This window comes from Rossellomorea vietnamensis (genome assembly GCF_025398035.1).
GTDB lineage: Bacteria > Bacillota > Bacilli > Bacillales > Bacillaceae_B > Rossellomorea > Rossellomorea vietnamensis_B.
This window is the reverse complement of the sequence record NZ_CP104558.1, coordinates 861593-976935: the sequence shown is the minus strand read 5'-3', so window position 1 is coordinate 976935 and position 115343 is coordinate 861593. Positions and strand designations below refer to the sequence as shown.

The 115343-nt window shown below is 43.0% G+C and carries 113 protein-coding genes (1 of these 113 cut by a window edge); 110 read left to right on the top strand and 3 right to left on the bottom strand.

The genetic code is table 11. The annotated features are described in order from the left end of the window. The 105 genes from N5C46_RS05065 to N5C46_RS04545 form a co-directional block, all read left to right on the top strand. A protein-coding gene (locus N5C46_RS05065) for a YlqD family protein (protein ID WP_034755683.1) crosses the window boundary here: on the top strand, positions 1-155 show its end. 232 nt of this gene lie to the left of the window's left edge; the window shows 155 of its 387 coding nt (coding positions 233-387); its start codon lies off the left edge, out of view; it ends in the stop codon at positions 153-155. 17 nt (positions 156-172) lie between these two features. After that, positions 173-688: a ribosome maturation factor RimM gene (gene rimM / locus N5C46_RS05060; protein ID WP_261751177.1), complete on the top strand. Its 516-nt coding sequence runs from the start codon at positions 173-175 to the stop codon at positions 686-688. Beyond that, on the top strand, positions 688-1422 hold the full coding sequence (gene trmD, locus N5C46_RS05055) for a tRNA (guanosine(37)-N1)-methyltransferase TrmD (RefSeq protein WP_261752283.1): 735 nt from the start codon (positions 688-690) through the stop codon (positions 1420-1422). Before rimM ends, trmD begins: the two co-directional genes overlap by 1 nt. A gap of 136 nt (positions 1423-1558) precedes the next feature. After that, positions 1559-1903 carry a 50S ribosomal protein L19 gene (gene rplS / locus N5C46_RS05050; protein ID WP_032088854.1) on the top strand — a complete coding sequence of 115 codons (345 nt, stop codon included), beginning with the start codon at positions 1559-1561 and terminating at the stop codon, positions 1901-1903. A gap of 175 nt (positions 1904-2078) precedes the next feature. After that, entirely contained in the window at positions 2079-2618 is a 540-nt protein-coding gene (lepB, locus tag N5C46_RS05045; protein ID WP_272501226.1) for a signal peptidase I, read from the top strand. Between the two features lie 27 nt (positions 2619-2645). Beyond that, positions 2646-3512: a ribosome biogenesis GTPase YlqF gene (gene ylqF, locus N5C46_RS05040; RefSeq protein ID WP_261751175.1), complete on the top strand. Its 867-nt coding sequence runs from the start codon at positions 2646-2648 to the stop codon at positions 3510-3512. A gap of 90 nt (positions 3513-3602) precedes the next feature. Then, a complete protein-coding gene (locus tag N5C46_RS05035; protein WP_261751174.1) occupies positions 3603-4385 on the top strand; it encodes a ribonuclease HII in 783 nt (260 codons plus the stop codon). A gap of 52 nt (positions 4386-4437) precedes the next feature. Next, positions 4438-6183: a hypothetical protein gene (locus tag N5C46_RS05030; RefSeq protein WP_261751173.1), complete on the top strand. Its 1746-nt coding sequence runs from the start codon at positions 4438-4440 to the stop codon at positions 6181-6183. Continuing rightward, positions 6180-6461 (top strand): EscU/YscU/HrcU family type III secretion system export apparatus switch protein, encoded by a 282-nt coding sequence (locus N5C46_RS05025; RefSeq protein WP_261751172.1) that lies wholly within the window; start codon positions 6180-6182, stop codon positions 6459-6461. The genes N5C46_RS05030 and N5C46_RS05025 overlap by 4 nt, the downstream gene beginning before the upstream one ends. Before the next feature lie 246 nt (positions 6462-6707). After that, positions 6708-7868: an ADP-forming succinate--CoA ligase subunit beta gene (gene sucC / locus N5C46_RS05020; protein WP_034755652.1), complete on the top strand. Its 1161-nt coding sequence runs from the start codon at positions 6708-6710 to the stop codon at positions 7866-7868. A gap of 16 nt (positions 7869-7884) precedes the next feature. Continuing rightward, entirely contained in the window at positions 7885-8787 is a 903-nt protein-coding gene (gene sucD, locus N5C46_RS05015) for a succinate--CoA ligase subunit alpha (protein WP_034755649.1), read from the top strand. A gap of 73 nt (positions 8788-8860) precedes the next feature. Beyond that, positions 8861-9736 carry a DNA-processing protein DprA gene (dprA, locus tag N5C46_RS05010; protein WP_261751171.1) on the top strand — a complete coding sequence of 292 codons (876 nt, stop codon included), beginning with the start codon at positions 8861-8863 and terminating at the stop codon, positions 9734-9736. Between the two features lie 301 nt (positions 9737-10037). After that, a complete protein-coding gene (gene topA, locus N5C46_RS05005) occupies positions 10038-12113 on the top strand; it encodes a type I DNA topoisomerase (protein ID WP_261751170.1) in 2076 nt (691 codons plus the stop codon). Positions 12114-12341: 228 nt separating this feature from the next. Then, a complete protein-coding gene (gene trmFO, locus N5C46_RS05000) occupies positions 12342-13640 on the top strand; it encodes an FADH(2)-oxidizing methylenetetrahydrofolate--tRNA-(uracil(54)-C(5))-methyltransferase TrmFO (protein ID WP_261751169.1) in 1299 nt (432 codons plus the stop codon). 61 nt (positions 13641-13701) lie between these two features. Further along, the gene (gene xerC / locus N5C46_RS04995; protein ID WP_261751168.1) at positions 13702-14601 is read left to right on the top strand and encodes a tyrosine recombinase XerC; all 900 of its coding nucleotides are present in this window, start codon (positions 13702-13704) and stop codon (positions 14599-14601) included. Between the two features lie 20 nt (positions 14602-14621). Continuing rightward, positions 14622-15164, top strand: a complete 543-nt coding sequence (hslV, locus tag N5C46_RS04990; protein ID WP_034755638.1) for an ATP-dependent protease subunit HslV — start codon at positions 14622-14624, stop codon at positions 15162-15164. A gap of 66 nt (positions 15165-15230) precedes the next feature. Continuing rightward, the gene (hslU, locus tag N5C46_RS04985) at positions 15231-16643 is read left to right on the top strand and encodes an ATP-dependent protease ATPase subunit HslU (RefSeq protein ID WP_261752282.1); all 1413 of its coding nucleotides are present in this window, start codon (positions 15231-15233) and stop codon (positions 16641-16643) included. A 96-nt stretch (positions 16644-16739) separates the two neighbouring features. Beyond that, the gene (codY, locus tag N5C46_RS04980) at positions 16740-17519 is read left to right on the top strand and encodes a GTP-sensing pleiotropic transcriptional regulator CodY (protein ID WP_034755633.1); all 780 of its coding nucleotides are present in this window, start codon (positions 16740-16742) and stop codon (positions 17517-17519) included. Positions 17520-18139: 620 nt separating this feature from the next. Then, positions 18140-18529, top strand: a complete 390-nt coding sequence (gene flgB, locus N5C46_RS04975; RefSeq protein WP_261751167.1) for a flagellar basal body rod protein FlgB — start codon at positions 18140-18142, stop codon at positions 18527-18529. Positions 18530-18531: 2 nt separating this feature from the next. Then, positions 18532-18993, top strand: coding sequence for a flagellar basal body rod protein FlgC (gene flgC / locus N5C46_RS04970; protein ID WP_261751166.1), 462 nt, complete (start codon positions 18532-18534; stop codon positions 18991-18993). 17 nt (positions 18994-19010) lie between these two features. Beyond that, positions 19011-19316 (top strand): flagellar hook-basal body complex protein FliE, encoded by a 306-nt coding sequence (gene fliE / locus N5C46_RS04965; protein ID WP_261751165.1) that lies wholly within the window; start codon positions 19011-19013, stop codon positions 19314-19316. A gap of 33 nt (positions 19317-19349) precedes the next feature. Next, positions 19350-20948, top strand: coding sequence for a flagellar basal-body MS-ring/collar protein FliF (fliF, locus tag N5C46_RS04960; protein WP_098440778.1), 1599 nt, complete (start codon positions 19350-19352; stop codon positions 20946-20948). 11 nt (positions 20949-20959) lie between these two features. Further along, a complete protein-coding gene (fliG, locus tag N5C46_RS04955) occupies positions 20960-21973 on the top strand; it encodes a flagellar motor switch protein FliG (protein ID WP_034760239.1) in 1014 nt (337 codons plus the stop codon). Further along, positions 21966-22739 (top strand): flagellar assembly protein FliH, encoded by a 774-nt coding sequence (gene fliH, locus N5C46_RS04950; RefSeq protein ID WP_261751164.1) that lies wholly within the window; start codon positions 21966-21968, stop codon positions 22737-22739. The genes fliG and fliH overlap by 8 nt, the downstream gene beginning before the upstream one ends. Continuing rightward, a complete protein-coding gene (fliI, locus tag N5C46_RS04945; protein WP_261751163.1) occupies positions 22736-24055 on the top strand; it encodes a flagellar protein export ATPase FliI in 1320 nt (439 codons plus the stop codon). The genes fliH and fliI overlap by 4 nt, the downstream gene beginning before the upstream one ends. Positions 24056-24060: 5 nt before the next feature. Further along, positions 24061-24507: a flagellar export protein FliJ gene (gene fliJ, locus N5C46_RS04940; protein WP_261751162.1), complete on the top strand. Its 447-nt coding sequence runs from the start codon at positions 24061-24063 to the stop codon at positions 24505-24507. 4 nt (positions 24508-24511) lie between these two features. Beyond that, positions 24512-25102 carry a MotE family protein gene (locus N5C46_RS04935; RefSeq protein WP_261751161.1) on the top strand — a complete coding sequence of 197 codons (591 nt, stop codon included), beginning with the start codon at positions 24512-24514 and terminating at the stop codon, positions 25100-25102. A gap of 31 nt (positions 25103-25133) precedes the next feature. Beyond that, entirely contained in the window at positions 25134-26399 is a 1266-nt protein-coding gene (locus N5C46_RS04930) for a flagellar hook-length control protein FliK (RefSeq protein WP_261751160.1), read from the top strand. A gap of 8 nt (positions 26400-26407) precedes the next feature. After that, positions 26408-27037, top strand: a complete 630-nt coding sequence (flgD, locus tag N5C46_RS04925; RefSeq protein ID WP_261751159.1) for a flagellar hook assembly protein FlgD — start codon at positions 26408-26410, stop codon at positions 27035-27037. An 11-nt stretch (positions 27038-27048) separates the two neighbouring features. Beyond that, a complete protein-coding gene (locus N5C46_RS04920) occupies positions 27049-27438 on the top strand; it encodes a TIGR02530 family flagellar biosynthesis protein (RefSeq protein ID WP_261751158.1) in 390 nt (129 codons plus the stop codon). A gap of 72 nt (positions 27439-27510) precedes the next feature. Next, positions 27511-28740 carry a flagellar basal-body rod protein FlgF gene (flgF, locus tag N5C46_RS04915; RefSeq protein ID WP_261751157.1) on the top strand — a complete coding sequence of 410 codons (1230 nt, stop codon included), beginning with the start codon at positions 27511-27513 and terminating at the stop codon, positions 28738-28740. Between the two features lie 56 nt (positions 28741-28796). Then, entirely contained in the window at positions 28797-29012 is a 216-nt protein-coding gene (locus N5C46_RS04910; RefSeq protein ID WP_034760220.1) for a flagellar FlbD family protein, read from the top strand. Positions 29013-29023: 11 nt separating this feature from the next. Further along, entirely contained in the window at positions 29024-29434 is a 411-nt protein-coding gene (fliL, locus tag N5C46_RS04905; RefSeq protein ID WP_034760815.1) for a flagellar basal body-associated protein FliL, read from the top strand. Between the two features lie 28 nt (positions 29435-29462). Continuing rightward, the gene (fliM, locus tag N5C46_RS04900; RefSeq protein ID WP_261751156.1) at positions 29463-30461 is read left to right on the top strand and encodes a flagellar motor switch protein FliM; all 999 of its coding nucleotides are present in this window, start codon (positions 29463-29465) and stop codon (positions 30459-30461) included. Then, positions 30454-31614 (top strand): flagellar motor switch phosphatase FliY, encoded by a 1161-nt coding sequence (gene fliY, locus N5C46_RS04895; protein WP_261751155.1) that lies wholly within the window; start codon positions 30454-30456, stop codon positions 31612-31614. Before fliM ends, fliY begins: the two co-directional genes overlap by 8 nt. A 42-nt stretch (positions 31615-31656) precedes the next feature. Next, positions 31657-32019: a response regulator gene (locus tag N5C46_RS04890; protein ID WP_034760212.1), complete on the top strand. Its 363-nt coding sequence runs from the start codon at positions 31657-31659 to the stop codon at positions 32017-32019. A 23-nt stretch (positions 32020-32042) separates the two neighbouring features. After that, a complete protein-coding gene (locus N5C46_RS04885) occupies positions 32043-32681 on the top strand; it encodes a flagellar biosynthetic protein FliO (protein ID WP_261751154.1) in 639 nt (212 codons plus the stop codon). Further along, positions 32674-33339 (top strand): flagellar type III secretion system pore protein FliP, encoded by a 666-nt coding sequence (gene fliP, locus N5C46_RS04880; protein ID WP_034760209.1) that lies wholly within the window; start codon positions 32674-32676, stop codon positions 33337-33339. The genes N5C46_RS04885 and fliP overlap by 8 nt, the downstream gene beginning before the upstream one ends. Positions 33340-33353: 14 nt before the next feature. Further along, positions 33354-33623 (top strand): flagellar biosynthesis protein FliQ, encoded by a 270-nt coding sequence (fliQ, locus tag N5C46_RS04875; RefSeq protein ID WP_034760208.1) that lies wholly within the window; start codon positions 33354-33356, stop codon positions 33621-33623. 4 nt (positions 33624-33627) lie between these two features. Next, entirely contained in the window at positions 33628-34404 is a 777-nt protein-coding gene (gene fliR, locus N5C46_RS04870) for a flagellar biosynthetic protein FliR (protein WP_098440765.1), read from the top strand. A 1-nt stretch (position 34405) separates the two neighbouring features. Beyond that, the gene (gene flhB / locus N5C46_RS04865) at positions 34406-35488 is read left to right on the top strand and encodes a flagellar biosynthesis protein FlhB (protein ID WP_079531444.1); all 1083 of its coding nucleotides are present in this window, start codon (positions 34406-34408) and stop codon (positions 35486-35488) included. Positions 35489-35506: 18 nt separating this feature from the next. Further along, positions 35507-37543: a flagellar biosynthesis protein FlhA gene (flhA, locus tag N5C46_RS04860; RefSeq protein WP_261751153.1), complete on the top strand. Its 2037-nt coding sequence runs from the start codon at positions 35507-35509 to the stop codon at positions 37541-37543. After that, positions 37540-38700: a flagellar biosynthesis GTPase FlhF gene (gene flhF, locus N5C46_RS04855; protein ID WP_261751152.1), complete on the top strand. Its 1161-nt coding sequence runs from the start codon at positions 37540-37542 to the stop codon at positions 38698-38700. The genes flhA and flhF overlap by 4 nt, the downstream gene beginning before the upstream one ends. Further along, entirely contained in the window at positions 38681-39538 is an 858-nt protein-coding gene (locus N5C46_RS04850) for a MinD/ParA family protein (protein ID WP_261751151.1), read from the top strand. Before flhF ends, N5C46_RS04850 begins: the two co-directional genes overlap by 20 nt. A gap of 9 nt (positions 39539-39547) precedes the next feature. Next, positions 39548-40624, top strand: coding sequence for a protein-glutamate methylesterase/protein-glutamine glutaminase (locus N5C46_RS04845; protein WP_261751150.1), 1077 nt, complete (start codon positions 39548-39550; stop codon positions 40622-40624). Positions 40625-40639: 15 nt separating this feature from the next. Continuing rightward, the gene (locus N5C46_RS04840; RefSeq protein WP_261751149.1) at positions 40640-42676 is read left to right on the top strand and encodes a chemotaxis protein CheA; all 2037 of its coding nucleotides are present in this window, start codon (positions 40640-40642) and stop codon (positions 42674-42676) included. A 12-nt stretch (positions 42677-42688) separates the two neighbouring features. Then, positions 42689-43135, top strand: a complete 447-nt coding sequence (locus N5C46_RS04835) for a chemotaxis protein CheW (protein ID WP_261751148.1) — start codon at positions 42689-42691, stop codon at positions 43133-43135. Positions 43136-43150: 15 nt separating this feature from the next. Continuing rightward, on the top strand, positions 43151-43786 hold the full coding sequence (locus N5C46_RS04830) for a chemotaxis protein CheC (protein WP_261751147.1): 636 nt from the start codon (positions 43151-43153) through the stop codon (positions 43784-43786). Next, positions 43783-44280, top strand: a complete 498-nt coding sequence (locus tag N5C46_RS04825; RefSeq protein ID WP_261751146.1) for a chemotaxis protein CheD — start codon at positions 43783-43785, stop codon at positions 44278-44280. The genes N5C46_RS04830 and N5C46_RS04825 overlap by 4 nt, the downstream gene beginning before the upstream one ends. 75 nt (positions 44281-44355) lie before the next feature. Then, positions 44356-45114, top strand: a complete 759-nt coding sequence (locus N5C46_RS04820; RefSeq protein ID WP_261751145.1) for a FliA/WhiG family RNA polymerase sigma factor — start codon at positions 44356-44358, stop codon at positions 45112-45114. Between the two features lie 147 nt (positions 45115-45261). After that, a complete protein-coding gene (locus tag N5C46_RS04815) occupies positions 45262-45771 on the top strand; it encodes a DUF6115 domain-containing protein (protein ID WP_261751144.1) in 510 nt (169 codons plus the stop codon). Between the two features lie 160 nt (positions 45772-45931). Then, positions 45932-46639, top strand: coding sequence for a 30S ribosomal protein S2 (rpsB, locus tag N5C46_RS04810; protein ID WP_034760179.1), 708 nt, complete (start codon positions 45932-45934; stop codon positions 46637-46639). 151 nt (positions 46640-46790) lie between these two features. Next, positions 46791-47672, top strand: a complete 882-nt coding sequence (gene tsf / locus N5C46_RS04805; protein ID WP_034760176.1) for a translation elongation factor Ts — start codon at positions 46791-46793, stop codon at positions 47670-47672. Between the two features lie 88 nt (positions 47673-47760). Then, positions 47761-48486: a UMP kinase gene (pyrH, locus tag N5C46_RS04800; protein ID WP_034760174.1), complete on the top strand. Its 726-nt coding sequence runs from the start codon at positions 47761-47763 to the stop codon at positions 48484-48486. Then, positions 48486-49043: a ribosome recycling factor gene (gene frr / locus N5C46_RS04795; RefSeq protein ID WP_261751143.1), complete on the top strand. Its 558-nt coding sequence runs from the start codon at positions 48486-48488 to the stop codon at positions 49041-49043. Before pyrH ends, frr begins: the two co-directional genes overlap by 1 nt. A 268-nt stretch (positions 49044-49311) precedes the next feature. After that, positions 49312-50103 (top strand): undecaprenyl pyrophosphate synthase, encoded by a 792-nt coding sequence (locus N5C46_RS04790; RefSeq protein WP_261751142.1) that lies wholly within the window; start codon positions 49312-49314, stop codon positions 50101-50103. Then, a complete protein-coding gene (locus N5C46_RS04785) occupies positions 50103-50885 on the top strand; it encodes a phosphatidate cytidylyltransferase (RefSeq protein WP_079531434.1) in 783 nt (260 codons plus the stop codon). The genes N5C46_RS04790 and N5C46_RS04785 overlap by 1 nt, the downstream gene beginning before the upstream one ends. 46 nt (positions 50886-50931) lie before the next feature. Further along, positions 50932-52074: a 1-deoxy-D-xylulose-5-phosphate reductoisomerase gene (gene dxr / locus N5C46_RS04780; protein ID WP_261751141.1), complete on the top strand. Its 1143-nt coding sequence runs from the start codon at positions 50932-50934 to the stop codon at positions 52072-52074. A 121-nt stretch (positions 52075-52195) separates the two neighbouring features. After that, the gene (gene rseP, locus N5C46_RS04775; protein WP_261751140.1) at positions 52196-53452 is read left to right on the top strand and encodes an RIP metalloprotease RseP; all 1257 of its coding nucleotides are present in this window, start codon (positions 52196-52198) and stop codon (positions 53450-53452) included. Positions 53453-53595: 143 nt separating this feature from the next. Beyond that, positions 53596-55299, top strand: coding sequence for a proline--tRNA ligase (locus tag N5C46_RS04770; RefSeq protein WP_261751139.1), 1704 nt, complete (start codon positions 53596-53598; stop codon positions 55297-55299). A 100-nt stretch (positions 55300-55399) separates the two neighbouring features. Next, positions 55400-59719, top strand: a complete 4320-nt coding sequence (locus N5C46_RS04765; RefSeq protein ID WP_261751138.1) for a PolC-type DNA polymerase III — start codon at positions 55400-55402, stop codon at positions 59717-59719. A gap of 187 nt (positions 59720-59906) precedes the next feature. Continuing rightward, positions 59907-60377 (top strand): ribosome maturation factor RimP, encoded by a 471-nt coding sequence (gene rimP, locus N5C46_RS04760; RefSeq protein ID WP_034760152.1) that lies wholly within the window; start codon positions 59907-59909, stop codon positions 60375-60377. Positions 60378-60412: 35 nt separating this feature from the next. Beyond that, positions 60413-61546 (top strand): transcription termination factor NusA, encoded by a 1134-nt coding sequence (nusA, locus tag N5C46_RS04755; RefSeq protein WP_079531429.1) that lies wholly within the window; start codon positions 60413-60415, stop codon positions 61544-61546. A 12-nt stretch (positions 61547-61558) separates the two neighbouring features. Then, positions 61559-61828 (top strand): RNase P modulator RnpM, encoded by a 270-nt coding sequence (rnpM, locus tag N5C46_RS04750; RefSeq protein WP_034760146.1) that lies wholly within the window; start codon positions 61559-61561, stop codon positions 61826-61828. Between the two features lie 10 nt (positions 61829-61838). Then, positions 61839-62141, top strand: a complete 303-nt coding sequence (locus tag N5C46_RS04745; protein WP_061809956.1) for a YlxQ family RNA-binding protein — start codon at positions 61839-61841, stop codon at positions 62139-62141. Positions 62142-62161: 20 nt separating this feature from the next. Continuing rightward, positions 62162-64336 carry a translation initiation factor IF-2 gene (gene infB / locus N5C46_RS04740; RefSeq protein WP_261751137.1) on the top strand — a complete coding sequence of 725 codons (2175 nt, stop codon included), beginning with the start codon at positions 62162-62164 and terminating at the stop codon, positions 64334-64336. Further along, a complete protein-coding gene (locus tag N5C46_RS04735; protein ID WP_060669665.1) occupies positions 64333-64611 on the top strand; it encodes a DUF503 domain-containing protein in 279 nt (92 codons plus the stop codon). Before infB ends, N5C46_RS04735 begins: the two co-directional genes overlap by 4 nt. Before the next feature lie 53 nt (positions 64612-64664). Then, positions 64665-65033, top strand: a complete 369-nt coding sequence (rbfA, locus tag N5C46_RS04730) for a 30S ribosome-binding factor RbfA (RefSeq protein ID WP_060669663.1) — start codon at positions 64665-64667, stop codon at positions 65031-65033. A 100-nt stretch (positions 65034-65133) separates the two neighbouring features. After that, a complete protein-coding gene (truB, locus tag N5C46_RS04725; protein WP_261751136.1) occupies positions 65134-66039 on the top strand; it encodes a tRNA pseudouridine(55) synthase TruB in 906 nt (301 codons plus the stop codon). A gap of 18 nt (positions 66040-66057) precedes the next feature. Beyond that, on the top strand, positions 66058-67008 hold the full coding sequence (ribF, locus tag N5C46_RS04720) for a bifunctional riboflavin kinase/FAD synthetase (protein WP_261751135.1): 951 nt from the start codon (positions 66058-66060) through the stop codon (positions 67006-67008). Positions 67009-67143: 135 nt separating this feature from the next. Further along, positions 67144-67413 carry a 30S ribosomal protein S15 gene (gene rpsO, locus N5C46_RS04715; RefSeq protein WP_034760125.1) on the top strand — a complete coding sequence of 90 codons (270 nt, stop codon included), beginning with the start codon at positions 67144-67146 and terminating at the stop codon, positions 67411-67413. 347 nt (positions 67414-67760) lie between these two features. Beyond that, positions 67761-69884 carry a polyribonucleotide nucleotidyltransferase gene (pnp, locus tag N5C46_RS04710; protein WP_261751134.1) on the top strand — a complete coding sequence of 708 codons (2124 nt, stop codon included), beginning with the start codon at positions 67761-67763 and terminating at the stop codon, positions 69882-69884. A gap of 143 nt (positions 69885-70027) precedes the next feature. After that, positions 70028-71032 (top strand): polysaccharide deacetylase family protein, encoded by a 1005-nt coding sequence (locus N5C46_RS04705; protein ID WP_261751133.1) that lies wholly within the window; start codon positions 70028-70030, stop codon positions 71030-71032. Between the two features lie 28 nt (positions 71033-71060). Beyond that, complete coding sequence (locus tag N5C46_RS04700) at positions 71061-72302, top strand: M16 family metallopeptidase (protein ID WP_261751132.1); 1242 nt, start codon at positions 71061-71063, stop codon at positions 72300-72302. A gap of 119 nt (positions 72303-72421) precedes the next feature. Next, positions 72422-72655 carry a YlmC/YmxH family sporulation protein gene (locus N5C46_RS04695; RefSeq protein WP_261751131.1) on the top strand — a complete coding sequence of 78 codons (234 nt, stop codon included), beginning with the start codon at positions 72422-72424 and terminating at the stop codon, positions 72653-72655. Between the two features lie 169 nt (positions 72656-72824). Further along, entirely contained in the window at positions 72825-73727 is a 903-nt protein-coding gene (gene dpaA, locus N5C46_RS04690) for a dipicolinic acid synthetase subunit A (RefSeq protein WP_261751130.1), read from the top strand. After that, positions 73724-74317 carry a dipicolinate synthase subunit B gene (dpaB, locus tag N5C46_RS04685; protein WP_261751129.1) on the top strand — a complete coding sequence of 198 codons (594 nt, stop codon included), beginning with the start codon at positions 73724-73726 and terminating at the stop codon, positions 74315-74317. The genes dpaA and dpaB overlap by 4 nt, the downstream gene beginning before the upstream one ends. Positions 74318-74516: 199 nt before the next feature. After that, entirely contained in the window at positions 74517-75566 is a 1050-nt protein-coding gene (gene asd, locus N5C46_RS04680) for an aspartate-semialdehyde dehydrogenase (protein ID WP_261752281.1), read from the top strand. Between the two features lie 87 nt (positions 75567-75653). After that, positions 75654-76892: an aspartate kinase gene (dapG, locus tag N5C46_RS04675; protein ID WP_261751128.1), complete on the top strand. Its 1239-nt coding sequence runs from the start codon at positions 75654-75656 to the stop codon at positions 76890-76892. Between the two features lie 49 nt (positions 76893-76941). Next, complete coding sequence (dapA, locus tag N5C46_RS04670) at positions 76942-77787, top strand: 4-hydroxy-tetrahydrodipicolinate synthase (protein WP_420720452.1); 846 nt, start codon at positions 76942-76944, stop codon at positions 77785-77787. A gap of 275 nt (positions 77788-78062) precedes the next feature. Further along, entirely contained in the window at positions 78063-79730 is a 1668-nt protein-coding gene (locus tag N5C46_RS04665; protein WP_261751126.1) for a ribonuclease J, read from the top strand. A gap of 144 nt (positions 79731-79874) precedes the next feature. Next, positions 79875-80609 (top strand): ClpP family protease, encoded by a 735-nt coding sequence (locus tag N5C46_RS04660; RefSeq protein WP_261752280.1) that lies wholly within the window; start codon positions 79875-79877, stop codon positions 80607-80609. Next, entirely contained in the window at positions 80606-80812 is a 207-nt protein-coding gene (locus tag N5C46_RS04655) for a YlzJ-like family protein (protein ID WP_034760106.1), read from the top strand. The genes N5C46_RS04660 and N5C46_RS04655 overlap by 4 nt, the downstream gene beginning before the upstream one ends. Positions 80813-80996: 184 nt before the next feature. After that, positions 80997-83357, top strand: coding sequence for a DNA translocase FtsK (locus N5C46_RS04650; protein WP_261751125.1), 2361 nt, complete (start codon positions 80997-80999; stop codon positions 83355-83357). A gap of 424 nt (positions 83358-83781) precedes the next feature. Beyond that, positions 83782-84507, top strand: coding sequence for a GntR family transcriptional regulator (locus tag N5C46_RS04645; protein ID WP_060669639.1), 726 nt, complete (start codon positions 83782-83784; stop codon positions 84505-84507). Between the two features lie 50 nt (positions 84508-84557). Beyond that, positions 84558-85652 carry a BMP family lipoprotein gene (locus N5C46_RS04640; protein ID WP_261751124.1) on the top strand — a complete coding sequence of 365 codons (1095 nt, stop codon included), beginning with the start codon at positions 84558-84560 and terminating at the stop codon, positions 85650-85652. Positions 85653-85861: 209 nt separating this feature from the next. After that, positions 85862-87397: an ABC transporter ATP-binding protein gene (locus N5C46_RS04635; protein WP_261751123.1), complete on the top strand. Its 1536-nt coding sequence runs from the start codon at positions 85862-85864 to the stop codon at positions 87395-87397. Then, complete coding sequence (locus tag N5C46_RS04630; protein WP_261751122.1) at positions 87390-88439, top strand: ABC transporter permease; 1050 nt, start codon at positions 87390-87392, stop codon at positions 88437-88439. The genes N5C46_RS04635 and N5C46_RS04630 overlap by 8 nt, the downstream gene beginning before the upstream one ends. Further along, positions 88440-89399 carry an ABC transporter permease gene (locus N5C46_RS04625; protein WP_206850887.1) on the top strand — a complete coding sequence of 320 codons (960 nt, stop codon included), beginning with the start codon at positions 88440-88442 and terminating at the stop codon, positions 89397-89399. It begins immediately after the preceding gene. Positions 89400-89670: 271 nt separating this feature from the next. Beyond that, positions 89671-90945, top strand: a complete 1275-nt coding sequence (yfmF, locus tag N5C46_RS04620; protein WP_261751121.1) for an EF-P 5-aminopentanol modification-associated protein YfmF — start codon at positions 89671-89673, stop codon at positions 90943-90945. A gap of 2 nt (positions 90946-90947) precedes the next feature. Beyond that, positions 90948-92237: an EF-P 5-aminopentanol modification-associated protein YfmH gene (gene yfmH, locus N5C46_RS04615; protein WP_261751120.1), complete on the top strand. Its 1290-nt coding sequence runs from the start codon at positions 90948-90950 to the stop codon at positions 92235-92237. A 68-nt stretch (positions 92238-92305) separates the two neighbouring features. Next, positions 92306-93022, top strand: a complete 717-nt coding sequence (gene ymfI / locus N5C46_RS04610) for an elongation factor P 5-aminopentanone reductase (RefSeq protein WP_261751119.1) — start codon at positions 92306-92308, stop codon at positions 93020-93022. A gap of 88 nt (positions 93023-93110) precedes the next feature. Further along, a complete protein-coding gene (locus N5C46_RS04605) occupies positions 93111-93368 on the top strand; it encodes a DUF3243 domain-containing protein (RefSeq protein ID WP_034760081.1) in 258 nt (85 codons plus the stop codon). A gap of 221 nt (positions 93369-93589) precedes the next feature. Then, complete coding sequence (locus tag N5C46_RS04600) at positions 93590-94381, top strand: DUF3388 domain-containing protein (protein ID WP_034760078.1); 792 nt, start codon at positions 93590-93592, stop codon at positions 94379-94381. A 19-nt stretch (positions 94382-94400) separates the two neighbouring features. Beyond that, entirely contained in the window at positions 94401-95297 is an 897-nt protein-coding gene (locus N5C46_RS04595; RefSeq protein ID WP_261751118.1) for a helix-turn-helix domain-containing protein, read from the top strand. An 81-nt stretch (positions 95298-95378) separates the two neighbouring features. Then, entirely contained in the window at positions 95379-95957 is a 579-nt protein-coding gene (gene pgsA / locus N5C46_RS04590) for a CDP-diacylglycerol--glycerol-3-phosphate 3-phosphatidyltransferase (protein WP_034760074.1), read from the top strand. 71 nt (positions 95958-96028) lie between these two features. Next, positions 96029-97264 (top strand): competence/damage-inducible protein A, encoded by a 1236-nt coding sequence (locus N5C46_RS04585; RefSeq protein WP_261751117.1) that lies wholly within the window; start codon positions 96029-96031, stop codon positions 97262-97264. Positions 97265-97461: 197 nt separating this feature from the next. Further along, positions 97462-98499 carry a recombinase RecA gene (recA, locus tag N5C46_RS04580; RefSeq protein ID WP_034760069.1) on the top strand — a complete coding sequence of 346 codons (1038 nt, stop codon included), beginning with the start codon at positions 97462-97464 and terminating at the stop codon, positions 98497-98499. 444 nt (positions 98500-98943) lie between these two features. Next, entirely contained in the window at positions 98944-100503 is a 1560-nt protein-coding gene (gene rny / locus N5C46_RS04575) for a ribonuclease Y (RefSeq protein WP_034760066.1), read from the top strand. A gap of 165 nt (positions 100504-100668) precedes the next feature. After that, complete coding sequence (locus N5C46_RS04570; RefSeq protein WP_061809970.1) at positions 100669-101472, top strand: TIGR00282 family metallophosphoesterase; 804 nt, start codon at positions 100669-100671, stop codon at positions 101470-101472. 136 nt (positions 101473-101608) lie between these two features. Then, positions 101609-101869, top strand: coding sequence for a stage V sporulation protein SpoVS (gene spoVS / locus N5C46_RS04565; RefSeq protein ID WP_034760060.1), 261 nt, complete (start codon positions 101609-101611; stop codon positions 101867-101869). Positions 101870-101970: 101 nt separating this feature from the next. Then, positions 101971-102894 (top strand): dipeptidase, encoded by a 924-nt coding sequence (locus tag N5C46_RS04560; protein WP_261751116.1) that lies wholly within the window; start codon positions 101971-101973, stop codon positions 102892-102894. A 169-nt stretch (positions 102895-103063) separates the two neighbouring features. Then, a protein-coding gene (locus tag N5C46_RS04555; RefSeq protein WP_261749909.1) for an IS3 family transposase occupies positions 103064-104421 on the top strand; the annotation gives its coding sequence in 2 pieces (ribosomal slippage) (positions 103064-103535 and positions 103535-104421; 1359 coding nt in all). A gap of 693 nt (positions 104422-105114) precedes the next feature. Next, positions 105115-106857 (top strand): 2-oxoacid:acceptor oxidoreductase subunit alpha, encoded by a 1743-nt coding sequence (locus N5C46_RS04550; protein WP_261751115.1) that lies wholly within the window; start codon positions 105115-105117, stop codon positions 106855-106857. A 3-nt stretch (positions 106858-106860) separates the two neighbouring features. Next, positions 106861-107727, top strand: a complete 867-nt coding sequence (locus tag N5C46_RS04545) for a 2-oxoacid:ferredoxin oxidoreductase subunit beta (protein WP_229597063.1) — start codon at positions 106861-106863, stop codon at positions 107725-107727. Between the two features lie 22 nt (positions 107728-107749). Here N5C46_RS04545 and N5C46_RS04540 read toward each other — a convergent pair whose 3' ends face one another. Then, entirely contained in the window at positions 107750-108757 is a 1008-nt protein-coding gene (locus tag N5C46_RS04540) for a hypothetical protein (RefSeq protein ID WP_261751114.1), read from the bottom strand. Between the two features lie 493 nt (positions 108758-109250). Here N5C46_RS04540 and N5C46_RS04535 point away from each other — a divergent pair, with 493 nt between their 5' ends. The 5 genes from N5C46_RS04535 to N5C46_RS04515 all read left to right on the top strand — a co-directional run bounded on the left by N5C46_RS04535 (position 109251) and on the right by N5C46_RS04515 (position 113079). Continuing rightward, positions 109251-110423 (top strand): BMQ_0737 family morphogenetic spore coat protein, encoded by a 1173-nt coding sequence (locus tag N5C46_RS04535; RefSeq protein WP_261751113.1) that lies wholly within the window; start codon positions 109251-109253, stop codon positions 110421-110423. A 94-nt stretch (positions 110424-110517) separates the two neighbouring features. Further along, positions 110518-111714: a coiled-coil domain-containing protein gene (locus N5C46_RS04530; protein WP_261751112.1), complete on the top strand. Its 1197-nt coding sequence runs from the start codon at positions 110518-110520 to the stop codon at positions 111712-111714. 20 nt (positions 111715-111734) lie between these two features. After that, the gene (locus tag N5C46_RS04525) at positions 111735-111869 is read left to right on the top strand and encodes a hypothetical protein (protein ID WP_261751111.1); all 135 of its coding nucleotides are present in this window, start codon (positions 111735-111737) and stop codon (positions 111867-111869) included. A 13-nt stretch (positions 111870-111882) separates the two neighbouring features. Continuing rightward, entirely contained in the window at positions 111883-112269 is a 387-nt protein-coding gene (locus N5C46_RS04520; RefSeq protein ID WP_261751110.1) for a M67 family metallopeptidase, read from the top strand. Positions 112270-112374: 105 nt separating this feature from the next. Next, entirely contained in the window at positions 112375-113079 is a 705-nt protein-coding gene (locus N5C46_RS04515) for a glycosyltransferase family 2 protein (RefSeq protein ID WP_261751109.1), read from the top strand. A 66-nt stretch (positions 113080-113145) separates the two neighbouring features. Here the strand turns inward: N5C46_RS04515 and N5C46_RS04510 are convergent, their stop codons facing one another. After that, positions 113146-114057 (bottom strand): NAD-dependent epimerase/dehydratase family protein, encoded by a 912-nt coding sequence (locus tag N5C46_RS04510; protein ID WP_261751108.1) that lies wholly within the window; start codon positions 114055-114057, stop codon positions 113146-113148. A gap of 68 nt (positions 114058-114125) precedes the next feature. Continuing rightward, positions 114126-115193, bottom strand: a complete 1068-nt coding sequence (locus N5C46_RS04505; protein ID WP_261751107.1) for a glycosyltransferase family 4 protein — start codon at positions 115191-115193, stop codon at positions 114126-114128. Positions 115194-115343 lie beyond the last annotated feature (150 nt).

Sequence of the window (115343 nt, the reverse complement as noted above, 5' to 3'; positions counted from 1 at the left end):
AAATGGAACAGCTGAATATCCTCCCGATCGGCAGCGAGCTGAAGGAAAAGGAAGTCCAGGGTATGATGGACATTCAAGTTGGTGACAATTGGGAGGAAGAAACCCTTTCAAAGACGATTGTCATAGAAGACGGTATCGTGAAAGAAATACGTTAATGCAAGAGGTGAATGCGATGGAAAAGTGGTTTAATGTAGGTAAGATTGTCAACACTCATGGAGTGAAAGGGGAAGTGAAGGTCGTATCGACGACAGATTTCCCCGAAGAGCGTTATCAGAAAGGGAACACTCTCTATTTGTTCCGGAATGGCCAGGAACCCCTTGGTCTGGTGATCAAATCTCACAGAAATCATAAAAGTTTTGATTTGCTTACGTTTGAAGGGTATGAAAATATCAACGAGGTCGAGAAGTTTAAAGAAGGCATCCTGAAGGTGCAGGAAGACCAGTTACAGGAACTGGACGAAGGAGAATACTATCTCCATGAAATCGTCGGCTGTAGGGTAGTGACGACTGAAGGAGAAGAGCTGGGTACCGTCAAGGAGATTTTAAGCCCGGGTGCGAATGACGTATGGGTAGTGAAGGGTGAGCGAGGGAAAGAGTACCTGATCCCCTACATAGAGGATATCGTGAAAATGGTTGATATTGAAGATCAGCTTATTACCATTGAGCCGATGGAGGGCCTCTTGTCATGATGAGAATTGACGTCCTTTCTTTATTCCCTGGTATGTTCGAAGGGATCTTCGGTGATTCCATCTTAAAAAAGGCCACTGAGAAAGCAGCCGTTACGTATAATGTGATTAACTTCCGTGAGTACGCTGATAACAAACATAATCAGGTGGATGATTACCCTTACGGCGGGGGGGCTGGAATGGTGTTGAAGCCTCAGCCCATATTCGATGCAGTCGATGCCTTGAAAAAAGAAGAGGGATCTACGCCGCGGGTCATCCTTATGTGCCCCCAGGGAGAACGATATACCCAGCAAAAGGCTGAGGAGCTGTCGAAAGAAGATCACCTCGTGTTTATTTGCGGTCATTATGAAGGCTATGATGAACGAATCAGAGAGCACGTGGTAACCGACGAAATCTCCATTGGTGACTATGTGTTGACCGGCGGGGAACTCGGTGCGATGGTGGTCATAGATAGTGTTGTCCGCCTGCTTCCCGGAGTTCTTGGGAATGAGGATTCCCCCATACTGGATTCGTTCTCTTCGGGTCTCTTAGAGCATCCTCATTACACGCGACCTTCCGATTTCAGAGGGATGAAGGTACCAGGAGAGCTGATTTCAGGAAACCATCGTCTGATTGATGAATGGAGAGAGAAAGAGAGCCTGAGAAGGACCTATGAGAGAAGACCGGATCTGTTAGAGAGTTATCCCCTCACAGATCGACAGAAGGCGTGGATAGAGGAATGGAGAAACTCTAAATAGGCTATTGCATCCTGAATGCCTGTATGATATTATATTCTTTGTGGCTTGAGGAGTTAGCTCCTGAAGTCATGGATCCCGATGTTCCGCTGCAATCAATCGCTTTTGTAAGAGCATCTGTTGGAAGGAGTTGAATAAGATGCACAAATTAATCGAAGATATTACGAAAGAACAACTTCGCTCTGATCTACCATCTTTCCGTCCTGGTGATACAGTACGTGTACACGTTAACATCGTTGAGGGTACTCGTGAACGTATTCAGGTGTACGAAGGAGTAGTAATCAAACGCCGTGGTGGCGGTATCAGCGAAACATTTACTGTTCGTAAAATTTCTTACGGTGTAGGTGTTGAGCGTACTTTCCCAGTACACACACCTAAAATCGCTAAATTAGAAGTTATTCGTCGCGGTAAAGTCCGTCGTGCGAAACTTTATTACCTACGTAATCTACGTGGTAAAGCGGCTCGTATTAAAGAAATTCGATAAGAACGTAAGAAAAGGAGCTTGGAGACAAGCTCCTTTTCCCTTTTCTAAAACCTTTCGTTGAATGGAATGGAAAGAGGATATCGACTATTTTCGGGAAACCACCAATTTTTAATGAGAATTAGAAGAATTTCTAGTAGAATAGAAAAAGATAGAAAAAATCATGGGTGGTGGAGATGTGGTTAAAGAAAAAAACGAGTGGTGGGAATGGATGAAGGCCCTGTTAATCGCAGTTGGATTAGCGGCTATCATCAGATTCTTTTTATTTGCCCCCATCGTAGTTGACGGATTATCAATGATGCCTACTTTACATAATGGTGACCGAATGATTGTAAGTAAACTGGGGGAGCCTGAGCGGTTCGATATCGTCGTTTTTCATGCCCCTGAGCAAAAGGATTATATCAAACGGGTCATCGGCCTGCCCGGGGATAAGGTAGAGTATAAAAATGATACATTATATATAAATGGAAAAGCCTATACTGAACCATATCTCAAGGAATACAAAGATCAATTGGATGGCGGTGTCTTAACCGAGGATTTCTCATTAAAGGATATAACCGGTGAAGAAACTGTACCGGATGGAGAAATTTTTGTTATGGGGGATAACCGTCGATTCAGTAAAGATAGCCGTCATATCGGGACGGTCTCGACCGATGAGGTAATCGGGGACACGAAAGTGATCTATTGGCCTGTTAAAGATTTCGGTTTGGTGAAATAATAGAAAAAAGTGTTTGGAGGTGGTCATATGACGATACAATGGTTTCCAGGGCATATGGCTAAAGCTCGTAGACAGGTTACTGAGAAATTAAAACTTGTAGACATAGTGATTGAATTAGTAGATGCAAGAATACCGTTATCATCGAGAAATCCGATGATTGAAGAAATCATCGGTCAGAAGCCGAGACTCGTCTTATTAAATAAGGCAGACATGGCAGACACAAACAGGACCAATCAGTGGATTGCCTACTTTAAAGAGCAGGGAATCACCGCACTTGCGGTCAATGCACAGGCCGGTAAAGGTCTTCAAGTCATCGTGCAGGCTGCTAAAGAGATCCTGAAAGATAAATTCGATCGCATGAAGTCGAGGGGAATGAGACCCCGGGCCATCAGGGCGATGATCGTGGGGATTCCAAACGTAGGGAAATCCACCTTGATCAACAGGCTGGCGAAGAAGAATATCGCCAAAACAGGAAATACACCTGGTGTGACGAAAGCCCAGCAATGGATCAAAGTCGGTAAAGAGCTTGAACTGCTTGATACCCCGGGTATTCTGTGGCCGAAGTTCGAAGATCCCAAGGTAGGTTATAAACTGGCCCTGACGGGAGCAATCAAAGATACCATCCTGAATTTACAGGACATTGCCGTATATGGCCTTCGTTTTCTTGCAGAGCATTATCCAGAGCGATTAGAGGAGCGTTACGGCCTCGAAGAGATATCTGAAGAGGTAGTGGATAGCTTTGATAAGATCGGGGCTAAAAGAGGCTGTCTGATGGCTGGTGGAGAAGTCAATTATGACAAGACTTCTGAAATCATCGTCAGGGATATACGGAATGTTCAGTTAGGACCCATGACATTTGATTTTATTGGTGAAGCAGAAAAAGATAGTGAATAGCGGCAGAGGCTGTATAAAGGGAATGGATCTCTTTGACACAGCCTCTTTATTTTTGTGCGGGATATCCGATATATATGAGGAGGAACATACGTGACGAAAGTACATAGAACGATCAGTGAAATCAAACAATTGATCGGGACACTGACAGAGTCTGATCCGATTTTGGAAGAATTGAAACAGGACGAGAGAAAAGGTGTTCAGAAACTTCTGCTTCAGCTCGAAAGGGAACGAAAGAAACAGGCTAAGGAGAAAAAGGAGTTTCAAGACCTCACAGTATATGAGCAGGAGCTGCGTGTTCAAGGGTTTACCCGTATCGCAGGGATAGACGAAGTGGGAAGGGGGCCGCTTGCAGGGCCTGTCGTAACCGCAGCCGTCATCCTCCCCCCAGACTTCTACCTGGCAGGATTGAATGACAGCAAGAAACTTTCAGAAGGAAAAAGAGAAGAGTATTATGATTATATCCGACATCATGCCATTTCAATAGGAGTTGGGATGGTCCACGCTGAGGAAATCGATGCCATCAATATTTATCAAGCGACGAAAAAAGCGATGAATGAAGCAATCGTCCGACTGCCGGTTCAGCCTGATTACTTATTGATCGACGCAATGAAAATTGTATCGCCATACCCCAGTCAATCGATTATTAAAGGGGATTCGAAAAGCATATCCATTGCTGCAGCTTCCATTATCGCAAAGGTTACGAGAGACAGGATGATGAAGGAATATGCTGAAGCATATCCCGGTTATGGTTTCGAGAAAAATGCAGGATATGGAACAAAAGACCACCTAAATGGTCTTGAGCAATTAGGAGTGACCCCACTTCACCGGAAAAGCTTCGCACCGGTAAAAGATCTTCTGCAGACAAAGGGATAAGCATTTTCAGCTAATAGTAGGATGATTAACATGTGTGAGAGGGGGGAGAGGGATGACCAACATTCACGGTACGGCAAGGAATCAGACACTGTCTTCCCTTGGTGGAAAACCATTTTCGATCCAGGGAGGAAAGGTTATCTATATAAAGGTACATAAGTTGATGGGTGATGATCTGGCAGAAGTATCTGCAAACGGGCAGCGGTTCTTGGCAAAGCTTGAAACTCCTTTGAAAGCAGGAGAGCGCCAATGGGTGAAAGTGAAGCAGACAGAGAAAGGAATCAGCCTCAAATTGATCCCGTCTACCCTAGGAGATGGTAATGGTATGGCTTCTAAGCTTTTACATCATCTATCCATTTCCGGCGATGAGAAAGAGATGACTTCTTTGGTTAAGGATCTTGTGAAAGATAAGATACCAATAGATAGAGAGATGCTGGTGTTTGCAGGGAAGCATGTGACAGGGAAAGATGCACCTCTTTATTCGAAGATCATCGTGGAAATGGCTAAGAGGAACATGCCATTTACAGACAGGGTATTCCTTTCGATGAAAGCCGGGAAAAAGGGTGATTTTATTTCCATGCTGGATACTCTTTCTTCAAGGTTACGTGATGCGGGGGGAGATGGAGGCACTCTTCAAATGATTCGAAGGCTTCAGGAACCCTTGAGGAGGAATATATCCGAAAATCTTGTCGTCAAAGCCTTGACGGGTTTAGCGGATTCTTCCCAGGCCTACGCAACCCGTTTGGGACATTTCGATGTATTGAAATCCCTTGGATTCTTCCCGGGCGAAACGGTCATGAATCAATGGAAAGAAGGGTTAACGGGTATGATCCTGGATAGGGTAACATCAGATGGGAAGGGCGGCCTGGGGTCATCTGAAGGGCTTGGAAGCAACCCGAGCCAGGCTTCAGGAACCGGTCAAGAATCCAAAAAATCAGCTTTTTCCCTTGTGGATAAATGGATGAACATCCTTGCAGGCTCACAAACCCGCTTGGAGGGAACCGAAGAAGAGACACCTGAAGCAGTGGCAAGACAGCTTTTCGGATTAGCAGGAAAGGAAAGGCTTGTGGAAATGAACGTTAGTAGACTTGAACAGATTTGGGGGAAAGGTGTCCCTTCTTCCAATCAGGAAAAAATCTTTCAGATGCTTTTCAACCAGACGGTATCGGACTTGACGGAACAATTCAGGGGGGATGAATTAGCCAAAGTATTAAAAAAGGTGATCGGTGACTTTGGAATCAACTATGAAGCTCAGGTTCATAAAGGATATGAGATCCAGGGACAGACACTGAAGGAGCATCTTATCGGGTTAAGTCAGCACCATCCGGCATCGGACATTCGCCAATTAGCCGATGACATTGTTCTGAGGATGAACCATCAAGTGCTTCACTCCCAGGATCCATCCCCTCTCCTTACAATCGTGCAGCAGTTTCCAATGTATCTGTTCGGACGAAATACGGATATCACCTTACAATGGACAGGAAAAGAGAAGGAAAAGGGAGTCATCGACGGTGACTATTGCCGGGTATTATTTTATTTAAACATGAAGGAAATGGATGAAACCTTGATCGATATGCAGGTTCAACACCGTGTCATCTCCCTGACCGTTTGGAATGACCATCCGGCAGCAGAAGCGTTGTCCCAACCCCTCATTCCTGATTTGAAAAATGCCCTCCAACAATTGGACTATCAGTTATCCGCCGTAAAGGTGAAGAAACCCGATAAACACGAAAGCCTCTCAGAGAAGATTTTAGGGGACGAGTTCAATCAGACATTTTCCGGAGTTGATGTAAAGATATGAAAAGCCGGCACGAGAGGAAAGAAGCAATCGCTCTGGGGTATGATCAGCAGGACGGATCAGCGCCGAAAGTCGTGGCAAAAGGAAAAGGGATGATCGCTGAAAACATCCTGTTAAAAGCGGGTGAGCATGGAGTACCTGTTCAAGAGGATAAGAGCCTGTTATCCCTGCTCGGCAACCTGGATATCGGTGAATCCATCCCGGAGGAGCTGTACGGGGCCGTGGCGGAAGTGTTTGCTTTTATCTACCGTTTGGATAGAGACATATCCAAGAAAGAATAACCGAATTGAACTCACCGTGATGAAGAAGGCTGCTAGATTGATTAGGTGAAATATATTTTTTGAGTATAATAATTTATATACTTTTCTTCCAGTAGAAACGGCGTGATATAGATGAATTCTATCTAATTATGTTCAGAATTTTTAAATTAATATAATATTTTTAGCATAATGGTAGACATATATACTGTCATTTTATACAATGAAAGCGCAGTCTATTTTTTGAAGAGTTTGATAGGAGGATGGAAAATGAATATCCATGAATATCAAGGTAAAGAAATCCTCAGAAATTACGGGGTGTCCGTACCAAATGGTAAAGTGGCTTTTACAGCTGAAGAGGCAGTAGAAGCGGCGAAAACGTTAGATTCTAGCGTATATGTTGTAAAGGCGCAAATCCACGCGGGTGGACGAGGCAAGGCAGGCGGAGTCAAAATTGCCAAGAGCCTTGACGAAGTGCGTACATATGCAGAGGAATTAATCGGAAAAACTTTAGTTACTCACCAAACGGGTCCTGAAGGTAAGGAAGTAAAGCGCTTACTTATCGAAGAAGGCTGTGATATCAAGAAAGAGTATTATGTAGGTCTTGTACTCGACCGTGCAACTTCGCAGGTTGTCCTGATGGCATCTGAAGAAGGCGGAACGGAAATCGAGGAAGTAGCAGAACAAACACCTGAAAAAATCTTTAAAGAGTACATCGATCCAGTTGTTGGATTAACAGGTTTCCAAGCGAGACGTATTGCATTCAATATCAATATCCCACAAAAACTTGTTGGTAAAGCAGCGAAGTTCATGATGGGTCTTTACAATGTGTACATCCAAAAAGATGCTTCCATTGTTGAAATCAACCCATTAGTTGTGACAGGTGACGGAGACGTTATGGCACTTGATGCAAAGTTCAACTTCGATTCAAATGCATTATACCGGCAAAAAGATGTCATTGAATTACGCGATCTTGAAGAAGAAGATGCAAAAGAAATCGAAGCTTCCAAATACGACCTGAGCTATATTTCCCTTGATGGTAATATCGGCTGTATGGTAAATGGTGCTGGTCTTGCCATGGCCACGATGGACATCGTGAAACATTATGGCGGAGATCCCGCTAACTTCCTTGATGTTGGGGGCGGTGCCACGGCAGAAAAGGTAACAGAAGCATTCAAAATCATCCTTTCTGATGAGAATGTAAAAGGTATTTTCGTCAATATCTTCGGTGGAATCATGAAGTGTGACGTCATTGCAACAGGTGTAGTTGAAGCAGCTAAGCAGATCGGTCTTCAAGTACCACTTGTGGTTCGTCTTGAAGGGACGAATGTTGACTTAGGAAAAGAAATCCTTAATGAATCAGGATTGAATATTATTGCAGCTGAATCCATGGCAGACGGCGCACAAAAAATCGTTGAGCAAGTAGGCTGAGAAAGGCGGGGGACTAATGAGCGTATTTATTAATAAAGATACCAAGGTTGTTGTACAAGGAATTACAGGATCAACAGCTCTTTTCCATACAAAGCAAATGCTTGAATACGGTACACAGATCGTGGCAGGTGTAACACCTGGAAAAGGCGGAACAGAGGTTGAAGGCGTACCTGTTTTCAATACTGTTGAAGAAGCGAAGAAAGCAACTGGCGTAAATGCTTCCGTTATCTATGTTCCTGCTCCATTTGCAGCAGATGCAATCATGGAAGCGGTAGATGCCGAGCTTGATTTGGCCATTTGTATCACAGAGCATATCCCTGTATTGGATATGGTGAAGGTTAAGCGTTATATGGAAGGTAAGAAAACACGCCTGGTCGGGCCTAACTGTCCTGGAGTCATCACTCCTGACGAGTGTAAGATCGGGATCATGCCTGGCTACATCCATACAAAAGGTCACGTTGGGGTTGTTTCCCGTTCCGGTACACTGACGTATGAAGCCGTTCACCAACTTTCACAAGCTGGAATCGGACAGTCTACGGCAGTAGGTATCGGTGGAGATCCTGTAAACGGTACAGATTTCATCGACGTATTGAAAGCATTCAATGAAGATGAGGATACGTATGCCGTGATCATGATCGGTGAAATCGGAGGTACTGCAGAGGAAGAAGCAGCTGAGTGGATCAAGGCTAATATGACAAAGCCGGTAGTAGGCTTCATCGGTGGACGTACAGCTCCTCCAGGGAAACGTATGGGTCATGCCGGTGCGATTATTTCTGGTGGTAAAGGGACGGCAGATGAGAAAATCCGCGTCATGAACGAATGTGGAATTCAAGTTGCACCGACTCCATCAGATATGGGTGAAACATTGATCACGGTTCTTAAAGAAGAAGGAATCCTCGATAAATGTAAAACGCATTAATCTTTTACTGAGACTGACGGCTTGGCTGTCAGTCTCAGTTTTATCTATACAAATGATCGTTAGGAGGCTTTTAATGAAAGGAAACCGTCACCTTATCTTTCATATTCATCACTGCCGGGGAATCGGCTTGAAAGGAATCAGACGATTGGTTCAAACTCACCAGGATCTTCACTCTGTCCTTCGACTCCCTATGTCAAAGCTCCAACAAATAACCCATGCAACTACTACGAATCTAGAAACCTTCTATAAAGACCTCCATTCCTTTCCTTCAAAACGCTATATCGAGCTCTATGCCGAGAACCAGATAGAGTGGATCACCGTGTTTGATGAAGATTATCCCGCCTTGTTGAAAAATGTGTATGATCCGCCATTTCTACTCTTTTTAAAAGGGGACAGGAAACTTCTCCACGCTTCTCCAAAGTTGGCTGTCATAGGCTCCAGAAACGCCACTTCCTACACAGAAAAAGTACTTCACACCATGATTCCACAACTGGTTAAACGTGAAGTTGTGATCGTAAGCGGGCTGGCTAAAGGGGCTGACACAATCGCTCATAAAGAAGCGATTGTGTCAGGTGGCAGAACGATCGGTGTGCTCGGAGGAGGGTTCCAGCAAATTTATCCTAAGCAAAATGTTGATTTGGCCAATCATATGATGGACCATCACCTCCTCATTTCTGAGTATCCCCCATATATCAAACCTGAAAGATGGCATTTTCCATTTAGAAATCGGATCATCAGTGGTCTCAGTGATGCGGTACTTGTCACCGAAGCCACAAAAAAGAGCGGTACGTTTATCACGGCGGATTATGCATTGAATGAAGGGCGGGAAGTCCTGTGTTTACCAGGGTCCATACACGATCCGTTGGCAGAAGGGACAAACACCCTGATACAAGAAGGTGCCAAAATGGTTTTGTCAATAGAAGACATATTCTCAGAACTCAGGGTATAAACTTCAAAAATATGATGTAAAATCTATTATTAAAGGGTTTTTGTGAACACGAAACGGCGAATATCACGTGGAATTCATACAAAATGGTTGCAATTATGGTAAAACTGTTATACATTTTGCAACAGGTATCAAAAACTATATATAAGAGCAATAAATAGATAATAGCAGTACTTCTCTACACTGAAATCAATTTCACACCTATGAGAATGTTAGTGTAAACGTTTCCGTTTGTGCTTTTAAATGGAACATTCCAAGGTGCTATAAAACAGTGATTATTTTCCTCTTTAAGGAGGCTTATTGGATGGCAGATTATTTAGTAATAGTGGAATCGCCGGCTAAGGCGAAAACGATTGAACGTTATTTAGGTAAAAAATATAAGGTCAGGGCATCAATGGGACACGTCAGGGACTTGCCAAAAAGTCAGATGGGCGTCGACGTCGAAAATGAATTCGAACCAAAGTATATCACCATACGCGGTAAAGGACCCGTATTAAAAGAATTAAAAACCGCTGCGAAAAAAGTGAAAAGAATCTTTCTGGCTGCTGACCCCGACAGAGAAGGGGAGGCAATTGCCTGGCACTTGGCGCATAGCCTTGATATGGATACCACATCAGAATGCCGGGTCGTATTCAACGAAATCACGAAGGATGCAATCAAAGAATCATTCAAGCACCCCCGTGCAATCAATATGGACCTGGTGGATGCCCAGCAGGCACGAAGGATCCTGGACCGGCTGGTTGGTTACAACATCAGCCCATTATTATGGAAAAAGGTTAAAAAGGGGCTAAGTGCAGGTCGGGTCCAATCCGTTGCGGTCCGGTTGATCATTGACAGGGAAAATGAAATCAAAGCCTTCACCCCGGAAGAGTATTGGTCCATCGAAGCAGAATTCACAAAAGGCAACGATACATTCCAGGCATCATTTTATGGCATTGACGGTAAAAAGGTGGAATTGAAAAACGAAGAAGAAGTAAAAGCTGTCCTCGGTAAGGTGAAAGGGAAGTCTTTCGAAGTGAATAAAGTCACAAAGAAGGAAAGAAAGAGAAATCCTGCACCACCGTTTACCACTTCATCCCTTCAACAGGAGGCAGCCCGTAAATTGAATTTCCGGGCAAAGAAGACGATGATGCTTGCACAGCAATTATACGAAGGAATCGAAATGGGGAAACAAGGAACCGTCGGATTTATCACATACATGAGAACGGACTCCACCCGGATTTCTGAAGTAGCTCAGAAAGAAGCCAATGACTATATCGTGAATAAATATGGCGAGGATTTTATCAAGCAGTCTGAGCGTAAAGAGAAAAAACAACAAAAAGCCCAGGATGCCCATGAAGCCGTTCGGCCGACCAGTACCTTGAGGGATCCGTCATCGGTTAAACAGTTCCTTTCAAGAGACCAATATCGCCTGTATAAATTGATCTGGGAACGTTTCGTAGCGAGTGAGATGGCACCTGCGATCATGGACACGATGAGTGTAGATCTCGTAAACGGCTCCGTGATGTTCAGGGCGTCTGGTTCGAAAGTGAAATTCCCCGGCTTTATGAAAGTATACGTTGAGGGATCGGATGATCAAAAAGAAGAAAAGGACAATTTCCTTCCTGCACTTGAAGAAAAAGATAAAGTGAAAAGTGAAAACATTGACCCCAATCAGCATTTCACACAGCCGCCGCCAAGATACACAGAGGCAAGACTCGTGAAAACATTGGAAGAACTCGGTATCGGCAGACCGTCCACATATGCTCCGACCCTTGATACGATTCAAAGACGAGGATACGTTACTCTGGATAACAAGCGGTTTATCCCGACGGAGCTTGGAGAAATCGTGTTAGAGTTAGTAAGGGAATTCTTCCCTGATATCATCGATGTCGAGTTCACGGCTAACATGGAACGGAGCCTGGATGACATCGAGGATGGCAATGTGAAGTGGGAAAGAATCATTGACCGCTTTTATCAAGATTTTGAAAAACATCTGGAAAAAGCGGAAAATGAAATGGAGAAAATTGAAATTCGTGACGAACCTGCCGGGGAAGACTGTGAAGAATGCGGTCACGCAATGGTATTTAAAATGGGACGATACGGTAAATTCATGGCCTGCAGCAATTTTCCCGATTGTCGTAATACCAAGCCGATCGTGAAAGAAATCGGTGTGAAATGTCCTAAATGTGAAAAAGGGAATATCATCGAGCGTAAAAGCAAGAAGAAGCGTATTTTCTACGGGTGTGACCAGTATCCTGAATGTGATTTCTTATCATGGGATAAACCGATTGAACGGAAATGTCCAAAATGTTCAGAGCTGCTCGTGGAGAAGAAGCTTAAAAAGGGAAATCAAATTCAATGTACGAATTGTGATTATAAAGAAGAACCTCAGAAATAGTGATCAAAAACGATTGATTGTTGAACAATGAACGAATACAATGGAACGAGGGACTGTCCCAACAGGTGATTTCTCTATTACCTGGTGGGTCAGCCCTTTTATGTTTTCTCTGAATCTTTGTAATAAATGATACATATTTTCAATATACAATTATCTTTCTTATCATTGTCCCTTGGTGTACAATGCAAATTGGATAAAGCGTTCGGAATGTAGGAGGTCAACAGATAAATGTCAGTAAATGTTATTGGAGCAGGGTTAGCAGGAAGTGAAGCGGCTTGGCAAATTGCGAAAAGGGGAATAAAGGTGAACCTTTTCGAAATGAGACCCATCATCCAAACTCCTGCCCACCATACAGATAAATTTGCAGAACTGGTGTGCAGTAATTCCCTTAGAGCGAATACACTTACGAATGCCGTCGGTGTATTAAAAGAAGAAATGAGACGATTGGATTCGGTCATCATGTCAGCAGCAGATGCCTGCTCTGTACCGGCTGGAGGCGCACTCGCCGTCGATCGTCATGAATTTGCAGCACTTGTCACAGAAAAAGTGAAGAATCACCCGAATGTTACCGTGTTTAATGAGGAAGTAACGGATCTACCCGAGGGGATCACCATTGTTGCTACCGGGCCCCTGACGAGTGAAGGTCTTTCAAATCAAATCAAACGACTGACAGGGGAAGAACATTTATACTTCTATGACGCGGCTGCCCCGATCATAGAGAAGGATTCCATCGATATGGACAAAGTATATTTAAAGTCACGGTATGACAAAGGGGAAGCTGCGTACTTGAATTGCCCCATGACCGAGAGTGAGTTCAATCGATTCTATGAAGCCCTTATCTCCGCAGAGACGGTTCCGTTGAAAGAATTTGAGAAGGAAGTGTTCTTTGAAGGATGCATGCCCATCGAGGTAATGGCTGCCCGCGGGAAGAAGACGATGTTATTCGGCCCCCTTAAGCCGGTCGGACTTGAAGATCCTAAAACAGGTAAACGTCCATATGCCGTAGTACAATTAAGACAGGATGATGCCGCGGGGACCCTATATAATATTGTCGGGTTCCAAACCCATTTAAAGTGGGGACCCCAGAAAGAGGTTCTTCAATTGATCCCTGGGCTGGAGAATGCCGATATTGTACGGTACGGCGTCATGCACAGGAATACCTTCATCAATTCTCCCAATGTACTGAAGGATACGTATCAGTTGAAGAATCATGAGAACCTGTTTTTCGCCGGGCAAATGACAGGTGTGGAAGGATATGTGGAATCTGCTGCCAGCGGATTGATTGCAGGTATCAATGCTGCCAGACTCGCAGCTCGAGAAGAACCCGTCGTGTTTCCGTACGAAACGGCCATGGGAAGTATGGCAAGATATATCACTACAGCGAATAAACATAACTTTCAGCCGATGAATGCCAATTTCGGTCTTTTCCCGGAATTACCAAAAAAGGTAAAAGGGAAGAAAGAACGGAATGAGCAGCATGCAAGCAGGGCCTTGGAAACAATTCAGAACTTTGTGAAAAAAGTGTAAAATTCATTGCAAGGCCCCCCCGGTTGTGTTACTATTTAGTAGCCCTTGTGAGGTGTTAAACATGAATAAGCAATTAGATGAACAATTACATTCCTTTACTGAATATTTACAAATAGAAAAACATTATTCTGTTCATACATTTGAACAATATCGTCATGATATCGAAGAGTTTTACGTATTTATGAAAGAACAAGGTTTACGTTCATTGAAAGATGTCGAGTATTCTGATGCACGACTTTTTTTAACTAAGCTGCATGATCACGGTTTAAAGAGGTCTTCCGTCTCAAGGAAGGTTTCGAGCATAAGAAGCTTTTACCGTTATTTAAATCGGGAAAAGCAACTACTCGATAACCCCTTTTCGTTTGTTAATCTTCCGAAGAAGGAACAACGATTGCCTGCCTTTTTTTATGAAGAGGAAATACAGGCTCTGCTGGATGCTTGTAATGGGGACACCCCATTAGAGTTGCGTAACCTGGCCATATTCGAACTTCTTTATGCGACGGGGATCCGTGTAAGTGAGTGTACGAATATACAGTTGGGTGACGTGGACCTTGGGATGTCTACGCTCCTGGTAAAAGGAAAAGGAAAAAAAGAAAGGTATGTCCCATTTGGAAGCTTTGCAAATGATGCCTTAGAACAATACATATTACACTCCCGGCCGAAGCTTGCGAAGGATGGGTCCCATACACAATTGCTTTTGAACCATCGTGGTGGAGCATTAACCCAAAGAGGCATCCGTCTCATCTTAAATAAGATTATCGAGAAAGCTTCTTTGACGGGGAAGATACATCCCCATATGCTGCGTCATACATTTGCAACCCATTTACTGAATAATGGTGCCGATTTAAGGACGGTTCAGGAACTTCTTGGACACGCTCAGCTTTCATCCACCCAGCTGTATACCCATGTATCGAAGGATCAGTTACGAAAAACGTATTTAGCACATCACCCACGTGCTTAGAAGAGTTGGAGGTTTAGGAAATGGATCAATTCCACGCAACCACTATATTTGCCGTGCAGCATAATGGCAAGTGTGCGATGTCCGGTGACGGGCAGGTAACATTCGGTAATTCAGTTGTCATGAAGCATACAGCCAAAAAGGTACGAAAGCTTTTCAATGGAAAAGTATTGGCTGGATTCGCGGGATCTGTTGCCGATGCGTTTACTTTGTCTGAAATGTTTGAAGGGAAGCTTCAGGAGTTCAACGGAAATCTTCCAAGAGCTGCAGTCGAGCTCGCGAAACAGTGGAGGAGCGATAAAGTACTGAGAAAGCTTGAAGCGATGTTGATTGTCATGGATGAAAGCCACCTGCTGTTGATTTCAGGGACAGGTGAAGTGATTGAACCGGATGATGGGATACTGGCCATCGGTTCCGGTGGGAATTATGCATTATCTGCCGGCAGGGCATTAAAGCAGTATGCCGGAGACCACTTGACTGCTAAGGAAATCGCCCGTTCTTCCCTTCAAATCGCTGCCGATATATGTGTATATACGAATAACCAAATTATCGTTGAAGAGCTTTAGTCCAGAAAGTTCAGGTAAGAATTGATATTCTCTCACACTATAGGAAAGTAAGGAGTGTGCCATTTGATGAAGAGTACTGATCACTTAACCCCAAGGCAAATAGTTGAACGATTGGATCAATATATCGTTGGCCAAAAGGATGCCAAAAGAGCGGTTGCCGTTGCCCTGAGAAACCGGTATAGACGGAGCCTTCTGTCCGATGTATTGAAAGATGAAGTGATTCCAAAGAATATCTTAATGATGGGTCCGACTGGTGTCGGTAAAACGGAAATAGCCAGAAGGATCGCGAAATTGGTCCGTGCCCCATTTATAAAAGTGGAGGCAACCAAATTTACGGAAGTGGGTTATGTTGGACGTGATGTTGAATCGATGGTCAGAGATCTGGTGGAGACATCCGTCCGTCTGGTGAAAGAGGAGAAAATGGTCGGTGTCCGGGAAAGGGCAGCTGAAAATGCAAGTCGCCGTCTGGTAGAGCTTGTGGTGCCATCCAAAAAGAAAGCATCTTCTTATAAGAACCCATTCGAAATGATCTTCGGCGGCAACGGGACACAAGGGACATCTGAAGAAGAGGAAGAAAAGCAGGAAGAGATTTCACTTCAGGAGCAAAGAAGAAGAATGGAAAAAAGACTTGAAAATGGTGAATTGGAAGAGGAATTCATCACAATTGAAGTCGAGGAGCAGCAAGCATCCATGTTTGATATGCTTCAAGGTTCAGGTATGGAACAAATGGGGATGAATATGCAGGATGCCCTGAGTAATTTCATGCCGAAGAAAAAGAAAAAGCGTAAATTGAAGGTGAAGGAAGCAAGAGTGGTGCTGACAAATGAGGAAGCCCAAAAGCTTATTGACATGGATGAAGTAACCCAGGAAGCAATCATTCGTGCAGAGCAATCTGGGATCATCTTCATTGATGAAATCGATAAAATTGCCAGCAAGAGCTCAGGGCAATCTTCTGCTGATGTATCCAGGGAAGGCGTTCAAAGGGATATCCTTCCGGTTGTGGAAGGATCGACCATTGTCACGAAATATGGATCAGTGAAGACGGATCATGTCCTATTCATTGCAGCCGGTGCCTTCCACATGAGTAAACCTTCTGATCTTATCCCTGAATTGCAGGGACGTTTCCCGATCAGGGTCGAACTTCAGAAGTTGTCTACAGACGACTTCGTGCGGATCCTTGTTGAACCGGATAATGCCATCATTAAACAATATATCGCTTTAATGGAAACAGAAGGTATACAAATTGAATTTTCTGACGATGCTATTCGTAGACTTGCTGAAATCGCTTATGATGTGAATCAGAATACCGATAATATCGGAGCCAGAAGACTTCATACAATCATGGAAAAACTACTTGAAGACCTATCCTTTGAAGCGCCTGATATTACCCTTGATACGGTAAAGATCACACCGCAATATGTGGATGATAAGCTTGGCGCCATTTCAAAAGATAAAGATTTGAGTCAGTTCATTCTTTAAGTTTTTCCTTACCCTATATGGGGTATAGGTAGATGGATTAAGGTTCATATAAAATTAAATAATAGATACACTTTAGTTGTAGTAGGAGGAAACGTAATGAATTTATTAGGTAAAACAAGAACGATCAATGCCATGCTGCAAAAAGCAGCTGGGAAACCGGTGAACTTCAAAGAAATGTCAGAAACATTAAGTCAGGTGATAGAGGCGAATGTCTTCGTGGTTAGCCGTCGTGGAAAACTACTTGGCTATGCCATCAATCAACAAATCGAAAATGAGCGAATGAAGCAAATGCTTGCTGACCGTCAATTTCCTGAGGAGTATACTCAAAATTTATTCAATGTACAAGAAACATCTCCAAACCTGGATGTGAATAGCGAATATACCGCTTTCCCTGTTGAAAATAGAGAGTTCTTCAAGAATGGCTTAACGACCATCGTCCCGATCATCGGTGGGGGGGAAAGATTAGGAACATTAATCCTTGCTCGTCTTGAAGCAAGCTTTGAAGATGATGATCTGATTCTCGCTGAGTATGGTGCAACGGTAGTAGGGATGGAGATCCTTCGTGAAAAAGCTGAAGAAATCGAAGTGGAAGCGAGAAGCAAGGCTGTCGTCCAAATGGCAATCAGCTCCCTATCATACAGTGAGTTAGAAGCCATTGAACACATCTTTGAAGAGCTGAATGGAAATGAAGGACTTCTGGTTGCTTCTAAAATCGCAGATAGAGTCGGAATTACCCGCTCAGTGATCGTCAACGCCCTTCGCAAGCTGGAAAGTGCAGGCGTGATCGAATCCCGTTCCCTTGGAATGAAAGGTACTTACATCAAGGTATTAAATAATAAATTCTTGGTGGAATTAGATAAATTACGTACAAACTAATAGTAAAAAGCTGTTTCCCTCACGGGGGAAACAGCTTTTTTTATATGTAATTGAAATCATTAAGAGACAGTCCTATAGCTTCTCAGCTTATATAGGTTATTTGTAGTGAAATGTCAGATTGTTTAGGGAAAATAAGTCGAATGGACTACCGGCAATTGTTCTTTTAGTATTGTCATCTATGATGGTGATAGTACAATAAAGTTACAACAATGTTACGACCAGATTCGACATCATTCCAGGATGAATGAGAAATATAGTGGTGTAAGGATTCACCTGATTTCAGGTGAAGTTTTCTTATGTATTTTGCGATAAAATTTTTGCAATTTAGCGCTGAATGACGGATATGCATGGTACCTTGCTTCTTACTCTACTCTTTCTCTGTAATATTAATGTAACAAATAGAGAAGAAAACCACTTTTATTTGTAAAAATATCCATGGGAATATTAGGTTTAAACGTGGATTAAAAGTCACGAATTCGATGAATATCGCCATCTTTCTTTAAAATTTACGGAATATTCATAGACACTAATCATGCTAAACATTACAATAAATACTGTTGTATGATAAATATGTCAAAAATAGTTGAAACATGTCAAAAAAACGGATAGAGGTGCCTAAAGTGAAACTTTTTTCCAACACCTTCTCAACACTCGAAAACGGGCTGAACTACGCCTCGTTAAATCAGAAAGTGATTTCTCAAAATATTGCGAATGTCGATACACCAAATTATAAAGCGAAAAAAGTAGAGTTTAAGTCGTTATTGGATCAATCCACTCAACATTTGGAAGCGAAAAGAACGAATCAACGTCACTTGACCTTTGGACCTTATAGCCAACACCCTGAGGTAATGACGAAATCCTCTTTTCAATACAATCATAATGGAAATGGTGTGGATCTGGATCAGGAAATGTCTGAAATGGCAACGAATCAAATTTATTTTAATGCACTGTCAGACCGAATAAATGGAAAGTTTAACAGTCTGCAATCAGTCATAAGGGGTGGCAAGTAAGAATGGGATTATTTACAGGTATGAATACTACGGCTTCTGCGCTAACCGCCCAGCGTTTGAGGATGGACGTCATTTCGTCCAACATGGCCAATGTCGATACAACGAGAGGCAAAATGGTGAATGGTGAATGGCAGCCTTATCAGCGCAAGTCTGTTGTGATGGCGCCAAAGGAAGATCAGTTTTATTCTTTTTTAAACCAGGCGATGAGCACAAGGGCCAACCACTCAATAGGAAGTGGAGTGAAAGTTTCACGGATTGAAGAGGATGATAAAACACCATTTAAAATGGTGTATGACCCTATGCACCCTGATGCAAATGATGATGGATATGTACGCCTGCCGAATGTCGATCCCCTGCGGGAGATGGTAGACCTCATTTCAGCTACACGCTCCTATGAAGCAAATGTGACAGTATTTAATGCAAATAAAGCCATGTTAATGAAGTCATTAGAAATCGGTAAATAAAGAGAGGTTGTAGATCTATGGCCATACACAATATAAGTTCGGTTACTCCGGCTGTTATAAGTCCGTCATTTGATAAAAAAAATAGTTCTCCTTCAGAAGCAACGGAAAACTTCAGTCAATTACTTAAAAAGTCCATCGACGAAGTCAATAAGATGCAGGTGCAGTCAGATCAATTGACGGAAAAACTTGTCCGGGGTGAAAACGTTGATCTCCATCAAGTGATGATCGCTTCACAAAAGGCAAGCATCACCCTGCAAACGACAATGGAAGTCCGTAACAAAGTAGTGGAAGCATATCAAGAGATAATGAGAATGCCAATGTAGTAGGCTCATGCAGTCGAGTACCGGAGGATTGTAATGAATGAATCGTTTAAGAAATATACAGAGCAAATAAAGACTTATTGGACAAGTAGAACAAAAAAACAAAAAATCAGCATGGGAGCCATCTTTCTGATTGCCGTCATCCTGATCAGTGCGGTTAGTTATTTTTCAACGAGGACGACTCTCGAACCCTTATATAGTAATTTGTCACCTTCTGAAACGGGAACCATCAAAGAAAATCTGGATGGCAGGGGGATCCCCTCGGAAATTACCGATAGTGGATCGACCATCATGGTCCCTAAAGAGCAGGTGGATACACTGAAAGTTGAACTGGCTGCAGAGGGGATACCTAACTCTGGGAGCATCGACTATTCTTTCTTCAGTCAGAATGCCGGATTCGGTATGACCGATAATGAGTTCAACGTCATGAAATTGGACGCCATGCAAACGGAATTAGCCAATTTGATGAAGGGTATTGACGGGATCCAGGATGCAAAGGTCATGATCAATCTTCCTGAAAAACAGATTTTCCTAAATGATGATGTGCAAAATGCATCTGCCTCCATTGTCCTGGATACGAAGCCGGGTTTCACATTTGATCAAAAGCAAATCAAATCACTTTATCATCTTGTTTCGAAAAGTGTTCCAGACCTTCCTACTGAGAATATCGCCATCATGAATCAATATTTTGAGTACTTTGATTTAGAATCTCAAAATAATTCAACGGGAAGCGGAAATTTTGCCCAGCAAATGAATGTAAAGAAAGAAGTCGAGCGTGATATTCAACGTCAGGTTCAAAATATGCTCGGTACGCTGATCGGCTTTAATAAGGTAGTGGTTTCCGTCACAACTGATATTGACTTTACCCAGGAAAACCGCGAAGAAAACATTGTGACTCCTGTCGATGAAGAAAATATGGAGGGGATCGCAGTCAGTGCTCAGCGGATAACAGAAACGTTCTCCGGTGAAGGTGCTGCTCCTGGAGGGACACCAGGGGCCGGGGATGCCAACGAACCGACAAACAGCGGTGTTACATACGGCTCCAGTTCAGAATCGAATGGTGACTATGAACGGATGGAAGAAACCATTAATAATGAAGTCAACCGGATCAAAAAAGAGATTGTAGAAAGTCCTTACAAGATTAGGGACCTTGGGATACAGGTCATGGTAGAACCGCCTGATCCCGAAAAAGAATCGTCCTTACCACAGAATAGGGTCGATGATATACGTCAAGTATTATCCACGATCGTACGCACGTCCATTGATAAGGAAGCGAACCCTGAACTCACGGATGACGCGATTGCAGAAAAAGTAGTCGTCTCGGTTCAGCCGTTCAATGGGAAAGTGGATGTTGCATCTGAAGAGAAGCCTGTCCTGCCATGGTGGACATATGTTGTGGGTGGCATTCTCCTTGTAGTGATTCTTCTTTTAGTATTTTTCTTATTACGTTCCAGAAAGAAAGAATCGATTGAAGAAATGGAATATGAAGAAACAAGAGAGCCGGTCCAGATCCCGGATATTGAACCTAAAGAAGAGACAGAAGGTTCGATTCGCCGTAAGCAGCTGGAAAAAATGGCTAAAGATAAACCGGAAGAATTTGCAAAACTGTTACGCACCTGGTTAGCAGAGGATTAGGAGGAATGAACATGGTTAGAAGAGAGAAAGGTTTAACAGGTAAACAAAAGGCGGCCATCCTCCTGATCTCTCTTGGTCCAGATGTATCAGCATCCGTATACAAGCATTTGTCAGAAGAAGATATCGAGAAATTAACATTAGAGATTTCTGGAGTGAAGAAGGTAGAAACGGAAGCTAAGGAAGATATTTTAGAGGAATTTCATCAAATCGCCATTGCACAGGACTATATCTCACAGGGTGGGATCGGCTATGCGAAGACGGTCCTGGAGAAGGCTCTTGGATCTGAGCAGGCTACAGCGATCATTAATCGCCTGACCTCTTCCTTACAGGTCAAACCCTTTGACTTTGCAAGAAGAGCCGATGCAGCTCAAATTCTTAACTTCATCCAGAATGAACATCCTCAAACGATTGCATTGATTCTATCTTATCTTGACCCTCAACAAGCAGGTCAGATACTTTCAGAGCTTCCTCAGGAAGTCCAGGCAGATATCGCAAGGAGGATTGCGGTGATGGATGGAACCTCTCCTGAAGTGATCAGTGAGGTGGAAGCGATCCTTGAAAGAAAGCTTTCGGCGACCGTCACACAGGATTATACACAAACCGGCGGGGTGGAAGCGGTAGTGGAAGTATTGAACGGGGTAGATCGTTCAACAGAGAAGACGATACTTGATGCCTTGGAGATCCAAGATCCGGAATTAGCCGAAGAAATCAAGAAGAGAATGTTTGTATTTGAAGATATTGTCACACTCGATGGCCGTTCCATCCAGCGTGTGATCAGGGATTGTGATAATGAAGATCTGCTTCTCTCACTTAAAGTGTCAAGTGATGAAGTGAAAGAAGTGGTATTCAGAAACATGTCGAACCGGATGGTTGAGACCCTTAAAGAAGAAATGGAATTCATGGGTCCGGTCCGATTACGGGATGTTGAAGAAGCTCAGTCACGGATTGTAGCAGTTATTAGAAGGTTAGAGGATTCAGGTGAAATCATCATTGCCCGTGGTGGAGGAGACGATATCATTGTCTAGGATCATAAAGTCTACCGTAGCTCAATCTATTGAAGACAACGGGAAAGTAATCTCTCTTAAGAGAATGAAGAGGGTTGAAGAAGCATCCCCGGAGGAAGATAGGTTAATAGGGAGTGCCTCTTTTCGAAGAGATCAAATCATAGAGCAAGCGACCATTGAAGCAGAACGAATCATCCGGGAAGCAAATAAGGAGATTCGTCGCGAAGAAGAAAGGTTGTTACTTGATAAAGAAAGATGGATAACAGAACGGGAGCAGCTTATGCAAGAGGCATATAATGCCGGATTCCTGCAAGGTGAGGAAGAAGGCAGAAAGAAAGGCTACCAGGAATATGAGAACAAACTGCAGGAAGCAAACGAGATTACGGAGAGCAACAGGAAACAGTATGAGGGTTACATCCAAAGGGCAGAGAAAGTCATTATAGATCTTGGGATAGCATGTGCCGGGAAAATCATGAATCAAAAATTGAAGGATGAACCTGATCTATTCCTTTCCATCGTGGAACGGGGGCTTAAGGAAGTGAGGGATCTGCCTCATATCCAGATACATGTGCATCCAACGAGACATAAGCTTCTTGCTGAGAACAAGTCTGAACTCGAAGTCATGTTCCCAACTGATATTCAATGTTTCATCTATGCAAACGATGACCTTCTCCCTGAGGAATGCTACATTGAGACGAATCAAGGGCGGGTCATTGTCAGTGTGGATTCTCAATTGAAAGAATTGAAGCTGAAGCTCCACCACCTTCTTGAAGGTGATGTTGAATGAAAGCAGCAGATCTTATCTCTCAGATCCCCCATATCCCGACATTCAAGAAGTTCGGGAAAGTGAAACGGGTAGTCGGGTTGATGATCGAGTCCCAAGGTCCTGAAAGCTCTGTAGGTGAAGTATGTCATATCCATATTCTCTCCCGTGGCAAACAGAAAGTGATACAAGCAGAAGTCGTCGGGTTTAATGATGATTTGGTCATCCTTATGCCATATACCAATATGCAGGATATATCACCAGGCAGTTTAGTCGAAGCAACGGCAAAACCATTGGAAATCAAAATCGGGCCATCTCTAATTGGTAAGGTGATAGATTCCCTGGGTCATCCCCTTGATGGAAGTCAATTACCTTCTGGATTAAGCACTGCCTATACAGAACAGGAACCACCCAATCCGCTATCAAGACCTCCCATTGATGAAAAAATGGAAGTTGGCGTAAAAGCCATCGACAGCATGCTGACCGTCGGTAAAGGGCAAAGGGTGGGTATCTTTGCCGGAAGTGGTGTGGGGAAAAGCACATTACTTGGAATGATCGCCAGAAACACGAAAGCCGATTTAAACGTCATCGCATTGGTAGGGGAACGCGGACGGGAAGTAAGAGAATTCATTGAAAGAGATTTAGGTGAAGAAGGATTGCAGAGAACGATTGTAGTGGCTGCCACATCCGACCAGCCTGCCCTCATGAGAATTAAAGGCGCCTTTACGGCAACAGCGATTGCGGAATATTTCCGTGATAAAGGCATGAACGTCATGCTGATGATGGATTCTGCCACCCGGGTAGCCATGGCACAGAGGGAAATCGGGTTGGCAGTAGGGGAACCGCCAACAACCAAAGGGTATACTCCTTCCGTTTTCGCTATTTTACCTAAGCTGCTCGAGAGAACAGGAACAAACCTCCATGGAAGCATTACGGCATTTTATACCGTTCTCGTAGATGGTGATGATTTGAACGAACCTATTTCAGACACAGTGAGGGGGATACTCGACGGTCATATCGTTCTCGACCGTCAGATTTCGAATCGCGGCCAATATCCTGCCATCAATATCCTGAAGAGTGTCAGCCGGTTAATGAACCACCTCGCATCTAAAGAACATCTACAAGCTGCCACAAGAATAAGAGAGTTATTGAGTACCTATATGAACTCAGAAGATTTGATTCAAATAGGGGCATACAAAAAAGGGACCTCCCGTGAAGTGGATGAAGCCATCAACTATTATCCGGGAATCATCTCCTTCCTGAAGCAGGGTGTCTACGAACAGATTTCTCTACCCTCGAGTGTTGAAGAGCTTATCAAGCTATCGGAAAAAGGTGGATGATCCGAATGAGTTATCAATATAAATTCCAACGAATTTTAACATTGAAAGAAAAAGAGAAAGATGAAGTCCAGGAAATGTACAGGGGTTCCATAGAAAAGTTTGAAACAGTTGCGGGTAAGCTATATGAATGTTTGAAAAAGAAAGAAACCCTGGAGCTCCATCAGGAGAGTAAATTACAGGGGGGCTTATCTGTCCAGGATATCCGTCATCATCAACAGTTCATCACTAATCTTGAAAAGACCATCTCTTATTTTCAGGATCTAGTGATCCAAGCGAGGAATCGGATGAATTGGTATGAAGAAAAACTGATTGATATGAATGTAGAAGTAAAAAAGTATGAAAAGATGAAGGAAAAAGATTTAGAGCGGTTTCTTCAAAACATCCAATCGATGGAAAATAAGCAGTTAGACGAAGTGTCGGTTGTTCAATATTTGAAACGGGGAGTTAGGTGATTTCATGGCAAAGGTAATCGAAGAGGAAAAGAAAGATTCGCATAATCGTTTTCAAAGATTCATTTTTATCATCGTCATTCCTCTCTTGTTTGCTATCACCTTCGCTCTGGTCATCATGACGTTTGCGGGGATCAATATCTTTGAAAAAGCGCAATCACTAGGGTCGGAAATTCCTCTTTTGGCAAAGGTCATCCCTTCAGATGATGGAGAGGACAGGAAACAATTACAAGAGAGAATTATTTCATTAAACGCATCGATAGAAGATCAAGAAGCCAAAATAGCCCAGCTTCAAAGTGAGATGGATAAAAAAGACAGTGACAACGAGCAACTTCAGGCAACCATCCAGCAACAGAAGGAAGAAATGAATGAATTAAGGCAGATTGGTGAAGACAACAAACGGGCTTTTAAGGAGGTAGTCAATACCTTTGAAGCGATGTCTGCGAAAAGCGCCGCCCCGGTTCTCATGAACATGGAAGATGAAGAGGCGATGAAGATCCTTTCAACTATAAAGCCAGATACGCTGGCAGACATTTTAGAAAAGATGCCGCCAAAGGATGCTGCAAGATACACAAGTCTCCTATCAGCGGAGGAATGATCCGTTTTATTTCTTTAAAGGAGGTGAATAAATGGAAATCGGAATCGCTACACAAAGGGTAAACGCTGCATCACCCCTGTATAAGGAAGGGAATCTTCCCAAAAAAGAAACGGGCTTTTCACAGCATCTTTTGGGGTTTGTCGCCAACCAAAGCAGTGAATTGAAGGAAGTCAAATCAGTGGATGCCCCGTCCTTTCTCGTAAATCTTGAAGCGATCCTGGAAGCTGGCAAACTGGAGGATCTCGGCCTCACTCAAGAGCAGTTGGATCAACTCTCAAAAGTGAAAGAACTTGATGTTAATCAGATTGCAGACATTCTTGGCATAAGTACTGATGGAATCAAAACACTTTTTTCCGAATTGAAGTCAGTCATGGTGGGAACGGGATCACCTGTCGATCCGGAGCAGGTTGAGGATGTTTATGAAGACCTTATTGGTACACTTCAACTATTACAGTCCGCTCTTACAAAGGATACCAAGGCCGGAAAGTCTTCTGTAGAAAATTATTTGAAAGAATTAAATGGCCAGGGTCAAATAGAAGGCGTCGTCAAATTGGCAAAGGTATTGGACCTTTTTGCTCGTAATCGTGATATGCATGTCACAGATTCATCGAAAGCAGCAGAGGTAAAAGAATTGGTGAAGAATATTCAATCCGGGTTAGAGGGTACCATACCAAAACTTCAACAAACGTCAGGTGACTGGTCAAGGATTCTGCGAGAAGCCTATACGCGCCGGGTACCTGAAGAAACGATGAATCAGAATCCTGATATGCATGGCTCCACGGCCGAAAAGAAAGGAATTCAACCGGTTCAAGGAACGAATCTTCATTTTGTTCTGCCCAAGGCTGAAACCTTTTCAATGAATCTGCCATCGACCGGCCGCTCCCTTCAATACGAGCAATTTGTTAAAGAATTTCATAATATCCTGGGTAAATCGAATATGATATCCCAACCAAATATGAGTAAGCTGCTGATTAAACTGTATCCAGAACAATTGGGTTCAATAAGGATTGAATTATTGCAGCAGAATGGGGTCATGACAGCGAAGATCCTTGCTTCAACCACAGGTGCGAAAGAAATGCTGGATTCACAAATTCATGGATTGAAACATGCTTTCAGTGCCCAGAACCTGAACGTTGAGAAGATTGAAATATCACAGGCATTCTCGGAAACTGAGCGTCAGCATAAAGGACAATCCGGTCAGGGGTCCCATCAGCATAAACAATCCGATCAATCCCAATCGACCCATGAAGAGGAGACTCAGTCCTTCAAAGATTATCTCGTAAATACTGAAATATAGGTGATGACATGACGAAAATAGATCCCAGTTTACTATATTCCAACGTTCAGGCTAAGCGTGAAACAGGGGGGGATATTTTAGGGAAAGATGATTTCCTTAAAATCCTCATGACCCAATTGCAAAATCAAGACCCGATGAACCCCATGCAGGACAAGGATTTCATCGCACAAATGGCGACATTTTCTTCTCTGGAGCAAATGACCAATCTGACCAAGACGATGGAGAAGTTCGTTGATACACAAAGTCAGACCCAACTGATTTCTTATAATCAATTTGTAGGGAAAGAAGTGACCTGGCATAAGGTTGTTGAATCAGAATCAGATGAAGTACCTGAAATTCAAGAAGGACAAGGACTCGTTAAGGGTGTCCGTTTTAAAGGTGATTCGGTTGAATTCATCATGGAAGATGGCACGATTTTGAATCCGGGGAATATTTCTCAAGTCAATACTTCAGGAAGCGGAGAGTCATCTCTCGTAAGCGCATCCCTCTTAATAGGCAAGAAGGTGACATGGAGTGGGGAAGATGGGGAATTGAGCGGAGTCGTTCAATCCGTTTCGAAGAAGGATTCCCAAATATGGATTCATACCGATTCAGGTGAAAAAATCTCAAGTATTGCATTGTTAAAAATTGAATCCTAGGGAGTGGTTTTATGGAAAAAACGTTCTTTCACCGCTCACCGCAACCCATAACGTCTAATTATCATAGTAAAGCAGTTAATCGATCTGCCCGCTCTTCTGCATCATTTGCGACTCAATTGGATAAGGCGATCAAAGATGTCTCTCCATTGCAAATCAGCAAACATGCGAAAATAAGGATGGAACAAAGAGGAATCTCTATTCCTTCTGAAACGTGGGAAAAGATTGGGGAGAAAGTGAAAGAAGCGAAGAATAAGGGTGTACAGGACTCACTGGTTATTCTGAAAGATGCCGCATTGATTGTAAGTGCCAAGAACCAAACGGTGATCACCGCTTTGGACCGTGAAGAGGCAAATTCTCAAATATTCACCAACATTAATGGAACCATATTAATCGATTCATAGGCCGGACCTCGAGAAGGAAGCCTATATGCTGTGGAATGACTGAAGCAGCACATACGAAAGGGGAAAACATTCATGCTACGTTCAATGTATTCAGGTATAAGTGGAATGAAAAACTTTCAGACCAAATTAGATGTAATCGGTAATAATATCGCCAATGTCAATACGTACGGATATAAAAAAGGACGGGTCACATTCCAGGATCTCATGAATCAAACCGTGTCCGGTGCCAGCAGGGCAACAGACAACCGGGGAGGGCAAAATGCAAAGCAAGTAGGGCTTGGATCGTCCTTATCATCCATCGATACAATCCAGACGCAGGGAAGTCTTCAAACTACCGGACGCTCATTGGATGTCGCCATATCAGGAGATGGATACTTCGTTGTGAGACAGGGAAATAACGAAATGTACACACGTGCCGGGAACTTTTACCTGGATTCTAACGGAAATCTTGTGACGGGTCAGGGGAATCTAGTTCAAGGGTATCCCGTTGATGCTGCAGGAGTGGTCAATAAGAGTGGTACGGCAGATATTAAGATTGATACTAATACTACTATGGCGCCTCAAGCGACTAGTGTGGCTACTTATAATGGGAATTTGAAGTCCAGTGCACCGAATAATACCCAAGTAGAATTAGAGACAAAAGTGAAAGATTCATTGGGGCAGGACATCAGTTTGAAAATCGTGATGGAGAAGACAGGTTTAAATCAATGGGAGGCCACTGTATCAAGTTTGACACCGGGTGTCACTGTTAATGAAACTACAACAATTTCTTTTGACAATGCCGGAAAAGTGCAATCACCAGCTTCAGGATATGTTCCTTTTGCCATCACAATAAATAACTCAACTGGAGCAAATCCAACTCAAGATATAGATCTGGACTTCTCCAAGATCACTCAGTTCGACAGCTCCTCCTCTGCCAATGTAGATACGGTTGATGGAAACTCAGAAGGATATCTTGAAAGCTTCAATATCGGTTCTTCCGGTGAAGTAAATGGAGTATTTTCAAACGGGGAAGTGAGAGTGTTGAGTCAGCTGTCTCTGGCCACATTCTCTAATCCCGGCGGATTGACAAAGGCAGGTAATAATCTGTTCCAGGCTTCCAATAACTCCGGCCTTCCAAACCAGGGTGTTGCTGGGGAAGGACGTGGAGCCCTTCAGTCCGGGTCCCTTGAAATGTCCAATGTAGACCTTTCCGAAGAATTCACCGAGATGATTACAGCTCAACGTGGATTCCAGGCTAATACCCGGATCATCACAACATCGGATGAAATCCTGCAGGAACTTGTAAACTTGAAACGTTAATTCCTTGAAAGGGAGGAAGGGAGTGGCTGAGGAGATCAGTCACTCCCAATAAATGAATGATTACATTGACCAGGCTGAATGGTAAATCGTTTACGTTGAATGCCCTATACATAGAAACAGTCGAAGCATTTCCCGATACTACCATTCTATTAACAAATGGTAGACGGTATGTTGTGAAAGAATCAGTGGATGAGGTCAATTCCCGCTCACTTACCTTTTTTCAAAAAGTGAATCTGCTTCATCTGCCCCAGGAGGGAGGTAATACAAATTGAAGAGTAAAACGATGACCATCATGATGATCTCATTGGTGACCATTACCCTCGTCGGTGTCATAGCACTGGTGGTATTGCTGAAGTTTTCCGGGGATGAGGAAGCAAAAGGTCCCTCCATTGAAGAAGTGATTGAAAACTCAGTGGACATACCTGAAATGACCACCAATTTAATGAGCAACGACTTTATTCGTATCTCTTTTAAGATTCAAACGGATAGTAAGAAAGCGAAGAAAGAATTAGCGAAAAGGGATTTTCAAGTGAATAATATCATCATAGAAGAGCTTTCAGAATTGAAAGCAGAAGAACTGCAAGGGAAAAAAGGGAAAGAATTGGTCGAGACAAAGGTGAAAGACAAAGTGAACTCCCTCATGCAGGAAGGCGCGGTTGAAAGAGTATATATCACCTCTATGATGATTCAATAAATTGGCCTGAAGGTTTGGAGGTGAAGGGATGGCAAGTGAAATATTGTCTCAAAGTGAAATTGATGCTCTGTTATCAGCCCTCAATACAGGGGAGATGAGTGCGGATGATTTCAAGAAAGAAGAAGAAGAGAAGAAAGTCAAAGTATATGATTTTAAGAGAGCCCTGCGTTTTTCAAAAGACCAGATCAGAAGCTTAACGAGGATCCATGAGAATTTCGCAAGGATTTTAACGACCTATTTCTCTGCCCAGCTAAGAACGTACGTTCAAATCAATGTAGCTTCTGCTGATCAGATCCCTTATGAGGAATTTATTCGTTCCGTACCGAAAATGACGATTTTGAACGTATATGAACTGCCGCCTTTGGATGGCAGGATCCTCATGGAAATCAACCCGAATATTGCTTATTCGATGATGGACCGGGTCATGGGAGGCAGAGGGATCAGTGTCAATAAAGTGGAAAGCTTAACGGAAATTGAAACGAGAATCATGAGCCAACTATTTGAAAAGGCGTTTGAAAATCTCAGGGAAGCCTGGAGCACCGTGGTGGACGTCGATCCTTTGTTTGCTGAGTTTGAAGTGAATCCACAGTTTCTGCAAATGGTCTCTCCCAATGAAACCGTAGTGGTCATTTCCTTGAATACAACGATTGGTGAGACCAGTGGAATGATCAACATTTGCATTCCTCACGTTGTATTGGAACCGATCCTTCCGAAATTATCCGGCAGTTATTGGATGGAATCAAAGCGGAAAGAGAGCAACCCTGAAGAAACCGCCCAGCTGGAAAGAAGAATCAAGAGGGCACAAGTTCCAATCGTAGCTGAATTAGGACAATCAGACATCACCATCGAAGAGTTCCTGATGCTTTCGATTGGAGATGTCATTGAAATGAACACACGAATCGATGATCCTTTAACTGTAAAAATAGGTGAGATTCCTAAATTCACTGCACAGCCTGGTAAATCAAATAAAAAAATGGCCGTGCAAATTTTAGATTCGTTGAAAGGGGGAGACGACGAAGATGAGTGATATGTTATCGCAAGATGAAATAGATGCGTTACTTCGTGGTTCTGCGGAGCCAGAAGAAAAAGTAGAAGAACGCAAAGAAATTAAGATGAGTGATTATATCAGCTCCATAGAAGAAGATGCTTTGGGTGAAATCGGGAACATATCGTTTGGAAGTTCTGCAACCGCACTTTCCACCTTATTAAATCAGAAGGTGGAAATTACGACCCCTAAAGTGACCATCATTGACAAGAACTATTTAGAAGAGGAATTTCCTCATCCTTATGTAGCCATTCAGGTTCAGTATACGGAAGGGTTCTCCGGTGTGAATTTGCTCGTGATCCAACAATCGGATGCGTCCATCATTGCCGACTTGATGCTTGGCGGCGATGGAAGAAACCCATCCGGGGATCTCGGTGAAATCCAGCTCAGCGCTGTACAGGAGGCCATGAATCAGATGATGGGTTCAGCCGCTACATCCATGTCGACTGTATTCAGTAAGAAGGTGGATATTTCACCTCCATCCATTGATCTTATGTACATTCCCCGGGGAGAAGGGGAAGAAAACATCCCAGATCAAGACCTGCTTGTTAAAGTATCGTTTTCGTTGAAAATTGGAGATCTGATTGATTCTAATATCATGCAGCTCCTTCCCCTATCCTTTGCCAGAAGCTTAGTGGATGAATTAATGAATGGTGGTGCGACAGAGGAAGTGGCGGCTGCATCGGCACCAAGTATGGTGGAAGCACCGCATTCCGTTCCTGAACCGGTATATAGCGGGATCCATGAAAGCACGAACCCGCATCATCAGTCCCACTCTCAGCATCTGGGGGAACAAAGCGGACAATCTGAGCCCGTACATGTACAACCGGCTACATTCAGCAGTTTCGAGCCTGCTCCACTGGGACAGCAGGAAAGTAACAATCTAAATATGCTGTTGGATATTCCACTTCAAGTGACGGTGGAGCTTGGAAGAACGAATCGATCAGTCAGAGACATCCTTGAGTTGTCGTCTGGTTCGATCATCGAACTCGATAAGTTGGCGGGAGAGCCGGTCAATATCCTTGTGAATAGCCAGTTGATGGCCAAAGGGGAAGTCGTTGTCATCGATGAGAACTTTGGTGTCAGGATAACCGACATTGTTAGTCAGAGTGATCGAATTAAAAAACTGAAATAAATAATAGAAGATTTTAATTAGAGATAATGGAGGATGAGGGTAATGGCGAATAAGATTCTAATTGTAGATGATGCAGCCTTTATGAGAATGATGATCAAAGATATTTTAACGAAAAATGGATTTGACGTAGTAGGGGAAGCAGCGGATGGAAGTCAGGCTGTGGATAAATACAAGGAGTTAAAACCCGATCTTGTGACGATGGATATTACCATGCCTGAAAAAGATGGGATTGCTGCCTTAAAGGAAATCAAGTCGATTGATGCCTCTGCAAAAATCATTATGTGTTCAGCCATGGGCCAACAAGCCATGGTCATCGATGCGATTCAAGCTGGTGCGAAAGATTTTATCGTCAAGCCGTTCCAGGCGGATCGTGTAATCGAAGCGATCCAGAAAGCGTTAAGCTAACAGTTAATAAGAAGGTGCATGTATTGAAAAAGTTTCAAATGCTATTTGCAATATTGCTTTTCATCTTCACGGCAGCCGCCGGGGATATGAAAGCATTTGCTGAAGTGAATAATGTGAAAGACTGCATAGAGCATCCGGATACATGCGAGGGGCAGCAAACGGATGGAGTGGAAGGTTCTGAATCAGGGCTTGCCACTTCCGTTACGTTTTTAGATTACCTTAAGATGATCGTTGCCCTTATCTTTGTAGTGGCACTCATATATTTTTTATTAAAGTTCATTAATCAAAAAGGAAGATCATTTCAGCAAACAAAATTAATCAACCATTTAGGCGGGACCCCACTTGGGGGGAACCGTTCAGTACAGATCGTAAAGGTAGGCAGACAGGTACTGGTCCTGGGTGTGGGTGAAGATATTCAGCTTTTGAAAGAGGTAAGGGATGAAAAGGAGAAAGAAGAGATTCTTTCCTATTATGAAGAATCCCAATTCCCCGATACCAAATATGCCGTTTCCAGCTTGATGAACAGAGTCAAAGGATCTTCGCCGAATAAAACGGACAGGTCATTTCAAGCTCAGTTGAAATCACAGCTTGAGGAAATGAACAAGGGTAGGAAAAAGATGCTCGAGGAGTTAAAGAATAAGGGGAAACAGTCTGATGAATGAATTCATGGAGTTTTTCAATAGCAGCTCAGCAGATGATGTGTCGACCAGTGTAAAGCTGCTGCTACTCTTTACCGTCTTATCCCTTGCACCCAGTATCCTGATATTGATGACATCTTTTACCCGGATCATGATTGTCCTGTCCTTCGTCCGTACGTCCCTTGCCACTCAGCAAATGCCACCGAATCAGGTGTTGATCGGACTTTCTTTATTTCTTACTTTCTTTATCATGGCTCCTACTTTCCAAGAGGTGAATGATGAAGCGTTGACACCTTTATTTAACGAGGAGATCAATCTGGAAGAAGCGTACACGAAAGCTTCGATTCCTTTTAAAGAATTTATGAGTAAGCAGACGAGACAGAAGGATCTGGAATTGTTTCTGGAATATTCAGGGGCCGATCGTCCCGAATCAGTGAAAGATATTCCTCTCACATCCTTAGTGCCGGCTTTCGCATTGAGTGAAATCAAGACTGCTTTTCAGATAGGATTTATGATCTTCATCCCCTTTTTGGTCATCGATATGGTCGTTGCGAGTGTGTTGATGTCGATGGGTATGATGATGCTTCCTCCTGTCATGATTTCATTGCCGTTCAAAATTTTACTATTTGTTTTAGTGGATGGCTGGTATTTAGTAATAAAATCTCTTTTACAAAGCTTTTAAGTAGGTGACTTACCATGAATGCTGAATCCGTAATTGCCATAGCAGAGCGGGGTATCTACGTTACTCTCGTCGTATCAGGCCCATTACTGCTACTGGCCCTGGTTGTCGGCTTGATTGTCAGTATTTTTCAAGCGACAACCCAAATTCAAGAACAGACACTGGCATTCATTCCGAAAATTGTGGCCGTACTGATTGGCATCGTTTTCTTTGGGCCTTGGATGTTAACGAAGCTTGTGACGTATACTTCGCAGATTTTTTCAGATTTAACAAGGTTCGTAGGGTAGTAGAATGGAAGAGCTCGTACCTATACTATCGGTATATCTACTCGTTTTTGTGAGGGTTTCGGCATTTTTTGTCACGATGCCGCTGTTTTCATATCGAAATATACCTGCACAGCATCGAATCGCCTTTTCAGTTGTACTATCATGGGTCATGTACTATACGATCGACTCAAAGGCATTTGAAATCAACGGGCAATACTTCCTTTTGATCATGAAAGAAGCCATGATCGGTCTTTTGATCGGCTTTGTTGCCTACATGATTGTAACGGCTATTCAAATAGCGGGGGGCTTCATTGATTTTCAAATGGGATTCGCCATTGCGAATGTGATTGACCCTCAAACGGGAGCACAAAGCCCTTTGACAGGGCAATATTTGTACACATTTGCCCTTTTGTTATTGCTCGCCCTGAATGGTCATCATTTACTGCTCGATGGGATTTTTTACAGTTATCAATTGATTCCGATCGATTCCCCTTGGATTCCGTTTGGAAATGAGAATTTAATCGATTATGTCATTACGTCCTTTAATTCCATGTTCATCATCGCTTTTCAGATGTCCATTCCTGTGGTCGCGACCCTTTTCCTGGTAGATGTGGCATTAGGCATCGTAGCGAGGACCGTGCCACAGTTAAATATCTTTGTGGTTGGGTTCCCCATAAAAATCGGGGTAGCCTTCATCGTGCTATTCATAGTCATGGGGGTCACATTTACGGTCATGCAGAAATTGTTTGAAATGATGTTTGTAACCATGAGGGATTTAATGAAAATTATTGGAGGCACATAAATTGCAGTGGCTATCATTAGACCTACAGTATTTCAGTGGGGAAAAGACAGAGAAAGCAACTCCTAAAAAAAGGGATGACGCCAGAAAAAAAGGTCAAACAGCGAAAAGTCAGGATGTCAATACGGCCATCATTCTGCTGGCTGTCTTTTTATTTCTGACTTTCAGTGCTTCTTATATAGGGGATATCGTGTTTGATTTGTTTCATCAAACGTTTCAGGAATACATGCTCATGGATCTTACTGAAAATACCGTACAAGTCATCACCATGGACCTGATGAAGGAGATTGCCCTGCTGCTTGGTCCGATCATGCTCGTCGCCCTCGTTGCCGGCTTGATCTCCAATTATATACAAGTGGGTGTCATGTTCACGACAGAGCCCTTACAGCCTAAGTTGGAGAAAATCGATCCCATTAAAGGATTTAAGCGGATTTTTTCCCTGCGTGCCATTGTCGAATTATTAAAATCCATTCTGAAAATTTCATTTGTAGGGGCCATTACCTTTGTCGTTTTATGGATGAACATCGACCGGGTGTTGAGTCTGTCCTTTAAATCGGTGGGAGATTCCTTGACGACCATGGCAAGTCTCACGATCCAAATGGGAATTGCAGCATCCCTTGCGTTATTATTCTTATCACTTTTTGATTTTCTATATCAAAAATACGATTTTGAGAAGAACATACGGATGTCGAAACAGGACCTGAAAGACGAACATAAAAATGTTGAAGGGGACCCTCTCATCAAGTCTAAAATTAAGCAAAGACAGCGGGAGATGGCCATGCGGCGCATGATGCAGGAAGTACCCGAGGCAGATGTAGTGATCACCAATCCCACTCACTTTGCCATTGCCCTAAAATATGATGAGGATAAAATGGATGCCCCGTATGTCGTGGCAAAGGGAGTTGATTACCTGGCACAGAAAATAAAATACATCGCAGGTGAAAATGACGTCGTCATGGTAGAGAACCGGCCGCTCGCGCGTTCGCTCTACGACTCGGCAGAAATCGGCGATAGCGTACCTGAAGAATTTTTCAAGGCAGTAGCAGAAATTTTAGCTTATGTTTACCGAATCAAAAACCAGATGTAAGCAGTTAGGAGAGAAACAATGTCAGCAAGAGATTTATCCGTTTTAGCCAGTGTCATACTAATCGTTGCCATGCTTATTATTCCATTCCCATCCTGGTTATTGAGCTTATTGATCATCATGAATATTTCACTTGCATTACTTGTCCTCCTAATCTCCATGAATATGAACGAACCGTTACAGTTTTCTATATTTCCTTCCCTATTATTATTATTGACGCTTTTCAGATTGGGTCTAAATGTTTCCACAACGAGATCGATCCTTAGTAAAGGTGAAGCGGGGGACGTTGTGGAAACCTTTGGAACATTCGTTGTAGGTGGGAATATCCTTGTTGGACTTGTTGTATTCATCATACTGATCGTCATACAATTTATTGTCATCACGAAAGGTTCTGAGCGGGTGTCTGAAGTTGCCGCGCGCTTTACACTCGATGCCATGCCCGGGAAACAAATGAGTATCGATGCTGATTTAAATGCCGGGATGATCTCAGAGCATGATGCAAGGAACCGTCGTGAAAAAGTAGGGAGAGAAGCGGATTTCTATGGAGCGATGGATGGAGCATCCAAATTTGTAAAGGGTGATGCCATCGCAGGGATCGTCATCGTCTTGATCAACCTGATATTTGGGATCATCATTGGAATGACCCAACAAGGGCTCCCTATCGCAGAGGCAGCAACCCGTTACTCGCTTCTGACAGTCGGCGACGGGATCGTCAGTCAAATCCCGGCCTTGTTAATATCGACAGCAACAGGTATCGTGGTAACGAGGGCTGCGTCTGAAGGAAATCTGGGGCAGGATATCATGAATCAGCTTCTGGCATATCCTGTCATGCTCTATGTATCCGGGTTCACCATTTTCATGCTGGGCATAGCCACGCCAATCAATGATATTTTGACGATACCGGTAGCAGCCTTACTCGGGATCGGTGGTTATATGTTGTCAAGGACACCTAAAGAAAGTGAAGCGGACATGCTGGAAATGGAGGAAGAGGTGGGGCAGGACGAAATGAAGAGTCCTGAAAGCGTCGTAAACCTTCTCAACGTCGATCCGATTGAATTTGAGTTCGGATATGGATTGATTCCACTTGCAGATACAAACCAGGGGGGAGACCTTCTTGATAGGATCGTGATGATCAGACGACAGTTGGCCATCGAGCTTGGCCTTGTCATCCCTGTTGTCAGGATCCGGGATAATATCCAGCTTCAGCCGAACGAATACCGGTTGAAGATCAAAGGAAATGAGATGGCTCGCGGGGAACTCCTCTTAGATCATTATTTGGCCATGAGTCCAGGCGTGGAAGATGACTCCATTGAAGGGATCGATACAATCGAGCCATCTTTCGGTCTTCCTGCTAAATGGATAGCAGAAGATATGAAGGAGCAGGCAGAGATATTCGGATATACCGTAGTAGATCCTCCTTCTGTGGTGTCAACCCACATCACGGAGATGATTAAGAATAATGCCCACGAACTTCTTGGCAGGCAGGAAACGAAGCAGCTCATCGATCATCTGCAGGAATCTTATCCGATACTTGTGGAGGAAGTGACACCGAATCCATTGACCGTAGGAGAAGTGCAAAAGGTACTCTCCAAGCTATTAAAAGAAAATGTTTCCATCCGGAATTTACCGATCATCTTCGAGACACTTGCCGACTACGGTAAGATGAGTTCGGATACAGATTTGTTAGCAGAGTATGTAAGACAGTCACTCGCAAGACAAATTACGAATCAGTATGTTCAAGGGGACACTTCCTTAAAGGTGGTCACCATGAGCGGAAAGGTGGAGAAAATGATTGCCGATGCCATACAGCAGACAGAGCATGGCAACTATTTATCCATGGATCCCAATGATTCTCAGGGCATTCTGGAAGCTGTCGCCTCACAAGTGGAACAGCTTTCCCTTATGGAGGAATCCCCCGTCATTCTCTGTTCTCCTGCTGTGAGAATGTATGTAAGACAGTTAACGGAAAGATATTTCCCACAGGTCCCAATCATTTCGTATAACGAATTAGAAGCAAATGTAGAAGTACAAAGTTTAGGGGTGGTGAATGTAGGATGAAAGTAAAGAAGTACACGGCTCCATCCATGAATGAAGCAATGAAGAAGGTCAGGGCAGAACTGGGTGAAGATGCAGTCATTTTAAATTCCAAAGTCTCATACACAGGAGGCTTTATCGGATTGTTCAAGAAAAAAATGATTCAAGTCATCGCAGCCATTGACCCGGGGGTTGAAAATGAAAAGCTGGAAATCAGCCGGGTGAAAACCAAGCAGGCTTCAACAGGGGTCAATCAACCTCCCTTGGAAAGAGAACAGAACGATTCCAATCGATTGGTAGAAACAGAATTAAAGGAATTAAAGCAAATGATTTCTTCCATGAATTCCAGGAACTATTTTGAGAAATTCAGTGATGATGTAAAGGAAGTTCTGCTTCACCTTAAGAACCAGGACGTTAGTGATGCTACTCTATTTCAATTGGGAGATGCGATGGAAGAGAGTATCAAAAGTGAATCGATTCACACAGTCAATAAGGATGAATGGGCTCAAAAAGAAGTGAAACGCTTTTTTCACCAATATTTAAAAGAACTCACTTTTGGTGGAATAAGTTATAACCGGAAATATATCAATGTCATTGGCCCTACGGGTGTGGGGAAAACGACGACGCTTGCCAAAATGGCCGCTGAAGCCGTGATAGAAAAACGCATGAAAATAGCCTTTATCACTACGGACACCTACCGGATTGCTGCGATCGAACAATTGAAAACCTATGCGGGCCTCCTGAACGTCCCTGTTGAAGTGGTCTATAAAATGGAAGACTTCAAAAAAGCAATCGAGAAGTTCGTGGACTACGATCATGTATTCATTGATACAGCAGGTCGTAACTTCAGGGAAAGGAAATACGTAGAGGATTTGCAAAAGATCATCGATTTCGATCATCATATGGAAACCTACCTGGTTCTGTCATTGACAAGTAAAGAGCGGGATATGAGGGAAATCATTTCTCAATTTTCTTCTATTGATATTGACCGTTTCATCTTTACTAAATCAGACGAGACATCAAGCTACGGTAGCATGATTAATATGATGTCTGAGGCAAAGATCGGTGCAGCCTACGTTACAAATGGTCAGGATGTCCCCGAGGATATTACCGAGGTAAAAGAGGATGAGATCGTAAGTATGCTCATGAAAGGATTCAGCTATGAAAGATCAAGCATATAACCTGAGGAGGAAAATGCTCCTCACAGGTTCTGAACCTGCTAAAACGATTGCGATCGTAAGTGGAAAGGGAGGGGTCGGCAAATCGAATATATCTACAAACCTCTCCATCCTCCTTGGTAAAGAGAATAAGAAGGTACTATTATTTGATATGGATATAGGGATGGGAAACATTCATATTTTACTTGGAAGTCATCATTCATACTCCATTATGGATTACATTGAGGAAAGAGAACTAGATATCGACACGATTATATGTGAAAATATTCATGGTATCTCTTACATAAGTGGGGGCAATGGCCTAAGTAATATAGTGGAGTGGAAAGAAAAACAGATGGAACGCTTTTTTGAAGTAATGGAATATGCGATTCATAAGTATGATTATATTCTATTCGATATGGGGGCAGGTGCCACGAAGGAAACACTTGAATTTCTCCTCGCCATGGATGAAATCATTGTTGTCACCACTCCAGAACCGACCTCCATTACCGATGCCTATTCAATGATGAAATACATCTACATGAAGGACGGGGAAAAACCCTTCTATCTCTTATGTAATCGGGCGGAATTCAAGAACGAAGGGCTTCAAACCATTACTAGATTACAAGAAACAATGAGGAAATTCCTTCACAAGGAAATCGTATCCCTGGGGGTACTTCCAGAGGATTCAGCTGTCAGGAAGGCCGTCGTTAACCAAACGCCGATCGTTGTGGGGTATCCTGCATCAGCCATGACACTGAGCCTGCATACGATGGTTCATCGCCTGACAGGTACGAGAGAAAGGGAACGTGAAGGGACAGGGTTTGTAAGGACAATTCGAAAATTATTTTTTGGGAGGTAAAAGCCCTGAATGAAAAAAGTTCTAGTTGTAGATGATTCAGCATTTATGAGGAAACTTATCAGTGAATTTTTAACGAGCACCAAACAGCTAGAAGTGATAGGGATTGCAAGGAATGGAGAAGACGCGATTGCTAAGATTAAGAGACTTCGACCCGATGTTGTAACCCTTGATGTAGAAATGCCGAAGATGAATGGGATAGATGCGTTAAGGAGAATTATGGAAGAATGCCCTGTCCCTGTCGTCATGCTTTCTTCCACTACCATTGAAGGTGCGGATGAGACGGTTAAGGCCATGGAGCTTGGAGCTGTTGATTTCGTTGCGAAACCATCAGGGACCATTTCATTAGATCTTCATAAGATTCAAGATGAAATGGTGGAAAAAGTAGTGGCTGCAAGCAAGGTGAATGTGGCGAAAATAACCAGGGGGTTTCAGAGGGAGTCAGCAAATGACGCTGGAATCGGCTCAGTTGAAAGGACAGAAAAATTACCGGTTGATCGTACATGGGGTGTGAATTCCCCTAAGATGATTCTGATAGGAACTTCGACGGGCGGCCCCCGGGCATTACAAAACGTATTAACAGGATTACCCCGTCAGCTGGATGCGCCAATCGTTGTCGTTCAGCATATGCCGCCGGGATTTACAAGATCACTCGCCAACCGGTTGGATGGTCAAGCCTCGATCCATGTGAAGGAAGCCGAACACGGTGAAATCCTCGAGAATGGAACGGCTTATATTGCCCCGGGTGGTGTACATACAAAGGTGGTTGAAACCGGAGGGCAATTATCGATCCAACTGTCGAAAGAGGAACCGAAAAATGGTCATAGACCTTCGGTTGACATCTTGTTCGAGTCTGCAAGCCTGATTCGAAACTATGCCAAAATAGCTGTGGTTTTGACTGGGATGGGAGCGGATGGTTCAGATGGACTGGTCAAGCTTAAAGAGCAAGGCGAAGTGAAAGCCATTGCAGAATCAAGGGAGACTTGTATTGTGTTCGGTATGCCGAAATCGGCTATCGCTACAGAGTTAGTGGACAGGGTGGAGCATATCGGGGATATCCCCCGATCAATAATGACGTACATGGTGTAGAGAGGTGTGGAGCACATGGAGCTGAGTCAATACTTAGAAGTGTTTATAGAAGAAAGCAAAGAAAACTTGCAAACCTGCAATGAGCAATTGCTTGAATTGGAGAAAAACCCGGAAGATCTTACGATTGTCAATGAAATCTTTCGATCTGCACATACACTTAAAGGAATGTCTGCCACTATGGGATATGAGGATTTAGCAAATTTAACCCATAAAATGGAAAATGTTCTTGATGCCATCCGTAATGAAAAAATAAAGGTGTCACCTGAAATCCTGGATGTTGTGTTTAAATCCGTGGATGATCTTGAAGCCATGGTGCTCTCCATTGCCGATGGAGGAGATGGTAAGCGGGATGTCACAGAAGTGGTAGCGATGCTTGAGTCCATAGAAAAAGGGGAAAGTCTACACTCAGCACTTGTAGACAGTGAGGTGGCTGCTACTGCGGAAGTGGTTGAAAGACAGACATTCTCCATGCAATATGAAGCCTTTGAGCAAACGGTCATCCAACAATCCCAAGAACAAGGATTCCGCTGTTTTGAAATTTCCGTTTCACTCCGTGAGGATTGCCTGCTTAAAGCTGCACGGGTGTATATGGTCTTTGAGGTGTTGGGGAAATTAGGTGAAGTCATCAAGTCCCTTCCGACAGTAGATCAGCTTGAGGAGGAGCAGTTCGACCATTCCTTCGTTATTGCCGTTGTGTCGAAAGAAGATGCCGTCCATATAGAGAATGCGGTGCGTAAAGTTTCTGAAGTGGACGAAGTCTCTGTTGTGGAACTCACGAGCCAGCATCTCGAGAGTCAGAATCAAGTAGAGGCTGCCGATACAGAACCTGCTCAGAAAGAAATGGAAGTAAAAGGACAGGAGACTTCTAAACCTGCCGGCAACGCGACGAAGCATTCGAATCCTTCCAATAAAACGATTCGTGTCAATATTGAACGACTGGATGTCCTTATGAACCTTTTTGAGGAGCTGGTCATTGATAGAGGGAGATTAGAACAAATCTCCAAGGATTTGAATAATCCCGAGTTAAATGAAACTGTGGAAAGAATGACAAGAATATCAGGAGATTTGCAGAATATCATCCTGAATATGCGTATGGTTCCTGTTGAAACCGTATTTAATCGCTTCCCACGAATGGTCAGGCAGCTTGCACGGGATTTAAATAAAAAAATCGAATTAGAAATCATCGGTGCAGAAACGGAACTTGACCGAACGGTAATAGATGAAATAGGTGATCCCCTTGTTCACTTGATACGAAACGCATTGGACCATGGTATCGAAATGCCGGAACTCCGTATGAAAAATGGAAAGCCGGAACAGGGAACCGTCAAGTTGAAAGCGTATCATAGCGGGAATCATGTCTTTATTGAACTGGAAGACGATGGAGCAGGCATCAACAAAGAGAGGGTCCTCGAGAAGGCAATCCAGAAAGGAATCGTCTCAGATGAAGCCGCTCATACATTAACCGATCGACAAATCTACGAACTGATACTTGCTTCAGGGTTCTCAACAGCCGAACAAATTTCGGATATCTCCGGAAGAGGAGTCGGATTGGATGTAGTGAAAGCGACGATCGAGTCTCTGGGTGGTTCCATTACGATTGATTCAACGGTTGGACAGGGGTCATTGTTTTCTATCCAATTGCCACTCACGTTATCTATCATTTCAGTCATGCTGGTAGAAATCCAAGAAGAAAAGTATGCCATTCCTCTTTCTTCCATTATTGAGACGGCAATTGTGAAAAAGGAAGAAATCATGAAAGCTCACAATCAGAGAGTGATCGATTTCAGAGGAAAAGTCGTACCATTGCTGTTCCTTGAGGATGTATTTGAGGTACCGAAACATTCCAAAGAGGAAGAATTGTATTCGGTTGTCATTGTACGAAAAGGTGAAAAAATGGCCGGGTTAGTCGTCGACTCCTTTATTGGTCAGCAGGAAGTTGTATTGAAATCGTTAGGGAATTATTTGAACGATGTATTTGCGATCTCTGGTGCGACCATTTTAGGAGACGGGCAAGTAGCGCTGATTGTTGATTGCAATGCGTTAATAAAATAGGAGGTAAGGGTAATGAGTGAAATAATAGATGCAGTGGAAGATTTAAAGCTTATCGTATTTCAATTGGTGGATAAGGAATACGCCATTCCAGTGCACCAGGTGCGATCCATCGAGAAGCTCGAACATATTACAAGAGTTCCGAGAACCGCCTCCTATGTGAAAGGTGTGATCAACCTGCGAGGGGTTGTGACACCAATCATCGACTTAAGGAGCCGATTCGATTTACCAGTTTCTGAGCCGACTGACAGTACGCGTGTGATCATTGCAGGATTAGAGGACAAAGAGGTTGGTCTGATCGTGGATGCTGCCAATGATGTGCTGGATGTTTCCAGAGAATCGATTGAACCCTCCCCGGAAGTAGTGGGAGTCGTCGAAGCTGAGTATATAGGTGGAGTCGTAAAGCAAAACAAACGCCTTCTGATCATTCTCCATTTAGATAAAATACTTCAATCCATCTAAGGGGGAGGGAATCGTTTGGGCTACGAAAAAAAGATAACATCGATGCATCTAGATATATTGAAAGAAATCGGTAATATAGGAGCGGGGCATGCTGCGACTGCCCTTTCTACCCTGCTTGATAAAAAGATTGATATGAAAGTCCCGAGTGTTCAAGTCGTTTCATTTGATGAAATGATGGAAATGGCGGGAGGTCCTGACAATGTGGTCGTAAGCGTATTCTTACGGATTGAAGGGGAGGCGCCGGGGAGCATGTTCTTCCTATTGCCACTTGAACAGGCGTCCATGTATATTCGAAGCATGATACAGGATCGCTCCTTCTCATTCAACGCCCCTCCTTATTCAGAATTGGGGCTCTCTGCCATGCAGGAACTGGGGAATATTCTTTCGGGTTCATATTTATCCTCCCTGTCGGACTTTACGAACCTTAAGCTTCTCCCGTCCGTTCCTGCTCTATCCGTTGACATGGCAGGGGCTATCATCGGGTTTGGTTTACTGGAAATATCCCAGGTGAGTGATTATGCCATCGTCATAGACACTGCCCTTAAGGAAGAGGAAGGTGAGGAGTCGGAAAGTGTGAAAGGTCACTTCTTCCTCCTGCCGGATCCCGAATCCTTTGAAATCATTTTTCAATCATTGGGTGTAAGCCTATGATGGGCACCAGCACCGTTGTGAAGGTCGGAATTGCGGATATGAATATCGTCGAGGGTGGAGGCTCGATCCGCACCTCGGGCCTTGGATCGTGCGTCGGGGTCGTTTTATATGATGATTTCCTCAAGCTGGCCGGGATGGTCCATGTGATGCTCCCTCACTCCTCGATCGGAAATGAAACGAAACCGAATCCCGCCAAATACGCCGACACAGGAATTGCCGAACTCATAGGTCAGCTGAGAGACCGTGGGGCCAGTGTTAAACGACTTCAGTGCAAAATGGCTGGCGGTGCACAAATGTTTCAATTTCAATCGAAGAGTGACGTCATGAGGATCGGCCCAAGGAATGCGGAAGCTGTAAAAGTTGCCCTTTCAAAGCATGGAGTGCCGGTGGTTTCCGAGGATTTAGGCGGCAACAAAGGAAGAACGATAGAATTCTTTACGTCCACCGGGATTCTACAGGTACGTACGGTAAATGAAGGTACTAAGGAATTGTGAAGTCATTCATTCTGCTCAGGTAAAATCAATCACTAAGCGATACCATGAAAGAATTAGTCAGCAAGGAGGATTCTTATGTCTCAACAATCCACTCGAACAGATGAACAACAATATTGGGAGAAATGGATCAACCGTCGTGATACAGAAGCCGGAGATATGTTAGTGAAAAAGTACATGCCACTTGTGTCGTATCATGTGCAGCGAATTTCCGTTGGCCTGCCAAGGAACGTCTCGAGAGAAGATATTAAGAGTCTTGGTTTGATGGGGTTGCTGGATGCACTTCAGAAATTTGATCCTACAAGAGATTTAAAGTTTGATACATATGCGTCGTTCCGGGTCAGGGGGGCCATCCTTGATGGGCTGAGAAAAGAAGACTGGCTTCCCCGGTCTACAAGGGACCGGGCAAAAAAGATCGAGGCCAGGACCGTGGAACTAGAACAAACGCTATTACGCCACGTGAGCGCAGAGGAAGTGGCAGCTTCATTGGAAATGACGCCTGAGGAAGTATACCAGACCACAAATGAGCATTTCTTTGCCAATGTCCTTTCCATGGATGAGCAATTGACTGATGACGATCACGAATCTCAAAACTATTCCATTAAAGATCATAAAACGATTTCACCCGAAGAGGAAGTATTGAAAGGTGAAAAACTGAATGAATTAGAGAAAACGATCTTGACCCTTTCAGAGAAAGAACAGCTTGTGTTAAGTTTATTCTATAAGGAAGAACTGACGCTGACGGAAATAGGTGAAGTCATGAGCCTGTCCACATCCAGGATTTCGCAGATTCATTCCAAATCCATTTTTAAATTACGAAATCTCCTGGGCTCATAAATGCTGTGAAATGAGGGTGCCACAACCCCAAAATAATACTCACTGATGGACTGTCCCTGTAACATGCACGTATGGGAGCAGTCTTTTTACTTGCCGGAAAAAATAAGTCAAAAGAAGTAGTAAAATCAAACATAATAGGGTGATGACATGGTTACGTTTCTACTTTTTATCTCTTTTCTTCTAAATATCGTTTCCCTGCTTTCAATCGTCATTTTATACTCCAGACAAAACCGTTTTGTAAACATGGAAAAAGAGCAAAAGAAGATCATTGTTGAAATGGAAGATGTCATTTCAGCTTATCTGATAGAAATGAAAGAAGAAAATGATGAATTCATGCGAAAGTTCAGTACACAAATCCATAACGTTAAAGAAGACAACCTTCACACCGAAGAAAACGAACAAGAGGATCTAGAGACTTCTGTGAAAGTCACAAAGTGGACAGGTGCAGGGTATAAGCGTGCTTCACAAGCTTATAAACAGGTGAAAGACCAAGGACCGGAACCCGGTGACCAATCAAATAAATCCGAACAAGACCCACTCCTGAAAAAAGTATTGACTTTAAAGGAAAAGGGGATGTCAATTGAAGAAATAGCCGAATCTCTTGGGAAAGGTCAAACAGAAATCGAGCTCCTGCTGAAATTTCGTCAAATTATGTAGGAAGTCCTTGCCTGTCCGGGATAGGTATGCTATAGTATTCATGGTGTGATTACACACGTTTCCCGAGTGGGGTAGATGGTGCTATTCTTTAGAATAGTTTCTACTTTCCAGATGACGGAAACGGAGGAGAAAAACAAAAACCATTTAGGAGGAAACACACATGTCAGTAATTTCTATGAAACAATTGCTTGAAGCTGGTGTACATTTCGGACACCAAACTCGCCGTTGGAACCCAAAAATGAAGAGATACATCTTCACTGAGCGTAACGGCATCTACATCATCGACCTTCAAAAAACAGTTAAAAAGGTTGAAGAAGCTTATAACTTCGTGAAAGAACTAGCTGGTAACGGCGGTAAAGTTCTTTTCGTAGGAACAAAAAAACAAGCACAAGAGTCTGTTAAAGAAGAAGCAGAACGTGCAGGTATGTACTACATCAACCAACGTTGGTTAGGTGGAACACTTACAAACTTCGAAACAATCCAAAAACGTATTACACGTCTTAAAAACATCGAAAAGATGGAAGAAGACGGTACGTTTGAAGTACTTCCGAAGAAAGAAGTTGTACAACTTAAAAAAGAACATGAGCGCTTAGTTAAATTCTTAGGCGGAATCAAAGATATGAACACGCTACCTGATGCATTATTCATCATCGACCCTCGTAAAGAGCGTATCGCAGTAGCAGAAGCTCGTAAACTTCATATCCCTATCGTGGGTATCGTTGATACAAACTGTGATCCGGATGAAATCGATGTTGTCATTCCTGCGAATGATGATGCGATCCGCGCGGTTAAGCTTCTAACAGGTAAAATGGCGGACGCTATTTTAGAAGCTAAGCAAGGTGAAGAAGCAGCTGTAGCAGCTGAGTAATCAACGAAAGGTGATAAGAGGGCTTACCCTTATCACCTTTTTTTAAAGAATATTCACTTGTACCGCACTCTATCAGTGTGTCGGTACATTTATTGACTCATACCAATAGGTCCCTGAAGTCTACATAGTCAAACTAAGGAGGAAACCCACTATGGCAATTACTGCACAAATGGTTAAAGAACTTCGTGAAAAGACTGGCGCTGGAATGATGGATTGTAAAAAAGCGTTAACAGAAACTGACGGAGACATGGACAAAGCAATTGACTTCCTACGTGAAAAAGGAATCGCGAAAGCAGCTAAAAAAGCGGACCGTATCGCGGCTGAAGGAACTACTTACATTGCAAGCGAAGGAAACACTGCAATCATCCTTGAAGTGAACGCAGAAACAGATTTCGTTGCGAAAAACGAAAACTTCCAAAACCTTGTTAAAGAACTATCTGATCACCTTCTTGCTAACAAGCCGGCTTCTGTTGAAGAAGCTCTTGAGCAAAAAATGGCAAATGGTTCAACTGTAAGTGAATTCATCAACGCTGCCATCGCAAAAATCGGGGAGAAAATCACTCTTCGCCGTTTTGAGATCCGTACGAAAGATGATAACGCTGCGTTCGGTGAATACCTGCACATGGGTGGCCGCATTGCTGTTCTTACAGTAGTGGAAGGTACGACTGATGCAAGTGTAGCGAAAGATGTTGCTATGCACGCTGCAGCACTGAATCCTAAGTATGTTTCCCGCGACCAGGTTTCTGCTGAAGAAGTAGAACGTGAGCGTGAAGTACTTAAACAACAAGCACTAAACGAAGGTAAACCTGAAAACATCGTTGAAAAAATGGTAGAAGGCCGCCTTGGTAAATACTTTGAAGATATCTGCATCCTGGATCAAACATTCGTTAAGAATCCAGACCAAAAAGTACGTCAATACCTGGAAGCAAACAAAGCTACTTTAACTGATTTCACTCGTTACGAAGTAGGAGAAGGTCTTGAAAAGCGTCAAGAAAACTTCGCTGAAGAAGTAATGAATCAAGTTAACAAATAAGATCAGCTAAAGTTAAACATTATTTAGTAGGGAACACCTAGTGTGTTCCCTATTTTTCAAGAAAAATTCTATTTTTACGGAGGTTCCCATGAGCGTTCCAAAATACAAACGTGTCGTTCTTAAACTTAGTGGAGAAGCATTAGCCGGTGATGATGGCTTCGGAATTAATCCTTCTGTCATTAAAAATGTAGCAGAAGAAGTAAAAGAAATCGCTGAACTTGATGTAGAAGTAGCAGTTGTAGTTGGCGGAGGAAATATCTGGCGTGGTAAAATAGGTAGTGAGATGGGAATGGATCGTGCATCTGCAGATTATATGGGGATGCTTGCGACCGTCATGAACTCTTTGGCTCTTCAAGACAGTCTTGAACAGCTGGGCATCGAGACAAGGGTTCAAACATCCATTGATATGCGCCAAGTGGCAGAACCATACATTAGACGCAGAGCCATCCGTCATCTAGAGAAGAAACGGGTTGTCATCTTTGCGGCTGGTACAGGGAATCCATACTTCTCGACGGATACTACAGCTGCGCTCCGAGCGGCGGAAATCGAAGCAGAAGTTATTCTTATGGCTAAGAACAACGTAGATGGAGTATATTCAGCAGATCCTAAGAAGGACGAAACGGCTGTTAAATATGAAGAACTATCCTATTTGGATGTTCTGAAGGAAGGCTTGGCCGTCATGGATTCAACAGCATCTTCTCTATGTATGGACAATGATATTCCGCTTATTGTATTCTCCATTATGGAGAATGGAAATATCAAGAGAGCCATTACTGGTGAAAATATCGGTACAATCGTAAGGGGGAAATCATAATGCCAAACACGATCATCACAAATGCAAAGGAAAGAATGTCCAAAGCCATTCAAACATTTTCACGTGAGTTAGCGAGCATCCGCGCAGGAAGAGCCAATGCTTCCCTGCTCGATAAGATCTCGGTTGATTACTATGGTGCACCGACACCAGTCAATCAATTAGCCGGAATCTCCATTCCTGAAGCCCGTATGCTTGTCATACAACCTTATGACAAATCAGCTTTAGGGGACATCGAGAAGGCAATCCTGAAGTCGGATCTGGGGATTACGCCTACAAGTGACGGAAACATCATCCGAATCGTCGTTCCTGCTTTAACGGAAGAGCGACGCAAGGAACTTGTGAAGCTTGTCAAAAAAGAAGCGGAAGATGCTAAGGTCGCCATCCGTAATATTCGTCGTGATGCTAACGATGAATTGAAGAAAAAAGAGAAGAACGGTGACATCACTGAAGATGATCTTCGTGGCTACTCTGATGATGTTCAAAAAGCGACGGATGAAAGTATCGTCAAAATTGATAACATTGCAAAAGATAAAGAACAAGAAATGCTGGAAGTGTAATCTTTCATAAACGAATCATTCGGGGCTGTCCTGTAAGTGAACTCATATTCCTTATGGGCCGGTCCCTTTGTTTTAATAGAAGGCCAGACATAGCATTCCTTTTCTCTGAGGATCGTTTTGTTCAGGGCGTGTTTGGGCGAACGACCTGGAAAAACGACCTGAATATTTATATGAATATACATAATCTATTTTCTTAAAGATATCTTCCTTGTTTTTTGATATGATAGTAAAGGTAAATATTTTTTGGATTGTTGGTGGAGGATTTTTTATGCTAAACAAGCTTAAGCAATGGAAACGACAGCAAACTTCCGAGGAAGTGGATGATCGATTTCAGGAATTATTAAAACACCCGATTCCGGGTCATATAGCGATCATAATGGATGGTAATGGACGATGGGCCAAAAAAAGGGCGTTGCCAAGGGTTGCAGGACACCATGAAGGCATGAAGTGTGTCCGCAGGATTACCAAATTGGCAAATGAACTGGGACTCGAAGCCTTGACCCTATATGCTTTTTCTACAGAGAACTGGAAACGCCCTAAAATGGAAGTCGAGTTCCTTATGAAATTACCAGAGGAATTTCTCGGGACGTTTCTTCCCGAATTGGTTGAAGAAAATGTTCAGGTGAAGATGATGGGGTCTCCGGAAGCCTTGCCAGTCCATACGAAAACAGCCGTTAAAAAGGCCATGGATGCAACCAGGCACAATGACGGGCTTATCCTTAACTTTGCATTGAACTACGGCAGCCGGTCAGAAATCATCGATTCTATGAAGCATGTCTTAAATGATGTCCAGAATGGAATACTAGATGAGAGTGATTTAAACGAAGAAGTATTTTCAAGTTATTTAATGACAAAAGATTTAAAAGATCCAGACCTGCTTATTCGAACGAGTGGAGAAATCCGTTTAAGTAACTTTATGCTTTGGCAATTGGCTTATACGGAATTCTTTTTTACAGATGTACTGTGGCCGGATTTCGGTAAGGAACATTTAGTTGAAGCCATCGAGGCTTATCAAGGTCGTTCAAGAAGATTTGGTGGGTTACAAAGCGAGGAATCCTAATGAAACAAAGAATTATTACAGCAGTGGTAGCGGCAGCAATATTTTTACCAATCATCATTTTTGGTGAAACGCCATTCATCATTTTAATGTATCTGATTGCTTCCATAAGTTTATACGAGGCTTTAAAGATGAGGGGCCGATGGATTTTCAGCATCCCGGGCTTGTTGTCCCTTGCTCTTTTATGGGTGTTCCTCATTCCGACGGAAACGATTGGAATCATTGAAGATTTCGGTTACTCCAAGATTGAGCTTGCCTTTCTTGCCGTGTTATTATTTTTAACGTATACAGTGGCGACCAAGAATCGTTTCAATTTTGATGATGTGGCGTTTTCACTTTTAAGCGTTTTATATGTTGGGATCGGTTTCTATTATTTCATGGAAATCCGTCTGGAAGGCGTGCAATTTGTTTTTTATGCGTTATTTATCATTTGGGCAACCGACTCGGGTGCTTATTTCATCGGCAGGGCAATGGGGAAAAAGAAGTTATGGCCGGAAATCAGCCCGAATAAGACCGTTGAAGGCTTCGTTGGAGGCATCATTTGTGCCGTCATCGTGGGCGTCATCATGACGTTCTTCACCGATCTTGAAATGTCCCTCCCTAAACTGGTGATCGTGACAGCGATTCTATCTATTTTTGGGCAAGTGGGGGACTTGGTGGAGTCTGCCCTGAAAAGGCATTACAAAGTGAAGGATTCAGGACATTTACTGCCGGGCCACGGTGGTATGCTGGATCGTTTCGATAGCTTGTTATTTGTTTTACCCCTCCTTCACTTTCTGTTATAGGGTGGAATGAAGGTGAGGAAGGTCGTAATCGGGAGGAGTGTAGTTATTGAAGAAAATCAGCTTAATGGGTGCTACAGGGTCGATCGGGACACAAACCCTGGATGTCATTCGGGAACATCCTGAAGAATTTAGACTGACAGCTATGTCTGTCGGCAAAAATATAGAAGAAGCCAGGAAGATGATCACTGAATTTAATCCCAGGCTCGTTTCTGTCCAGCGTAAAGAAGATGCTGAAACATTATCAAGGGAGTTTCCTTCTTCTGTAAAAGTCCTTCATGGTGATGAAGGATTAGTGGAGGTAGCTTGTCACCAGGATGCCGATATCCTTGTGAATGCGGTACTTGGGAGTGTAGGATTATATCCTACCCTTCAAGCCATTGAGGCCGGTAAAACGATTGCGATTGCCAACAAAGAAACCCTGGTGACAGCCGGTCATCTGGTTATGGAAGCGGCAAGGGCCAAAGGGACGTCCCTGCTGCCTGTCGATAGTGAACATTCCGCAATCTTCCAGGCCCTTCAGGGTGAGCGTGAAAAGAATATAGAAAAGTTAATCATTACGGCGTCTGGTGGAAGTTTCAGAGATCGTACGAGGGAAGAATTGGTCGGTGTCACGGTACATGAAGCGTTGAATCATCCAAATTGGTCAATGGGGGCTAAGATTACCATCGACTCGGCATCCATGATGAATAAAGGGTTAGAGGTCATCGAAGCTCATTGGTTGTTCGATATCCCATATGACCGGATAGACGTTGTGCAACACAGGGAAAGCATCATTCACTCGATGATTCAATTTCATGACTCATCTGTCATGGCCCAACTGGGTACACCGGATATGCGTGTTCCCATTCAATACGCCCTTACCTATCCGGACAGGCTTCAAAGACCCGGTAAAAGGCTGGACCTTGTAGAAATAGGAAAACTCCATTTTGAAAAAATGGATTTAGATCGTTTCCGGTGCCTGGCTTTTGCATACGAAGCGGGAAGGATCGGCGGAAGTATGACGACGGTTCTGAATGCCGCAAATGAAGCAAGCGTAGCGCTGTTCCTGGATAATAAAATATCCTTCCTCGACATAGAAACATATATCGAAAAGGCTATGAATGCCCACCAGGTTATACATAGACCTGACCTTGAAACCATACATGAAATAGATCTCGAGACCCGTCGACTCGTTTCAGGTTGGGTGTAGGCAACGGTCTTTAGCATGTTTACACAGTCTGTTACGTAGAATGATAGTGGACATGTTTCTTACTGGATACTTTAACATTTAAATCTGTTACCAACAGGTTATAAAAAAGGTGGTTTTTTATTTGCAAACGGTGATTGCCTTTATTGTTATTTTTGGGGCTTTAGTATTTTTTCATGAACTTGGGCATTTAATCTTCGCTAAACGTGCAGGGATCCTATGCCGTGAATTTGCCATAGGGTTTGGTCCTAAAATATTTTCTTATAAAAAGGATGAAACAACCTACACCATTCGTTTACTGCCTCTCGGGGGCTTTGTACGGATGGCGGGAGAAGATCCTGAGATGGTAGAGCTCAAGGCTGGTCATCGTGTTGGGCTTGTACTCGATCAGCATGAAAAGATCGTTAAAATTGTCATGAATAATAAAGATCGCTATCCTAATATTCGTGTCATCGAAGTGGAAGAAGCAGACCTCGAGCATAGACTTCATATCCGCGGATATGAGGAAGACGAGGAAGAATTGAAAACCTTCCCGATTTCACGGGATGCGGTATTCATTGAAGATGGTGTTGAAACGCAACTAGCCCCATGGGATCGACAGTTCGCTTCCAAGACCCTTCCCCAAAGGGCCTTGGCCATCTTTGCCGGACCATTATTTAATTTCATTTTGGCTTTCTTTATCTTTATCCTGGTCGGTCTATTACAGGGTGTACCAACAAACGACCCGGTACTTGGGGAATTGACTGAAGACGGGGCAGCGAAAGAGGCCGGACTTCAAAAGAATGACATCGTCATGAGTATCGACGGGAAAGAAATTTCCACTTGGGATGATATCGTGACGATTATACAGAAACATCCGGGAGATGAACTGAGATTCAATGTTGACCGGGATGGCTCAAACACTGAAATCCCTGTCACTCCAAAACCTCAGGAAATCGAGGGGAAAGAGATCGGCATCATAGGCGTCCACAGCCCCGTGGAGAAGTCACCACTCAAGGTCGTCTCCAACAGTGCCCAGCAAACCTATGAATGGACCAAAATGATTTTTGTCCTGTTAGGAAAGCTTGTGTCTGGGGAATTTTCCATCGATGCCTTATCAGGACCTGTCGGAATCTATCAATCGACAGATGTCGTAGCGAAATCAGGAATATACTATCTGATGAGATGGGCAGCGATCCTCAGCATCAATCTGGGAATCATGAATTTACTACCGATTCCGGCCCTTGATGGAGGCAGACTGCTATTCTTCGCCGTAGAAGCGGTCAGAGGAAAACCTGTAGATCGTCAAATGGAAGGGATGGTCCACTTCGTCGGATTCGCCCTTCTCATGGTACTCATGCTCGTCGTCACATGGAATGACATACAAAGATTTTTCCTTTAGAATTCAACGAATGAACCAAAACAGGCAGTTTCTCCCTTTGCGATCAAAAAATGAGGGTGTTACTGCCTGTTCATTTAAGTTAAAATAGTGAGAAGGAAATTCTTACACTACATAAATAATTTTACGGTATGAGGTGCTAGTAAATGAAGCAACAAAATACATTCATCCCGACACTGAGGGAAACACCTGCTGATGCGGAAATCAAAAGTCATCAGCTTCTCATGCGTGCGGGATTCATCAGACAAAATGCCAGCGGGATCTATAGCTTTCTGCCGCTGGGAAATAAAGTGTTGAAAAAAGTAGAAGAAATCATTCGTGAGGAATTGGATGCAGCAGGTGCTGTAGAATTGCTTATGCCTGCCCTTCAACCTTCCGAACTCTGGAAGGAATCCGGGCGCTGGGGTACATACGGACCGGAATTGATGCGCATGAATGATCGTCATGATCGTGAGTTTGCTCTTGGAGCCACCCATGAGGAAGTCATCACCAGCTTAGTGAGGGATGAAATTAAATCATACAAACGCCTGCCCCTTACCATGTATCAGATCCAAACGAAATTCCGTGATGAGAAACGTCCACGCTTTGGATTATTGAGGGGAAGGGAATTCATCATGAAGGATGCGTACTCTTTCCATTCGTCATTTGAAAGCCTGGACGAGACGTATGATGCATTATTTAAAGCGTATTCCAACATATTCAGCCGATGCGGTTTGAATTTCAGGGCGGTCATTGCTGATTCAGGTGCCATGGGCGGTAAAGACACACATGAATTCATGGTGCTATCAGAGGTTGGTGAAGATACGATCGCTTATTCCGATTCATCTGATTATGCCGCCAATATCGAGATGGCTGAAGTGGTGGATGCGTACACCGAATCCACCGAAGAGATGCAAGAATTGGAAAAGGTATCAACACCTGACGCCAAATCCATTGAAGAAGTTTCCTCTTTCTTATCCGTAGGGAAGGATCAATGTATTAAGTCGCTTTTATTTAAAGTGGATGATGAATTTGTTTTGGTATTATCCCGTGGTGATCACGAAATCAATGATATTAAAGTGAAGAATCTTTTACATGCAAGCGTGGTTGAGCTTGCTTCAGCTGAAGAAACGAAAGAGGTCACCGGATGCGAAATTGGATCTGTCGGTCCCTGCTCGTCAAATGTGAAGATTGTAGCTGATCAAGCAGTCAAATACATCCGTAATGGTGTTGCAGGGGCGAATGAGTCAGGATATCATTTTACCAAAGTGAATCCTGAACGTGATTTTGAGGTATCCCAGTATGCAGACCTGCGTTTTATTCAAGAAGGGGATCCTTCTCCTGACGGACAGGGGACGATTCTTTTCGCAAAGGGAATAGAAGTGGGACATGTTTTCAAACTCGGAACCAGGTATTCAGATGCTTTAGGAAGCTCATTCCTTGATGAAAACGGCCGGTCTCAATCCGTCATAATGGGCTGTTACGGGATAGGAGTTTCCCGTACTTTAGCTGCGGTTGCGGAACAATTCAACGATGACAGGGGTCTATTATGGCCGACGGACCTGTCTCCATACGACCTTCATTTAATCCCAATCAATATGAAGGATGAAGCACAGGCAACACTGTCGAACGAACTATATGACACCTTTAAAGAAAACAGATATGATATATTAATGGATGATCGGGCTGAACGTCCGGGAGTGAAGTTTGCCGATTCAGACTTGATCGGACTGCCGATCCGCGTAACGGTCGGGAAGAAAGCCGGAGAAGGAATCGTAGAAGTGAAAGTCAGGAAAACCGGTGAAATGCTGGAGGTTCATAAAGATGAACTTCTCTCCAAACTGCAAGAACTATTCAAGACTCTTTCGTAAATCTAAAAGGGCTCGACTTTAAAGGAGGCCATCCTTTTGCTGTCAGCCCTTTTTATTCTGTAAACAATCTGATTCAAGAGTAGAAATGGGGGAAAGGAATATGGAAGAAAAGCCCCTGGGCAAAAGGGAAAGGTTTCAATTGCTGCTGCAACAGTTAGGCTTAACAGAGGATGCCTTTGTGCAGTACTTCAGACATGCGGAAATTGAGAAATTGGCAGTGTACCGCAAGGAAAAGAAATGGCATTTTTACTTCACGTTTGAAGAAATCATCCCTTGTAACGTGTGGAGTAAATTTTCCATTGCACTGCAAACATCCTTTAAACACATTGCCAATGTAAGCTATTCAATCAAAGTGTTGAATCCCAATGTGACGGATCAGCATATTTTAGATTATTGGCAGGACTGTGTAAAAGAAATTCAAGGGATATCACCACCCTTACTAAAATTATTAAATACCCAAAAGCCGAAGATCAATGGAAACAAAATCATTGTTCAGGCTTCAAATGACACAGAAGCGACACAGCTAAAAAGAAAATACGGAGATATCATCACCTCCACTTTCGAAAATTTCGGGTTTCCCAGATTTGTTCTCGATGCCGAGGTAAGTCAAGTGGAAGAACAAAGTAATGAATATGAGAAGTTTTTGGAAGAAAAGCTCAAAGAGGATCAGGAACGAGCAAAACAGGCACTTATTGAAATGGAAAAAGCAGAAAAAGAGGGTCCAAGTGATGCACCGAGTGGGCCATTCATGCTTGGGCTTACGATCAAGGACGATGCTGACTTCCGAAAAATCGAAGAAATTTATGACGAAGAGCGCCGTATCGCCATTGAAGGGTATGTGTTTGACTGTGAAACAAGAGAACTCAGAAGCGGACGCACCCTGCTTACATTCAAGGTGACCGATTACTCAAGCTCGATACTGGTCAAAATGTTCTCCAGGGATAAAGAGGACGCAGCAGTCATGAACAACATGAAAAAAGGTATGTGGGTCCGCTGCCGCGGAAGCATACAAAACGATACCTTTGTTCGGGACCTCGTGATGATTGCCAATGATGTAAATGAAATCAAGCCGGTACTGAGACTTGATACTGCCCCGGCAGATGAAAAAAGAGTAGAGCTGCACATGCATACTCCAATGAGCCAAATGGATGCCGTCTCTTCTGTTGCAAGCCTTGTATCCCAAGCGAAAAAATGGGGCCATAAAGCGGTTGCGATAACAGATCATGCTGTTGCACAATCCTTCCCGGAAGCGTATAACGCAAGTAAGAAAAACGATATTAAACTGTTATATGGTGTGGAAGCCAATCTTGTCGATGATGGGGTGCCGATAGCCTACAATGATCGCGACCTTCCCCTCGAAGACAGCACCTATATTGTATTTGACGTGGAAACGACGGGGCTTTCTGCAGTATACGACACCATCATTGAACTCGCCGCGGTGAAAATTAAAGATGGAGAGGTCATTGATAAATTCGAGTCATTTGCGAACCCTCACCATCCGTTATCTGCCACGACGATTGAATTGACGGGCATTACGGATGACATGGTACAGACTGCTCCCGAGATCAATGATGTCCTTCTCAAATATCATAAATGGGTGGGGGATGATATCCTGGTCGCCCATAATGCATCCTTTGATATGGGATTCTTGAATGCCGGGTATCAAAAAGCCGGTATCGAGAAAGCTTCCAACCCCGTAATTGATACATTGGAGCTTGCAAGACTGCTTTATCCGCAATTTAAGAATCACCGTCTGAATACACTGGCGAAGAAATTCGATATCGAACTGACCCAGCATCACCGCGCCATCTATGATGCAGAAACAACGGGGTATCTCCTTTTGAAGATGTTGAAAGATGCAGTCGAAAAAGGGATCACGAACCATAATCAATTCAATGATTATATGGGGAAAGGTGATGCGTATAAACGATCAAGGCCGTATCACTGTACATTGATTGCCCAGACGGAAGAAGGACTGAAAAATCTTTATAAACTTGTTTCCATTTCTCATATGAATTATTTCTTCCGGGTACCGCGCATTCCGCGTTCCCAACTGCAAAAGTACCGTACGGGAATCCTCGTAGGTTCAGGTTGTGATAAAGGAGAAGTATTCGAAGGGATGATGCAGAAAGGGAAAGAAGAGGTAGAGGAAAAGGCCCATTTCTACGATTATCTGGAAGTTCATCCTAAAGAAGTGTACCAGCATTTGATTGAATTGGATCTCGTGCAAAGTCAGAAAAACCTGGAAGATATCATCCAAAACATCGTTGAGCTGGGAAGGAAACTGGATAAGCCTGTCGTGGCAACTGGTAACGTTCATTATTTAAATGAAACGGATAAAATATACCGGAAGATCCTCGTGGGGTCACAAGGTGGAGCCAATCCATTGAATCGTCATGAACTTCCTGACGTCCATTTTAGAACAACGAATGAAATGCTCGATGCTTTCTCTTTCCTTGGGAAAGAAACGGCAAAAGAGATCGTAGTGGATAATTCGAATAAGATTGCTGATATGGTAGATGTCATTAAGCCGATCAGGGACGATCTCTATACACCGAAAATCGAAGGTGCCGACGAGGAAATGCGCCGGATGAGTTATGCCATGGCGAAAAGCATCTATGGAGAAAATCTCCCGGAAATTGTCGAAGCCAGGATCGAAAAAGAGTTAAAAAGTATCATCGGACACGGTTTCGCCGTCATTTATCTGATCTCTCATAAGCTGGTTAAGAAATCGTTGGACGATGGTTATCTCGTTGGTTCACGTGGATCGGTCGGATCTTCTTTCGTAGCGACCATGACAGAGATCACCGAAGTAAATCCACTGCCACCTCATTACGTCTGTCCGTCCTGCAAGAATTCTGAGTTCTTTGATGATGGGTCAGTCGGATCGGGCTTCGACCTGCCGAATAAGGACTGTCCGGATTGCGGGGTTCCTTATAAGAAAGACGGTCATGATATACCGTTTGAAACCTTCCTCGGGTTCAAAGGAGACAAGGTTCCGGATATCGATTTGAACTTCTCAGGGGAGTATCAGCCGAACGCCCATAACTATACAAAGGTTCTTTTCGGGGAAGACAATGTATATCGTGCAGGTACAATCGGTACAGTGGCGGAAAAGACTGCCTACGGGTATGTAAAAGGATACGCGAATGATCATCAGCTTCAGATCCGTGGAGCGGAAATTGACCGTTTGGTAAGTGGATGCACCGGTGTCAAGAGAACAACCGGGCAGCATCCTGGAGGAATCATCGTTGTACCTGATTATATGGATATCTTTGATTTCTCACCTATCCAATTTCCTGCGGATGATTCGAATTCCGAATGGAAAACGACGCATTTTGATTTCCATTCCATCCATGACAATCTACTGAAGCTGGATATCCTTGGACACGATGACCCTACTGTCATCCGTATGCTTCAAGATTTATCCGGGATCGATCCGAAGACGATCCCTACCGATGATCCTGAAGTGATGAAGATCTTCAGCGGTACAGAATCCCTGGGTGTGACGGAAGATCAAATCATGTGTAAGACCGGGACACTCGGAATCCCTGAATTCGGTACGAGATTCGTCCGACAGATGCTTGAAGATACAAAGCCGACAACGTTCTCCGAGCTGGTCCAGATTTCAGGCCTTTCCCACGGTACAGATGTATGGCTGGGGAATGCACAAGAGCTCATCCATAACAACATCTGTAATCTGAGCGAAGTGATCGGGTGTCGTGACGATATCATGGTTTACCTGATCTATCAGGGACTTGAACCTTCACTTGCCTTTAAGATCATGGAATTTGTGCGTAAAGGAAAAGGTCTGCAGGATGAATGGGTAGAAGAGATGAAGAAGAACGGGGTACCGGATTGGTATATCGATTCCTGCCTGAAGATCAAGTATATGTTTCCGAAAGCCCATGCTGCCGCATATGTATTAATGGCTGTTCGTATTGCATACTTTAAGGTACACCATGCACTGCTTTACTATGCCGCTTATTTTACCGTTCGTGCGGAAGATTTTGATATTGAAGCGATGGTAAGAGGATCACAGGCTGTAAGAGCCAAGATCGAGGACATCAATAGTAAAGGCCTGGATGCATCACCGAAAGAAAAGAATACGTTAACGGTTCTGGAGTTGGCACTGGAAATGTGCGAACGGGGCTATAAATTCCAGAAAGTTGATCTGTACCGTTCAGCGGCTGCTGAATTTGTGATCGATGGAGATACTTTGATCCCGCCGTTCAACTCCATACCCGGACTTGGAACCAATGCTGCCATCAATATTGTGAACGCAAGACAGGATGGGGAATTTCTATCTAAAGAAGATCTTCAGCAAAGGGGCCGCGTGTCCAAGACCATTATCGAGTATCTGGATAATCACGGATGCCTGGAAGCATTGCCGGATAAGAACCAATTATCTCTGTTCTAAGACTGATATCATGGGAATTGTTTGCATAAACATGTTGATTATGGTATATTTTTATTGGAAATACTAAAGATAGCTCTAAAGGTAGAAGAGTGGGGTCGCACCCCACTCTTTCGTTATTACATGGACATTTTTTGAACTATCATTTCTAGTCTTGGTGCACGATTTTCATATAGACCAGGAGGTAAGTATGAGCAAAATAACAACACTAGTAGAAGAAATTGTTACACCAATCTTAGACGACATGTCTTTGGAACTCATTGATATGGAATATGTTAAAGAAGGATCCAATTGGTTTCTTCGCATATTCATCGACAAGGATTCCGGTGTTGACATTGAAGAATGCGGAATAGTAAGTGAAAGACTTAGTGAAAAGTTAGATGAAATTGACCCAATTCCTCATAATTACTTTTTAGAAGTTTCTTCACCGGGTGCTGAACGTCCTTTAAAGAAAGACAAGGACTTCGAAAAAGCCATCGGCAAAAATGTTTATGTGAAAACATATGAGCCATTGAACGGCGAAAAAGCATTCGAAGGAACACTTCTTTCCTATACTTCAGACCAATTATCATTAGAAGTAACCATTAAGACTCGAAAGAAGAAGGTTGAAATTCCAACAGATAAGATAGCCATCGCACGACTGGCTGTTACATTTTCATAGGAACTAACCGCACTATAAAGGGGGATGAAACCACCATGAGCACTCAGTTATTAGATGCTCTAACTGTTTTAGAGAAAGAAAAAGGCATTGCAAGAGATGTCATCATTGAAGCCATTGAAGCGGCACTTGTGTCAGCTTATAAACGAAATTTCAACCAGGCACAAAATGTCCGTGTAGACCTTAACCTTGATACGGGGACGATGAGAGTCTTCGCCCGTAAGGAAGTCGTGGATGAAGTGTTCGATTCCCGTCTTGAGATCTCCGTCGAAGATGCCGGTGAAATCAACCCAAGCTACGAAGTGGGAGACGTTGTTGAACTTGAAGTGACTCCTAAGGATTTCGGACGCATTGCCGCTCAGACGGCTAAACAGGTTGTGACCCAGCGAGTGAGGGAAGCAGAGAGAGGAATTATCTATTCCGAATTTGTGGACCGGGAAGAAGACATCATGACTGGTATCGTTCAACGTCAGGATAATCGATTCATCTATGTGGCCTTAGGGAAGATTGAAGCCCTCCTGCCGGTGAGTGAGCAAATGCCTAACGAAACATACAAACCTCATGACCGGATCAAGGTGTTCATCACAAAGGTCGAAAAGACGACAAAAGGTCCTCAAATCTTTGTTTCACGAACACACCCGGGCTTATTGAAGCGACTATTTGAAATCGAGGTTCCTGAAATATTTGACGGAACGGTAGAAATCAAATCGGTTGCACGCGAAGCCGGGGACCGTTCCAAAATTTCGGTTCACGCAGAAAACCCTGAAGTGGATCCAGTAGGTGCGTGTGTGGGTACCAAAGGTGCCCGTGTACAGGCGATCGTGAACGAACTAAAAGGTGAAAAGATCGATATCGTCCAGTGGTCGGAAGATCCCGTGACATTCGTAGCCAATGCTTTAAGTCCTTCTAAAGTACTGGATGTACAGGTGAATGAAGAAGATAAGGCAACCAGAGTCGTGGTTCCTGACTATCAACTGTCACTTGCAATCGGTAAACGTGGTCAAAACGCTCGTCTTGCAGCTAAATTGACAAACTGGAAGATTGATATCAAGAGCGAAACAGATGCACGCGAATTAGGATTATATCCTCGTGAAGAGGCATTTTTGCCTCAGGATGAAGAGGACGAGTATGACAACGAGCCTTTAAATATTGATTTCGAAAATCAAGATTAAGAGGTGGGCATGATGGGTGTAAATAAGAAGATCCCCTTGCGCAAATGTGTGGCAACGGGTGAAATGAAGCCGAAAAAAGAAATGATACGGATTGTCAGGTCTAAAGAAGGGGAGGTTTCCATCGATCCTACCGGTAAGAAATCAGGACGTGGAGCCTATCTCTCGAAGGATAAAGACGTCATTTTATTAGCTAAAAAGAAAAATACTTTAGCCAATCAATTACAAGCGAAAATAGATGAATCTCTTTACGATGAATTGATTAGCCTTGTAGAGAAGGAGTAACGTTTAGCGTATGAATCAGAATCGTTGGATGTCACTTTTAGGATTGGCGAATCGGGCACGTAAGATTATTTCAGGTGAAGAGCTTGTTATTAAAGAAGTTCGTAGTGGACGAGCGAAACTTGTCATTCTTTCCAAAGATGCTTCTGCTAATACAAACAAGAAAATCACGGACAAATGTAAATCGTATCATGTCCCGGTATGCTTAGTGGAAAACAGGCATGACTTAGGTCAAGCCATTGGAAAAGAGGCAAGGGTGGTCGTCGCGGTAATGGATGCCGGCTTTGCCAAAAAATTATCCGAACTGCTCGATTGAATCTCAGTGGGGGTGAACATATGAGCAAGATGCGTGTATATGAATATGCAAAGAAATACAATGTTTCAAGTAAAGATGTGATCGAAAAATTAAAGCAACTGAATATTGAGGTATCAAACCATATGGCAACTATAGAAGATGACGCAGTAACAAAATTAGATGCAATGTACAAAGGGGATTCAAAAGGGCAGGGGAATAAAGCCACGAAAGAATCTAATTCAAGTGCATCCAAGTCAGACGAAGCTCCGAACAAGGAAAAAGTAAAGACAGCACCGAAAAGTCGTGAAGGAAAAAAACACGATCAACAGAACCAATCAAAGGAGAAGAAGGTCTTCAATAATAATAATAACAACAACAAAAACAGAAATAACAAACAAAATAAGCAAAACAAAAATTTCAAACAGGCTCCTCAACAGCAAACGCCTGCGAAGAAAAAAGAGCTTCCATCAAAGATCACATTCTCAGAATCACTGACGGTTTCAGAACTTGCCAAAAAGCTTCACAAAGAACCATCTGAAATCATCAAAAAACTATTCATGCTTGGTGTCATGGCAACCATCAATCAGGAATTGGATAAAGATTCGATTGAATTGATTGCAGGGGAATACGGAGTCGAAGTGGAAGAAGAGATCAAGGTAGACGCGACCGATCTTGAAGTGTATTTCACTGAAGATACAGAAGAGCAAACAGAAGAACGTCCATCTGTCGTCACCATCATGGGTCACGTCGATCATGGTAAAACAACGCTTCTCGACTCAATCCGCAACACGAAAGTGACAGCAGGGGAAGCTGGCGGAATCACCCAGCATATCGGTGCTTATCAAGTTGAAGTGGAAGGAAAGAAAATCACATTCCTTGATACTCCTGGGCATGCTGCTTTCACGACTATGCGTGCACGCGGTGCCAAAGTGACGGACATTGCTATCATCGTAGTAGCTGCCGATGACGGTGTGATGCCTCAAACGGTTGAAGCAATCAACCATGCGAAAGCGGCTGAAGTTCCGATCATCATTGCTGTCAATAAGATGGATAAAGAAGCTGCCAACCCGGATCGTGTCATGCAGGAATTGACAGAATACGAATTGGTTCCTGAAGCATGGGGTGGAGACACAATCTTCGTTCCATTATCTGCATTATCTGGTGAAGGAATCGACAACCTGCTTGAAATGATCGTTCTTGTAAGTGAAGTGGAAGAGCTTAAAGCAAATCCGAATCGTCTTGCACAAGGAACAGTCATTGAAGCTCAATTGGACAAGGGCCGTGGCTCGGTTGCGACTTTACTCGTTCAAAATGGAACGTTAAAAGTAGGGGATCCAATTGTAGTAGGTAATACATTCGGGCGTGTCCGTGCTATGGTCAATGACCTTGGTCGCCGTGTGAAAGAAGCAGGCCCTTCTGCTCCTGTAGAAATCACGGGATTGAATGATGTTCCTCAAGCAGGGGATCGCTTCGTCGTATTCGAGGATGAGAAAACAGCTCGTTCCGTTGGTGAAGCCCGTGCATCACAGGCGCTTCAAGCCCAGCGTGGAGAGAAATCTAAGGTAAGTCTTGAGAACCTGTTCGAACAAATGAAACAGGGAGAAATGAAGGATCTTAACCTTGTGCTTAAAGCGGATGTTCAAGGATCGGTTGAGGCACTGGCCGCTTCATTAATGAAGATTGAAGTGGAAGGTGTTAATATCCGGATCATCCACACAGGCGTAGGGGCGATCAATGAATCTGATATTACACTGGCGTCCGCTTCAAATGCCATTGTAATCGGATTTAATGTGCGACCTGACGTCAATGCCAAGCGTACTGCCGAAGCAGAGGGTGTAGAAATTCGATTGCACCGCATTATCTATAAGGTAATGGAAGAGATCGAAGCAGCCATGCAAGGGATGCTTGACCCTGAGTTTGAAGAGAAGATCATCGGTCAGGCGGAAGTGCGTCAAACATTTAAAGTGTCTAAAGTCGGTACGATTGCGGGAAGCTATGTAACAGAAGGTAAGATTTCTCGCGATAGTGGAGTTCGTCTGATTCGTGACGGAATCGTTATCTTTGAAGGGGAACTCGATGCCCTTAAGCGCTTTAAGGATGATGCAAAAGACGTAGCCAGAGGTTACGAATGTGGAATTACAATCAAGAACTTCAATGATGTGAAGGAAGGCGACGTCATCGAAGCCTTCATCATGGAGGAAATTACACGTAAATGATCACATATGTTGAATGTGAGTGCATGATTTATGACTCTCACTCATTAAAAGATAAGCGGGCCGTCCTGCAAAGGGTCATGTCACGTCTTAAACAAAAATTCAATGTATCGGTTTCTGAAATCGGACATCAGGATGTATGGCAGCGTACAAGGATTGCCATCGTCACTGTGGCTTCTTCCAAAGGAGCGAGTGAAAGAGAGATTGAACATGCATTGAAATTCATGGATTCTTTTCCTGAGTGGGAACGACTGGAAACCCAAATCGAGTCACTATAAGGAGCGCCTTATATCAACGTATAACCATTAACGACATATAAGAGGTGATATTGATGAGCCATCGTGCGAATCGTGTTAGCGAGCAAATGAAAAAAGAGCTCAGCGATATTATCGGACGAAAAATAAAGGATCCACGTATTGGCTTTGTAACGGTTACAGATGTTCAAGTATCCGGGGACTTACAACAGGCAAAAGTGTATATTACCGTTCTGGGTGGGGAAGACCAAAGAGAGAATACTCTTAAAGGTCTTGCAAAGGCAAAAGGTTTCATCCGTTCTGAAGTGGGACAGAGAATCCGCCTGCGTAAAACACCTGAAATTATTTTTGAGTTTGATGAATCGATTGATTATGGTAACCATATTGAATCTTTATTAAGAAAAGTTCAAGATGAACCAGAAGAGTCTAAAGATACAGAAGAGTAATAAGAAAGGGCTGATCCGGACGGAAGTACAATTCCAGAGGATCAGCCCTTTATGTTTTATAAATATGGACTAAATACAATACATACAGGAGGAAATATAGATGAATGGTATCCTGCCCTTATGGAAGCCAAGGGGAATGACGTCCCATGATTGTGTCTTTAAGTTAAGGAAACTCCTCAGAACTAAAAAAGTCGGCCATACCGGTACCCTGGACCCTGAAGTCTCGGGTGTCCTGCCCATTTGCATCGGGAGGGCAACCAAGATAGCGGAGTATATAACAGCATCCGGAAAGACCTATGAAGGAGAAGTCACGATCGGGTATTCCACCACAACTGAAGACGCTTGGGGAGAGAAGGTTGAAGAAAAGAAGGTGGACCGGATCATCAGAAGGATGGAGGTCGAAGAAATCCTGCAAAGTCTGACTGGGGACATCATCCAGACCCCTCCAATGTTTTCGGCAGTCAAAGTGAATGGAAAGCGATTATATGAATATGCGAGACAGGGCATAGAAGTCGAAAGACCTTCAAGGACTGTGCACATCCACAAGCTGCAATTACTGGAGGAGTGGAATGAGTTAGACGTTGATCATCCTTCATTCACCTTTGAAGTGGTGTGTGGGAAAGGGACTTATGTAAGGACGCTTGCCGTTGAAATCGGGAACGGTCTGGGGTATCCGGCTCATATGTCCGCCCTTACGCGTACGCAATCAGCCAGTTTTAGAAAAGAAGATTGTTTCACGTTTGAACAGATACAAGAGTTTGTTCAGAATGAAGATCCGCAAAACCTTCTTCTTCCACTGGAGATGGGGCTTTCTCATTTGCCGAAAATGCCGATTAGTGATACATTAGCAGAGAAAGTGAAGAACGGAGCACGCCTTGAAGAGCCTGAGGACTGGCAGGACGGTTCCGTAGTGATGGAGCATAAAGGCAAGGCCATCGCCATTTATCAGAGGCATCCTGACAAGCCTGGGATCATCAAGCCTGTCAAAGTGCTTTTCAACGACTAGTGAAAAAGGTGAAATACTGTGAAAGTAATAACTGTACATCATCCCCATTCAATTAGTAAGAATGATTTTCCACCCCTGGTACTCGCTCTGGGATACTTCGATGGCGTTCATAAAGGACATCAAAGGGTAATCAGGGCAGCAGTGGAAGAAGCGAAGGAACAGGACGTTTCGAGTGCGGTCATGACATTTGATCCCCATCCTTCCGTTGTACTGGGTCATAAACACAAGCATATCCACTACATAACACCCTTGGAAGATAAGAAAGAGATCATAAAGGAACTCGGTGTGGATTATTTATTCATTGTCCGGTTTACGTCAGAATTTGCAAATCTGACTCCTCAGGACTTCGTCGATCAATATATTATCGGCCTTAACGTAAGGCATGTCGTAGCAGGATATGATTATTCATATGGCAGGATGGGGAAGGGGACGATGGAGACCCTGCCCTTCCATTCCCGCGATATGTTCGGCTCCACGACCGTTTCAAAGTTGACAGATGCTGATCTCGATTTGAAAGTGAGTTCTTCCTTGATAAGGGAGAACCTTAAAGAAGGCGACGTATCCAGGGTGAAAAATCTCCTTGGCAGACCGTTCAAAATGAAGGGAACGGTCATTCACGGAGATAAAAGAGGGAGGAAAATCGGGTTCCCTACAGCTAATATCGAACTCTCCGATGACTACCTGACCCCTAAGGTGGGGGTTTATGCGGTCAGAATGAAAATCCATGATAAATGGTTCGATGGTGTGTGCAACATCGGGTACAAGCCAACCTTTAAAAATCCCGACGACTATTCTTTGACCATCGAAGTCCATCTTTTCGATTTCCACACTTCCATTTACGGAGAAGAAGTGTTCATTGAATGGTATGATAGAATAAGGGACGAACAGAAATTTTCCGGAATAGAGGAGCTAATCTCCCAAATCCAGAAAGATAAGGACCAGGCGATAGACTACTTTACGAAAAATTAAGGATTACACTTGATTTTTATTTAAAAGAGTAGTATTCTAAATATCGTATGAAATGAACCTTTGCTTGGCATCACGATTCACCAACGGCTGCTCAGTAACAGGGGATTTGAAAGAAATTACTAGGAGGTGAAAAGGATGGCTATCACTAAAGAGCGTAAAAACGAACTTATCAGTGAATACAAAGTACATGAGAACGATACTGGATCTCCAGAAGTTCAAATTGCTGTCCTAACTGAAGAAATTAACAACCTGAACGATCACTTACGCGTTCACAAGAAAGATCACCACTCTCGTCGCGGTCTTCTTAAAATGGTAGGTCACCGTCGTAATCTATTATCTTACTTACGTAAGAAAGATGTACAACGCTACCGTGAGTTAATTAACAAATTAGGTTTACGTCGATAAACAGACAAAGGAAGCGGGATTATGTCCCGCTTTTTCTTTAGCTTTCATAAGTGGAAATCTTTGTATGATCCTCCACTTCTTTTTATACATTTTCATCATTTGAAGTATTCATTTTTCTCGTTTTTGTCTAAAATACATAATATGTATCCAATGTGGAAGGTGACCCATCGTCTAACGGGTCAGGCACCCGCTTTGATGCAACATCCTGTATTTACATAGTCAACAGGCATTCAAATCAAACGAATATAACAGCGCATATGTGCATGATATAGATTAATTTTTTATGTTTATCCGGGTTGGGTACAGGCCGAACCTTTTAGTGATATATAAAGAGAGGGGTACACTTTATGGAACAAACTAAACAAACCTTTTCCATCGAATGGGCCGGAAGAGAATTGACGGTCGAAGTTGGCCAATTTGCCAAACAAGCGAATGGAGCGGTAATGGTACGTTATGGAGATACTGCGGTACTTAGCAGTGCTACAGCATCTAAAGAGCCAAAGCCTTTGGATTTCTTCCCATTAACCGTTAACTATGAAGAGAGATTATATGCAGTGGGTAAAATCCCTGGAGGATTTATTAAACGTGAAGGCCGCCCGAGTGAGAAAGCCATCCTTGCGAGCCGCTTAATCGATCGTCCCATCCGACCATTGTTCGCAGATGGATTCCGTAATGAAGTTCAAGTAATCAGCATTGTGATGAGTGTAGACCAGAATTGTTCATCCGAAATGGCAGCTATGTTTGGTTCTTCATTAGCGCTGTCGGTTTCAGATATTCCGTTCGAAGGTCCGATTGCAGGAGTCATCGTTGGTCTTGTTGATGGAGAATTCATCATTAACCCTTCTGTCGAGCAGTTGGAGAAGAGTGAGATTCATTTATCCGTTGCCGGTACGAAAGACGCCATTAATATGGTAGAAGCGGGTGCGGATGAGGTTCCGGAAGAGACGATGCTTGAAGCGATCATGTTCGGTCATGAAGAAATTAAGCGTCTGGTTGCTTTCCAGGAGGAAATCGTCGCTAAAGTCGGGAAAGAAAAATCTGAAATTCAACTTGTTGAATTAGATCAAGACGTTGAAGCAGAAGTTCGTTCCTTATGTGAAAGTGAATTGATTCCTGCCATTCAGGTCCAGGAAAAGCATGCTCGTGAAGAAGCAATCAAAGCAGTAAAGAATAAAGTGATGGCTGTATATGAAGAAGAGAAGGAAGCGGATGAAGCTACCCTGAAGCAAGTGAAGAAAGTAATGGACAAACTTGTGAAGAATGAAGTCCGTCGTCTCATAACAGAAGACAAAGTGCGTCCGGATGGCCGTAAAGTCGATGAAATCCGTCCACTTTCTTCAGAGGTTGGATTACTTCCCAGAACGCATGGTTCAGGATTGTTCACACGCGGACAAACCCAGGCATTAAGCATTTGTACATTGGGTGCTCTTGGAGATGTACAGGTCCTTGATGGTTTAGGGATCGAAGAATCAAAACGATTCATGCATCATTACAATTTCCCTCAATTCAGTGTAGGGGAAACTGGACCGATCAGAGGACCGGGCCGTCGTGAAATCGGACACGGAGCTCTGGGAGAAAAGGCTCTGGATCCAATTATTCCAAACGAAAAAGACTTTCCTTATACAATCCGACTTGTATCAGAAGTACTCGAATCAAACGGATCGACTTCTCAGGCAAGCATTTGTGCAAGTACACTCGCGATGATGGACGCCGGTGTTCCTATTAAAGCACCAGTAGCAGGGATTGCAATGGGTCTGATCAAGTCAGGTGAAAACTATTCCATCCTGACAGATATTCAAGGAATGGAAGATCACCTTGGTGACATGGACTTTAAAGTAGCCGGTACTGCCAAAGGTGTAACCGCTCTTCAAATGGATATCAAAATTGATGGGTTATCCCGCGAAATTCTGGAAGAAGCACTTCAACAAGCGAAAAAGGGAAGAATGCAGATTCTTGATAGCATGTTAGCGACAATCGGTGAAGCTAGAACGAGCCTGTCCCAATATGCTCCTAAAATCCTGACCATGCATATTAACCCTGATAAAATCCGCGACGTCATCGGACCAAGTGGTAAGCAGATCAATAAGATCATCGACGAAACAGGCGTTAAGATTGATATTGAGCAGGACGGAACGATCTTCATCTCATCTACTGATGAAGAGATGAATAAAGTGGCTAAGAAAACGATTGAAGATATCGTTAGAGAAGTGGAAGCTGGACAAATGTATCTTGGGAAAGTGAAACGAATTGAGAAATTCGGTGCATTTGTAGAAATCTTCAGTGGTAAAGATGGACTTGTCCATATCTCTGAACTTGCAGAAGAACGCATCCGCAAGGTGGAAGATGTAGTGGCGATCGGTGACGAGATCCTTGTTAAGGTTCTGGATATCGATAATCAAGGAAGAGTCAACTTATCACGAAAAGCAGTTCTTAAGGAACAGCGTGAAAAGGAAGAACAAAACCAGGGTTAATCTTTAAGATTGGCAGGCTGTCCTGTAGGGAGCAAACTCTCCTCCGGGACGGCTTTTTTTATCTGTTCGATGAGCTTTAATGCCCCATGTTCTACCGTGTTCTTTTCTTACATATGTTTGTAGGAGAAGGAAGGTGGACAGGGATGGAAAAAAAATACTTGATTGGAATTAGTCTAATTGCTATTCTGACTTTAGTAGTTGTGGAGAATCCTCTATCAGATCAGTATGTAAACGGGTTAAAACAAGAGGCGGTAGTAGTGAATGGCGTAAACAGCACAAACGACCTCACCCGTATAATAAAAGAGGAAGCCAAATCAAGAGAGATACCGGCTCAGGATGCTGTGATAGATACCGTATGGAAAGCTACACCTGGATATAATGGATTGAAAGTAGATGTAGAGGCTTCTTTACAAAACATGAAGAAAGAGAAATCGTTTGATGAAGACAAGCTGATCTACAAACAAATCCCTCCTGAAAAGCATTTGCCTGATTTACCTGCCTCTCCCGTCTATCGTGGGAATCCTGATAAGCCCATGGTGTCCTTTATTATCAATGTAGCCTGGGGGAATGAATACATCCCTGATATGCTTGCAACTTTGAAAAAGCATCAGGTATATGCTACGTTCTTTCTAGAGGGGAGATGGGTGAAGAATAACCCGGACCTGGCGAAGATGATTGTGGATGCAGGGCATGAGGTGGGGAATCACTCGTATTCCCATCCTGATATGAAAGTGCTTGATGCCACCAAGGTAAGAGAAGAATTGAAAAAAACAAATGAAATGATTGAAGTGACCACTGGCGAAAAAGTAAAATGGTTTGCTCCCCCAAGCGGCAGCTACAGGGATGAAGTCGTTCATATTGCAGATGAAATGAATATGAGGACGATCATGTGGAGTGTGGACACGATTGATTGGCAGAAACCACAACCCAATGTGCTGATTGATCGTGTAATGGGTAAGATGCACAAGGGGGCGATTGTGCTCATGCATCCGACTGCTTCAACAGCCAATTCATTGAACACGCTGATTCTTCAAATAAAAGAAAAAAACTTAAGGCTGGGTACGATTTCAAGCTTAGTGAAAGAAGAGAGAATCGTAGAAAAGGCAGATAATTCACCACAACAAGGAGATAGTAAGAAGAAGCAGTAACTTCGCATCATGAATAGGAGGAACTTTCTTGATTAAGAAATATACATGCCAAAATGGATTGCGCATCGTACTGGAAGAAATTCCACACGTTCGATCCGTAGCGATAGGGGTCTGGATTGGTACCGGCTCACGTAATGAAACCGAACAAAATAATGGGATCTCCCATTTTCTTGAGCATATGTTTTTTAAAGGCACAAAGACCAAGACGGCACGTGAAATAGCCGAATCTTTTGATAGCATAGGCGGACAGGTTAATGCGTTTACTTCAAAGGAATATACGTGCTATTATGCAAAAGTATTGGACAATCATGCAGATTATGCATTACATACACTGTCAGATATGTTTTTCAATTCCACTTATGTAGAAGAGGAATTGAATAAAGAAAAAAATGTGGTGTATGAGGAAATCAAAATGTATGAAGACACACCTGACGATATTGTACATGATCTACTCAGTAAAGCCATTTATGAAGAGCATCCACTCGGATATCCGATCTTGGGAACGGAAGATACACTGAACACATTTAATCAGTCCAAACTGAAGGAATACATGCATGATATGTACACACCGGATCAAGTTGTGGTATCCGTTGCCGGAAATGTGGATGAGTCATTCATCAAAGAGGTTGAGAAGTTATTCGGTTCATATGAAGGTGGAAAAGGGCCGGAAGAGAGAATCAAACCTGCTTTTCATTACAATAAGCTTGCCCGTAAGAAAGATACGGAACAGGCACATTTATGCTTAGGATTCGATGGTCTTGAGATCGGTCACCCCGACATTTACAATTTGATTGTGCTGAATAACGTATTGGGTGGCAGTATGTCTTCCCGCCTGTTCCAGGAGGTTCGCGAACAGAGAGGACTTGCCTATTCCGTATTTTCCTATCATTCCGCTTACGAAGACAGCGGGATGGTGACCATTTATGGGGGAACGGGGGCCAATCAATTAGATCAATTATTTGATACCATTGACAGTACATTGCAAGCTCTTAAAGCAGAAGGGATCACCTCTAAAGAGCTGCAAAACAGCAAAGAGCAGTTAAAAGGAAACCTTATGCTGAGCTTAGAAAGCACCAATAGCCGTATGAGCAGGAACGGAAAGAATGAATTATTGCTGAAACGACACCGGACCCTGGATGAAATCGTCGAAGAAATCGATGGTGTGACCATGGATAAAGTCAATCGTCTGGCTTTGGACATCTTCACTGATGACTATGCTTCCTCACTCATCAGCCCGGATGGAAACCTGCCTCAAAACATAAAAAAATGAACGTGAAAAGCAGACCTCAGGAGGTCTGCTTTTCTTTATGGATCATGAAATTTTTTCTTCTAAAGAAGGTGGACAGTGTATACATTGTACTACACAGCTATTTTTAGGGGGATACGATCATGAGGTTAAGTGAATTAAGCGGGAAGGAAATCGTTGATTATAAAAAAGCGGAGCGGCTTGGCATCCTGGGGCAGACAGATCTTGAATTTAATGATAAGTCGGGCAGCATCAGTGCACTCATCATACCCACCGGGAAATGGCTGAGGAAGCAGGGGGGAGAAATCCGGGTACCCTGGCATCAGATCAGGACAATCGGGGCAGATATGATCATATTGGAAGTCTCGGAAGACTAATTCAATACTGCATCAAAACGAAACGGGTCCTGACCCGTTTTTTATTTTGCCTGATTTCCAAAGGACCATACGTGCTTTTATTCTCACCCATTGGGTCTGTGCAACATACACTGTTGAAGTGAAAAGGGATTTAGAATAGCGATTATGTAAAAAGTAGGTGAAATCAGTGATGCTGACCGGAATGCAGATCGCAGTTCTAGGCGGAGATGCTCGTCAACTTGAGATTATTCGAAAGCTTACGGAGTTGGATGCCAAAATATCACTCGTAGGCTTTGAACAATTAGATCATGCCTTTACAGGAGCCACCAAGGAAAAACTCGATGAAGTGGACTTTTCAATGATGGATGCCATTATTTTACCTGTACCCGGCACGAATCTACAAGGAGAAATCGATACGATTTTTTCAAATGAGAAAATCACGTTAACGGAAGAAATTGTATCTGAAACGCCAGAGCACTGTACGATCTATTCAGGAATTAGTAATGCGTATTTGGACCAAATCATGTCTTCAACGAACCGCAAACTTGTTCAGTTGTTTGAAAGAGACGACGTTGCCATCTATAACTCCATCCCTACAGTAGAGGGAACGATTATGATGGCTATTCAACATACAGACTTTACGATCCACGGCTCCGACATCGTGATATTGGGTCTCGGCAGAGTGGGTATGAGCGTTGCAAGGACATTTCATCATTTAGGTGGAAGGGTGAAGGTCGGAGTACGCAAAAGCGAGCACTTGGCCAGGGTGACCGAAATGGGGCTAGTGCCATTCCATTTGGACGATTTGGAAAAGGAAGTTGAGAATTGTGATATTTGTATTAATACAATTCCAGTGCACATTGTGAAGGCTGGCGTCATAGCCAAAATGCCTGCCCATACATTAATTATCGATTTGGCTTCAAAGCCTGGAGGTACAGATTTTCGTTATGCAGAAAAGCGCGGGATTAAAGCATTATTGGCCCCTGGGCTCCCAGGGATCGTAGCACCGAAGACGGCAGGACAGATCCTGGCGAATGTTCTTTGTCAATTATTAGAGGAAGATTTTGATTCAGGAAAGGAGAGTTCATCATGAGTGTGAAAGGAAAACGTATCGGGTTTGGTCTCACAGGATCTCATTGTACGTATGATGCCGTGTTCCCGGAAATTGAGAGATTAGTGAATAATGGAGCGGAAGTTATGCCGATTGTGACATCTACCGTTATGAATACGGAAACAAGATTCGGTAAGGGAGAAGATTGGATCAAACGTATCGAAGACGTAACTGGACATAAAGTGATCGATTCAATCGTCAAAGCAGAACCACTTGGGCCGAAGATTCCACTGGATTGCATGGTGATTGCCCCATTGACGGGTAATTCAATGAGTAAGTTTGCCAATGCAATGACCGATTCCCCTGTGTTAATGGCAGCAAAAGCAACCCTGCGTAACCACCGCCCTGTAGTACTCGGAATTTCCACAAATGATGCTCTGGGTTTAAATGGTATTAATCTGATGAGATTGATTTCAACGAAAGATATTTATTTTATTCCGTTTGGGCAGGATGCACCTGAAAGTAAACCAAAGTCGATGGTTGCCAGGATGACATTGATTCAAGAAACGATCGAAGCGGCCATGGAAGGGCATCAGCTACAACCCGTCGTCATCGAAAGATATTTAGATTAATTCAGGAAGAAGGTCATCCCCACGGGAAATTCAGATGACCTTCTTTTCATGCATGTATAGATAGACGAACCCGGTATCATCTATAAAAAATCCTATTGTCGAATAATTGTTTATGTTAAAATATTCTTTATTATAGTAATAGACTAAATTAACTTACCTATTGTACTATGAGAATATTGAATGGTTGGAAGGAGAGAAGATTTTGAATACAACGGGTTTTCATGTAGCTGTTGTGGGTGCCACCGGTGCCGTCGGACAGCAGATGCTTCAAACACTAGAAAAAAGGGATTTTCCAATAAAACAATTGACTTTATTATCATCAGCACGTTCTGCAGGCTCCACGGTCCTATTTAAAGGCAAAGAATGGACGGTTGAAGAAGCGAAGCCCGAAAGTTTCGAAGGGGTCGACATCGCTTTATTTAGTGCAGGTGGAAGTGTATCAAAACTTCTTGCTCCTGAAGCCGTAAAACGCGGTGCAGTCGTAGTCGACAATACGAGTGCCTATCGAATGGATCCGGATGTTCCACTTGTCGTCCCGGAAGTGAATGAAGAGGACATTAAGCTTCACAACGGAATCATTGCGAATCCGAACTGTTCGACGATTCAAATGGTTGCAGCACTCGAGCCGATACGTAAGCAGTATGGCTTGAAGAAAGTAATCGTATCCACCTATCAAGCCGTTTCAGGTGCCGGTGCCGTTGCCATTGATGAACTTCACGCCCAATCACAGGCCATTTTATCCGGTGAATCATTTGAACCTGGTGTGTTACCTGTAAAAGGAGACAAAAAGCATTATCAGATTGCTTATAATGCCATTCCTCAAATTGATACATTTCAGGAAAACGGCTTTACATTCGAAGAAATGAAAATGATCAATGAAACGAAAAAGATCATGCATATGCCTTCTCTGAAGGTATCAGCGACATGTGTCAGATTACCGGTTGTAACAGGTCACTCCGAAAGTGTATATATTGAAATTGAGAAGGATTCTGTTTCGGTGAAAGATATCCACGCACTTCTTCAAGATGCACCCGGGGTAACCCTGGAAGACGTACCTGAAGAACAGATCTATCCGATGCCTGCTCATGCCGTAGGTAAGCCGGATGTATTTGTGGGCCGCGTCCGCAAAGATCTTGATGAAGAAAGAGGGTTCCATATGTGGGTTGTCTCTGACAACTTACTGAAGGGAGCTGCCTGGAACTCTGTTCAAATTGCAGAAAGTTTAATGAATCTTGGGCTAATTAAGTAATGAAGAGGAATCATTTCAGCAATTAATCTGCATAATTCCACTAATCGTTTTTCAGATACCTCTTGAATATGACAACGAGGTGTAGTCATGAAAGTGATCGTTCAAAAATTTGGTGGAACTTCTGTACGTGATGAGGCAAGTCGTCTAAAGGCAATCGCCCACACGAAACAAGCAATCGATAAAGGGTATAAAGTGGTGGTGGTCGTCTCAGCAATGGGAAGGAAAGGGGAACCCTACGCCACAGATTCCCTATTGTCCTTAATCGGTGGCAGAAACACTTCAATCAGTAAACGGGAACAGGACCTTTTACTATCCTGTGGAGAGATCATTTCGAGTCTGGTATTTTCCAATATGCTTCTCGAGCATGGAATCAGATCGACTGCCTTGACCGGCGCTCAGGCAGGGTTCCGGACGAATAACGATTTTAACAATGCGAAAATCATAGAGATGAAATGCAGCCGGTTGGTAAGGGAACTGGAACAACATGATGCCGTCGTAGTGGCAGGTTTTCAGGGAGCGACCAAGGACGGGGATGTGACGACCATTGGAAGAGGGGGGAGCGATACCTCCGCCTCTGCTCTTGGTGTCGCATTAAAAGCGGACTACATCGATATTTTCACAGATGTGGAAGGGGTCATGACTGCGGATCCACGTATTTCTTCCAAAGCAAGACCGATAACGGTGGTTTCATATAATGAAGTGTGTAATATGGCATATCAGGGAGCGAAGGTAATCCATCCACGGGCGGTTGAAATTGCCATGAATTCGAATGTGCCGATACGGATTCGTTCAACCTATTCAAATGGAGAAGGAACTCTTGTGACGACACTTGAAAATACGAAGGCCCATAAAGAGTTCAGGAGTCACCCCGTCACAGGGATCGCTCACGTATCCAATCTCACCCAAATTAAAGTATTCGCCAAGGAAGATCAGTACAATCTTCAGGCCGAAGTGTTCAAAGCCATGGCCAAAGAGGGGATCAGCGTTGATTTCATTAACATTTCCCCGAGAGGTGTCGTGTACACGGTGGGTTCTTCGCTAGCGGGTGATGCCATCAGGGTTTTAAGAAAGATCGGGCATAACCCGATCATAGAATCGGAGTGTGCCAAGATCTCAGTGGTGGGAGCAGGAATGACGGGGGTACCCGGGGTGACTTCTGCCATTGTTTCTTCCCTTTCTAACGAAGGGATTCGCATACTTCAATCAGCAGACAGTCATACGACCATCTGGGTACTGGTGAAGGAAATGGACTTGATCAATGCCATCAATGCCCTTCATGATACATTCCAATTACAAGAAAGAAATGCTACATTCAGAGTGGGATAAACTTACGAGGAGAGTGACTAGATTGAATTTTGGCCGCGTTTCTACGGCGATGGTTACACCATTTGACCGTAAAGGAAATATTGATTTTACGAAAACGACGCAATTAATCCATTATCTGATCGAGAATGGATCGGATTCATTAGTAGTAGCAGGCACTACCGGGGAGTCTCCCACCTTAACGAAAGAAGAAAAGATTGCACTATTCCGTCATGTCGTGAAAGTGGTGAATGGCAGAATTCCGGTCATTGCCGGGACGGGAAGCAACAACACCCATGCTTCGATCGAACTTACTAAAAAGGCGGAGGAAGCAGGCGTCGATGCCGTCATGCTGGTAGCGCCTTATTATAATAAGCCGAGTCAGGAAGGAATGTACCAGCATTTTAAGGTGATTGCAGAATCCACTTCCTTACCTGTCATGCTGTATAATATTCCGGGCAGATCAAGCGTCAATGTCTCACCTGAAACGATTATTCGTCTCTCAAAGATTGAGAACATCGTTGCTGTGAAAGAAGCAAGTGGGGATCTGGACAGCATGACAGAAATCATTTCCCATACGCCTGATGATTTTATGTTATACAGTGGTGATGACGGTCTCACATTGCCGGTACTATCCATTGGCGGGGCGGGAATCGTGTCAGTGGCATCCCATGTCATCGGAAATGAGATGCAGGAAATGGTATCTTCCTTTTTAGGAGGGAACATCACTCATGCAGCACAGCTGCATCAAAAGCTCCTTCCGATCATGAAAGGCCTGTTCACAAGCCCCAACCCCACTCCGGTCAAAACGGCCCTCCAGATGAAAGGCCTGGACGTTGGCTCTGTGCGGTTGCCACTGATCCCCCTGACAGAAGTAGAAAGGGCGAAACTTTCTCACTTACTCGAAGCCTTATCTTAATATAATGCGCATGCGATATCCAAAAGACTGTGAAGCTATGTCCTTCACGGTCTTTTGTTCTTTCTAATAGGGATAACCCTGAGAGAGATAATTCTTCAAAAGAAGAAGGAATTATTCTTACCGTATCGAAATAGTAACGTAGAATAAATGATTGCAGTCTTTTTCCTAATCCTGAATATGAAGGATAAAATTGGTTGTACTACCAAAATGGTATCAAGTATAATGAATATAACTGATTGAAGATCGGGGAAGGAACAGCATAGGAGGACATAATGGTGAGTAAGATAAAGAATGAAAGCATTAAGGTGATACCACTCGGGGGAGTGGGAGAGATAGGCAAGAACATGTACGTGATTGAAGTCGACCATGAAATATTCGTGATTGACGCTGGACTTATGTTTCCGGAAAATGAAATGCTTGGGATCGATATCGTCATTCCTGACATTCAATATTTGATTGAAAATAAAGAACGGGTAAAAGGGATCTTCCTCACTCATGGACATGAAGACAGTATTGGGGCGATTTCATATGTCTTAACGAAGATCAAGGCTCCAGTCTATGGGACACGCTTAACGAATGCATTGGTAAAGGCACGTCTGAAGGATGAACATATCAGGGATGATGTGAAGTTTTATACGATTCATTCTGATAGCTACCTTACTTTTGATGGTGTGAATGTGACCTTCTTTAAAACCACACACAGTATTCCTGATTCAGTCGGGGTTTGCATACATACATCTGAAGGAGTCATCGTCCATACAGGAGAGTTCAAGTTCGATCAATCGGCAAAGCATCTTTACCGGCCGGATTTAGGCAAGATGGCGCAAATTGGTGAGAAGGGTGTCCTTTGTTTATTGTCTGACAGTAAAGAGGCCGAGAGACCAGGGTTTACAACATCAGAGTCGGTCATCGAACAACATATCACGAACGCCTTGAGGAAAGCATCAGGGAGAGTGATCGTGGCATGCTTCGCTTCGAATTTAATTCGCCTTCAGCAGGTATTTGATGCAGCTGAGCAGAATAATCGAAAAGTGGCTGTGGTCGGGAAGAGTTTAAAGAGAGTCTATGATGTGGCCTTGAAGCTCGGATACCTTCATGTCCGGGATGAAATGATCATCGGAATTGACGAAATGGAGGATTATCCTAAAGATGAAGTCCTCATCATAGCTACAGGAACTCAAGGGGAACCGTTTGAAGCGCTTCAACGGATGTCCAAGCGTTCCCATCGTCTAGTAAACATTGAAGAAGGTGATACGGTCCTTATAACCGCCACGCCTTCCCCAGGCATGGAAGTGATCGTCGGGAGGACGATCGATATGCTTTATAGAGCCGGGGCAAATGTATTGACCGCGTCGAAAAAAGTTCATGTGTCAGGTCATGGGAGTCAGGAAGACTTAAAGTTCATGTTGAATATCATGAAACCAAAGTACTTCATACCGATCCAGGGTGAATATAAAATGCTCGTCGCCCATACCCAGCTTGCCCACGATACCGGACTACCTTATAAGCAGATCTTTATCATGGATAAGGGAGACGTGCTTCAATACAAGGATGGTAAGATGAGAATGAGCGGCCGTGTTCAGGCGGGGAATGTATTGATCGATGGGATCGGGGTCGGGGACGTAGGTAATATTGTCCTTCGTGATCGTAAGTTATTATCGGAAGACGGTGTATTTACGGTTGTCATCACCATCAACAGAAGATCCAAGTCTATCGTCTCAGGACCTGAAATCATCTCCAGGGGATTCGTGTATGTGAGGGAGTCCGAGGAATTGATCGAAGGGGCAGGGGGGATCGTGACGGATGTGGTTCATTCCTATCTGCAAAAAGGTTCTTTTGAATGGACGGCGATCAAGCAGGACATCCGGGATCAACTAAATTATTTCCTATTTAATAAAACACGGAGAAGACCGATGATTCTACCGATCATCATGGAAGTATAAAGTGTGGGGCTATTTGTTTCGAACAAATAGCCCCATATTTATTTGAACACAAAGAATAAAGTATGAAAACACTCCCATATTAAAATAATAACAAGAGAATGGGAATGAAAAGGAGATGTTTTCATGGAACAAAATCGTGAACATATGCATGATGAGCCAAATAAAGGTCAGGATGATCAGAAAGACAAACCTTCTGGATTGATGGAAAAGATTCAACAACTGGGGCAAACCAATGTTCCACAACTTTCTCAAGACTCCAATATTCACTGCCTCACCATTGTAGGCCAGATAGAAGGACATATGCAGCTTCCGCCTCAAAATAAAACAACAAAGTATGAGCACGTCATCCCCCAGCTTGTGGCCATTGAACAAAATCCCAAGATCGAAGGGCTGGTTGTAATTCTGAATACGGTCGGGGGAGATGTAGAAGCGGGTCTGGCCATTTCCGAAATGATCGCCTCATTATCCAAACCTACTGTTTCTGTTGTACTTGGGGGTGGACACAGCATTGGGGTCCCAATCGCTGTATCCTGCGACTTCTCGTTCATTGCAAGTACGGCTACCATGACGATCCACCCTGTTCGATTAACCGGTTTAGTCATCGGTGTGCCCCAAACATTTGAGTATCTGGATAAAATGCAGGATCGGGTAGTCAGCTTTGTCACTAAGCACAGCAATATCACGGAAGAGGATTTTAAAGACCTTATGTTTGCAAAAGGAAACCTCACAAGGGATATAGGTACGAATGTGGTGGGGGATGACGCGGTGGAATACGGATTGATCGATGGAATTGGGGGCATCGGGTCGGCAATCAGGAAGATCAATGAATTGATCGAGATGAAGAAGCAGACAGATTCACAAGAGGGTCTGGTTCAATGATCCTCTATACAATGGTTCCCAATGATCTGGTGTTTCCCACCGATGGAAGTGAATTCAGCGGTCAAATGATGATAAACTATCAGGGCGTTCCCCTTCTGGTTCAGCAGGAGGAAAACAAATATCGAATCATCAGGGTCATGAGCAGTGATCCCGCCCATTACTTAAATGATCAAATTTGCCCAGGAGAATATCTAAACAATTAAGTGAGAAAGAGGATTTTCCCAAAATAGTGGATATGCTATAATATTACTCAGAAGACAGTATATACAAAAAGTTCACGGGAAGGGTTTGACACCTTAGGCACATACATTGCCCCAAAGGGTCAGCCCTTTCTTCATCTTCTAGTACATAAATCAGATAGACTTCAACAGAATTTAGGTGAATGGTTTGGCAAAACGGAAAAAAAGAAAAAAACGTTCTCAAACAGGCTCTGCACTGAAACAGACGATCAAGTATGAGATCATCGGATTGATCCTATCTGCATTAAGCTTGATATCCATCATTGAGCTTGGAGCCGTTGGTAAGGCACTTGTTTATTTTTATCGTTTCTTCCTCGGGGAATGGTATATGATTGCCCTTTTATGGATGCTGTATGTAGCGGGCTACCTGATGATTAAACGGGAGGTACCGATGTTGTTCAGCAGGAGACTTGTCGGGGTATATATCATCATTGCCAGTTTCCTCCTATTAAGTCATGTGAAATTATTTGATCTCCTTTCAAATGGCGGATCATTCTCTAATCCCAGTGTCATCATGAATACGTGGGACTTATATTGGATGGACGTCAACGGTGAATCCAGTACGTCCGATCTTGGAGGAGGGATGATCGGCAGCATCCTGTTTGCGGTTTCCTACTTCCTATTTGATTCACAGGGGGCAAGGATCGTCAGCGCAACGTTCATTATGATCGGCATCATCCTTGTGACTGGTAAATCCATCGGGGACGTACTTGGAAGAGCAGGGAAACGCTTTGGTGCCTTCATGAGTGGGCAATGGTCAGCATTTAAACAGGATATGAGCGACTGGAAGGAAGAGCAATCCAAGAAAAAAGAAGTAAAAGAGAAGAAAAAGAAAGATGAACCAATGAAAAGGGAAGAATCGCCTGAACCAATGGTCTCCGAGGAAGAAGAAACGCGGGAACCGATCATCTCGAATTTCGCAGAGCGTGCATATGGTGGATCACCATCAAAAGAAGAGGCCGTAACTCCAGGTGCCGGGACTAGTAATGATAAAGAGGCTTCGACAAGGAAAGAGGGCGATACGGAAGGGGAAGCAGAAGCAGCCCCGCCAATCACCTTTACAGAAGTGGAAAATAAAGATTACAAGCTTCCATCGATCTCTTTATTAAAAACCCCTAGAAAAACGGATCAGAGTAACGAATATCAATTGATTCATGCCAACGCGGCAAAGCTTGAAAGAACATTCCAAAGCTTCGGGGTAAAGGCAAAAGTGACTCAAGTCCATCTTGGCCCAGCAGTCACAAAGTATGAAGTACATCCAGATGTAGGCGTGAAAGTAAGCAGGATCGTCAACCTGAGTGATGATCTGGCGCTGGCCCTTGCAGCGAAAGATATTCGGATTGAAGCTCCGATTCCGGGTAAGTCGGCCATCGGTATTGAGGTTCCGAACTCGGAAGTGGCCATGGTATCCCTGCGGGAGGTTCTTGAAGCGAAGGAGCATAACAAACCCGATGCGAAACTGCAAATTGGCTTGGGGCGTGATATCACCGGTGAAGCGGTACTCGCTGAGCTGAATAAGATGCCTCATTTACTGGTAGCGGGAGCAACAGGGAGCGGTAAGAGTGTATGTATCAATGGGATCATCACAAGTATACTCATGAGGGCAAAGCCCCATGAAGTTAAACTGATGATGATCGACCCGAAAATGGTTGAACTGAACGTATACAATGGAGTTCCACATCTCCTGGCACCCGTTGTAACAGATGCCAAGAAAGCGTCCCAGGCTTTAAAGAAGGTTGTTAGTGAGATGGAGCGCAGGTATGAGTTATTCTCTCATACGGGAACCAGGAATATTGAAGGATACAATGACTACGTTAAGAGACAGAATATAGAAAATGAAGATAAACAGCCTCTGCTGCCTTATATCGTAGTGATTGTAGACGAGCTGGCGGATCTCATGATGGTAGCCTCGAGCGACGTGGAGGATGCCATCACAAGGCTTGCACAGATGGCACGTGCTGCCGGGATCCATCTTATCATTGCGACGCAGCGCCCATCGGTAGACGTCATCACAGGGGTCATCAAGGCCAATATTCCGTCCCGGATTGCTTTCGCCGTATCGTCCCAAACCGATTCCAGAACTATTCTGGATTCCGGTGGAGCGGAAAAGCTATTGGGAAGGGGAGATATGCTCTTCATGCCAGTTGGGGCATCCAAGCCAACAAGGGTGCAAGGTGCGTTTTTATCAGATGAAGAAGTGGAAGAAATCGTAGACTTTGTCATCTCTCAGCAAAAGGCTCAATATCAGGAGGAAATGATTCCCGATGAAGTTCAGGAGGATGAGAAGTCAGGGGAAGCGGAAGACGAATTATATCATGATGCCGTCCAGTTGATCGCGGAAATGCAGACAGCATCCGTTTCTATGCTTCAAAGAAGATTCCGGATCGGCTACACGAGGGCCGCGAGGTTGATCGATGAAATGGAAGTAAGGGGAGTCGTAGGTCCTTATGAAGGCAGTAAGCCCAGAACCGTCCTGGTCGGCAAGCCATCAGAAGAGCAAAGTTCCTAATCCAAGGTGTGTTACTCTATTCTAATTGAATGGGGTACCATGCCTTTTTTTGTTAGGGAAATGAGGGAAATATCCCGTTTGAAAACGCTTTAACGAAAGGAATGCGGGTTTATCCACGAATGTGTTATACTATTAAAAGCGTTTACAAATGTAATGCCTTTGTTTAGAGTATGTAAAAAATGATAACGGAAAACGGTACCACTGTAAAAAAGTAGTTAATATATCCCATTTAGGCCCATTTAATCAACGATTTTTTCAATTTTTTTACAGAAAAGGATTTTAAATTGTCATTCTAATCATTTTTTTCGACAAAATCACACAATGCTATTCCTTTATCAAAAGAAAAGTGTTATAGTATTTTCGATTAGTAGGAAAGATATACATCAGAGGTCTGATGTCTTGAGAAAATGTGGTGGTGGTTCCAGTGACAATAAAAACAGACAATCGGCATTTATACTTACAAGTAATTGACCGTTTGAAGAAGGATATCGAGGCGGGAATTTACAAAGAAAAAGAAAAACTCCCATCTGAATTCGATCTTTCCAAACAATTAGGTGTAAGTAGGGCTACTCTTAGGGAAGCTCTCAGGATTCTTGAGGAAGAAAGTGTCATCGTACGACGTCATGGTGTAGGTACATTTGTAAACGCCAAGCCGCTCTTCACTTCTGGTATAGAGCAGCTGAACAGTGTAACGAACATGATCAAGCAGGCTGGTATGGAGCCAGGGACCATTTTCTTAAGCTCAACAACTCAAGAAGCTACTGAGGATGATGTGAAGAGGTTTACTTGCAATGAAGAGGACGACGTGATCCTCATTGAAAGGGTTCGAACGGCAAACGGGGAACCGGTTGTATATTGTGTGGACAAAATTCCTGAGAAAGTCATGCCGAGGAATTTCACACATGAGGATAATTCGATTTTCACTGTTTTAGAAAAACGGGAGAATAAGAGAATTACCCACGCGGTCGCACAAATTGAACCAATGGGATATCACGATAAAATCTCCCCTATTCTAAATTGCGAGCCGGAAACGGCCTTACTCGTTCTGAAGCAAATGCATTTTGATGAAAACGATGAGCCGATCCTTTATTCCGTAAACTACTTCAGATCAGACAAATTTAGCTTCCAGGTATTAAGAAAGCGCGTATAACAGCAATCCATCTTACTACTAATTTATTACAATAATAGGGGGTACTCTAGGTGAAAAAACGTAAATTCGGTTTAGCGTTATCATTTGTTCTGGCAGCAGGTACATTATTAGGTGCTTGTGGAACAAGCGAGGACAAAGAAGGTGCATCTAGTGGCGATGGCAAGAAAGAAGATCAATTTACAGTAGCAATGGTTACAGATGTTGGTGGAGTAGATGATAAGTCTTTCAACCAATCAGCATGGGAAGGTCTGAAAGCCTTCGGTAAAGAGAACGACTTGGAAAAAGGTAAAGATGGATTTGACTACTTACAGTCACAATCAGATGCTGACTATGCTACGAACTTAAACAAATTAGCTCGTCAAGATTTTGACTTAGTATATGGTATCGGTTTCCTTATGGAAGGTGCAATCACTGAAATTGCACAACAACAAAAAGATTCACACTTCGCAATCGTTGATGCTGTTGTCGATCAACCAAACGTTGCAAGCATCATGTTCAAAGAGCAGGAAGCTTCCTTCCTTGCTGGAGTGACAGCAGGACTTGCGACTAAAACGAACAAAATCGGATTCATCGGTGGTATGGAAATTCCGGTTATCGAACGCTTCCACGCTGGTTTCATTGCTGGTGTTAAAGCGGTCAATCCTGATGCAGAAATCGTTGCAGACTATGCGGGTGCATTCGACAAAGCTGAACTTGGACAAACAATCGCATCAAAAATGTATACTCAAGATGTTGACGTAATCTTCCACGCAGCTGGTGGAACGGGTAATGGATTATTCAAAGAAGCACGTGACCTGAAAGAAAAAGATCCTTCACGTGAACTTTGGGCAATCGGTGTTGACTCCGACCAATCAGCAGAAGGTAAAGTAGGAGATCATAATATCATCCTTACATCGGCACTTAAGCGCGTTGATAACGCAGTAGTGGATCTTTCCACTAAAGCGAAAGAAGGAAATTTCCCTGGTGGGGAGCAAATCCTTTACGGACTTAAAGAAGATGGCGTAGGACTTGCTGAATTAAATGACGAACTTTCCAATAAAGATGAAGTCATGAAAAAAGTAGATGAATGGAAAGAAAAGATTACTAGCGGAGACGTAAAAGTTCCAGAATCTATTAAAGATGCGGAAGCTTTCTCAGCTAACTAATTGAACAAGAAGGGAGTGGCCGGGGATATCCGGCCGCTTATCCTCCTGAAAATAGGTTGATATATTAATAGAAATTTAATTGAAGTATAGAAAATTTCTATCTTTCATTTAGATTTTTATTCGGGGAAACCCTTTTTTTTCTGAGTAGTGAAGGTCTGACCTCTAACTACTAGATAAATATCCCTAGTCTATGCAAGGAGTGATTAGAAATGGATTATGTAATTGAGATGCTGAATATCCGTAAAGAATTCCCAGGCATCGTAGCAAATGACAACATAACCCTCCAGCTCAAAAAAGGTGAAATTCATGCGCTTCTTGGTGAAAATGGAGCAGGTAAGTCGACATTAATGAACGTGTTATTCGGCTTATACCAGCCTGAGCAGGGAGAAATCCGTGTAAAAGGGCAAAAGGTGAATATTACCAATCCGAACATCGCCAATGATCTTGGAATCGGGATGGTTCATCAGCATTTTATGCTCGTTGATACATTCACTGTAACGGAGAATATCATTCTCGGAAGAGAGCCGAAATCCGGTGCAACTGTGGATATTAAAAAAGCTGAAAAAGATATTCGGGATATTTCTGAAAGGTATGGTCTGAAAGTAGATCCAAACGCTAAAATTTCAGAAATTTCAGTAGGTATGCAGCAGCGTGTGGAAATATTAAAGACACTTTATCGTGGAGCAGAAATCCTGATCTTTGATGAACCGACCGCTGTATTGACTCCTCAAGAGATCAAAGAACTGATTCAAATCATGAAAACTCTGATTAAAGAAGGTAAATCAATCATCCTTATCACTCACAAGCTTAAAGAAATTATGGAAGTGTGTGATAATGTAACCGTTATCAGAAAAGGGAAAGGGATCGGCACAGTGAAGGTCACAGAAACGGATCCGAATCACCTTGCCAGCCTGATGGTGGGGCGTGAAGTCACATTCAAAACAGAAAAGAAAGAAGCCACACCTAGTGATAATGTTCTCGAGGTTCGTGACTTAAACGTAAAAGACCAGCGAAATGTCCCAGTTGTAAAGGACCTGAACCTTGAGGTGAAAGCAGGGGAAATCCTTGGTATAGCCGGCGTGGATGGAAATGGACAAAGTGAGCTGATTGAGGCCATCACGGGTCTTCATAAAGTCGACAGTGGTTCAATCAAACTGAATGGAAAAGAAATCGCAAATATGAAACCCCGTAAAATTTATGAGTCAGGTGTAGGTCATATTCCTCAGGATAGGCATAAACATGGCCTTGTACTTGATTTTCCTATCGGGGAAAATATGGTCCTTCAGACCTATTACCAGAAACCGTATTCCAATAAAGGGGTACTTAGTTACAAAAATATTTACAATCAGGCAAGAAAATTGATAGCGGAATTTGATGTCAGGACTCCATCAGAATTCACCCTTGCCCGTGCTTTGTCCGGGGGGAATCAGCAAAAAGCAATCATTGGCCGCGAAGTAGATAGAGATCCGGATTTATTGATAGCGGCTCAGCCGACCAGGGGTCTTGACGTTGGAGCCATCGAGTTTATCCATAAGCGCCTGATTGAACAAAGGGACAATGGGAAAGCAGTTCTGCTCCTATCATTTGAACTGGATGAAATCATGAATGTAAGTGACCGGATTGCGGTTATATATGAAGGAGCGATTGTCGCCGTTGTCAATCCAAAAGAAACGACCGAACAAGAGCTTGGATTACTAATGGCCGGTTCGAGAAGGAAGGAAACGGGAGGGGAATCACATGTCTAACCGCTTAACAAATATATTAATCCCGGTAATCTCAGTCCTTTTAGGTATCATTGTCGGAACGATCATCATGCTGGTGAGTGGGTATGACCCGATTGCAGGATACGCTGCATTATGGAATGGGATCTTCGGGGAGATCTATTATGTAGGAGAAACGATCCGTCAGGTCACACCATATATTTTAGCAGGACTGGCTGTTGCCTTCGCATTTAGAACGGGTCTCTTTAACATCGGTGTGGAAGGTCAATTGATTGTGGGTTGGCTTGCCGCTGTCTGGGTAGGGGTTGCCTTTGATGATTTACCTAAGCTGATACATTTACCCCTTGCCATCATTGCTGCCGCATTAGCAGGGGCGCTATGGGGCTTTATACCTGGACTTCTTAAAGCGAAATTCCGCGTACATGAAGTCATTGTCACGATTATGATGAACTATATTGCACTTCACGTGACAAATGCCATTATCCGTGATGTCATTACTGACCGTAAAGATCGTACAGATATGATTGCGGATACAGCTTCATTGAAGTCTCCTTTCTTTGAAAGTTTGACAGATTACTCCCGATTGCACTGGGGGATTTTCATCGCCCTTGCATGTGTATTCATCATGTGGTTCCTGCTTGAAAAGACAACGCGTGGATATGAGCTGCGTTCTGTAGGATTCAACCAGCATGCGTCACAATACGCCGGTATGAACGTGAATGGGAACATCATCCTGTCCATGGTCATCTCTGGAGCGTTTGCCGGACTTGCTGGAGCGATGGAAGGCCTTGGCACATTCGGCTATGCTTCAATCAAGGGAGGATTCACAGGTGTCGGATTCGATGGGATCGCTGTAGCCCTTCTTGGTGGTAATGCGGCCATCGGAGTAGTGTTCGCCGCCCTTCTATTTGGAGGACTTAAAGTAGGGGCACTGAATATGCCTCTCGATGCAGGAATACCAAATGAACTGGTAGATATTATTATTGCCCTTATCATTTTCTTTGTAGCATCTGGTTATATGATCCGTTATCTGATTCAACGATTTAGTAAAAAGGGGGTGAAATAAGTGGGTTTTATTGATATTTTGACAATACTCATCCCATCAACCTTGCTTTGGGCAACACCACTTATTTTCACTGCTTTGGGAGGAGCGTTCTCAGAGCGTTCAGGTGTAGTAAATATTGGACTCGAAGGCCTTATGGTCATCGGTGCATTTTCAAGTATTGTATTCAACCTTGCTTTTGCAGATACTTTCGGTGCAGCGACTCCTTGGGTCGCGCTCCTTGTGGCCATGGTGATGGGTGGACTGCTTGCTATCCTGCATGCCGTTGCTTCCATTACATTCAGGGCTGACCAGGTTGTATCAGGTGTGGCCATCAACTTGCTGGCAGTCGGATTGACTCTTTTCTTGGTCAAACGTATCTATGGAAAGGGTCAAACGGATATCATCTCTGAAGGATTTGGGAAAGTCGATGTTCCTTTGCTTCACAGAATCCCGGTCATTGGAGATATCTTCTTTTCCAACACATATTGGCCGCCATTCGTTGCGATTCTTGTATCTTTCATCGTTTGGTTCATTATGTTCAAAACCCCGTTCGGTCTAAGATTACGTTCTGTAGGTGAGCATCCTATGGCAGCAGACACAATGGGAATCAATGTAACGAAAATGCGCTATATCGGTGTCATCATTTCCGGTGCTTTTGCAGGTGTCGGCGGGGGAGTATACGCCCAGGCGATTTCCTCGGACTTCAGCCATGCAACGATCAGTGGACAGGGGTTCATGGCCCTTGCAGCCTTGATCTTCGGGAAATGGCATCCACTTGGAGCCATGGGAGCGGCCCTGTTCTTCGGATTCGCCCAAAGTTTAAGTATCATCGGATCCAGTATCCCATTGTTTGAAAACATCCCAAGTGTATTCCTATTGATTGCGCCATATGTGCTTACCATCCTGGCACTAACCGGCTTCATCGGTCGTGCAGATGCTCCTAAAGCTCTTGGTACACCATATATCAAAGGAAACCGTTAAAAGAATCGAGAATAAGTGAAAGGATATCCTGAAAATAGGGGTATCCTTTTTCTTCGTTTACACTGCGTTTGAAATGGTTTTTGATTCAAACATAAAGGGAAATCCATATGCATATAATGGTTTATTCAAAAGTGTATTTTACCAACAGAGGAAGATGCTTGAAATCAATCTCTCTCTACATGTATAGTTATACATAAATACCGCACAATAAGGGTGTTTATTAATTTTGCATGTAAATCGATGGAAGTATGGACCTAAGGAGGACGGTACGATGACAGCCATTAACGAAATAGTGAAGAAGAAGCCTGGTTACACGCTACATATCGTTCAAACGGATAAGTATAAAACCAATAGCCTCGTATTAAAGATGAAAGCCCCCCTCGACCCCGAAACAGTCACTTTACGGGGATTGCTGCCCCATGTGATGCAGAGCAGCACGAAGACCTATCAGAGCACTACGGAGTTACGCTCCCATCTGGATGAGTTATATGGAGCGAACTTCTTTGTGGATTTAGGTAAAAAAGGTGAGTACCATGTGGTCAGTATGTCTGTTGAAATCGCCAACGAAAAGTTTTTGAAGGATTCTGAACCGCTGCTTCAAAAAGGAATCGAATTCCTTGCAGATGTCCTTCAGAACCCTCATGTTGAAAATAACGAGTTTGACAAGAAAACAGTCGAAAAAGAAAAACGGAACCAAAAGGTTAGAATCCAAGCAGTGTATGACGATAAAATGCGCTATGCCAATTCACGACTGGTGGAAGAAATGTGTAAAGGTGAACGTTTCGCCCTCCATGTAAACGGTGTAAGTGAAGAAGTGGAGTCCACTACTGCGAAGAGTTTATATGAATATTATCAAAAAGTGATGGCGGAAGATCAGTTTGATCTTTATGTGATCGGTGATGTCGATGTTAAAGAGGTTGAAAGCCTCTGTGATCGATTACTCCAATTGAATGAACGTACTCCTCAACAAGTGGATGCTTCCCTTGTGAAGCAAAAGGAAAATGAAAACGTCGTAAAAGAGAAACAGGATGTGAAACAAGGGAAGCTGAACATGGGCTACCGTACACATACTCAATATGGCGATGATGATTATTTCGCTCTTCAAGTATTCAATGGTATATTCGGTGGCTTCTCCCATTCCAAATTGTTCATCAATGTGAGGGAGAAAGCGAGCCTCGCATATTATGCAGCGAGCCGCCTCGAAAGTCATAAAGGTTTATTGATGGTAATGTCCGGTATCGAATTTGAAAAGTATGATCAAGCGGTAGGAATCATCAACGAACAGCTCCAGGCGATGAAGGATGGAGACTTCACGGATGGGGAAATCGACCAGACAAAAGCGGTCATCCGTAACCAGCTTCTTGAAACCATCGATACCTCAAGAGGGTTGGTCGAAGTTCTTTACCATAATGCCGTAGCTCATGAAGAAATCGACCTGAAACATTGGTTGGATGAGATTGAAAAGACAACAAAAGAAGATATCGTAAAAGCCGCAAATAAAGTTGAACTTGATACGATTTACTTTCTAACAGGAATGGAGGGATAAAGATGAAGAAAATTTCCTTCGATCAATTACAAGAAAATTTGTATTATGAAAAAATGTCTAACGGTTTGGACGTATACATCCTCCCGAAAAAAGGTTTCAACAAGACGTATGCTACATTTACAACGAAATATGGAAGCATCGACAATCATTTTGTCCCCTTGGATGAAGATGAATTTGTGAAAGTGCCCGATGGAATCGCCCATTTCTTAGAGCATAAACTGTTTGAAAAAGAAGATGGGGATGTCTTCCAGCAATTCAGTAAGCAAGGGGCATCGGCCAATGCGTTCACTTCCTTTACAAGGACAGCTTATCTGTTCTCGAGTACGACCAACGTAGAACGGAATTTAGAAACACTCATCGATTTCGTTCAAGATCCGTATTTCACAGAGAAAACGGTGGAAAAGGAAAAAGGCATCATCGGTCAGGAAATCACCATGTATGATGATAATCCGGATTGGCGATTATACTTCGGGGTCATCCAGAATATGTACAAAAATCATCCTGTGAAGATCGACATTGCAGGAACGATCGAATCCATCACCCCGATAACAAAGGATATGCTCTATCAGTGTTATAATACGTTCTACCATCCAAGCAATATGCTCTTATTCGTGGTTGGGTCAGTCGATCCCGAACAGATCATGAATCAGGTCCGTTCGAATCAGGAAAAGAAAGAGTATGAAAAAATGCCTGAAATCAAGCGTAAATTCGAAGAGGAACCAGAAACGGTAGCGGAGAAAAAACAGGTCCTTAAGATGAACGTCCAAAGTCCTAAATGTCTCGTTGGTCTGAAAGCTCCGGAACCAGTCCAGCAGGGTCGGGAAATGCTAAGACAAGAGCTTTCCATGAATGTTTTCCTTGATATGCTGTTCGGAAAGAGTTCACCGTACTATTCCGAACTATATAATGATGGATTGATCGATGAAACATTCCATTATGACTATACACAGGAAAATGGCTTTGGTTTCCTTACGGTCGGTGGAGATACGGAAAAGCCGGATGAGCTCTCTGAGAAAGTACAATCGCTCCTTCTGAAAGCGAAACGGGAATCTCTTTTTAATGAGGAGGGTCTCGAGAGAACGAAGAAGAAGAAGATTGGTGCATTCTTGCGTGCCATTAACTCTCCTGAGTATATTGCGAATCAATTTACCCGCTATGCCTTCAATGAAATGGATTTATTTGAAGTCGTGCCTACCCTTGAATCGTTGAAATATGATGATATCCAGGCGGTTGCGGAGTCCATTATTAGTGAAGAACGATTTACTGTATGTCAGGTCGTACCTAAATCATGATGGAAGGGGAGCTATCCTTTAATAGGGTAGTTCCTCTATTTATGTGAATGACGTTTGGAGTGAAACCAATGAAGTATGCATTAATTACAGGGGCATCAGGTGGAATCGGGAGTAGTACTGCTCTTCTTTTGGCAGAAGAGGGATGGAATCTATACTTGCATTATCATTCCAATGAAGGGGCAATGAAGGACTTGATTCATAAAGTCGAAGCGTTAGGGGTGGAGGCAATCCCCATTCAGGGTAATCTTGCCAACCCGGAGGAAGTGGGGGATCTTGTCCATTGCATATTCCGGCTCGATGCGATCATTTGCTGCAGCGGGAATTCTGCCTGGGGGCTCTTCCAGGACCATTCAGAAGACGATCTGGATCAGATGATCAACCTTCATGTCAAAAGTCCGTTGATCCTCGTTCAGAAACTCCTGCCGAAGCTGATTGACCGGAAAGGGGCGATCGTCATGGTGAGTTCGATCTGGGGACAGATAGGAGCTGCCTGTGAGGTTGTATATTCAACTGTCAAAGGGGCTCAATTAGCATTTGTAAAATCCTTAAGTAAAGAGCTCGCATTAAGCGGTGTAAGGGTAAACGCTGTTGCCCCCGGTGCCGTTGATACGTCTATGATGGACGCGTTTACGGATGAAGATAAAGAATCAATCCGTGAAGAAATCCCAATGGGCCGGTTTGCTCAACCGGGTGAAATTGCTGATTCCATTCACTTTCTTCTTTCGTCCAGGGCTTCATATATTACCGGCCAGACCCTTTCCGTCAACGGGGGATGGCACACATAAAAAAATTTTCAATCAAATGATTCCAGCGCATAATTTTTCCTCCGGGATACAAACTAAGGTTGTATTTCAATAAAGGAGGTCATGACAAATGTCTGTATTAGATAACTGGTCAGATTGGAAAAACTTTTTAGGGGATCGCCTAAACCAGGCAGAACACAGCGGCATGGAGCACGAAACGGTAAATGACTTGGCTTACCAAATCGGTGATTACTTAGCCAATCAAGTCGAAGCTAAGAATGATCAGGAAAAAGTATTAGCGGATTTATGGTCAGTCGCGTCTCCAGAAGAGCAACACGCCATCGCCAATATGATGGTCAAGCTTGTTAATAATAACGGTAGTCGTTAAGGAGAGGGATTTCCCTCTCCTTTTTCTTATGGGGAATGACTTAGTACTGGTCTTCAAGTTATCATTTTACGTATGAATGAGAAATTGTACATATTTATGTAGGTTTTGCTTTTCTATTAGCAGGAAATCATTTATTATAATACCTAGATGTTTAAATAACTTTTCGAAATATGTCAATTTTTATCGAAATGGAATGTCACATTTTTCCGGGGAGGTAAGCGATGGAACGCAAAGAATGGTATTTAGAATACGAAATACAAAAAAATCGTCCCGGCCTCTTAGGTGATATTTCCTCGTTATTAGGAATGCTTTCTATCAATATAGTGACGATAAATGGTGTGGATGAAGGAAGAAGGGGAATGCTTCTCCTTGCCAATAATGATGAACAGATCATGAGGCTTGAGTCCATCCTTCAAACGATGGATACAATCAATGTGACAAAGCTCCGGGAACCTAAATTAAGGGACCGTCTTGCTGTGCGTCACGGTCGATATATCCAGCGCGATGCCGACGACAAGAAAACGTTTCGATTTGTTCGTGATGAGCTTGGTTTATTGGTTGATTTTTTGGCTGAATTATTTAAGCAGGAAGGACACAAGCTTGTCGGGATCAGAGGGATGCCCCGGGTAGGGAAGACCGAATCCATCGTGGCATCAAGTGTATGTGCGAATAAGAAGTGGCTTTTTGTCTCTTCTACATTATTAAAGCAAACGATACGGAGCAAGCTCATCGAAGACGAGTATTCCGCTGAAAACTTATTTATTATAGACGGCATCGTTTCTACACGCCGTGCAAGTGAAAAACATTGGCAGCTGGTGAGGGAAATCATGAGATTACCTGCTGTGAAAGTAATCGAACATCCTGATGTATTCGTTCAAAACTCTGAATATTCACTTGAAGATTTTGATTATATCATTGAACTTAGAAACGATCCTGATGAAGAAATTACATACGAATTAGTGGAACAAAATAATCTATTTCAAAATTCCGATTTTGGAGGTTTTGATTTTTAATATTGGAAGGTGTTAAGTAGTGACGGAATTAGGAAATCGTTTAAAGGAAGCTCGAGAGGCTAAGAATTACAGCCTTGATGATTTACAAAGGATAACAAAAATTCAAAAACGCTATTTGATTGGGATCGAAGAAGGCAATTATGATGCGATGCCGGGCAAATTCTACGTACGCGCATTCATTAAGCAATATTGTGAAGCGGTCGGACTTCCTCCTGAAGTGATTTTTGAGGAACACAAGGCTGAAATCCCGACGACCTATGAAGATGAAATACCGGTTTCCCTTTCAAGGGTGCAGTCCCGTAAAAGTGTTTCAGAGAGCTCAACGAAGGTATTTGACTTCCTACCGAAGCTCCTCATCGCACTGTTTGTCATCGGTGCACTTGTTGCCGTGTGGGTATTTTGGCAAGGGAAAGTTGGGGACAAGGCCCCTGAGTCCAATCAGGAAGAAAACCAGACACAAGTAGATGTTGATGAGAATAAGAGTGCTGAGGGCGATAAGCCTGAAGATGAAACAAATGATAAAGAACAGACCGAAGAAGTCAAGCCTTCAGGAGATCAAAAAGATGGTGAAGATAATCCGCAGCCAGAACAGTCTCTAGAAGCAGTGAATTCTTCAGACTATAAAACGACGTATGAATTGAAAAATGCAAAAGAGTTCAAGCTTCAGTTGTCAGCTAAGGGGGACACATGGGTTAAAGTCTTTGACACCAACGAGCAGGTTTTGTTTGAAGGACTGTTAAAACAGGGAATAAAAAAAGACTTTGACCTTTCCGATGATAAACAGGCATATCTTATTATAGGCGATGCTTCGAATACCGATATAAGTGTGAACGGGAAACAGCTTGAATATAAAATATCTGCAACTGATGTCGTCAGGCAGGATATCATCATCAATTACGCACCGCAAGAACAATAATTGAAACGGGAGGAGTTTTAATAACTCCTTTTTCTTACATACTAAAGGTATAAGCGTTTTTAAAGCATTGGAGGTAGAAAGGTGAACTTACCTAATAAAATTACAGTATCAAGGATATTTTTAATTCCATTATTTTTAATCATCATGCTTGCACCGTTAAATTGGGGCGAGATGATGTTTCTTGGGGCGGAAATGCCGGTGAAGCATTTTGTAGGAGCCTTGATTTTTATCATAGCGGCAACGACGGATTGGATCGACGGTTATTATGCAAGGAAACTTGACCTTGTTACAAATCTGGGGAAATTCTTGGATCCGTTGGCAGATAAACTGCTTGTATCGGCTGCTTTAATCGTACTTGTCGAGATGGGTCTTGCTCCATCGTGGATCGTCATCATCATCATCAGTCGCGAGTTTGCCGTAACAGGGCTTCGTCTCGTATTAGCAGGGGAAGGGGAAGTGGTTGCTGCAGGTCAACTCGGTAAGATCAAGACCTGGGCACAGATCATTGCCATATCAGCCCTTCTTCTTCATAACGCCATTTTCGAACTGATCAATCTCCCGTTTGCTACGATCGCTCTATGGGTGGCTATGTTCTTTACCATTTGGTCGGGATGGGATTATTTTAAACATAATAAAAAAGCATTTGTGAATTCGAAATAACAGTGTACACCAGGGGATTGATTCAAATAGAATCATCCCCTTCTTTTCACCATATTTTAGGGGGAATACAGATGAATGCAGAAATAATAGCCGTTGGGTCCGAATTATTGCTCGGACAAATCGTCAATTCCAATGCTCAATACATTTCCGAACAGTTGGCTGAGATGGGAGTGAACGTGTATTATCACACGAGTGTGGGGGATAACCCTGCCCGTTTACAAGAGGTCATTGAGGTAGCAAAGAAGCGGGCGGACTTATTGATCTTTACTGGAGGCCTTGGACCCACAAAGGATGATCTGACGAAAGAAACGATCGCCAATGCTTTAGGAACGACTTTAAGCATGGATCATGACGCATTGGAATCGATAAAAGGCTATTTTCAGAAGGTCAATCGTGAAATGACCCCGAATAATGAAAAACAAGCCCTTATTTTATCCGGGGCCCATGTATTGAAGAACGAACACGGCATGGCTCCGGGGATGCTGTTGAAAAAGGAGGGTACCTCCTATATGCTTCTCCCCGGTCCGCCGTCTGAAATGAGGCCGATGTTTGATAAGCATGGCAAACAGGCAATCCTGAACTTGATGAAGAAGAAAGAAATCATCCATTCACGGGTACTTCGTTTCTTTGGCATCGGGGAAGCAGAGCTTGAAACGCAATTAGAAGATCTGATCGACAGACAAACCAATCCCACTATCGCCCCTCTCGCTGGTGACGGGGAAGTGACCTTGAGGCTTACGGCTAAGCACGAGTCAATGGATATTGCCGTGTCATTATTGGATTCGGTTGAAGAAAAGATCTTGAAAAGGGTGGGGGAATTATTCTACGGTTATAATCAGGATTCTCTTGTTGAAGTGGGGGTCCATTTGTTAAAAGAGAAGGGACTTACCCTTTCATGTGCAGAAAGTTTGACTGGAGGACTGTTTCAGGCCCAACTGACGTCTATACCCGGGGCATCGGATGTTTTGAGCGGCGGGGTGATCTGTTATCAGGATGAGATCAAGAAAAGGATTTTATCTGTTAATGACCGTACACTTAAACAGCATTCAGCAGTCAGTGAGCAATGTGCACGGGAACTGGCTGAAAACGTTAGAGAGCTGTTTTCCACCGACATCGGGATCAGCTTTACAGGTGTAGCAGGTCCTGACACTCACCAGGGGCATCCTGCAGGGACCGTCTGGATCGGATTATCCATGAAGGATCGAACGACCAAGGCATTTCTATTGAACCTTGGCGGTGGCCGGAATGGGAACCGGATGAGAACGGCGAAGTATGGTTGGCACTATTTGATCAAAGAACTGAGTTAGTTTGAAGAGGCTGTCTTCTTTTTGAAGGCAGCTTTTTATCTTTTTTAACTCCGGCACATCCAAAGAAAAAAACCGAATGAATGTTCGATTTTTTTCTTGTTTTCTCTAATAAAAACGTTTATAGTATAGATAGGTTGGATTTGAGACAAACTTATAAGTTGTCGATTACAAGATTTATATTCAAAGGAGGAAGATTTGTGAGCGATCGTAAAGCAGCCTTAGATATGGCGTTAAAACAAATAGAAAAGCAGTTTGGTAAAGGCTCAATCATGAAGCTTGGGGAGAAAACGGACAGAAACGTAGTGACATGTCCAAGTGGTTCACTTGCACTGGACGCTGCTCTTGGAATAGGCGGATATCCACGTGGAAGGATCATTGAGGTATATGGTCCCGAATCATCCGGTAAAACAACAGTGGCACTTCATGCGATAGCAGAGGTTCAGGCTCAGGGCGGGCAGGCAGCATTCATCGATGCAGAGCACGCACTTGATCCCGAGTATGCTCAAAAGCTTGGGGTAAACATAGATGAATTATTACTTTCACAACCAGATACAGGTGAACAGGCATTGGAAATCGCTGAAGCACTTGTACGAAGCGGCGCCGTGGATGCCATCGTTGTCGACTCTGTGGCTGCCCTTGTACCGAAGGCGGAAATCGAAGGCGAGATGGGAGATGCTCACGTAGGTCTTCAAGCCCGTTTAATGTCACAGGCCCTTCGTAAACTTTCCGGTGCCATCAATAAGTCTAAGACCATCGCGATCTTCATTAACCAGATCCGTGAGAAGGTCGGTGTCATGTTCGGTAACCCTGAAACGACTCCCGGTGGACGCGCACTGAAGTTCTATTCTTCCGTACGTTTGGAAGTCCGTCGTGCCGAAACCCTTAAGCAGGGTAATGAAATGGTTGGGAATAAAACAAAGATCAAAGTAGTGAAAAATAAAGTGGCTCCACCTTTCCGTGTAGCTGAAGTGGACATCATGTACGGGGAAGGAATCTCCAAAGAGGGTGAAATCGTCGATCTTGGGTCTGAATTGGACATCGTTCAAAAGAGCGGTGCCTGGTACTCCTACAACGAAGAGCGCCTAGGCCAGGGTCGTGAGAACGCAAAGATCTTCCTGAAAGAAAATCCTGAGATCCGTAATGAAATCATGCTGAAGATCCGTGAACATTACGGATTGGATACAGGTCGTGCCGAAACGGACGATCAAGGTGAATTGAGTCTTCTGGAAGACTAAGTGAGGAAAGAGAAGCAGACGTGATTGGTTTGCTTCTCTTTATTATGTATGGGAATACGCGTTTTGGTGGAAAATAGTAACATTCCCTTTTCTCGAGAAATGGTGGGTAATCGATACAAATCAGGTTATACATACCGTGAATCACTGGTTGACCCCGAACTTCTCAAAATTAAATGAAAAAGTTGGATTTGGTTTAAAAGCATCCACAAGCCCAATGCGACAGTGTCAATTTTTGTCGATTACAAAAAAACCCTTGAGAAATCTAGTGATAGAGGGCTCAACCCCTTGACAATAAATTTTCAGAGATTTAAAATTAACATGTATATTTTACAAATTTTTCGAATGAATATTTGAAAGCCTAGCGCTGTATATTTTGTTCAAGTGAGCAATGTACAAGCCGACATGTAAAAAACATGACAGTTCATAGCAAGAGGAGGTGAAATAATGCAACCTATTACAATCATCTTCATTTTGCTTGGCCTAATCGTCGGTGTAGTTGTTGGATACCTAATTCGTAAGTCCATTGCTGAAGCAAAGATTGCTGGTGCTAAAGGTTCAGCGGAGCAGATTTTAGAAGATGCGAAGCGCGAGGCAGATGCTCTGAAGAAAGAAGCACTTTTGGAAGCAAAGGACGAAAATCATAAACTTCGCACTGAAATGGAAAATGACCTTCGTGAACGAAGAAATGAATTGCAAAAACAAGAAAATCGTTTGATGCAAAAAGAGGAAAACCTCGATCGGAAAGATGAAACGCTTGATAAGCGTGAAGGCTTACTCGAGAGAAAAGAGGGGACTCTTAACGAGAGACAACAACATATTGAAGAGATGGAAAGCAAAGTGGACGAGATGGTACGATCACAGCAAACAGAGCTAGAACGTATCTCCAGCCTGACTCGTGATGAAGCGAAAGGAATCATCCTTGACCGCGTGGAAAATGAACTCTCCCATGATATCGCCATCATGGTCAGAGAGCATGAAACACGCGCGAAGGAAGATGCAGATAAGAAGGCGAAAGAAGTCCTATCACTGGCTATTCAACGTTGCGCTGCTGAACATGTGGCAGAGACAACGGTCAGCGTTGTGAATCTACCGAATGATGAGATGAAAGGTCGAATTATTGGGCGGGAAGGACGTAACATTCGTACGCTGGAAACACTTACGGGTATTGATTTGATTATTGATGATACTCCTGAAGCGGTTATTCTTTCTGGTTTTGATCCGATTCGTAGAGAAACGGCTCGAATTGCATTAGAGAAATTAGTTCAGGATGGACGTATCCACCCTGCACGAATTGAAGAAATGGTGGATAAATCCCGCCGCGAAGTGGATGAGTATATCCGGGAAATTGGTGAACAGACTACTTTCGAAGTAGGCGTTCATGGGCTTCATCCGGATTTGATCAAGATCCTGGGACGTTTGAAGTATCGTACAAGTTACGGTCAGAACGTTTTAAAACACTCGATGGAAGTGGCTTATCTGTCCGGTTTACTCGCAGCTGAGCTTGGTGAGGATGAAAGACTCGCCAAACGCGCCGGATTGCTTCATGATATCGGAAAGGCGATCGATCACGAAGTGGAAGGAAGCCACGTCGAAATTGGTGTAGAACTTGCAACGAAGTACAAAGAGCACCCTGTTGTCATCAACAGTATAGCTTCTCACCATGGAGACACTGAGCCGACGTCCATCATTGCCGTTCTGGTTGCTGCAGCTGATGCTTTATCTGCTGCAAGACCTGGAGCAAGAAGTGAGACGCTTGAGAACTACATCCGTCGACTGGAGAAATTGGAAGAAATCTCGGAGTCATATGAAGGCGTTGAGAAATCATTCGCAATCCAGGCAGGACGTGAAGTACGCATCATGGTAAGACCGGAAGCCATTGACGATCTGGAATCACACAGATTGGCAAGGGATATCCGTAAACGTATTGAAGATGAGCTTGACTATCCGGGCCATATTAAAGTAACGGTCATCCGTGAAACAAGGGCCGTCGAATACGCAAAATAAGAGGTTGACTCGAGGAGGGATATCCATCCTCGAGTCAGCTTTTTTTATCTCATTCTATGATCTCCGTTACAGAATGGATGATGGAATCTAATAGGATAAATAGGCGGCAAGTTATTTGTGATACAATAACGACAAGACTTAATACATATAGAGAAGGGAACGTTCATGAAAATATTATTTGTTGGAGACGTAGTCGGTTCAATGGGCCGTGAGATGATTACAGAATACCTGCCTAAGTTAAAGAAAAAGCATTCACCGGATTTTACAATCGTAAATGGGGAGAATGCTGCATCAGGTAGAGGGATTACTGAGAAGATATATAAACAATTCTTACAAGATGGCGCCAATATGGTCACCCTGGGAAATCACACATGGGACAATAAGGATATCTTTAATTTTATCGATTCATCCAAACAAATGGTCAGGCCTGCTAATTTCCCTGAAGGAACGCCTGGGAGCGGCTTAGTGTTTGCGGAAGTGTACGGTAAAGAGGTTGCGGTTATCAACGCTCAAGGAAGGACGTTTATGCCTCCTCTCGATGATCCATTTAAAGCTCTTGATGAGCTTGTTGATGAGGCCAAAAAGAGAACCTCCGTCATATTCGTTGATTTTCATGCAGAGGCAACAAGTGAGAAACAGGCTGTAGGCTGGTTTCTGGATGGCCGGGTGTCTGCAGTGATTGGAACGCACACTCATGTTCAAACGGCGGACAATCGGATCCTTCCAAATGGCACTGCATTTATGTGTGACGTTGGTATGACGGGACCATACGATGAGGTACTGGGAATGAGTAAGGATTCCGTTCTAAGGAGATTCCAGACGAGTTTACCTGTTCGTTTTGAAGTACCGAAGGCCGGACGTAAAATCCTGAGTGCTTGTTTAATCGACATTGATCAAAAGTCGGGGAAAGCGAAAAAAATCGAGCGCATATTGATCAACGAAGACCATCCGTTTATGGCAGAATATTAAATGTTTTCCTTCCTTTTTCGGTGTGACCGGAATGATTTGTCCATTTCCTGAATATAGTATCAGTGGAATCATTTATACCAAGTTTGTTCTTTACCACGGACATACGGTATGGGGGAAATGACAAGGAGGAAAAGGAATGGAAATATTAAAAGTTTCAGCAAAATCTAATCCTAATTCTGTAGCTGGTGCACTCGCCGGTGTTCTTCGTGAGAGAGGAGGAGCTGAAATTCAAGCAATCGGTGCAGGAGCTTTAAATCAAGCCGTCAAGGCTGTCGCCATTGCAAGAGGCTTTGTGGCTCCCAGTGGTTTAGATTTAATATGTATCCCGGCATTTACGGATATTCTGATCGATGGAGAAGAACGTACGGCGATAAAGTTAATTGTGGAACCAAGATAATAAACCATAGGCTGTTCATTAAAGGGGACCCTTTAGTGGACAGCCTTTATACTATGATCCAATATACATATTATGAAGAGAAACGGAAAGGAAGACCCAATATGATATTTGATGCACACTGTGATGTGTTGATGAAGCTATATCTAGAGCCGGGGAGTGGGGCCTTTCAATCGAAGGGTTCCTTACATATTACCTATCCTCAACTCATTCAAAGCAGCAGTAAAATACAATTGTTCGCAATCTATATCCCATCCTATCTGAAGCCGGGGCAACGGTTTCAAGCAGCACTTGAAATGGTGAATCTTTTTCATAATAAGATCCTTAAGCCAAACCCAAAGATGAAATTCGTCACATCTAAAAAGGATATCGAGCATCTTTCAGAAGGTGAAATAGGGGCAATGCTGACACTGGAAGGTATAGAAGCAGTGGAGGAGGATCTTACGAAGCTCGAAATCCTTTACAGGCTGGGAGTCCGGTCGGTCGGTTTGACGTGGAATTGGGCCAATGCAGCAGCAGATGGCGCCCTTGAACCGAGAGGTGGCGGGTTGACCAACTTTGGGGAAGACATCGTCTCCTTCTTAAATGAGAAAAGACTTTGGACAGATGTGTCACATCTATGTGAAAAAGCATTCTGGGATGTGATGGATTCTGCTGAATATCCGATAGCATCCCACTCAAATGTCTACTCGATCTGTCCCAATCCACGAAACTTGAAAAATGATCAGATTGAGGCACTCATCAAGAAAAATAGCGTAATGGGCATCACCTTTGTTCCACCATTTTTAAACAAGAAAGGGACAGCGGAGATTTCCGACGTAGTCCGCCATATCGAACATGTCTGCAGTCTAGGAGGTGAGGATCATGTCGGATTTGGCTCCGATTTCGACGGCATAACAGAAACCGTCCAAGGTCTTTCCTCATACATTCATTATGATAACTTAATCAACACCCTTCAACGATACTACAGTGAAAAACAAGTGAGGAAATTCTTATTCCAGAACTTCTTTAAGAGACTGCCTGATTGATTACAATAAACTCTTTTCTAAACGTTGTTGCTATGTAAAATAGTGAGTAGTGGTTGATTTCCGTTCCAGGTGCTCGCTTTCCGCGGGGCGTGAGTTGAGCCTCCTCGGGCTTATGAGTTGCACCCCTATTGTTGGACACCCCAACCAACAATAGGAGGTGCCAGCACGTATGGCCAAGTTTACTCAAGAATCTAAATTGAAAGCTGCTAAACGTTATCTTAATGAACTCGTTAGTTATCGAGATCTTGCCAATCAAGTGGGGGTTGATCAATCTGTTCTGCGCTATTGGGTGATGTTAGTTCGTCACCACGGGGACCAAGCCTTTACCTTTCCCTATACAAACTATCCTTCCGCCTTTAAACTGAGGGTAATTCAATTTATTACGGAGAAGAATTGCTCCATTCGAGAGGCATCAGCCATTTTTCATATCCCAGACCCCTGTATGGTTCGTAGGTGGGTCAAAAAGTGGGAAAGAGCTGGAGAAGATGCCTTCGGATCATTAGAAATGAGGCCTTCTACAATGACATCTAATCATAAAGATAAGAAGATCAAAGATAACTCTTCTAACCAAACGATGGAAGATATGAAAAAAGAACTGGAATACCTTCGTATGGAAAATGCGTATTTAAAAAAGCTAAAAGCCTTAGTTCAGGAAGAACCATCACCAACGAAATCAAAGCGAAAGTAGTATTTGAACTAAGGAACGAATTCCCGGTGACTAAAATGATAAAAGTAGCTAAGCTGCCTAAAAGTACTTACTATCACATCACAAAAAAATTAGACCAACCAGATCCTGATCGCAAATGGAAAAGAAGGATCAATTTCATCTACCATAAACACTTAGGACGCCTTGGGTACCGTCGCATTACGGACGTTCTTCAAGCAAAAGGACACGATATAAATAAAAAGAAAGTCCTTCGAATCATGAGAGAATTGGGCCTTAAATGCATTGTGCGAATGAAAAAATATAAATCCTACAAAGGGAAAGTTGGAAAAGTAGCTCCCAACATCCTAAATCGTAATTTTAGAGCCGATAAACCTAATCAAAAATGGGTGACAGACGTAACGGAGTTCAAACTGTTCGGTCAAAAGCTCTATCTGTCCCCCATTCTAGACCTATTTAACGGAGAGATCATTACCTATACGCTCCAATCAAGGCCGACATTTGACTTGGTCGAGAAGATGTTAGAAAAAGGATTAAAACATGTAAATGAAGGCGATGAGCTCTTAATCCATTCAGATCAAGGGTGGCATTATCAAATGGCTCAGTACCGAAGGACACTGAAAAAACATAACATCACCCAAAGTATGTCTCGTAAAGGAAACTGTTACGACAACTCGGTCATGGAGAACTTTTTTGGGATAATGAAGTCTGAGTTCCTTTACTTAAAGGAATTTGATAGTATCGAGCACTTTAAAGAAGAACTGAAAGAATACATGTATTACTACAATCACCTGAGAATCAAATCAAGGTTAAAACGAAAAAGTCCGGTAGCTTATCGAGTAAGTACTGAATTAGCTGCTTAGAAATTTAAGTGTCCAACATTATGGGGCCAGTGCAGCTTAGCCCTGCGGGGTCTCAACTTTCCCGCAATTCCCGCAGGAGTCGAGCACCTTCCACTCCAATCAACTTTCCAAGCGAAAGCGTCTCACTATAATTGCTCCACCATTGCATACACCAACTTCAATTCTATTAGTTTCAGTGACGAATTTCAGTTAATCACACACATACTCTTTCTTATCTGATGTGAATGATCCATACTGCTCCGACATCCCGGGCCTAAGTTATTCTTGCTATAGCAATCAATGTATATAGCAGGTTCTAGCTGTTGATTGGAGTGCAAGACGAAGACTCCTACGGGAAAAGCGGAATAGGTAAGACCCCGCAGGAACGTCAGTGACGAGGAGGCTTACCTTCCGCCCGAGGAAAGCGAAGTCTTGCACGGAAATCAACAGCGGTGTAACAAGTGATCCTAACTATTTGTTTGATTGTGCGTCTTTAGAGCAACTGGAATTAGTTATGTTCCATCTTCATTTGCGCAATATGAATGTGTTCCGATTGATAATCTCTTCAATACAGTAGTGATTTAAAGAGAAAAGTGATAAACTGATAGAGTAAATGATATGAATATGCTGCATCGGTAATAGATGATTGATCCTAATGAAGAGAATATGCTTCAACAATAGATGTTGCAAATAATGATTGAAGGGGTGTAATGAATGAAGGAACAGCTTTCATGGAAAGTTGGCGGACAGCAAGGTGAAGGTATTGAGAGTACAGGTGAAATCTTTTCCATGGCCCTCAATCGCCTTGGGTATTTCTTATATGGTTACCGCCATTTCTCCTCCCGTATTAAAGGTGGACATACAAACAATAAGATTCGTGTAAGCACCACACAAGTACGTGCGATTGCGGACGATTTAGATATTTTGGTTGCATTTGACCAGGAAACGATTGATGTGAATTACAAAGAATTACATAGCGATGGCGTTATTATAGCCGATGCAAAGTTCAAACCTGTGAAACCTGAAGATACTGATGCTTCCCTTTATATTGTTCCCTTCACTGAATTAGCGACGGAGCTCGGGACTTCCCTCATGAAGAACATGGTGGCAGTGGGGGCTACCTGTGCCGTTCTCAATCTAGATCCACTTGTTTTCAAGGAAGTAGTGGAAGAGATCTTTGGTCGCAAAGGTGAAACGGTCGTTGAGAAAAATATGGAAGCGGTCAAGCAGGGATTTGCGGCGATGAAAGCAGAACTCGGTGACAAGGTAGGTTCCCTGCAACTGAAAGAAGCAGACGGGAATAAACGTATGTTTATGATCGGAAACGACGCCATAGCTCTGGGTGCACTCGCAGGAGGCGTTCGATTGATGGCGGCTTATCCGATTACGCCGGCATCTGAAATCATGGAGTATCTCATCAAGAAGCTGCCGATGGTCGGCGGGACCGTCATCCAAACGGAGGATGAAATCGCAGCTGCCACAATGGCAATCGGGGCGAACTACGGAGGTATCCGTTCCTTCACGGCTTCAGCAGGACCAGGGCTTTCACTTATGATGGAAGCGATCGGGCTATCCGGAATGACAGAACAGCCGCTTGTTGTGGTGGATACGCAGCGCGGGGGACCGTCTACAGGGTTGCCTACGAAACAGGAACAATCCGATTTAATGGCGATGATTTACGGTACTCACGGTGAAATTCCTAAAATCGTCCTGGCACCAAGTACCGTTCAGGAAGCGTTTTATGATACAGTGGAAGCTTTTAACCTGGCGGAAGAGTATCAATGCCCGGTCATCATTCTTTCGGATCTACAACTTTCTTTGGGTAAACAAACTGTAGAACCCCTTGATTACAGTAAAGTGGAAATACGCAGAGGTAAGCTTGCGGCTAATGAATCTGAATTAGAAGAATTAGAACCAAAGAAATATTATAAGCGCTTTGAAGTGACGGAAGATGGGGTATCACCTCGCGTCATCCCCGGAATGAAAAATGGGATCCATCATGTTACAGGCGTTGAGCACGATGAAACCGGAAAGCCATCCGAATCTCCTGTGAACAGACAGGCCCAGATGGATAAACGTATGCGCAAACTTGAGAATATCAAATTCCAAAATCCAATACACACACATGCCCCTCATGAAGAGGCTGACTTGTTATTAGTAGGTTTCAACTCTACACGCGGGGTAATTGAGGAATCGATGGGTCGTTTGGAAGCTGATGGATTGAAAGTGAATCATGCTCATATCCGTTTGATCCATCCTCTTCCGTCCGATGAATTGGAGCCACTTATGCATTCAGCGAAGAAGGTGGTTGTAGTTGAAAATAACGCTACCGGTCAATTAGCCAACATTATTAAAATGAATGTAGGCTTCGGGAATAAAATCGTTAAAATGACAAAGTATGATGGAACACCATACTTACCAAATGAAATTCATTCAAGATGTAAGGAGTTGAACTGATCCATGGCTACCTTCAAAGATTTCAGGAATAATGTGAAACCAAACTGGTGTCCTGGATGTGGGGACTTCTCGGTACAGGCTGCGATCCAACGGGCTTCTGCCAATGTGGGACTTGATCCGGAACAGTTAGCGGTCGTTTCAGGGATCGGATGTTCAGGACGTATATCCGGATACATCAATTCTTACGGCTTTCACGGAATCCATGGGCGGTCACTTCCAATTGCCCAGGGATTGAAAATGGCCAATAAAGACTTGACCGTCATCGCTTCAGGCGGGGATGGGGATGGATTCGCCATCGGTCTTGGGCATACGATCCATGCCATTCGCCGGAATGTGGATGTCACATACATTGTAATGGACAATCAAATTTATGGATTAACAAAAGGACAAACGTCACCGCGTTCGTCTGCCGGTTTCAAAACCAAGTCTACGCCACAGGGATCGATCGAACAGGCGCTTTCCCCGATGGAAATGGCCCTTTCGGCAGGAGCAACCTTTGTCGCTCAAAGCTTCTCTTCTGACTTGAAAGAACTGACGGCCTTGATCGAAGCGGGACTTAACCATAAAGGTTTCTCCCTAATCAATGTGTTCAGCCCTTGTGTCACATATAATAAAATCAATACGTACGATTGGTTTAAAGAGAACCTTACAAAGCTCGCTGATGTAGAAGGTTATGACCCTTCAAATCGGGAGCAGGCCATGAATACACTCATGGAGAAGGATGGACTGGTTACTGGTTTGATTTATCAAAACAATGAACAGCCATCGTACCAAGACCTGGTGTCAGGTTATTCCGAAGAGCCTCTCAGTACTCATGATTTAAGATTAGATGAAAGTAAATTTGATGAATTAGTGAAAGAATTTATGTAATGGAAGAAACCGGACTCCTTTTTTAGGGGCCCGGTTTGTTTTTTAATTTATTGATTTCTTCATTCAAGAGGGAATTGGTGAATTGAAGGTGGTGGATGGTATTTTCATACTTTTTCAGAGTGTCTTTCGTGGCGATGGAATCTTCTTCACCGGTTACGAATACTTTATCCTTCAAGTCTTTGATGTTCATTCTGACGGATTGAAGTGAACGGGTAAAGACGTTTTTATCCTCCTGCATTCTTTTTAATTTTTTCTGTAACCCTTGAATGGATGACTCATTATCCTTCTGAACTTGCCCTGCACGTTCCAGATCTTCTTTTTGTCGCTTGTTGACCGATTCATATAGTATCTTGGATTCCATCAGAAGATTATGTGACTCATATAACTCGACCTCATTTGAGTATAGGCGATTTATTAACATTTCATTGTCAGATAGGAGACAATGAATAGTGTCTTCATTAAAACATTTCTCCATAAGCAATTGGTGCTCCCGTAACGCCACCTCTATTCTCACTTCTTCAAGTAGCGCCTCAAGCTCCCATATTTGGATTTCTTTTTTATATAATTGTTTTTGTACTTCTTGGTTAGCCTTTAGTAGAAGATCCTTCTCTTTTAATAAGTAACTGTTCTCAACTTGTAAGGACAGGTTTTCGTGTTCAAGGGAACTTCTTGAATCAAGGATGTGTTCTGTTTGTTTCTTTGTATTCGATACATAATGATTCGTGAATGTCCGTAGTTGGTCCTTGACCTGGTTCAGGATGTACCGGAGCTTTTTCACTTCTCTTTCCTGTGCAGATAAAAGGGCTTGATATCTTGAGGTTTCCGTGTTTCTTTCATAAGCCTGGATTTCAAGCTCCTGAAGATAGGTTTGTATCCGGCTTTGTAATAGGTCGTTTTCTTTTTTGATGGCAACATAATGTTGAGCACGGCTTCCGTTTTCTAATCTTTCACATTTCTTTTTGTACTTTTCCATTTCAGATTTGTAATGGATGATTTGCTGCTGGAGCTGGATGTTCGAAAGTTGTCTCATGTACGTAAGCTCCTTTCGGCACTTTTTTCTAATATGTATATGTAAGGATCAAGATGAACGGTATTTGTCCATGAAAGAAGCCATGTAAACTTCCCAGCGTTTACATGGCTTTTATATATAATTAATATCATTGCAATGATAGTCGATTGTTCACGTTCGTAATATTCATTTAAAGGAAGCAGCGTAACCATTAAAGTTGATTCACACTATATATGAATGTTTAAGTTAAATCGTAATGATCAAGATGTTGCATATTTATTCAATTTGTTTATTACATTCCTCCTTTCCTTTTGATATATGATATGACGGTCTTGATGCTGATGTACTGTCAAACGTCTATAGAATCAGCCTATTTTTCATTTAGATTCAAAAAACTATTAATTCGCCTATTAATTTTTTTTTGAATAAATAGGTGTTTACTCTATACCAAATTCTTTCTCGTCCATAGGATATAGTGTGATATAAATATTCATTAACAGAAAGGAAGATTTGTTTGAAGAAGCGTAAACAAATTAGGGGTTCCCAGACTCCTACACCATCTCCGTCACCGATTCCATTGGATCCCAATGATTTAGCACCGGAATGTATCCGCGTAGACAAAGTATATGACTGGGTGTTCTTCGCGAATAGATACGAGAATAAGAATTTCATTCCAGATGAAGCATGTCGTGCGGCAGTAAGTGCAGCATTAGCAGCGGGTCAAAGAGTAGAAGTTCAGACTGCACCAGTAAATCCAGCAGATGTCAGCGTTTCCGGTTCAATTATTGAAAACGGAAACCCAGGGAAGGTTCTAATCGTGTGGACAGTTCCTGTTGAAGTAACGATTCTTATTGCAGGAGTAGCAGAATGCTCCTTCACTGTACGTACTCAATTCACAGATGAAATCATGCTTTGTGTACCGGTAGGAATTACGAATGCGAACTTAAACATCAGAGCAACACAGGTCATTGCCACATCGGGTGGAGTGTTAATGGGTCCAGATCCATTCGGTCCGATGATTCCTTTAAAAGTCGTATTGTGTAAAGATGTTCAAGTTGAATATCCAGTTAAACTTGAAGTATTAGCTAAGTTCTGTTTCCCACGTCCGAACAATATCCCTGTGCCGGAAGAAAGACTTCAGTGTGACCTGAGCTTACTGGAATTCCCGCGTCAATGCCCTGGATTATTCCCTGTGGCGAACTGTGAATGCCAGGCGACTGCACTTGCTAGAAACGAAGATACGGAAGCAACATTCGGTTCCGGCGGTACAGCTGACCTCGTAACAGGTCTATCTACTCTAAGAGCAGAAATCTGTCAAGAATGTTCTCTTGGAGACAGTACTTGGTCTTACTCCTTCACAGATACAGAAATCGGACCTACACCAGCTCCGACTGCTACAGGATTCCAACCTGACTTCAGCTTCACATTCGATCCATCTTCAATCGACAGAGTTACTTGTGGTACTGATGCCCTTACAGCAGTGGGTGAAGGAATCCGTTACTTTGACGGTGCACCAGAACAATTATTCTATGAATTGCAAATCTTTGATGCACCAACTGAAGGTTTCCGCTTGATTCTAAGAAATACAGCCAACGTTGTCATCTTTGATAGTGGCGTAGTAGATGCATTAGTCGAGTTTGGTGAGTGTGAAACATTCGCTGATTTACTTGGAGATATCGACGCCTAATTAAATGAGGGAGAGAGTGATCTCTCTCCTTTTTTTAACATGTAAATAAACTGTACATAAGATGTTACAAAAGGAAATTATGGAGGTGAGACAAGTGAGCGAGGAGGAATATAATTGGCAACCTGACACAGACGTCCCCGGAGTTATGAATGACCTTCATATGATCTCTGAAGAGCTGGAGTCTCTATATCATCATTATTCAACAAGAATTAAGAATGTGTCGGAAGAATTGTCCCGGGAAAGATCTAAACATAAGGTCTATCAGCTGGAAATTGCGGAGAATCATCACACCATCCAAATGCTGACAGAACAAATTGAATATTTGCTTCAAGAGGTAGAAGTAAGACATGAGCTTTATATTCGATTGCAACAGGATGTAAAGACTGAAACGATGACCGGCGAGGCACGGGGAAATAACCAATTGACCTACCGAGAAGAATTTATAAAAGAAATCAACAGTGAGGACAATCAATGGGAAGTTACGGATCATTTACTTCCTACATCCATCCCGGAAATCAGAGTGATTTATGAAAGTATCCAGAGTGACATGAAAATAATTCTCGAACAATTAAAAAATAAAGCCATTACCTTATTGATTGAAACGAACGAGTATTTTGTATCAGAGAAAAAAAAGTCCATTGAAGTTGAAATGTACCATACCGCTTTCGGTATACAACTGAAATGGTTACAACTTCAGAGAAGGAAATACATGGCTCGAAATAAAGAAAGGTGGTATACAGAAATGTGGAATTTTTTTTGGGGTAAAGAAGAGGGAAACAATCATCCTGAAATACTAAAGAAGCTTGATTTGATTGAAGAGCAATTGTTATCTTATTCAGTGAAATTCAACGAAGTGAAGGAATCACTGGAAAAAAATACAGAAAGAGAGGAAATGACTCAAAGATATATTCACAAGATGGGAGCTTTACAGGAGGAGATTAAGAAAATCGAAGGACTTTATGAAGATGAACTTCATTCGCTGAAAAATCAATTGGAAGAATTTAAACAAAGAGAAAAAGATCTTGAAAGACAAATTAGTTTATTAAATGAAAAATATACAGGAGAGCAAAAAGAAAAAAGTCAGCGTGAAGTGGAACTCGAACAGGAATTGAATCGGCTTAGAAAAGATCTCCATTCCCAATCCAATAAGAAAAACGAACTCTACAATAAGATGAAGCAGCAAAAGAAGCAAGCTCCACAGGTGAATCCTCAATTTGATGAATACGGGCATATTCCCATGGCTTCTGAAGCGAAACGGACCATGTTTAATCCAAATAAATATATGCGGTGATGTTGAAAGGGGGGATAATCATGCAATCCAAAGATCTGAACAAAATCTATAAGCAGAAAAAAAGTGTGCCCTTGGGCATTAAGAAAGAAGAAAGAATTCAAATGGAAGCCAAAAGAACGAAATTCAAGTATAAAGGCTGCGGGTGCAACGCCTAAAGAAATCGTGAAAATGTCTCAACGATTTTACAAAACCATTTTAATTGAAGTGAAAAAGGAACTGCCTAATGAAGGCTGTGGATTAATTTCAGGGTCAGGAAATGTATGTAAAACGATTTGGCCAACGAGAAATTCAGAGCCTACACCGTATTCCTTTGCGATCGACCCCGATGAACAGGATCAAGTTTTGGAACATATGGTTTTGAAAAGAGAGACGTTCATGGGGATCTATCACTCCCATCCTTATGGAATTCCTGTTCCCTCCAGGGACGATGTTGCCTACGCCCATCACCCAGAACTTTATTATTTCATAGCCGCTGTCGGAGGGGGGAAAGAGGAGCTAAGGTGTTACAAGATTCGTAATGGAAAGGTCAAGCACATCGATATATTGATTGAATGAAAGAGTGCGAATGCACTCTTTTTTTTATTGGGTAATGATACAAGCAATTGATCATTTTCTCCATATACTAATATTATCACTATCTGAATGAAAGAGGGGAACGACTTGAAAGTATCAATAATTATCCCATTCTATAATTGCGCTTATATTGACCAGGCGATCAATAGCGCACTTCGTCAAACCTATAAAGATATTGAAGTGATCGTAGTGGATGATGGTTCAACTCAATATGTTGAAAAAATACAACCCTTTAAAAGCAAAATTAAATATATTCGTAAGGAAAATGGTGGTACGGCTTCTGCTTTAAATGCCGGCTTAAGACATGCAACTGGAAGGTATTTTGCATGGCTGAGTTCAGATGATGTATTTGTGGAAAGCAAGATTGCAAGGCAAGTCGCTTACATGCAATCAAATGGGTCGAGAGTATCCTATACAGCATTTAAAACCATAAATAGTAATAATAAAATAGTGGACGAGATCCACTCAAGGAAAATGGGCAGGAGGTCATTTCAGAAGCTATTATTAAAGGGATGTCCAGTAAATGGTTGTACTGTTATCGCTGAAACCGATCTAATAAAGCAGGCAGGTTGGTTTGACGAGAGATTGAAGTATACGCAGGACTATGAAATGTGGTGCCGACTTTGTCTTTACACAACGATGGATTATTTAGATGAAGTCCTTGTATTATATCGAGTCCATCCCCAAATGGGGTCTATCAAACATGGCCCTAATATTGTGAAAGAAACTCAGTATGTCCAAAGGAAATATCAAAGTTTCTTTCAGATGGCAAGCAAGAAGAAAAAGCTCTAAATTAACAAAGAAACATCATTCAATTAGGATTTGGTAAATTGAATGATGTTTTTTTGTAGTCTGGGGTTAGAAGGAATAGGATGAATAGGTTTCTTTCATTCCTTTTTCAAAGGAGTAATATGGTTCCCAAGCTAATATACGTTTGGCCAATGTATTATCTAGACAACTATGCTTTATATCACCCTGTCTTTCATCCGAATGGAGGTAGTGGAATTCTTTATTGTGATATTTTTTTAATAGTGCAATTAATTGTAGGATGGAAGTCCTCTGGCCAGTACTTATCTGGAAAATCATATTCCTTCCTTTAATAGCTGCAGCAATATTTGCCTCCACCACATCTTGAACAAAAATATAATCACGGGTTTGCAGCCCATTTCCATGAACTTTTAAATCCTGGTTTTTTTGCAGTTTCTCATGAAATACCGCAATTACACCTCCTTCTCCTTTAGGCGTTTGCCTAGGACCGTAGACATTCCCGTAACGAAGGATAACGAATGGGGTTTTGAATGTATCGTGAAATAGTTTTATATAGCGTTCAGCTGTAAGTTTTGATAAGCCGTAAAACGACAAGGGAGACGGCTGCTGTGATTCGTTAATCAACTCACTTCCTGTATTTCCGTAAACCGCAGAAGTAGAAGAAAATACAAAATTTTTGACAGGATAATGTCTGCAAGCATCCAATAAATTCAGGGTTCCGGCAACATTGATATGCATATCTTCAATAGGGGAATGGATGGAACGGGATACATCCGCCTGAGCAGCTAAATGAAAGATATACTCCGGCTTTTCTTTTATAATCAGTTGATGTGCATCCGCCGATGAAATATCAAATTCATGAAAAACGGCAGAGGAATTTAAATATTCCTTTCGACCACTGCTTAAATTATCGATAACGTGTACACAATATCCTTTGCTAATTAGGGCATCGACTAAATGGGAGCCGATAAATCCTGCTCCTCCAGTAACAAGTGCTTTCAATGAACATCTCACCTTTACGCGTTTTTTAAAACCATATATAAATTTTCCTATTTTTAATCAGGTTAATTCTATAACCCTATGTCTTTTAACATTTTCATGAACTTATTACTATATTGTGTATAGCTGAACTGGGATCGTAAGTGAACTAACGCATTTTCAATAATGTATGTTCGTAGCGGGGTATTAAGCATCAACTCTTCTGCCTGCTTAACTGCATGGTTAATATTCCCGATTTGATAATACTTTCCTGATTTATTATGAATAATCATACTTCTGACTCCATCTGAATCTGTAGTAAGAACAGGACATTTGCAGCTCATGGCTTCTAATAAGGAGTAAGGGGCACCTTCTACCTTGGAAGTGGAGCAAAGAAATCCACCGGAATCACCTATCCTGGAGAAATATCCAGGCATTTGACTGTTCGGAACATTTTGTAATAATTGGACATGTTTATCTAGATTCAATCTACTTTTCAATAAAATAAACTCATTCCTTTCCTGTGGGGTAGATAAGCTTGGATCTTCAAACATATATAGGACAATATTTTTATTCTTTCTAATCATTTGGTGACCAATGTGTAAAAATTCACGCCAATTTTTGTTGTCTTCTAATCTACCAATCCATGCTATGATTGGCCTTTCAGGTTTAAGGTGCTTTTGGTAAGTGAAAGCTTTGTGATCGAAGCAATTATTAAATTCAAATATTGGCGTAGATTTGAAGAACTCTCTAAGGATTATCCCAATATGGGGTGTCTTTGGATAAAGTAGGGCATCACAATATTTTTGTACAAAAGGGATTGCGCGTTGTAATTGAGTTCTAGCCACACTTTTGGGACCAAACCCTTGAATTTCAAAAATGATTTTCCCCTTAAAGCCTAATTTTCTGAACCTTTCCATAGCAACAAAATCAGAAGTTATCACCATGGCTTTATATTGTCCTTTTTGCAATATGTTCTTAATCTCATTATCATTATTTGTAATGAAAACATTTGAGTCCTTATGATTTATTAAATTTCTCCGTTTACTATAATATAAAAAATCACAATGGATTCCCCTTTGTTTAAGGGCAATTGCTCTTTGTCTATTTAACGTTTCAACCCCACCGCTTGGTACGTAAAAGACGAATAATATTTTCATAGTTTATTCTCCAATCAGTGAATTTTTTGAAATAATATTCCTATTATTTTTATATGTACAACCAACCTGTTTGTAGAGGGCTAAGTGGTGACTATTTTTAAGAAAAGGCCCTATTTTTTTGAATTCATGTCAAAAAAGACAAAAAGTACA

Bases quoted from the DNA above. Each gene is read 5' to 3' on its own strand.
- rimM (WP_261751177.1), top strand. From the start codon at position 173: ATGGAAAAGTGGTTTAATGTAGGTAAGATTGTCAACACTCATGGAGTG.
- trmD (WP_261752283.1), top strand. From the start codon at position 688: ATGAGAATTGACGTCCTTTCTTTATTCCCTGGTATGTTCGAAGGGATC.
- rplS (WP_032088854.1), top strand. From the start codon at position 1,559: ATGCACAAATTAATCGAAGATATTACGAAAGAACAACTTCGCTCTGAT.
- ylqF (WP_261751175.1), top strand. From the start codon at position 2,646: ATGACGATACAATGGTTTCCAGGGCATATGGCTAAAGCTCGTAGACAG.
- N5C46_RS05030 (WP_261751173.1), top strand. From the start codon at position 4,438: ATGACCAACATTCACGGTACGGCAAGGAATCAGACACTGTCTTCCCTT.
- N5C46_RS05025 (WP_261751172.1), top strand. From the start codon at position 6,180: ATGAAAAGCCGGCACGAGAGGAAAGAAGCAATCGCTCTGGGGTATGAT.
- sucC (WP_034755652.1), top strand. From the start codon at position 6,708: ATGAATATCCATGAATATCAAGGTAAAGAAATCCTCAGAAATTACGGG.
- sucD (WP_034755649.1), top strand. From the start codon at position 7,885: ATGAGCGTATTTATTAATAAAGATACCAAGGTTGTTGTACAAGGAATT.
- dprA (WP_261751171.1), top strand. From the start codon at position 8,861: ATGAAAGGAAACCGTCACCTTATCTTTCATATTCATCACTGCCGGGGA.
- topA (WP_261751170.1), top strand. From the start codon at position 10,038: ATGGCAGATTATTTAGTAATAGTGGAATCGCCGGCTAAGGCGAAAACG.
- trmFO (WP_261751169.1), top strand. From the start codon at position 12,342: ATGTCAGTAAATGTTATTGGAGCAGGGTTAGCAGGAAGTGAAGCGGCT.
- xerC (WP_261751168.1), top strand. From the start codon at position 13,702: ATGAATAAGCAATTAGATGAACAATTACATTCCTTTACTGAATATTTA.
- hslV (WP_034755638.1), top strand. From the start codon at position 14,622: ATGGATCAATTCCACGCAACCACTATATTTGCCGTGCAGCATAATGGC.
- hslU (WP_261752282.1), top strand. From the start codon at position 15,231: ATGAAGAGTACTGATCACTTAACCCCAAGGCAAATAGTTGAACGATTG.
- codY (WP_034755633.1), top strand. From the start codon at position 16,740: ATGAATTTATTAGGTAAAACAAGAACGATCAATGCCATGCTGCAAAAA.
- flgC (WP_261751166.1), top strand. From the start codon at position 18,532: ATGGGATTATTTACAGGTATGAATACTACGGCTTCTGCGCTAACCGCC.
- fliE (WP_261751165.1), top strand. From the start codon at position 19,011: ATGGCCATACACAATATAAGTTCGGTTACTCCGGCTGTTATAAGTCCG.
- fliF (WP_098440778.1), top strand. From the start codon at position 19,350: ATGAATGAATCGTTTAAGAAATATACAGAGCAAATAAAGACTTATTGG.
- fliG (WP_034760239.1), top strand. From the start codon at position 20,960: ATGGTTAGAAGAGAGAAAGGTTTAACAGGTAAACAAAAGGCGGCCATC.
- fliI (WP_261751163.1), top strand. From the start codon at position 22,736: ATGAAAGCAGCAGATCTTATCTCTCAGATCCCCCATATCCCGACATTC.
- fliJ (WP_261751162.1), top strand. From the start codon at position 24,061: ATGAGTTATCAATATAAATTCCAACGAATTTTAACATTGAAAGAAAAA.
- N5C46_RS04935 (WP_261751161.1), top strand. From the start codon at position 24,512: ATGGCAAAGGTAATCGAAGAGGAAAAGAAAGATTCGCATAATCGTTTT.
- N5C46_RS04930 (WP_261751160.1), top strand. From the start codon at position 25,134: ATGGAAATCGGAATCGCTACACAAAGGGTAAACGCTGCATCACCCCTG.
- flgD (WP_261751159.1), top strand. From the start codon at position 26,408: ATGACGAAAATAGATCCCAGTTTACTATATTCCAACGTTCAGGCTAAG.
- N5C46_RS04920 (WP_261751158.1), top strand. From the start codon at position 27,049: ATGGAAAAAACGTTCTTTCACCGCTCACCGCAACCCATAACGTCTAAT.
- flgF (WP_261751157.1), top strand. From the start codon at position 27,511: ATGCTACGTTCAATGTATTCAGGTATAAGTGGAATGAAAAACTTTCAG.
- N5C46_RS04910 (WP_034760220.1), top strand. From the start codon at position 28,797: ATGATTACATTGACCAGGCTGAATGGTAAATCGTTTACGTTGAATGCC.
- fliL (WP_034760815.1), top strand. From the start codon at position 29,024: ATGACCATCATGATGATCTCATTGGTGACCATTACCCTCGTCGGTGTC.
- fliM (WP_261751156.1), top strand. From the start codon at position 29,463: ATGGCAAGTGAAATATTGTCTCAAAGTGAAATTGATGCTCTGTTATCA.
- fliY (WP_261751155.1), top strand. From the start codon at position 30,454: ATGAGTGATATGTTATCGCAAGATGAAATAGATGCGTTACTTCGTGGT.
- N5C46_RS04890 (WP_034760212.1), top strand. From the start codon at position 31,657: ATGGCGAATAAGATTCTAATTGTAGATGATGCAGCCTTTATGAGAATG.
- fliP (WP_034760209.1), top strand. From the start codon at position 32,674: ATGAATGAATTCATGGAGTTTTTCAATAGCAGCTCAGCAGATGATGTG.
- fliQ (WP_034760208.1), top strand. From the start codon at position 33,354: ATGAATGCTGAATCCGTAATTGCCATAGCAGAGCGGGGTATCTACGTT.
- fliR (WP_098440765.1), top strand. From the start codon at position 33,628: ATGGAAGAGCTCGTACCTATACTATCGGTATATCTACTCGTTTTTGTG.
- flhA (WP_261751153.1), top strand. From the start codon at position 35,507: ATGTCAGCAAGAGATTTATCCGTTTTAGCCAGTGTCATACTAATCGTT.
- flhF (WP_261751152.1), top strand. From the start codon at position 37,540: ATGAAAGTAAAGAAGTACACGGCTCCATCCATGAATGAAGCAATGAAG.
- N5C46_RS04850 (WP_261751151.1), top strand. From the start codon at position 38,681: ATGAAAGATCAAGCATATAACCTGAGGAGGAAAATGCTCCTCACAGGT.
- N5C46_RS04845 (WP_261751150.1), top strand. From the start codon at position 39,548: ATGAAAAAAGTTCTAGTTGTAGATGATTCAGCATTTATGAGGAAACTT.
- N5C46_RS04840 (WP_261751149.1), top strand. From the start codon at position 40,640: ATGGAGCTGAGTCAATACTTAGAAGTGTTTATAGAAGAAAGCAAAGAA.
- N5C46_RS04835 (WP_261751148.1), top strand. From the start codon at position 42,689: ATGAGTGAAATAATAGATGCAGTGGAAGATTTAAAGCTTATCGTATTT.
- N5C46_RS04825 (WP_261751146.1), top strand. From the start codon at position 43,783: ATGATGGGCACCAGCACCGTTGTGAAGGTCGGAATTGCGGATATGAAT.
- N5C46_RS04820 (WP_261751145.1), top strand. From the start codon at position 44,356: ATGTCTCAACAATCCACTCGAACAGATGAACAACAATATTGGGAGAAA.
- N5C46_RS04815 (WP_261751144.1), top strand. From the start codon at position 45,262: ATGGTTACGTTTCTACTTTTTATCTCTTTTCTTCTAAATATCGTTTCC.
- rpsB (WP_034760179.1), top strand. From the start codon at position 45,932: ATGTCAGTAATTTCTATGAAACAATTGCTTGAAGCTGGTGTACATTTC.
- tsf (WP_034760176.1), top strand. From the start codon at position 46,791: ATGGCAATTACTGCACAAATGGTTAAAGAACTTCGTGAAAAGACTGGC.
- pyrH (WP_034760174.1), top strand. From the start codon at position 47,761: ATGAGCGTTCCAAAATACAAACGTGTCGTTCTTAAACTTAGTGGAGAA.
- frr (WP_261751143.1), top strand. From the start codon at position 48,486: ATGCCAAACACGATCATCACAAATGCAAAGGAAAGAATGTCCAAAGCC.
- N5C46_RS04790 (WP_261751142.1), top strand. From the start codon at position 49,312: ATGCTAAACAAGCTTAAGCAATGGAAACGACAGCAAACTTCCGAGGAA.
- N5C46_RS04785 (WP_079531434.1), top strand. From the start codon at position 50,103: ATGAAACAAAGAATTATTACAGCAGTGGTAGCGGCAGCAATATTTTTA.
- N5C46_RS04770 (WP_261751139.1), top strand. From the start codon at position 53,596: ATGAAGCAACAAAATACATTCATCCCGACACTGAGGGAAACACCTGCT.
- N5C46_RS04765 (WP_261751138.1), top strand. From the start codon at position 55,400: ATGGAAGAAAAGCCCCTGGGCAAAAGGGAAAGGTTTCAATTGCTGCTG.
- rimP (WP_034760152.1), top strand. From the start codon at position 59,907: ATGAGCAAAATAACAACACTAGTAGAAGAAATTGTTACACCAATCTTA.
- nusA (WP_079531429.1), top strand. From the start codon at position 60,413: ATGAGCACTCAGTTATTAGATGCTCTAACTGTTTTAGAGAAAGAAAAA.
- rnpM (WP_034760146.1), top strand. From the start codon at position 61,559: ATGGGTGTAAATAAGAAGATCCCCTTGCGCAAATGTGTGGCAACGGGT.
- N5C46_RS04745 (WP_061809956.1), top strand. From the start codon at position 61,839: ATGAATCAGAATCGTTGGATGTCACTTTTAGGATTGGCGAATCGGGCA.
- infB (WP_261751137.1), top strand. From the start codon at position 62,162: ATGAGCAAGATGCGTGTATATGAATATGCAAAGAAATACAATGTTTCA.
- N5C46_RS04735 (WP_060669665.1), top strand. From the start codon at position 64,333: ATGATCACATATGTTGAATGTGAGTGCATGATTTATGACTCTCACTCA.
- rbfA (WP_060669663.1), top strand. From the start codon at position 64,665: ATGAGCCATCGTGCGAATCGTGTTAGCGAGCAAATGAAAAAAGAGCTC.
- truB (WP_261751136.1), top strand. From the start codon at position 65,134: ATGAATGGTATCCTGCCCTTATGGAAGCCAAGGGGAATGACGTCCCAT.
- rpsO (WP_034760125.1), top strand. From the start codon at position 67,144: ATGGCTATCACTAAAGAGCGTAAAAACGAACTTATCAGTGAATACAAA.
- pnp (WP_261751134.1), top strand. From the start codon at position 67,761: ATGGAACAAACTAAACAAACCTTTTCCATCGAATGGGCCGGAAGAGAA.
- N5C46_RS04705 (WP_261751133.1), top strand. From the start codon at position 70,028: ATGGAAAAAAAATACTTGATTGGAATTAGTCTAATTGCTATTCTGACT.
- N5C46_RS04695 (WP_261751131.1), top strand. From the start codon at position 72,422: ATGAGGTTAAGTGAATTAAGCGGGAAGGAAATCGTTGATTATAAAAAA.
- dpaA (WP_261751130.1), top strand. From the start codon at position 72,825: ATGCTGACCGGAATGCAGATCGCAGTTCTAGGCGGAGATGCTCGTCAA.
- dpaB (WP_261751129.1), top strand. From the start codon at position 73,724: ATGAGTGTGAAAGGAAAACGTATCGGGTTTGGTCTCACAGGATCTCAT.
- dapG (WP_261751128.1), top strand. From the start codon at position 75,654: ATGAAAGTGATCGTTCAAAAATTTGGTGGAACTTCTGTACGTGATGAG.
- dapA (WP_420720452.1), top strand. From the start codon at position 76,942: ATGGTTACACCATTTGACCGTAAAGGAAATATTGATTTTACGAAAACG.
- N5C46_RS04660 (WP_261752280.1), top strand. From the start codon at position 79,875: ATGCATGATGAGCCAAATAAAGGTCAGGATGATCAGAAAGACAAACCT.
- N5C46_RS04655 (WP_034760106.1), top strand. From the start codon at position 80,606: ATGATCCTCTATACAATGGTTCCCAATGATCTGGTGTTTCCCACCGAT.
- N5C46_RS04635 (WP_261751123.1), top strand. From the start codon at position 85,862: ATGGATTATGTAATTGAGATGCTGAATATCCGTAAAGAATTCCCAGGC.
- N5C46_RS04630 (WP_261751122.1), top strand. From the start codon at position 87,390: ATGTCTAACCGCTTAACAAATATATTAATCCCGGTAATCTCAGTCCTT.
- yfmF (WP_261751121.1), top strand. From the start codon at position 89,671: ATGACAGCCATTAACGAAATAGTGAAGAAGAAGCCTGGTTACACGCTA.
- yfmH (WP_261751120.1), top strand. From the start codon at position 90,948: ATGAAGAAAATTTCCTTCGATCAATTACAAGAAAATTTGTATTATGAA.
- ymfI (WP_261751119.1), top strand. From the start codon at position 92,306: ATGAAGTATGCATTAATTACAGGGGCATCAGGTGGAATCGGGAGTAGT.
- N5C46_RS04605 (WP_034760081.1), top strand. From the start codon at position 93,111: ATGTCTGTATTAGATAACTGGTCAGATTGGAAAAACTTTTTAGGGGAT.
- N5C46_RS04600 (WP_034760078.1), top strand. From the start codon at position 93,590: ATGGAACGCAAAGAATGGTATTTAGAATACGAAATACAAAAAAATCGT.
- N5C46_RS04585 (WP_261751117.1), top strand. From the start codon at position 96,029: ATGAATGCAGAAATAATAGCCGTTGGGTCCGAATTATTGCTCGGACAA.
- rny (WP_034760066.1), top strand. From the start codon at position 98,944: ATGCAACCTATTACAATCATCTTCATTTTGCTTGGCCTAATCGTCGGT.
- N5C46_RS04570 (WP_061809970.1), top strand. From the start codon at position 100,669: ATGAAAATATTATTTGTTGGAGACGTAGTCGGTTCAATGGGCCGTGAG.
- spoVS (WP_034760060.1), top strand. From the start codon at position 101,609: ATGGAAATATTAAAAGTTTCAGCAAAATCTAATCCTAATTCTGTAGCT.
- N5C46_RS04560 (WP_261751116.1), top strand. From the start codon at position 101,971: ATGATATTTGATGCACACTGTGATGTGTTGATGAAGCTATATCTAGAG.
- N5C46_RS04550 (WP_261751115.1), top strand. From the start codon at position 105,115: ATGAAGGAACAGCTTTCATGGAAAGTTGGCGGACAGCAAGGTGAAGGT.
- N5C46_RS04545 (WP_229597063.1), top strand. From the start codon at position 106,861: ATGGCTACCTTCAAAGATTTCAGGAATAATGTGAAACCAAACTGGTGT.
- N5C46_RS04540 (WP_261751114.1), bottom strand. From the start codon at position 108,757: ATGAGACAACTTTCGAACATCCAGCTCCAGCAGCAAATCATCCATTAC.
- N5C46_RS04525 (WP_261751111.1), top strand. From the start codon at position 111,735: ATGCAATCCAAAGATCTGAACAAAATCTATAAGCAGAAAAAAAGTGTG.
- N5C46_RS04520 (WP_261751110.1), top strand. From the start codon at position 111,883: ATGTCTCAACGATTTTACAAAACCATTTTAATTGAAGTGAAAAAGGAA.
- N5C46_RS04505 (WP_261751107.1), bottom strand. From the start codon at position 115,193: ATGAAAATATTATTCGTCTTTTACGTACCAAGCGGTGGGGTTGAAACG.